Annotated in this window: 94 protein-coding genes, 3 tRNA genes and 1 pseudogene (1 of these 98 running past the window's edge); 41 read left to right on the top strand and 57 right to left on the bottom strand. The window is 72.0% G+C overall.

Going from position 1 to position 115,343, the window contains the following annotated elements; genetic code table 11:
- From Q8791_RS05825 to cds1, 5 genes are all read left to right on the top strand, one after another.
- A protein-coding gene (locus Q8791_RS05825; protein WP_330090541.1) for a glycosyl hydrolase crosses the window boundary here: on the top strand, positions 1-641 show its 3' portion. The gene continues 1,720 nt to the left of window position 1, outside the view; the window shows 641 of its 2,361 coding nt (coding positions 1,721-2,361); its start codon lies beyond the left edge, outside the window; the stop codon is at positions 639-641.
- A 439-nt stretch (positions 642-1,080) separates the two neighbouring features.
- On the top strand, positions 1,081-3,567 hold the full coding sequence (locus Q8791_RS05820) for a DNA gyrase/topoisomerase IV subunit A (RefSeq protein WP_330090540.1): 2,487 nt from the start codon (positions 1,081-1,083) through the stop codon (positions 3,565-3,567).
- Between the two features lie 82 nt (positions 3,568-3,649).
- Positions 3,650-4,180, top strand: a complete 531-nt coding sequence (locus tag Q8791_RS05815; RefSeq protein ID WP_330090539.1) for a beta-class carbonic anhydrase — start codon at positions 3,650-3,652, stop codon at positions 4,178-4,180.
- Positions 4,181-4,403: 223 nt separating this feature from the next.
- Entirely contained in the window at positions 4,404-4,730 is a 327-nt protein-coding gene (locus Q8791_RS05810; protein WP_330090538.1) for a tetratricopeptide repeat protein, read from the top strand.
- 173 nt (positions 4,731-4,903) lie between these two features.
- Entirely contained in the window at positions 4,904-6,046 is a 1,143-nt protein-coding gene (gene cds1, locus Q8791_RS05805) for an L-cysteine desulfhydrase Cds1 (RefSeq protein ID WP_330090537.1), read from the top strand.
- A gap of 66 nt (positions 6,047-6,112) precedes the next feature.
- Here the strand turns inward: cds1 and Q8791_RS05800 are convergent, their stop codons facing one another.
- The gene (locus Q8791_RS05800) at positions 6,113-8,218 is read right to left on the bottom strand and encodes a DNA gyrase/topoisomerase IV subunit B (RefSeq protein ID WP_330090536.1); all 2,106 of its coding nucleotides are present in this window, start codon (positions 8,216-8,218) and stop codon (positions 6,113-6,115) included.
- A gap of 470 nt (positions 8,219-8,688) precedes the next feature.
- Here Q8791_RS05800 and Q8791_RS05795 point away from each other — a divergent pair, with 470 nt between their 5' ends.
- Positions 8,689-8,913 (top strand): DUF7455 domain-containing protein, encoded by a 225-nt coding sequence (locus Q8791_RS05795; protein ID WP_330090535.1) that lies wholly within the window; start codon positions 8,689-8,691, stop codon positions 8,911-8,913.
- An 87-nt stretch (positions 8,914-9,000) separates the two neighbouring features.
- Here the strand turns inward: Q8791_RS05795 and Q8791_RS05790 are convergent, their stop codons facing one another.
- The gene (locus Q8791_RS05790; RefSeq protein ID WP_330090534.1) at positions 9,001-9,690 is read right to left on the bottom strand and encodes a GNAT family N-acetyltransferase; all 690 of its coding nucleotides are present in this window, start codon (positions 9,688-9,690) and stop codon (positions 9,001-9,003) included.
- Between the two features lie 394 nt (positions 9,691-10,084).
- On the opposite strand from Q8791_RS05790, the gene yaaA reads away from it, so the two are divergent.
- Positions 10,085-10,882: a peroxide stress protein YaaA gene (gene yaaA / locus Q8791_RS05785; RefSeq protein WP_330090533.1), complete on the top strand. Its 798-nt coding sequence runs from the start codon at positions 10,085-10,087 to the stop codon at positions 10,880-10,882.
- A gap of 305 nt (positions 10,883-11,187) precedes the next feature.
- On the opposite strand, the gene Q8791_RS05780 is transcribed toward yaaA, so the two are convergent.
- Together Q8791_RS05780 and Q8791_RS05775 are read right to left on the bottom strand one after the other, a co-directional pair.
- On the bottom strand, positions 11,188-12,879 hold the full coding sequence (locus Q8791_RS05780; RefSeq protein ID WP_330090532.1) for an RNA polymerase sigma factor: 1,692 nt from the start codon (positions 12,877-12,879) through the stop codon (positions 11,188-11,190).
- 238 nt (positions 12,880-13,117) lie between these two features.
- Positions 13,118-15,169, bottom strand: coding sequence for a SpoIIE family protein phosphatase (locus Q8791_RS05775; protein ID WP_330090531.1), 2,052 nt, complete (start codon positions 15,167-15,169; stop codon positions 13,118-13,120).
- Between the two features lie 569 nt (positions 15,170-15,738).
- On the opposite strand from Q8791_RS05775, the gene Q8791_RS05770 reads away from it, so the two are divergent.
- Positions 15,739-16,026, top strand: coding sequence for a three-helix bundle dimerization domain-containing protein (locus Q8791_RS05770; protein ID WP_330090530.1), 288 nt, complete (start codon positions 15,739-15,741; stop codon positions 16,024-16,026).
- 208 nt (positions 16,027-16,234) lie between these two features.
- Positions 16,235-17,851, top strand: a complete 1,617-nt coding sequence (locus Q8791_RS05765) for a hypothetical protein (protein ID WP_330090670.1) — start codon at positions 16,235-16,237, stop codon at positions 17,849-17,851.
- Between the two features lie 61 nt (positions 17,852-17,912).
- Here Q8791_RS05765 and Q8791_RS05760 read toward each other — a convergent pair whose 3' ends face one another.
- The 4 genes from Q8791_RS05760 to Q8791_RS05745 all read right to left on the bottom strand — a co-directional run bounded on the left by Q8791_RS05760 (position 17,913) and on the right by Q8791_RS05745 (position 22,966).
- Positions 17,913-18,710: a tyrosine-protein phosphatase gene (locus Q8791_RS05760; protein ID WP_330090529.1), complete on the bottom strand. Its 798-nt coding sequence runs from the start codon at positions 18,708-18,710 to the stop codon at positions 17,913-17,915.
- Between the two features lie 48 nt (positions 18,711-18,758).
- Positions 18,759-19,490, bottom strand: a complete 732-nt coding sequence (locus Q8791_RS05755; protein WP_330090528.1) for a nucleotidyltransferase family protein — start codon at positions 19,488-19,490, stop codon at positions 18,759-18,761.
- A gap of 67 nt (positions 19,491-19,557) precedes the next feature.
- Complete coding sequence (locus Q8791_RS05750) at positions 19,558-22,047, bottom strand: AAA family ATPase (RefSeq protein WP_330090527.1); 2,490 nt, start codon at positions 22,045-22,047, stop codon at positions 19,558-19,560.
- Positions 22,048-22,264: 217 nt separating this feature from the next.
- Positions 22,265-22,966 (bottom strand): ribonuclease HII, encoded by a 702-nt coding sequence (locus tag Q8791_RS05745; RefSeq protein ID WP_330090526.1) that lies wholly within the window; start codon positions 22,964-22,966, stop codon positions 22,265-22,267.
- Positions 22,967-23,286: 320 nt separating this feature from the next.
- On the opposite strand from Q8791_RS05745, the gene Q8791_RS05740 reads away from it, so the two are divergent.
- From Q8791_RS05740 to Q8791_RS05730, 3 genes are all read left to right on the top strand, one after another.
- Entirely contained in the window at positions 23,287-23,859 is a 573-nt protein-coding gene (locus Q8791_RS05740; protein WP_330090525.1) for a DoxX family protein, read from the top strand.
- Between the two features lie 73 nt (positions 23,860-23,932).
- The gene (locus tag Q8791_RS05735; protein ID WP_330090524.1) at positions 23,933-24,589 is read left to right on the top strand and encodes a hypothetical protein; all 657 of its coding nucleotides are present in this window, start codon (positions 23,933-23,935) and stop codon (positions 24,587-24,589) included.
- Positions 24,590-24,830: 241 nt separating this feature from the next.
- Positions 24,831-25,022, top strand: coding sequence for a hypothetical protein (locus tag Q8791_RS05730; protein WP_330090523.1), 192 nt, complete (start codon positions 24,831-24,833; stop codon positions 25,020-25,022).
- A gap of 177 nt (positions 25,023-25,199) precedes the next feature.
- Here Q8791_RS05730 and Q8791_RS05725 read toward each other — a convergent pair whose 3' ends face one another.
- A complete protein-coding gene (locus tag Q8791_RS05725; RefSeq protein ID WP_330090522.1) occupies positions 25,200-26,663 on the bottom strand; it encodes an SPFH domain-containing protein in 1,464 nt (487 codons plus the stop codon).
- Entirely contained in the window at positions 26,664-28,466 is a 1,803-nt protein-coding gene (locus Q8791_RS05720) for an SPFH domain-containing protein (protein WP_330090521.1), read from the bottom strand.
- A gap of 314 nt (positions 28,467-28,780) precedes the next feature.
- Between Q8791_RS05720 and Q8791_RS05715 the strand changes: the two genes are divergently transcribed.
- Positions 28,781-29,086, top strand: a complete 306-nt coding sequence (locus Q8791_RS05715) for a hypothetical protein (RefSeq protein ID WP_330090669.1) — start codon at positions 28,781-28,783, stop codon at positions 29,084-29,086.
- Between the two features lie 395 nt (positions 29,087-29,481).
- Here the strand turns inward: Q8791_RS05715 and Q8791_RS05705 are convergent.
- Together Q8791_RS05705 and nrdR are read right to left on the bottom strand one after the other, a co-directional pair.
- A pseudogene (locus Q8791_RS05705) lies at positions 29,482-31,978 on the bottom strand (vitamin B12-dependent ribonucleotide reductase); the annotation flags it as partial.
- 151 nt (positions 31,979-32,129) lie between these two features.
- Positions 32,130-32,633, bottom strand: a complete 504-nt coding sequence (nrdR, locus tag Q8791_RS05700) for a transcriptional regulator NrdR (protein ID WP_330090520.1) — start codon at positions 32,631-32,633, stop codon at positions 32,130-32,132.
- A gap of 660 nt (positions 32,634-33,293) precedes the next feature.
- Here nrdR and lexA point away from each other — a divergent pair.
- Both lexA and Q8791_RS05690 read left to right on the top strand, forming a co-directional pair.
- Positions 33,294-34,013 (top strand): transcriptional repressor LexA, encoded by a 720-nt coding sequence (lexA, locus tag Q8791_RS05695; RefSeq protein WP_330090519.1) that lies wholly within the window; start codon positions 33,294-33,296, stop codon positions 34,011-34,013.
- A 195-nt stretch (positions 34,014-34,208) separates the two neighbouring features.
- Positions 34,209-35,309, top strand: coding sequence for an alpha/beta hydrolase family protein (locus Q8791_RS05690; RefSeq protein WP_330090518.1), 1,101 nt, complete (start codon positions 34,209-34,211; stop codon positions 35,307-35,309).
- Positions 35,310-35,430: 121 nt separating this feature from the next.
- Here Q8791_RS05690 and Q8791_RS05685 read toward each other — a convergent pair whose 3' ends face one another.
- The 3 genes from Q8791_RS05685 to leuS form a co-directional block, all read right to left on the bottom strand.
- The gene (locus Q8791_RS05685) at positions 35,431-36,057 is read right to left on the bottom strand and encodes a hypothetical protein (RefSeq protein WP_330090668.1); all 627 of its coding nucleotides are present in this window, start codon (positions 36,055-36,057) and stop codon (positions 35,431-35,433) included.
- A 41-nt stretch (positions 36,058-36,098) separates the two neighbouring features.
- Positions 36,099-36,692 (bottom strand): hypothetical protein, encoded by a 594-nt coding sequence (locus tag Q8791_RS05680; protein ID WP_407941961.1) that lies wholly within the window; start codon positions 36,690-36,692, stop codon positions 36,099-36,101.
- Positions 36,693-36,776: 84 nt separating this feature from the next.
- Positions 36,777-39,272 (bottom strand): leucine--tRNA ligase, encoded by a 2,496-nt coding sequence (gene leuS, locus Q8791_RS05675; protein ID WP_330090516.1) that lies wholly within the window; start codon positions 39,270-39,272, stop codon positions 36,777-36,779.
- Between the two features lie 331 nt (positions 39,273-39,603).
- Here leuS and Q8791_RS05670 point away from each other — a divergent pair, with 331 nt between their 5' ends.
- Entirely contained in the window at positions 39,604-41,181 is a 1,578-nt protein-coding gene (locus Q8791_RS05670) for a long-chain-fatty-acid--CoA ligase (RefSeq protein WP_330090515.1), read from the top strand.
- 66 nt (positions 41,182-41,247) lie between these two features.
- Here the strand turns inward: Q8791_RS05670 and Q8791_RS05665 are convergent, their stop codons facing one another.
- Entirely contained in the window at positions 41,248-42,030 is a 783-nt protein-coding gene (locus tag Q8791_RS05665; protein ID WP_330090667.1) for a carbohydrate ABC transporter permease, read from the bottom strand.
- Positions 42,031-42,327: 297 nt separating this feature from the next.
- Between Q8791_RS05665 and Q8791_RS05660 the strand changes: the two genes are divergently transcribed.
- On the top strand, positions 42,328-42,615 hold the full coding sequence (locus Q8791_RS05660) for a hypothetical protein (RefSeq protein ID WP_330090514.1): 288 nt from the start codon (positions 42,328-42,330) through the stop codon (positions 42,613-42,615).
- A gap of 29 nt (positions 42,616-42,644) precedes the next feature.
- Here Q8791_RS05660 and Q8791_RS05655 read toward each other — a convergent pair whose 3' ends face one another.
- The 5 genes from Q8791_RS05655 to Q8791_RS05635 all read right to left on the bottom strand — a co-directional run bounded on the left by Q8791_RS05655 (position 42,645) and on the right by Q8791_RS05635 (position 48,626).
- Complete coding sequence (locus tag Q8791_RS05655) at positions 42,645-43,550, bottom strand: carbohydrate ABC transporter permease (RefSeq protein ID WP_330090666.1); 906 nt, start codon at positions 43,548-43,550, stop codon at positions 42,645-42,647.
- 105 nt (positions 43,551-43,655) lie between these two features.
- Entirely contained in the window at positions 43,656-44,942 is a 1,287-nt protein-coding gene (locus Q8791_RS05650) for a sugar ABC transporter substrate-binding protein (RefSeq protein ID WP_330090513.1), read from the bottom strand.
- A gap of 222 nt (positions 44,943-45,164) precedes the next feature.
- Positions 45,165-45,671 (bottom strand): hypothetical protein, encoded by a 507-nt coding sequence (locus tag Q8791_RS05645; protein ID WP_330090512.1) that lies wholly within the window; start codon positions 45,669-45,671, stop codon positions 45,165-45,167.
- A gap of 162 nt (positions 45,672-45,833) precedes the next feature.
- Positions 45,834-47,120 (bottom strand): cyclopropane-fatty-acyl-phospholipid synthase family protein, encoded by a 1,287-nt coding sequence (locus tag Q8791_RS05640; RefSeq protein ID WP_330090511.1) that lies wholly within the window; start codon positions 47,118-47,120, stop codon positions 45,834-45,836.
- 54 nt (positions 47,121-47,174) lie between these two features.
- Positions 47,175-48,626, bottom strand: a complete 1,452-nt coding sequence (locus Q8791_RS05635; RefSeq protein ID WP_330090510.1) for an FAD-binding oxidoreductase — start codon at positions 48,624-48,626, stop codon at positions 47,175-47,177.
- A 242-nt stretch (positions 48,627-48,868) separates the two neighbouring features.
- On the opposite strand from Q8791_RS05635, the gene Q8791_RS05630 reads away from it, so the two are divergent.
- Positions 48,869-49,702: a glutamate racemase gene (locus tag Q8791_RS05630; RefSeq protein WP_330090509.1), complete on the top strand. Its 834-nt coding sequence runs from the start codon at positions 48,869-48,871 to the stop codon at positions 49,700-49,702.
- A gap of 26 nt (positions 49,703-49,728) precedes the next feature.
- Here Q8791_RS05630 and Q8791_RS05625 read toward each other — a convergent pair whose 3' ends face one another.
- Both Q8791_RS05625 and Q8791_RS05620 read right to left on the bottom strand, forming a co-directional pair.
- Positions 49,729-50,016 (bottom strand): hypothetical protein, encoded by a 288-nt coding sequence (locus tag Q8791_RS05625; protein ID WP_330090677.1) that lies wholly within the window; start codon positions 50,014-50,016, stop codon positions 49,729-49,731.
- Positions 50,017-50,127: 111 nt separating this feature from the next.
- A complete protein-coding gene (locus Q8791_RS05620) occupies positions 50,128-51,672 on the bottom strand; it encodes a hypothetical protein (RefSeq protein ID WP_330090508.1) in 1,545 nt (514 codons plus the stop codon).
- A gap of 223 nt (positions 51,673-51,895) precedes the next feature.
- Here Q8791_RS05620 and Q8791_RS05615 point away from each other — a divergent pair, with 223 nt between their 5' ends.
- Together Q8791_RS05615 and Q8791_RS05610 are read left to right on the top strand one after the other, a co-directional pair.
- Entirely contained in the window at positions 51,896-52,243 is a 348-nt protein-coding gene (locus Q8791_RS05615) for a hypothetical protein (protein ID WP_330090507.1), read from the top strand.
- A gap of 174 nt (positions 52,244-52,417) precedes the next feature.
- Complete coding sequence (locus Q8791_RS05610; protein ID WP_330090506.1) at positions 52,418-52,945, top strand: DUF6315 family protein; 528 nt, start codon at positions 52,418-52,420, stop codon at positions 52,943-52,945.
- 158 nt (positions 52,946-53,103) lie between these two features.
- Here the strand turns inward: Q8791_RS05610 and Q8791_RS05605 are convergent, their stop codons facing one another.
- From Q8791_RS05605 to Q8791_RS05595, 3 genes are all read right to left on the bottom strand, one after another.
- Entirely contained in the window at positions 53,104-55,233 is a 2,130-nt protein-coding gene (locus Q8791_RS05605; protein ID WP_330090505.1) for an ATP-dependent DNA helicase, read from the bottom strand.
- Positions 55,234-55,346: 113 nt separating this feature from the next.
- Positions 55,347-55,820, bottom strand: coding sequence for an SRPBCC family protein (locus tag Q8791_RS05600; RefSeq protein WP_330090504.1), 474 nt, complete (start codon positions 55,818-55,820; stop codon positions 55,347-55,349).
- A 704-nt stretch (positions 55,821-56,524) separates the two neighbouring features.
- Positions 56,525-56,597, bottom strand: a tRNA-Ala gene (locus tag Q8791_RS05595).
- A gap of 323 nt (positions 56,598-56,920) precedes the next feature.
- Between Q8791_RS05595 and Q8791_RS05590 the strand changes: the two genes are divergently transcribed.
- Entirely contained in the window at positions 56,921-57,127 is a 207-nt protein-coding gene (locus Q8791_RS05590; RefSeq protein WP_330090503.1) for a hypothetical protein, read from the top strand.
- Positions 57,128-57,257: 130 nt separating this feature from the next.
- On the opposite strand, the gene Q8791_RS05585 is transcribed toward Q8791_RS05590, so the two are convergent.
- Positions 57,258-57,330 (bottom strand) — tRNA-Ala (locus Q8791_RS05585).
- 154 nt (positions 57,331-57,484) lie between these two features.
- Between Q8791_RS05585 and Q8791_RS05580 the strand changes: the two genes are divergently transcribed.
- Positions 57,485-57,778: a GroES family chaperonin gene (locus Q8791_RS05580; RefSeq protein ID WP_330090665.1), complete on the top strand. Its 294-nt coding sequence runs from the start codon at positions 57,485-57,487 to the stop codon at positions 57,776-57,778.
- Between the two features lie 65 nt (positions 57,779-57,843).
- Here Q8791_RS05580 and Q8791_RS05575 read toward each other — a convergent pair whose 3' ends face one another.
- On the bottom strand, positions 57,844-58,431 hold the full coding sequence (locus tag Q8791_RS05575) for a TetR/AcrR family transcriptional regulator (protein WP_330090502.1): 588 nt from the start codon (positions 58,429-58,431) through the stop codon (positions 57,844-57,846).
- A 139-nt stretch (positions 58,432-58,570) separates the two neighbouring features.
- On the opposite strand from Q8791_RS05575, the gene Q8791_RS05570 reads away from it, so the two are divergent.
- Together Q8791_RS05570 and Q8791_RS05565 are read left to right on the top strand one after the other, a co-directional pair.
- The gene (locus tag Q8791_RS05570) at positions 58,571-60,346 is read left to right on the top strand and encodes an ABC transporter ATP-binding protein (RefSeq protein WP_330090664.1); all 1,776 of its coding nucleotides are present in this window, start codon (positions 58,571-58,573) and stop codon (positions 60,344-60,346) included.
- A 295-nt stretch (positions 60,347-60,641) separates the two neighbouring features.
- A complete protein-coding gene (locus Q8791_RS05565; RefSeq protein WP_330090501.1) occupies positions 60,642-61,805 on the top strand; it encodes an alpha-hydroxy-acid oxidizing protein in 1,164 nt (387 codons plus the stop codon).
- 130 nt (positions 61,806-61,935) lie between these two features.
- On the opposite strand, the gene Q8791_RS05560 is transcribed toward Q8791_RS05565, so the two are convergent.
- Genes Q8791_RS05560 through Q8791_RS05550 form a run of 3 tightly spaced genes read right to left on the bottom strand, consistent with a single transcriptional unit; the run spans position 61,936 to position 65,044 of the window.
- Complete coding sequence (locus Q8791_RS05560; RefSeq protein ID WP_330090500.1) at positions 61,936-62,835, bottom strand: carbohydrate ABC transporter permease; 900 nt, start codon at positions 62,833-62,835, stop codon at positions 61,936-61,938.
- A complete protein-coding gene (locus Q8791_RS05555; RefSeq protein ID WP_330090663.1) occupies positions 62,835-63,680 on the bottom strand; it encodes a carbohydrate ABC transporter permease in 846 nt (281 codons plus the stop codon). The genes Q8791_RS05560 and Q8791_RS05555 overlap by 1 nt, the downstream gene beginning before the upstream one ends.
- 56 nt (positions 63,681-63,736) lie before the next feature.
- Complete coding sequence (locus Q8791_RS05550) at positions 63,737-65,044, bottom strand: ABC transporter substrate-binding protein (RefSeq protein ID WP_330090499.1); 1,308 nt, start codon at positions 65,042-65,044, stop codon at positions 63,737-63,739.
- Positions 65,045-65,265: 221 nt separating this feature from the next.
- Here Q8791_RS05550 and Q8791_RS05545 point away from each other — a divergent pair, with 221 nt between their 5' ends.
- On the top strand, positions 65,266-66,288 hold the full coding sequence (locus Q8791_RS05545; RefSeq protein WP_330090498.1) for a LacI family DNA-binding transcriptional regulator: 1,023 nt from the start codon (positions 65,266-65,268) through the stop codon (positions 66,286-66,288).
- 139 nt (positions 66,289-66,427) lie between these two features.
- Positions 66,428-68,050, top strand: a complete 1,623-nt coding sequence (locus Q8791_RS05540; protein ID WP_330090497.1) for a glycoside hydrolase family 13 protein — start codon at positions 66,428-66,430, stop codon at positions 68,048-68,050.
- Between the two features lie 61 nt (positions 68,051-68,111).
- Here Q8791_RS05540 and Q8791_RS05535 read toward each other — a convergent pair whose 3' ends face one another.
- On the bottom strand, positions 68,112-68,750 hold the full coding sequence (locus Q8791_RS05535; RefSeq protein ID WP_330090496.1) for a dihydrofolate reductase family protein: 639 nt from the start codon (positions 68,748-68,750) through the stop codon (positions 68,112-68,114).
- 145 nt (positions 68,751-68,895) lie between these two features.
- Here Q8791_RS05535 and Q8791_RS05530 point away from each other — a divergent pair, with 145 nt between their 5' ends.
- Positions 68,896-69,126 (top strand): hypothetical protein, encoded by a 231-nt coding sequence (locus Q8791_RS05530; protein ID WP_330090495.1) that lies wholly within the window; start codon positions 68,896-68,898, stop codon positions 69,124-69,126.
- Positions 69,127-69,139: 13 nt separating this feature from the next.
- Here the strand turns inward: Q8791_RS05530 and Q8791_RS05525 are convergent, their stop codons facing one another.
- Positions 69,140-70,099 (bottom strand): helix-turn-helix transcriptional regulator, encoded by a 960-nt coding sequence (locus Q8791_RS05525; protein WP_330090494.1) that lies wholly within the window; start codon positions 70,097-70,099, stop codon positions 69,140-69,142.
- Positions 70,100-70,162: 63 nt separating this feature from the next.
- Here Q8791_RS05525 and Q8791_RS05520 point away from each other — a divergent pair, with 63 nt between their 5' ends.
- Positions 70,163-71,431: an epoxide hydrolase family protein gene (locus Q8791_RS05520; protein WP_330090493.1), complete on the top strand. Its 1,269-nt coding sequence runs from the start codon at positions 70,163-70,165 to the stop codon at positions 71,429-71,431.
- Between the two features lie 208 nt (positions 71,432-71,639).
- Here Q8791_RS05520 and Q8791_RS05515 read toward each other — a convergent pair.
- The 4 genes from Q8791_RS05515 to nadD all read right to left on the bottom strand — a co-directional run bounded on the left by Q8791_RS05515 (position 71,640) and on the right by nadD (position 73,519).
- Positions 71,640-71,712: transfer RNA gene (locus tag Q8791_RS05515), tRNA-Ala, on the bottom strand.
- 77 nt (positions 71,713-71,789) lie between these two features.
- Positions 71,790-72,413, bottom strand: a complete 624-nt coding sequence (locus Q8791_RS05510) for a histidine phosphatase family protein (protein ID WP_330090492.1) — start codon at positions 72,411-72,413, stop codon at positions 71,790-71,792.
- Between the two features lie 36 nt (positions 72,414-72,449).
- The gene (rsfS, locus tag Q8791_RS05505; RefSeq protein WP_330090491.1) at positions 72,450-72,848 is read right to left on the bottom strand and encodes a ribosome silencing factor; all 399 of its coding nucleotides are present in this window, start codon (positions 72,846-72,848) and stop codon (positions 72,450-72,452) included.
- Between the two features lie 17 nt (positions 72,849-72,865).
- The gene (nadD, locus tag Q8791_RS05500; protein ID WP_330090490.1) at positions 72,866-73,519 is read right to left on the bottom strand and encodes a nicotinate-nucleotide adenylyltransferase; all 654 of its coding nucleotides are present in this window, start codon (positions 73,517-73,519) and stop codon (positions 72,866-72,868) included.
- Positions 73,520-73,751: 232 nt separating this feature from the next.
- Here nadD and Q8791_RS05495 point away from each other — a divergent pair, with 232 nt between their 5' ends.
- The gene (locus Q8791_RS05495; RefSeq protein WP_330090489.1) at positions 73,752-74,816 is read left to right on the top strand and encodes a M48 family metallopeptidase; all 1,065 of its coding nucleotides are present in this window, start codon (positions 73,752-73,754) and stop codon (positions 74,814-74,816) included.
- A gap of 122 nt (positions 74,817-74,938) precedes the next feature.
- Here the strand turns inward: Q8791_RS05495 and Q8791_RS05490 are convergent, their stop codons facing one another.
- The 4 genes from Q8791_RS05490 to Q8791_RS05475 all read right to left on the bottom strand — a co-directional run bounded on the left by Q8791_RS05490 (position 74,939) and on the right by Q8791_RS05475 (position 81,131).
- On the bottom strand, positions 74,939-75,676 hold the full coding sequence (locus Q8791_RS05490) for an alpha/beta hydrolase (RefSeq protein WP_330090488.1): 738 nt from the start codon (positions 75,674-75,676) through the stop codon (positions 74,939-74,941).
- A gap of 108 nt (positions 75,677-75,784) precedes the next feature.
- Complete coding sequence (locus Q8791_RS05485; protein WP_330090487.1) at positions 75,785-78,160, bottom strand: bifunctional salicylyl-CoA 5-hydroxylase/oxidoreductase; 2,376 nt, start codon at positions 78,158-78,160, stop codon at positions 75,785-75,787.
- 132 nt (positions 78,161-78,292) lie between these two features.
- Complete coding sequence (locus tag Q8791_RS05480) at positions 78,293-79,918, bottom strand: AMP-binding protein (protein WP_330090486.1); 1,626 nt, start codon at positions 79,916-79,918, stop codon at positions 78,293-78,295.
- Positions 79,919-80,006: 88 nt separating this feature from the next.
- Complete coding sequence (locus tag Q8791_RS05475) at positions 80,007-81,131, bottom strand: acyl-CoA dehydrogenase family protein (RefSeq protein WP_330090485.1); 1,125 nt, start codon at positions 81,129-81,131, stop codon at positions 80,007-80,009.
- A 172-nt stretch (positions 81,132-81,303) separates the two neighbouring features.
- Here Q8791_RS05475 and Q8791_RS05470 point away from each other — a divergent pair, with 172 nt between their 5' ends.
- Complete coding sequence (locus Q8791_RS05470) at positions 81,304-82,176, top strand: PaaX family transcriptional regulator (protein WP_407941964.1); 873 nt, start codon at positions 81,304-81,306, stop codon at positions 82,174-82,176.
- Between the two features lie 51 nt (positions 82,177-82,227).
- Here the strand turns inward: Q8791_RS05470 and Q8791_RS05465 are convergent, their stop codons facing one another.
- Positions 82,228-83,241: a LacI family DNA-binding transcriptional regulator gene (locus Q8791_RS05465; protein WP_330090483.1), complete on the bottom strand. Its 1,014-nt coding sequence runs from the start codon at positions 83,239-83,241 to the stop codon at positions 82,228-82,230.
- A gap of 285 nt (positions 83,242-83,526) precedes the next feature.
- Between Q8791_RS05465 and Q8791_RS05460 the strand changes: the two genes are divergently transcribed.
- From Q8791_RS05460 to Q8791_RS05440, 5 genes are all read left to right on the top strand, one after another.
- Entirely contained in the window at positions 83,527-85,854 is a 2,328-nt protein-coding gene (locus Q8791_RS05460) for an AbfB domain-containing protein (protein WP_330090482.1), read from the top strand.
- Positions 85,855-85,946: 92 nt separating this feature from the next.
- Positions 85,947-87,053 (top strand): ABC transporter substrate-binding protein, encoded by a 1,107-nt coding sequence (locus Q8791_RS05455; RefSeq protein WP_330090481.1) that lies wholly within the window; start codon positions 85,947-85,949, stop codon positions 87,051-87,053.
- Positions 87,054-87,089: 36 nt separating this feature from the next.
- A complete protein-coding gene (locus tag Q8791_RS05450; RefSeq protein ID WP_330090480.1) occupies positions 87,090-88,733 on the top strand; it encodes a sugar ABC transporter ATP-binding protein in 1,644 nt (547 codons plus the stop codon).
- On the top strand, positions 88,730-89,692 hold the full coding sequence (locus Q8791_RS05445; protein ID WP_330090479.1) for an ABC transporter permease: 963 nt from the start codon (positions 88,730-88,732) through the stop codon (positions 89,690-89,692). Before Q8791_RS05450 ends, Q8791_RS05445 begins: the two co-directional genes overlap by 4 nt.
- Before the next feature lie 44 nt (positions 89,693-89,736).
- Complete coding sequence (locus Q8791_RS05440) at positions 89,737-90,681, top strand: ABC transporter permease (RefSeq protein WP_330090478.1); 945 nt, start codon at positions 89,737-89,739, stop codon at positions 90,679-90,681.
- 66 nt (positions 90,682-90,747) lie between these two features.
- Here Q8791_RS05440 and Q8791_RS05435 read toward each other — a convergent pair whose 3' ends face one another.
- From Q8791_RS05435 to Q8791_RS05415, 5 genes are all read right to left on the bottom strand, one after another.
- Positions 90,748-91,170, bottom strand: coding sequence for a RidA family protein (locus Q8791_RS05435; protein WP_330090477.1), 423 nt, complete (start codon positions 91,168-91,170; stop codon positions 90,748-90,750).
- A complete protein-coding gene (locus tag Q8791_RS05430) occupies positions 91,170-91,997 on the bottom strand; it encodes an enoyl-CoA hydratase family protein (RefSeq protein WP_330090476.1) in 828 nt (275 codons plus the stop codon). Before Q8791_RS05430 ends, Q8791_RS05435 begins: the two co-directional genes overlap by 1 nt.
- Positions 91,994-92,755, bottom strand: coding sequence for an SDR family NAD(P)-dependent oxidoreductase (locus Q8791_RS05425; RefSeq protein WP_330090475.1), 762 nt, complete (start codon positions 92,753-92,755; stop codon positions 91,994-91,996). Before Q8791_RS05425 ends, Q8791_RS05430 begins: the two co-directional genes overlap by 4 nt.
- Positions 92,756-92,985: 230 nt before the next feature.
- On the bottom strand, positions 92,986-93,957 hold the full coding sequence (locus tag Q8791_RS05420; protein WP_330090474.1) for a hypothetical protein: 972 nt from the start codon (positions 93,955-93,957) through the stop codon (positions 92,986-92,988).
- 263 nt (positions 93,958-94,220) lie between these two features.
- Entirely contained in the window at positions 94,221-95,495 is a 1,275-nt protein-coding gene (locus Q8791_RS05415) for a glutamate-5-semialdehyde dehydrogenase (protein ID WP_330090473.1), read from the bottom strand.
- 539 nt (positions 95,496-96,034) lie between these two features.
- Between Q8791_RS05415 and Q8791_RS05410 the strand changes: the two genes are divergently transcribed.
- The 3 genes from Q8791_RS05410 (at position 96,035) to Q8791_RS05400 (ending at position 98,975) form a co-directional block, all read left to right on the top strand.
- Entirely contained in the window at positions 96,035-97,327 is a 1,293-nt protein-coding gene (locus Q8791_RS05410) for a phenylacetate--CoA ligase family protein (protein WP_330090472.1), read from the top strand.
- Positions 97,328-97,435: 108 nt separating this feature from the next.
- Positions 97,436-98,398 (top strand): aldo/keto reductase, encoded by a 963-nt coding sequence (locus Q8791_RS05405; protein ID WP_330090471.1) that lies wholly within the window; start codon positions 97,436-97,438, stop codon positions 98,396-98,398.
- Between the two features lie 112 nt (positions 98,399-98,510).
- Complete coding sequence (locus tag Q8791_RS05400; protein ID WP_330090470.1) at positions 98,511-98,975, top strand: MarR family winged helix-turn-helix transcriptional regulator; 465 nt, start codon at positions 98,511-98,513, stop codon at positions 98,973-98,975.
- A gap of 592 nt (positions 98,976-99,567) precedes the next feature.
- Here Q8791_RS05400 and Q8791_RS05395 read toward each other — a convergent pair.
- The 4 genes from Q8791_RS05395 to Q8791_RS05380 all read right to left on the bottom strand — a co-directional run bounded on the left by Q8791_RS05395 (position 99,568) and on the right by Q8791_RS05380 (position 104,346).
- Positions 99,568-100,623, bottom strand: coding sequence for a 3-oxoacyl-ACP synthase III family protein (locus tag Q8791_RS05395; protein ID WP_330090469.1), 1,056 nt, complete (start codon positions 100,621-100,623; stop codon positions 99,568-99,570).
- 153 nt (positions 100,624-100,776) lie between these two features.
- Positions 100,777-101,520 carry an HAD family hydrolase gene (locus tag Q8791_RS05390; protein ID WP_330090468.1) on the bottom strand — a complete coding sequence of 248 codons (744 nt, stop codon included), beginning with the start codon at positions 101,518-101,520 and terminating at the stop codon, positions 100,777-100,779.
- A 37-nt stretch (positions 101,521-101,557) separates the two neighbouring features.
- Positions 101,558-102,661, bottom strand: a complete 1,104-nt coding sequence (locus tag Q8791_RS05385; protein ID WP_330090467.1) for a ScbA/BarX family gamma-butyrolactone biosynthesis protein — start codon at positions 102,659-102,661, stop codon at positions 101,558-101,560.
- A 143-nt stretch (positions 102,662-102,804) separates the two neighbouring features.
- Entirely contained in the window at positions 102,805-104,346 is a 1,542-nt protein-coding gene (locus Q8791_RS05380) for an MFS transporter (RefSeq protein ID WP_330090466.1), read from the bottom strand.
- 153 nt (positions 104,347-104,499) lie between these two features.
- Here Q8791_RS05380 and Q8791_RS05375 point away from each other — a divergent pair, with 153 nt between their 5' ends.
- From Q8791_RS05375 to Q8791_RS05365, 3 genes are all read left to right on the top strand, one after another.
- The gene (locus tag Q8791_RS05375; protein WP_330090465.1) at positions 104,500-106,155 is read left to right on the top strand and encodes an FAD-dependent monooxygenase; all 1,656 of its coding nucleotides are present in this window, start codon (positions 104,500-104,502) and stop codon (positions 106,153-106,155) included.
- Positions 106,156-106,863: 708 nt separating this feature from the next.
- Positions 106,864-108,102: a phenylacetate--CoA ligase family protein gene (locus tag Q8791_RS05370; RefSeq protein WP_330090464.1), complete on the top strand. Its 1,239-nt coding sequence runs from the start codon at positions 106,864-106,866 to the stop codon at positions 108,100-108,102.
- Positions 108,103-108,572: 470 nt separating this feature from the next.
- Complete coding sequence (locus Q8791_RS05365; RefSeq protein WP_330090463.1) at positions 108,573-109,532, top strand: cyclase family protein; 960 nt, start codon at positions 108,573-108,575, stop codon at positions 109,530-109,532.
- A 188-nt stretch (positions 109,533-109,720) separates the two neighbouring features.
- On the opposite strand, the gene Q8791_RS05360 is transcribed toward Q8791_RS05365, so the two are convergent.
- From Q8791_RS05360 to rplU, 6 genes are all read right to left on the bottom strand, one after another.
- Positions 109,721-110,167 (bottom strand): type II toxin-antitoxin system PemK/MazF family toxin, encoded by a 447-nt coding sequence (locus Q8791_RS05360; protein ID WP_330090462.1) that lies wholly within the window; start codon positions 110,165-110,167, stop codon positions 109,721-109,723.
- Between the two features lie 290 nt (positions 110,168-110,457).
- Positions 110,458-111,348: an alpha/beta hydrolase gene (locus Q8791_RS05355; protein ID WP_330090461.1), complete on the bottom strand. Its 891-nt coding sequence runs from the start codon at positions 111,346-111,348 to the stop codon at positions 110,458-110,460.
- A 327-nt stretch (positions 111,349-111,675) separates the two neighbouring features.
- Positions 111,676-112,833, bottom strand: a complete 1,158-nt coding sequence (proB, locus tag Q8791_RS05350; RefSeq protein WP_330090460.1) for a glutamate 5-kinase — start codon at positions 112,831-112,833, stop codon at positions 111,676-111,678.
- A gap of 87 nt (positions 112,834-112,920) precedes the next feature.
- Positions 112,921-114,285 carry a GTPase ObgE gene (gene obgE, locus Q8791_RS05345; protein WP_330090459.1) on the bottom strand — a complete coding sequence of 455 codons (1,365 nt, stop codon included), beginning with the start codon at positions 114,283-114,285 and terminating at the stop codon, positions 112,921-112,923.
- 130 nt (positions 114,286-114,415) lie between these two features.
- Entirely contained in the window at positions 114,416-114,676 is a 261-nt protein-coding gene (rpmA, locus tag Q8791_RS05340) for a 50S ribosomal protein L27 (RefSeq protein WP_150253013.1), read from the bottom strand.
- A 13-nt stretch (positions 114,677-114,689) separates the two neighbouring features.
- Positions 114,690-115,001, bottom strand: a complete 312-nt coding sequence (gene rplU, locus Q8791_RS05335; RefSeq protein ID WP_267950280.1) for a 50S ribosomal protein L21 — start codon at positions 114,999-115,001, stop codon at positions 114,690-114,692.
- Positions 115,002-115,343: the final 342 nt, after the last annotated feature.

The raw sequence follows: 115,343 nt of genomic DNA, 5'->3' as shown, positions 1-115,343 counted from the left end.
TGTTCGGCTCCCTGACCGGGGACGAGGAGATCCGCGACCTCGGCGTGTACCTCCACACCACGCAGGCCTCCACCGTCTCCCGCTACTGGCAGAACGGAGGCGGCGGCACGTTCCCCGAGGGGTACGAGCACGACGTCGTCGGCATGGTGTGGGGCGACGGCGGCGACTACCGCATCTGGTGGGACGGCGGCGCCGAGGAGCACTACGGCATCAACTACCTGCCCATCACCGCCGGGTCGCTCTACCTCGGGCACGACCCCGAGCACGCGGGGGCCGTCTACCAGTCGCTCGTGGACCGCCTGGGCCGCGAGCCGGAGGTCTGGAGGGACATCCACTGGGCCCACCGCGCCCTCTCGGACGGCGACGACGCCCTGCGCATGTTCGAGGAGCAGTGGCAGACCTACGAACCGGAGGCGGGCAGCTCCAAGCCGCACACCTACCAGTGGGTCTCCACCCTGGCGGAGGCCGGCGCCGTCGACGCCTCCGTCACCGCCGACACCGCCCACTACGCGGTGTTCGACAACTCCGGGACCCGCACCTACACCGCCTTCAACCCCGGCACCGCCCCGGTGACGGTCACCTTCTCCGACGGCGCCTCCCTGGAGGTCCCCGCGGGTGAACAGGCCGTGACCGGCGGCTAGGGCGTGGTCCGTGGATGCTTTCGGTTGACTCGGCGCTTGCGCCGATCGACGCGAGCGGCTTCCGGGCCATCTCTCGCAAGACGAGTAGCGCAGGTCAGCCCGGGTTCGGCTGTCCAAGCGCAGTCGGCGCAGCGAGAGGCAGCCCGGGAGACGCGAGCCCGGAATGATCCGCGGAACGCGGCCTGGAGGAGGCGGCCCGGGCACACGTGTCCGACCACCCCCTGGGGGCCGTCCCCCGGCCCCCAGGGGGCACACCCCCACGTCACGGGGTGTCCGGGAGGCGGACCCCCGGTCACGAGACGGTGCTTTTCGCCCCTCCCTGCTTTCGGGGCGAAAACCACGTCGCAGGCGGTCAAAACCCCTCAGTCGCGCGACTCACACAGTCCCAACCACGCGTCTGCGTACGTTTCAGTCTCTGGCACAGGCCAGAATTACGGACATGGCCCGTACTACTTCCCGTCCCCCCGAGGATCTCGCCGAGAAGATCATCGACATCGACGTCTCCGAGGAGATGCGAGGCAGCTTCCTGGAGTACGCGTACTCGGTCATCTACCAACGCGCGCTCCCAGACGCCCGCGACGGCATGAAGCCGGTGCAGCGGCGCATCCTCTACCAGATGAACGAGATGGGACTCCGGCACGACCGCGGGCACGTCAAGTGCGCCCGCGTGGTCGGGGACGTGATGGGTCGGCTCCACCCCCACGGTGACAGCGCCATCTACGACGCCCTCGTCCGTCTCAGCCAGTCCTTCGCGATGCGCGTGCCCCTGGTCGACGGCCACGGCAACTTCGGTTCGCTGGGCGGCGACGACGCCCCCGCCGCCATGCGCTACACCGAGGCCCGGCTGGACCGCGCCGCCGAACTGCTGGTCTCCTCCATCGACGAGAACGTCGTCGACTTCAAACCGAACTACGACGGACAGGAGACCGAACCCGAGGTCCTTCCGGCCTCCTTCCCCAACCTGCTGGTCAACGGGGCCTCCGGCATCGCCGTGGGCATGGCCACCAACATGGCCCCCCACAACCTGGGCGAGGTCATCGCGGCCGCGCGCCACCTGATCTCCCACCCCGACGCGACCCTGGAGGAGCTCACCGAGTTCGTGCCCGGTCCGGACCTGCCCACGGGCGGGACCATCGTCGGACTGGACGGCATCCGCGACGCCTACCGCAGCGGCCGGGGCACCTTCAAGACGCGCGCCACCGTCGCCATCGAGAAGGTCTCCGCGCGCCGCACCGGTCTGGTCGTCACCGCGCTCCCCTACAACGTGGGGCCGGAGAAGGTCGTCAGCCGCATCAAGGAGCTGGTCCAGTCCAAGAAGCTCCAGGGCATCTCGGACCTGAAGGACCTCACCGACCGCACCCAGGGCCTGCGCCTGGTGATCGAGCTCAAGAACGGCTTCAACCCCGAGGCCGTGCTGGAGGAGCTCTACCGGCTCACGCCGATGGAGGAGTCCTTCGGCATCAACAACGTCGCCCTGGTGGAAGGCCAGCCCCAGACCCTGGGCCTGCGCGAACTCCTCGAGGTGTACGTCAACCACCGCCTGGAGGTCGTCCGCCGCCGCAGCGAGTTCCGCCGCACGAAGCGGCAGGAGCGGCTCCACCTGGTGGACGGCCTGGTCACGGCGCTGCTGGACATCGACCGCGTCATCGCCCTCATCCGCGAGGCCGACGACACGGCGGCGGCCCGCGAGTCCCTCATGGGCGCCTACGGCCTGTCCGACATCCAGGCCCGCTACATCCTGGACACACCGCTGCGCCGGCTGACCCGCTTCGACCGGCTGGAGCTGGAGGCCGAGCGGGAGAAGCTCAACCAGGAGATCGACTCGCTGACCGCGATCCTGGACTCCGACAAGAAGCTGCGCCGCGTGGTCTCCAAGGAGCTCGCCGACGTCTCCAAGGAGTTCGCCACCCCGCGCCGCACCCAGCTCCGCGAGAGCGACGGCGCCGCACGCAGCGCCGTCGTCCCGTTGGAGATGGCCGACCAGCCCTGCCACGTGCTGTTCGGCGTGGACGGCGCCATCGGCCGCAGCAAGGGCGCCACCGTGCCGCGCGTCTACGAGGGGCTGCGCACCCGGCACGACGCGATCCACGTGTCGGTCCCCACCACGTCGCGTTCGGACGTCGGCCTGGTCACCGACCTGGGCCGGATGATCCGCGTCCCGGTGGTGGAGCTGCCCGAGCTGCCGGACCGGGACGAGGAGCGACCGCCCCTGGCCTCGGGCCTGGACGTCGGAGAGTTCGTCCAGCTCGAGGAGGGCGAACGCGTCGTGTCGGTGGTCGCGATGAACGCCTCGGGGCACGGATTCGCCGTGGGCACGGTCGGGGGCGTGGTCAAGCGGGTCGCCCCGGACTACCCGCCCAACAAGGACGACTTCGAGGTCATCGCGCTCAAGGACGACGACCGCGTCATCGGTGTCACCCAGCTGTCCTCGGGCGAGGAGGACCTCGCGTTCATCACCTCGGAGGCGCAGCTGCTGCGCTTCTCCGCGGCCACCGTGCGCCCGCAGGGCAGGCCCGCGGGAGGTGTGTCCGGCGTGCGCCTGTCGGAGGAGGCACGCGTGCTCTGGTTCGGCGCCGTGCCGAGTCCCGAGGACTCGGTGGTGGTCACCGTCTCCGGTTCGTCCGACGCCCTGGACGGCACACAGGCCGGTTCGGCCAAGGTCACCCCCTTCGAGACCTATCCGACGAAGGGCCGCGCCACCGGTGGTGTGCGCTGCCACCGCTACCTCAAGGGCGAGGACACCCTGCTGTTCGGCTGGATCGGCCGGGCCCCGGCCCGCGCCTCGCGGGCGGACGGCAAGCCGGTGCGCCTGCCCGATACGAGCGACCGCCGGGACGGGTCGGGTGACGCCCTCCCGAGGGCCATCGTTACTGTTGGTAGCGGGCACACCGACTCCGGGATCACGGTTCCCGGGGCGGGCGCCTGATCTCGTCGCAACGTGCCGTGCACATCGGAGTGCTTCGATGTGCACGGCACATCTGCGACCAAGGACAAGGGAGTGACTCCACATGGGAGACAACAGCGGCGCCGTCCCCTCCTCCGGCGCCTTCGACGACGTGTTCGCGGCCAACGCGGACTACACGGCCGGTTTCTCGCTGGCCGGGCTCAAACCGGTCGCCGCGCGCGGCCTCGCCCTGGTGACCTGCATGGACTCCAGGATCGAGCCCCTGGACATGCTCGGCCTGGAGCCGGGCGACGCCAAGATCCTGCGCAACGCCGGCGCCCGGGTGACCGACGACACCCTGCGCACCCTGGTCCTGGCGGTGTACCTGCTCGGGGTCGAGCGGGTGCTGGTCCTGCCGCACACCCGCTGCAAGATGGCGTCCGTGGCCAACGACGACGTCGTCCACGACCTCATCCAGGAGGAGTACGGGGTGGACACGCGGAGCCTGGAGTTCCACACGAACAGCGACCAGCTGGGCGCCCTCCAGCACGACCTCGAGCGCATCCGCCACCATCCGCTCCTCCCCGCCGGCCTGCCCGTCGCGGGCGCGATCTACGACGTGGACAGCGGGCGGATCTCCCCGACGGAGCTCTGAGGGCACGGGCCGGGACGGCGTCCCCTTCCGGCGGGAGCACCGGCCCGGTCGGCAGACCGGGTGTGCGGGCCACGTGTGCGGGGATCCCTCTAGTGGAAGTGGTGGCGCCAGTGGGTCGCACCGGACCCCGCCGAGCGCCTCCTCCCCCACGCGCCACCCCGGGGAATGCGGCCGCACACCCGGCCGTTGTGATCCGGGACGGCTCGCCGTCGGAAGGAGCACCGTGGAAGAGAGCACCTACGAGACCTACAACCGCGCGCGCATGTTCATGGAACTGGGCGACCCGATCTACGCGGCCCGCACCCTCGAACCCATCGTCGAGCACGAACCCGACAGCCGGTCGCTGCTGGAGCTCCTGGGGCGTGCCTACTTCCACTCCGCTCAGCTCAACAAGGCCGAGAGGACCTTCCGCAGGATCATCGAGCTGGACCCGGTGGACAACTGGGCGCACATCGCGCTCGCCCGCACGCTGGAGCGCCAGAGCCGCCACGACGAGGCGGCCACGTACAGGCGCATGTACTCGGTGATGTCCGGGGGTTCGCTGGACTGAGAGCGGCCTGCGCGCGACCCGGCCCGCCCCCGGCGCCGCGGACTCCGCCGGCGCAGGGGCCGCCGCCCGGGCGGTCGTACGTCCACGACCTGAGGCCGGACCCGCAAGGGCCCGGCCTCCCGCGCGCCGGGGTGCGGGAGGAACGGCGAACGCGGAAGGCTACCCTGCTGACCATGGCATCCTCACCAACCGGACCGGAACCGGACGACGCTCCACCGTGGGTCGACCGCTCCGACGACGGCACTCGCGCCTGGGTCGACGAGGCCGTGCGCAAGGTCGTGGCGGACGCGAACCGCTCGGCCGACACCCACCTGCACGTCTTCCCTCTGCCCCCGGAGTGGGGCATCGACCTGTACCTGAAGGACGAGTCGGTGCACCCCACCGGCAGCCTCAAGCACCGGCTGGCACGTTCGCTGTTCCTGTACGGGCTCGCCAACGGGTGGATCCGCGAGGACACCACCGTCGTGGAGGCCAGTTCGGGGTCCACCGCCGTGTCGGAGGCCTATTTCGCGCAGCTGATCGGGCTGGACTTCATCACGGTCATCCCCCGCAGGACCAGCCCGGAGAAGATCGCCCTCATCGAGCGGTACGGCGGCCGGTGCCACTTCGTGGACAGCCCTCCGGCGATGTACACCGAGGCGGAGCGGATCGCGGCGGAGAGCGGCGGCCACTACATGGACCAGTTCACCTACGCCGAGCGGGCCACCGACTGGCGGGGCAACAACAACATCGCCGAGTCGATCTTCGAGCAGCTCGGCATGGAGCGCTACCCCTGCCCGGACTGGATCGTGGTGGGGGCGGGCACCGGCGGAACGTCCGCGACCATCGGCCGGTTCCTGCGCTACCGGCGCCTGGACACCCGCCTGGCCGTGGTCGACCCGGAGAACTCGGCGTTCTTCCCCGGCTGGGTGAGCGGCGCCGCGGACTACGCCACGGGCATGCCGTCCCGGATCGAGGGCATCGGCCGCCCCCGCATGGAGCCGAGCTTCGTCCCCTCGGTGATCGACCTGATGATCCCGGTGCCCGACGCGGCGAGCATCGCCGCGATGCGGCAGCTGCACGACCACACCGGCCTGTCCGCGGGGGGATCCACGGGCACCAGCCTGTGGGGGGTGTGGCACCTCGTCGCCAGGATGCTCCGTGAGGGCCGCAGGGGCAGTGTGGTCACCCTGATCTGCGACGGCGGCGAACGCTACCAGCACAGCTACTACAACGACGCGTGGGTGGCGCAGAAGGGGCTGGACCCCGCCCCCTACCGGGCCGCCATCGACCGCTTCCTCGGAGAAGGCGTGTGGGAGCCCCCCGGCGCACCCTGAGGACGCGTGAGGGCCCGCACGGTGTGCGGGCCCTCACGCGGAGCCGACGGGGCCCGGGTCAGATGGTCAGATGTCGACGCGCGCGATGTCCAGCTCCTGTGCGCCCTGCTGGATGAACTTGCGCCGCGGCGCCACCTCGTTGCCCATCAGCAGGTTGAACACGGCCGCGGCCTCCTCGGCCTGCTCGACCCGGATCCGGCGCAGGGTCCGGTGGCGGGGGTCCATGGTGGTCTCCGCCAGCTGGTCCGCGTCCATCTCGCCCAGGCCCTTGTACCGCTGCACCGGCTCCTTCCAGCCGATCTTGCGCTTCTCCAGGTCCAGCAGGGTGCGCTGCAGCTCGGCGTCGGAGTAGGTGTAGATGTAGCGGTCCTCGGGCTTGGCGCCCCGCTTGCGCCGGACGTTGGTCAGCTCGATGCGGTGCAGCGGCGGCACCGCGGCGAACACCCGCCCGGCCTCCAGCATCGGCCGCATGTAGCGGTAGATGAGCGTGAGCAGCAGGCAGCGGATGTGCGCGCCGTCCACGTCCGCGTCGGCCATGAGGATCATCCGGCCGTAGCGCGCGGCGTCGATGTCGAAGGTCCGGCCCGACCCCGCGCCGATCACCTGGAGGATCGCGGCGCACTCGGCGTTCTTGAGCATGTCGGTGACCGACGACTTCTGCACGTTGAGGATCTTGCCCCGGATCGGCAGCAGTGCCTGGAACTCCGAGTTGCGCGCCAGCTTGGCGGTGCCCAGCGCGGAGTCCCCCTCGACGATGAAGAGCTCGCTGTGCTCCAGCCCCTCGCTGCGGCAGTCGACCAGCTTGGCGGGCAGCGCCGAGTTCTCCAGGGCGTTCTTGCGCCGCTGGGTCTCCCGTTGCTGACGGGCGGCCAGCCGCGCCTTGGCGGCGCCCACGACCTTCTCCAGGACCGTGCGGGCCTTGGCCTTCTCCAGCTTCTTGGTGGAGGTGAGGAACTCGCGCAGCTCCTTGCCGACCACCTGGGAGACGATGCGGGTCGCGGCGGAGGTGCCGAGGATCTCCTTGGTCTGGCCCTCGAACTGCGGTTCGGGCAGCCGGACGGTGACGACCGCCGTGAGCCCCTCCTGCGTGTCGTCCTTGGTGACGGGGTCGTCGCTGTTCTTGAGCAGCTTGGTGGCGCGCAGCTGGTCGTTGACGACCCGCACCAGCGCGCGCTCGAACCCGTTGATGTGCGTGCCGCCCTTGGGCGTGGCGATCACGTTGACGAAGGAGCGCACGGTCGTGTCGTAGCCGGTGCCCCAGCGCAGGGCGACGTCGACGTCGAGGCGGCGCTCGACGTCGGCGGGCACCATGTGCCCGGCGTCGTCCAGGACCGGGACGGTCTCGGTGAAGCTCCCGCTGCCCTGGATGCGCAGGACGTCGCTGACCGGGTCGTCCGGGGCCAGGAAGGTGCAGAACTCGCCGATGCCGCCGTCGAAGCGGAACTCCTCCTCGTGGGCGGGCTCCCCCTCGGCGCGCTCGTCGCGCACGGCGATGGTCAGTCCGGGGACGAGGAACGCGGTCTGGCGGGCCCGGTCGAGCAGGTTGTCGCGGGTGATCTCCGCGTCCTTGAGGAAGATCTGCATGTCCGGCCAGAACCGGATGCGGGTGCCGGTGGTCCTCTGGGCGACCTTGCGGACCTGGTCCAGCCCGGACGTGGGGGTGAACTCGGCGTCGGGGCCCGGACCGGCGAAGCGGCCGGGGATGCCCCGGCGGAAGCTCATCGCGTGGGTCCGGCCCTGGCGGTCCACCTCGACGTCGACCCGGGCGGACAGGGCGTTCACGACGGAGGCGCCGACGCCGTGCAGGCCGCCGGAGGCGGTGTAGGAGCCCGAGCCGAACTTGCCGCCCGCGTGGAGCTTGGTCATGACCAACTCCACACCGGACAGCCCGGACTTGGGCTCCAGGTCGACCGGGATACCGCGCCCGTCGTCACTGACCGCCACCGATCCGTCGGCGTGCAGTGTGACGTCGATCCGGCCGCAGAAGTCACCCAGGGCCTCGTCGACGGAGTTGTCGATGATCTCCCACATGCAGTGGGTGAGGCCGCGGCTGTCGGTGGACCCGATGTACATGCCCGGACGTTTGCGCACCGCCTCGAGACCTTCGAGGACCGACAGGTGCCGGGCTGAGTAGTCCCCCGGGTCGTGGACGGCTGCGGTCAAGGCGGTCACTCGGACATCTCCTGCGTTTCGAGGGCCATCGGGGTCTGATGCGGTGCGTGCCCTTTGTATCGCGCCGCACCGACGAAGGGGGGCCTGGCCACGGCGCGCCGGTCGCTTTCCCTCGCGCGCGGCGGGATGGGCGGGCATGCACCACTGGGGCGCCTACCGGCGTCGTCGCCGGGAGCGCACGGAGCGGGTTCCGCTGAAACAGGGTGGAGGGAGCACGGGTCCTGCCCCGCGCGAGACTACCACCTCTGGTGGATGCGACCTGGATACTCCCCTTTTCCGGGGATGCAGGCCCCTCCCGGGGGGTAGAACGGGAGTGAGAACAGTCGACCGGCAAGAAAGGGCCAAAGCGTTCCTTCCAGGCACCAACCAGACAGATTCCGCTGTCGGCGTACACGGCAGCTGGTTGGGAACGTCTGGGTCGGGTTAGATGTTGTCAGAGGTGACTAACGCCGAGTATTGAGGATGGCGAAGTGACTGGAACCCTTGCCCCCACCCAGCCGCTGACGGCTGCTGACCGTTGCGACCGCTGTGGTGCACAGGCTTACGTCCGGGTGCTGCTGAACTCCGGCGGCGAACTCCTGTTCTGCGCGCACCACATGCGCAAGCACGACGACTCTCTCCGAAAGATCGCTTCGGACATCCAGGACGAGACCGACAAGCTCACCGAGAGCAAGAACTCCACGGACGAGCGTTAGCCACACGAGCACAAGAGAACACGGCCTGACACCGACGGCGGCCCCTCCGGGGGCCGCCGTCCTCGTTGTGCGCGACCCCCGCCGCCCTCAGCCCAGGACCCGGTTGTGGTAGCGGGAGACGGGGCCGAACCCGGCGCTCCCGTACAGCCGCAGGGCCGGCTCGTTCCCCTCCACGACGCACAGGTAGGCGCTCCGGGCGCCCCTGTCGTGCGCCCAGCGCAGCAGGTCGGCGAGGAGGACGGAGGCCACCCCCCTGCCGCGCGCCTCGGGTGCGGTGACCATGGCGCAGATCCCGACCGACTCCCCGTCCACGACGGCGCAGCCCCGCCCCTCCCCCGCGGCAGCGACCCCGTAGGCGGTGTCGACCTGCCCGAGGATGCGCGTGACGGTGTCCGCCGTGCGCCCGTCCACCCCGGTGCGCCCGAAGAGGGCGGACCACCCGGGGGTGGGCCGGGTGGTGATCAGGGAGGATCCGTCGGCCTCCGGGCGCTCCCGCAGTTCGCGGGCGAGGACGAGGGTGGGCTCCACCACCGCGTAGCCGTGCTCCGCCAGCCTGGCGTCGGCGTCCTCCTCCCCCGGCCACACCTGCGCGCACGGCCGCACCCCGCGCTCGGTGTAGAAGGCGGTGACCTCGGCGACGTCCGCCCCGGGGTCCACGAGCAGCGCGGAGTTCGCCCGCTTGGTGACACCGTCCGCGAAGCCGAGGCGCCAGCCCCCGCGCGTCTCCACACCGAAAGCGGGCCAGTCCCGCGCCACCCGTGCCGCCCACTCGTGCATGTCCGCTCCCCGGAGTCCTCGTCGGCAGAAGCGGACGATGCTATCCGGGGGCCGCCCCTGCGGGTTCGCTGCCCCGGTGGCAACGGCACCCCCTGCGGACCCGGCGCCCGCCCCCGGACGGCCGCCGTGGAGGGGCGCCCCCGGTCACGCCCCGGAGGGGTGTCCCGCGGGCCGGGGCGAAGTCCGGCCCGGCCGCGCCCCGCGGGCGCAGCGGTGCGGCGGGAGGGGCCCGGCGGCCCCGGGATGACGGACGGGACGCGACCTGGCCGGCAGTCCCGTGTGCGTCGCCTTCGTCACCCTCGCCGTCGGGATCCCCCGAGCCCGCCCCGCGCCGCCGCACACGCCCTACCATGGGCGGGCACCCACCGCCCTCGCCCACCGGGGAGTCCGCACCATGCTCGTCCTGCTGCCGCCGTCCGAGGGCAAGGCCACCTCCGGGGAGGGGCCGCGCCTGGACACGGGCGCGCTCACCCTGCCGGAGCTCGCGCCCGCCCGTGAGCAGGTGGCGGAGGCTCTGACGGAGCTGTGCTCGGGGCCCGAGGACGTCGCCATGGACGTGCTGGGCCTGACCGTCAACCAGGCCGACGCGCTCAAGCGCAACCTGGACGTGGCGACCGCGCCGACGCTGCGCGCCGCCGAGCTGTACACGGGCGTCCTCTACGACCGGCTGGGGCTTCCCGACCTCCTCGGATCACCGGCCGCCGACCGCGTCCGCGAGCGGGTCCTGGTCTTCTCCGGCCTGTGGGGCGTCGTCGGACCCTCCGACCGGCTGCCCCCGTACCGGTTGTCCATGGGGGTGCGGCTCCCCCCGCTCGGCGGTCTGGGAGCCCACTGGCGCCGCGCCCTGGCGGGGCCGCTGGGCGGCCTCTCCGAGGGCCGGCTGCTGGTGGACTGCCGCTCGGCCTCCTACGCCGCCGCGTTCCGGCCGGCCGGGGAGGCCGCCGGGCGCACCGTGGCGGTGCGCGTACTGCGCGAGCGCGAGGTGGACGGGTCCGTCAAGCGCTCGGTGGTCAGCCACATGGCCAAGGCGACCCGGGGCGACATCGCCCGCGCCCTGCTCGTGGAGGGCGTGGACGCCGGCACCCCGGAGGAGCTGGTGTCGGCCCTGCGGGACCTGGGGCACACCGTGGAGCTGCCGCCCGCGGCACGGGCAGGGGCCTCCCGGGTCATGGACGTGGTCGTCCGCGACTGACGGCGGACGCGTGAGGCAGGAGTGACGCACAGTCACTCCCCGCGACATAACGACTCGGTATCGCAACTTTATGCCGCACCTACAGCGCGTGCGACACCATGGGCGGCGTCGGATGGACGACGAACACACCCCGGGACGCCGCACCGCACACGCGGGGAGGGGCGTTCCCGCCGGACGCCGAGGACACGCGGGGGTCGCCACGCCCGTGGGCCGACATGGCGCCGGAAGCCGTTGTGCCGCCCCGCACGTGGGCGGGGCGGCACAACGGACACACGGTCTGCTTCGGTCGGAACTACCCGGAGGACCTAGTCCAGGTAGTCGCGGAGCACCTGCGAACGCGACGGGTGACGGAGCTTCGACATCGTCTTGCTCTCGATCTGCCGGATGCGCTCACGGGTGACCCCGTAGACCTTGCCGATCTCGTCTAAAGTCTTCGGCTGGCCGTCGGTGAGCCCGAACCGCATGGAGACGACGCCGGCCTCGCGCTCGGACAGGGTGTCCAGCACCGAGTGCAGCTGCTCCTGGAGCAGGGTGAAGCTGACCGCCTCGCCCGGCTGGATCGCCTCGGAGTCCTCGATGAGGTCACCGAACTCGCTGTCGCCGTCCTCGCCCAGCGGGGTGTGCAGGGAGATCGGCTCGCGGCCGTACTTCTGCACCTCGACGACCTTCTCCGGGGTCATGTCGAGTTCCTTGGCCAGCTCCTCCGGGGTGGGCTCGCGGCCCAGGTCCTGGAGCATCTGGCGCTGGACACGGGCCAGCTTGTTGATGACCTCGACCATGTGCACCGGGATACGGATGGTGCGGGCCTGGTCGGCCATGGCGCGGGTGATCGCCTGACGGATCCACCACGTGGCGTAGGTCGAGAACTTGAAGCCCTTGGTGTAGTCGAACTTCTCCACGGCGCGGATCAGACCGAGGTTGCCCTCCTGGATCAGGTCCAGGAACAGCATGCCGCGGCCCGTGTAGCGCTTGGCGAGCGACACGACCAGCCGGAGGTTGGCCTCCAGCAGGTGCTTCTTGGCGCGGCCGCCGTCCTCGGCGATCCACTCCAGCTCGTCGCGCAGCTCGAAGGTGAGGATGTCGGCCTCGTCCGAGAGCTTCTCCTCGGCGAAGAGGCCGGCCTCGATCCGCTTGGCGAGCTCGACCTCCTGCTCGGCGTTGAGGAGCGGCACCTTGCCGATCTGCTTCAGGTAGTCCTTGACCGGGTCCGCGGTGGCTCCGGCGGCGACCACCTGGGCGGCGGGGGCGTCGTCGTCATCGTCGTAGAGGACGAAGGACTCGTCCTCCTTGTCAGGCTTGACCGGCGAGCCCACGGCCTCGGGCTTGGCCGGCTTGGCGTCCTTGTCGGACGGGTCCGGGGTGTCCGGGGTGTCCTCGACCAGCTCCAGCTCGGCGCCGGTGTGCTCCAGGTCGTCCAGGCCCTCGTCGTCGTCCTCGAACTCGCCGTCCGCGGCCAGTTCGAGGTCCTTCTTGCCCGCCTTCTTGGCGGTCGCGGCCTTCTTGGCGGCCGGACCCTTGGTCGCGGTCGTCTTCTTGGCCGCCGCGGCCTTCTTGGGGGCCGCCTTCTTGGCGGTCGCGGTCTTCTTCACCGCGCCCTTGCGGTCGGCACCGGGGGTGCCCTCCGCGGAGTCGACCACCGCGGTGACCGTCTCGGGCTGCTCGTGGGCGGCCGCGGCGCGCACGGGCTTGGCGGCCCGGCTCGTCGTGGTCGTCGTGGTGGACTTGGTCGAGGTGGACCGCGTGGTCGCCGTCTTGCGCCGCGGGGCCTTGCGCCGGGAGGAGGCCGACTCGGGGACGAGTACGGTCACACCCTCCTTGGCGAGGCTGCGGAGCACGGACTGCGCCTGCGACATCGGAATTTCGGCCTCTTCGAAGGCACGGCGCACGTCCTCGGGCTCAAGAAAGCCCTGGGACCGCCCACGCTCGATCAGCTGCTGAATGACGGGCTCTTGCAGTGACTCGGACTGCTTCGAGCGAGTCGAACTGGCAGATGACACAAACACCTCTCGAACGGACGTGTGGCGAGATTGTCGGACCCAATGGTCCGCCCGGTCGGGACCGGGCACGACACCCTCTCCCACCTGCGGCCTGGGATCGTCCCCACTGGGGCGGGGAAGCCGTTTGTCTTTCAAGCGTATGCGCTCCCGGAGGTCTTCCCCGTGGGGGACCACCTCCGCTTCGCGGGGCGGAACGGCTTCTTCACTGTAGGCAAGGCAATGGACTTGTTCGTACGGTCTACCGCTCCGACACGGAATCGATCACCGGAAGCTGGACGGCGAGCAGAGTGACGTCATCGTCCTGCTCATACCCATCGAGCATGCTCTCAACAAGGTACTCCAGCATCTGCTGTGGATCGCCCACCACCTCCGGAGGAGCCGACGCCGCCACGCTGACGAGCTCGTCGAGTCCGGAGTCGACGGACCGTTTGCGGTTCTCAACCAGTCCATCGGAGTACAGGGCGACGGTGTTACCGGGTTGCACGAAGAATTTGTGGTGGCCTCGTGGCGAGCTGATCCCGAGCGGTGTGTCGGGTTCGGTGTCGAGCAGTGACGGCCCGGCGTTGCCCGCCACGACCAGCGGCGGGAGGTGTCCCGCGTTGCTGAGGTCGAGCTGGCCGGTGACCGGGTCCAGGACGAAGTAGACCAGTGTGGTGACCTGGTCCATACCCTCCGTCGCGGTGAACATGCGGTCCAGCCCCGCCAGGACGTCGGCGGGCTCCGGCATGGAGAACGCCAGTGCCCGCAACGCGTTCCGGATGCGACTCATTCCCGCCGCTGCCGGAATCCCCTTTCCCATGACGTCGCCGAGCACTCCGGCCACGCGCCCGTCGGGCAGCGGGAAGGCGTCGTACCAGTCGCCCCCGACCTGCACGTTCTGGGAGCCGGACCGGTAGTAGGCGGCGAGCCGCACACCCCGGACCTCGGGGAGCTCCTCCGGCAGCAGGCTGCGCTGGAGCTCCTCGGCGGTGTTGTGCTCCTGCTCGTAGAGGGTGGCGCGGCCGATGGCGAGCGCGCACTGCCCCGCCAGGGCCTCCAGGAACACGCGTTCCTCGTCGGTGACCTCGCGGGGCGCGGAGAAGGCGAGGCGGAGCGCGCCGATGGGACGCCCGGCGACCATCATCGGCAGCGCCACCCAGGCGCGCTCGTGCGTGGACCGGACGAGTTCGGCGGCCATGGGCGCGTCGTCGAGCAGCACCGCGAGCTCGGCCGGGTTGGCGGCCAGGCGCGGCTGGCCGTCGGCGACCGCCTTGGCGGCGATGTCCGGGTGGTCCAGGGGGAACGCGGGTCTGGGCAGGGGGTGCTCCTGCGCGGCGGCCATGGTGTGCAGCCGCAGGCGGTGGCGGTCGAGCAGGACCACACAGGTGTGGTCGGCTCCCACTCCGGAGCGGCCGATCTCCGACATCGCGTTGACGACCTCGGCGGCCGTGAGCGCCTCGGCGAGGTCGGAGGTGGCCTTCTGGAGGCGGGCGGTCCGCATGGCCGCCTCGCTGAGCTGCTGGTTGAGGCGCTGGCGGAGTTCGTCCGCCTCGCGTTCGGTGGTGATGTCGACGAGGGTGCCGACCCACTCGGCCGTCTCGGTGCCGTCCATGATCGGGTTGGCCCGCGCCCGGTAGTGGCTGTAGCCGCCGGAGCGGGTGCGCACACGGAACATGGCGTCGAAGGGCGTGATGTCGAGGACCGCGTCGTCCCAGGCGCGCTCGACGCGGGGACGGTCGTCGGGGTGGAGCGCGTCGAGCCAGCCGCGGCCGAGGTAGCGGTCGAGCTCCTGCCCGGTGATGGCCCTCCACTGGGGGCAGTCCTCGTGGATGTCGCCCCCGGCCCCCGCGGCCCAGACGATCTGGTTGCCCGCCTGGAGCAGTGCCCGCAGCCGCTGCTCGTCGCGGCGGGTGGTGCCGCCGTCGTGCGCGGCGATGAGGGCGACGTGCTCGTCGCCGGTGCCGGGGTCGGTGACGGGGAACCAGGTGAGGTCCCAGACCTGCCCGGAGGGCGTGCGGTGGCGGTCGCGGATCGCGAGCCCGCTCTCGCGCACACCGGCCAGCGAGGCGCGGTGGCCCGCGGCGGCGACCTGGTCGCCGCTCTCCTCCAGCAGGTCGTCGGGCGTCCGGCCGAGGCACTCGGCGGGGGTGCGCCCGAGGAGGACGGCCAGCCGCTGGTTGATCGTGCCGAAGACGTCGTCGGGACCGAGGAGGGCGAATCCGATCGGGGAGTCGGTGAGAAGGGATATCACCGCGTCGGGGAGTTGCGCCCTGCTGAGTCTGGATGGGGGAATGGACGTCTCGGCGCTCAACTGCTCGACACCTCCGGAACCGTCGGATTCCCCACTCGTTTTCCGCTGGGGGTTCTGCCTTGACCGCGTGGCCTCCGTCGACCGGGCGGGCCGTCCACGTGGTGAAACCGGAGGGTGCGGCGCCGAGGGCGATCGGGGGCTCCGCGGCTCCCGGGAGTCACGCTCCATGACTCCTCTCGGCCGCTGTCACGGCTAAGCATAAGACACACCCGTCCGCGCGCAACGGCCGTCGCACCGGGGGGCCGCCCGTGGGGACGGAAGGTAAATGGTAGGCCACCCAGAGGTCCGGACACGGCGGACCGGCGGTTTTCCCGGCGTGTTTTCCCACAATTACCGGCGATGGGCGATGGTGGCTGGTTTGGCGGCGTCACCCCGAAACGCGAATGTTATATGCCCGATACACCCCTTTTGCTGCTTCGACCTGCGGTAACTGTGGGACCCGGGTAAACAGTGCATCCCCGAGGTTTTATCAACCGCGTGCCTTGAGAGGGGTTGACAGTCCGTCAAGAACAAGTGGAATGGGTGAAGGTCACCGTCCAGGCCATCTTCAGCTAGGGGTGTGAGCGAGAATGCTCCAGACCTTCCCGGTCCAGGATCTCAGACGGATCTCGGCACGGCTCCATGACGAGTTCAGCGGCTTGTCCCACCGCTCCGTCGAACGCTGCGTCAGTGACACCTGGCAGTGCGTCGAACACCTGGGCATCACGGTCACGCCCCACCTGGTGGAGCGGGTCGCCCGCGAGCACCTGGAGGCGATGGTGAACTCGGTGCCGCCCTCCCAGGCCCTCCGGGCGACACCGCGCAGGTCGGGCACCACGCTCTTCACCGGTCACCGCGCGGTCCCGCGGCCGGGCTGAACCCCTCCCCGGACGACGGTCCGGACGCCGCGCCCCGAGGGCAGCGGCGCTTCACGCGTGTCCGGGACCGTGCGGGCCGGGTCGGGACGACCGGATCGCGTCGACGGGAGCCCCACGCCCGGGGCTGTCATACGCTCGGACGGTGCCCTCCCCTACACCTCCCACGCCCACAGGTCCGGAACCGGTGCCCGGCGCCGTCTTCGACGAGATGCTGCGCGCCTCCCGGGCGATGCTCGCCATGCGCCATCCGCTCGACGCCGAGCTGGCGTTCAGCGAACTGCTCGGCAGCTGGTGGGGCGAGCGGGTCCCGGGCATGGACGTCGAGCGGCTGCTCGGCGAGGGCCTGATCGCGCACGCCACAGCCTCGGGCAAGCCCGCGGGACTGGGCGTGCTGGCGGCGATCACCGCCCTGGGCACGTCGTCCGGCCAGCGGAGCCTGGCCGAGCAGGGGGTGATCGCCCTCCAGGAGCGCGGCCTCCAGGTGCCCCGATGGGCCTCCCAGCTGGGCGCGGTCAGCCCGGTCGCCGCCTACGTCAACAGCGACCAGTTCGGCGACACGGATGACGTGGTGTGCGTGTTCAGCCGCGACGGGGCCGGCTCCGACGGAGCCGGGGCTCTCCCGCCCGAGCACGCCCTGATCCTGGTCCTCGACCACAACGGCGGCGGCGTCCTGCGCGACGCGTGGGTCACCACCAAGGTCGGACAGCTGCTCGACCGCTGCCGGGAACGGGCCGAGTCGGACGAGTTCGCCCGGTTCTCCCAGGTGGAGCTGACGGCGGCGCGGGCCATGCTGTCCCGTGCGCTGGACCGCACGGAGCAGATGGTGGCCGGGGCGTCGTCCGACAGGGCCTCGGGGCCGACCGTCGAGCCGATCGGCCTGACCGTCTCCGACCTGACCGGGGGCTCCCTGGCCGCGCACTTCGCGCTGGCCAACGCCCGGGTGCGCACGCTTCCCGGTCCGCCCGACGGCGTCGACGCCTCACCCGTCCCGGTGTGGCGGCGCGACCGGCGCGCCGTGCTCGCCGCCCGCTTCCTCGCCTCGGACGAGGCGGCGGAGCTCTCCGACTCCTACGCGGCGAGCCGCTGCGCCGACCACATCATCGCTCACGGCTGCGACGTGGACAGCGGTCGGCCGATGCGGATCAGCCCGCGCAAGGTGGAGTCCTTCCTGCTGCACTGGCTGCCCGGGCGCGTGGTGCTGCTGCCCGAGGAACAGGAGGCCATGCCGCACGTGCTCGCCGCGTGGGTGCGCTGGGCGGGCGCCCAGGGCGGGCTTCCGGACGTGGCGGTGGGCGCGACGCTGGACGCGGTGTGGGAGTCCACCGCGGAGTTCGCCCGGGTCTACCGCGACCCGGCGCGCCCCCTCGGGCTGCGCCAGGAGGCGGTGCGCCGGCTGATGCCGGACGGGGACTTCGCGTCGCTGGCCCGGCGGATGTTCGCGTTCCCCCTGCTGGCGAGCGAGATGGTGACGTGGGCGCCGGAGGAGTTCGACCCGGACACTTCGCGGGGGCGGCGGGCCCTGCTGCGTCTGGACCACTACGGCGAGTACGAGGCCGCCACCCCGCACAGCGGCCGGCACTCCAGCGGCCGGGACCGGTGGTACCGGCCGGTCACCGGAGACGACCCCGAGCGGGAGCTGGAGCTGGACCGCCACGAGCGCCTGGCCAGGCGGCTGTGGCACGGGCGGCCCGCCAACCTGTGGGCGGCGGCGCGGCGGATGCTGGACCGCGGCGCGGCCCGCCCCGTCGTGCTGGCCGCGCTGGGCGAGGTCCTGGACTCGGCGACCTCCGAGAGCGACCTGCGCCGCCGGCTGGACTCCCTGTAGGACCGCCGGCCCGTCCGCGCCCTCCGGGGCCGGGCCCCGTCGCGGCCCCGGAGGGTCCGCGCTACAGGAGCATGCGCTCCCGGAGCAGCTCCACGGTGCCGCCGGACACCTTGAGGCCGTCGACGACGTAGTTGTCGAAGGACCCGTACACCTCGTCGATGTGGCCGAACGAGGTCTCCAGGTACTCGGCGCGGACCCGGGTCATGGGGACGACCTCGTCCCAGGGAAGGCCGCTCTTCTCGGACAGCAGCCGCATCCACTTGTCGGTGTTGGCCTGCCGGTCGTTGCTGGCCAGGTAGTCGGTGACCACGGTCGCACGGTCCACCCCCAGCAGGCCGAGCAGCAGGGCGGCGCCCCAGCCGGTGCGGTCCTTGCCCGCGCTGCAGTGGAAGACCAGTGCGGTCGGGCCCTTGGCGGCCCGATCGACCAGGTCGCGGTAGCCGGTGAGCGCCTCGGCGTCCGTGACCAGCTCGCGGTAGACGCCGTGCATGAAGCGGTCGGCGGCGCCGTCGGCGAACATGCGCCGGGCGACCTCGGGGTCGGCGAGCGCGGCGGAGAAGTTGGCGCCCGCCGCCTCCGGGTTCTGCACGGACACGGCGGTGTACGCGGCGCCCTCCGGCGTGATGTCGGGCAGGCTCTCCCGTTCGTGGGGGGTGCGCAGGTCCACCAGCTGCCGGATACCCAGGCCGTTGTAGACCTCCACCTCCTCCTCGGAGATCGAGTGGAGGGCGTCGGACCGGTACAGCAGGCCGTGGCGGACCGTGCGTCCGGCGGCGGTGCGGAGCCCGCCCAGGTCGCGGAAGTTGGGGGCACTGGAGAGGATGAAACCGTCATTCGTCACGCTCGTGACGATACCCACCCGCCCCGGTGCCCCGTCAGCCCGCATCCGGCCTTGCGCGGGAGGCGGTCACCGCCCTCCGCGCATGGCGGTGATCTCCTCGCCCGCCTCCTTGACGTCCTTGGCGGTGTCCACGCCGCGCCAGAACCCGTCGATCCTGTACGCGGTCAGACGCCCCTCCGCGGCCAGGTCGGGGAAGGTGGAGGACTCGTGGTCCCCCTTGGCCGGCAGCAGCGGGGTGATGCCCGGCTCGAACAGGTACACGCCGGCGTTGATCCACACCGGCAGGAGGGGGCTCTGGGTGAACCCCTCGATCCTGTCCTGGTCGTCCACGTCCACGATGCCCCAGGTCGTGCGGAACTGGGAGAGGGCGAGGGTGGCCAGGCCGTCCTTCGCGCGGTGGTGGGCGGTCAGCTCGTCCAGCGGGAACCAGGTCAGCACGTCGCCGTTGAGCGCGAAGTAGGGGGCGGTCCGGTCGCGCAGGCCGGTCGCGGCGTAGCGCAGGGCGCCGCCGCGCCCCAGCGGCTCGTCCTCGACCAGGAGCGACACCTCGGCCCCTCCCTCACGGGCCGCGAGGTGCTCGCGCAGGACCTCGGCCTTGTAGCCGCAGGACACCACGACCTGCTCGACGCCGTGGCCTTCCAGCCACTCCAGCTGGTAGTCGATGATGGGCCGTCCGGCCACCTCCACCATCGCCTTGGGGCGGGTGTCGGTGTAGGGCCGCAACCGGGTGGCCTGCCCACCGGCGAGGATGAGCGCCTGGGTGACGGGGGACGTGGATGATGAGGGTGCAGCGGTCATGCGTCGGACACTAGCAGCACGCCTGTGACGGGTTCCGGGCGTTCCGGGCCGGGCCCGGAGGCCCCTCCTAGGACTGCTGGGTGGCCTCCGCGTAGGCCTTGCGGACGTCCGCGCTCGTGACGAGGGTGAGCTCGATGGCCGTGGCGTTCTCCCCCATCTCCTGGGAGACCCGCAGGTCCCGGTGGGAGCACGCCTTCTCGAACAGGGAGCGCGCGAAGCGCCCGTTGCCGAGGTCGTCGATCCACCCGGCCTCGCACACGTGCCCGAAGATGCTCCGCAGGTCCTCGCGGGCGGTGTCGTCGAAGGTGTCGCCGGTACGGGCGGCCACCGCCTCGGCGATCTCGGTGAGCTCGTCCGCGCTGTAGGACGGGAAGCGCACCCGTACGTTGAACCTGGACGACAGCCCGGCGTTGGAGGCCAGGAAGCGCTCCATCTCGGCCGGGTATCCGGCGAGCACCACCACGAGCCGGGAGCGGTCGTCCTCCGCGCGCTTGAGCAGGGTCTGGATGGCTTCGGCCCCGAAGGCGTCCCCGCCGCTGTACCCGGGGTTGACCAGGGAGTACGCCTCGTCCACGAACAGCACCCCGCCCAGGGCCCGGTCCACGAGCCGGTTGGTCTTGACGGCGGTCGCCCCCAGGTGCTCCCCCACCAGGTCGGCACGCTGGGCCTCGACCACGTCGGCACGGCCGAGCAGGCCGAGGGCGGAGAACACACGGCCGAGCACCCGGGCGACCGTGGTCTTGCCGGTGCCGGGCGGACCCGAGAACACGAAGTGCCGCATGGGCGCCTGGTTGAGCAGGCCCTGCTCCTCGCGGAGCTTGGCCACGCGCAGCTGGGCCACGATGGAGCGGACCTGCTGCTTGACCGGTTCCAGCCCGATCATGGCGTCCAGTTCGGCCAGGGCCTCCTCGATGCCGGGCGAGGCGCCGAACCCCGGCAGGCGGGAGGTCAGCTCGGCGTGGGCGGCCTCGACGTCGACGGCCCGGACCGTGATGAGGTCCTCCGCCTCGGGACGCGGCGCGGGCGTGCCACCGTCCACGCCGGTGGTGACCACGCGCACGTCCCGGGCCTGGGCCGCCTTCTCGACCACCGAGCGGGCGAACCGGCCGTTGCCGAGGTCGTCGACGACCTCGCGCTGGACCACCTGGTCGAATCTTCGCCGGAGAGCGCGTCCCGCGTCGGCCTCGAGGGTGTCGCCGCGCTGGTGGACGAGGGACTCGGCGATGCGGAAGAGCTCGTCCGCGGAGTAGCTCGGAAAGGTGATCCGGGTGGCGAAGCGGGAGGCCAGGCCGGGGTTGGAGGCCAGGAAGGCGTCCATCTCCTTCTCGTACCCGGCGAGGACGACGACGAGCTGGTCGCGGTCGTCCTCCGCGCGCTTGAGCAGGGTCTGCACGGCCTCGTTGCCGAACCGGTCGGACTGGCCGTCGCCCTCGTTGACCAGGGAGTACGCCTCGTCGATGAACAGGACGCCGCCGAGGGCCCGGTCGATGAGCTCGTTGGTCTTGATGGCGGTGGCGCCCAAGTACTCCCCCACCAGGTCGGCGCGCTGGGCCTCGACCACGCGGGAGGTGGGCAGCAGGCCGAAGGAGTGGAAGATCGTGGCCAGGGTGCGGGCGACGCTGGTCTTGCCCGTACCGGGAGGCCCGGAGAAGACCAGGTGGCGCAGCGGGCGTTCGACGGGGAACCCGGCGTCGGCCCGCAGCCGGGCGGCCTCGATGGAGGCCGCGATACCGCGGACCTGCTGTTTGACCGGGTCGAGACCGATCATGTCCTCCAGTTCGGCCAGGGCCTGGTCGACGGGGACGGGCTCGTCGTCGGGCGCGCCGCCGCCGTTCGCACGGGTGGCGCCGGAACCGGTGTCGGAGCGGCCCCGCAGTGGCTGGGGGCGGCCCCTGCGGTCCGCGCCGCCGCTCCCGGAGGTGCGGTCGGACCTGTTCTTTCCGCCGGGCCGGGACACGGGCATGGACGAGGCGTTCTCACGCCGGTTGGCCTCGCTCTCCCTGGTGATCTGGCGGGAGGCGGAGAGGCGCCACAGCAGGCACGCGCCGGCGGCGGCGTACAGCGCGCCGATGCCCCAGGAGGCGGAGAAGGGGTCGATGACCATCCCCGCCAGGGCCACGGAGAACCCGGCGATCAGCCCGGCGGTGAGCGAGAGCACGGCGGTGTGCCAGGCGGGGAACTCCCTGGCCCGTCCGGCGGCCAGGACGACGAGCAGTGGCAGCGGCAGGACCAGCAGCGTGACGGGTTCGCCCGTGAGGGGGATCTGGAAGAGGGGCACCGCCACCGCGAGCCACACGACGCACACGACGACGGCGAGGAAGGCGTCGAGGGACCGCATGAGCGCGGCGAACGCCATCAGCAGGACGAGGGTCGCGCTGAGCACTCCGAGGACGGGGACGCCGGCGACCAGGGCCGTGACGGCGACGACCGTGACCAGGACCAGTGCGGCCACGAGCCGCCTGGCCGGGGGGACGCCGTGGTAGAGCGCGCGCAGGCGGTCGAGTCCCGAGGCGCCTCCCGGCTCCGCGGCGGCGGTGGAGCGCATCTCGCGCGTCATCCGTGCCCCTTCCTGCGTGGGGGTCCGTGGGCGGTCGGTTCTCCTGGCCGTGGAGGGCGGGGCCGGTTGGAGTCGGGGGGCCGACGTCCACAGCCAAAGCCTTGCCCCAAGTGGGGCGGATGTCCAGTGCGGTGCGGCGTGTCGTGTGCGCCGTGCCCCTGCCCGCCGTCACACGAGGCGCGGGTGGGGCGGGGCCTCCCCCGCCCGGTCGGCGGTCTCAGAGGAGGGGGATCTGTCCTCCCGGGGCGGGCCGGATCCGGCGCAGGTGCCTCCAGCGGGGCAGGTCGTCCAGGTAGGCCCAGCTCATGCGGTGGTGCGGTGTCGGCCCGGACTCGGCGAGCGTGGCCCGGTGCACGGGAGAGGGGTAGCCGGCGGCCCGCTCGAACCCGTACCCGGGGTGGTCGGCGGCGAGGTCCGCCATGAGGGCGTCGCGGTGGACCTTGGCCAGGATCGCGGCGGCGGCGACGCTGACGCAGGTGAGATCGCCCTTGACCTGGGTGCGTACCCGCCAGGGGCGGCCGATGAAGTCGTGCCTGCCGTCGAGGACGACGGCGTCGGGGCGCGGGGTGAGGGCGTCCAGCGCGCGGCGGGAGGCCCGGTGCAGGGCCTCGGTCATGCCGACCTCGTCGATCTCCTCGGGCGCGGACCAGCCGAACGCGTGGTCGGCGACCCAGGGCCGGAGCTGCTCGGCGAGTTCCGTGCGGCGCTTGGGGGTGAGGCGTTTGGAGTCGGTCAGCCCCGCGGGGGGCTCTCCCTCGCCCGGGACGGCGGCGCAGACGAGGAGGGGCCCGGCCCAGGCGCCCCGGCCCACCTCGTCCACCCCGGCGACCACCCGCGCCCCGAGGGAGCGGAGCTCGTTCTCGACCTCGAACGTCGGGGCGGCGGGCGGCGTCGTGGCTGTCTTGGAAGTCGTCGGCACCCTCCCACCCTAGGACGGGACCGACTCCTCCCGTACCCGTTCCCGGGAGGGAGGGGCGGCCGCGGGGCGGTGACGAGCACGGCGGCGCCGATGTTCCGTCCGCCGTGCGAGCCCCGGCCCGTGGACACCGGTGCGGCCGGCCCCTCCCCGTGTCCGTCCGGGACCGGGACCGGCCGGGGGGAGGCGTCGGACCGGGCACCGGGCGCGCATCCGGCGTACTTTGTGCGACTCGCCGTATGTCACAACGAGTCATCAGTGATTACTTTCGGTAGTTTCCGCTTGTGAGGACTGCCGTGCCGGGTCGCCCGGGAGGAATGGACATGCAGCGCGCCAAGCCGTATCCCCGGCCACGGATTCCCCGAGGGCGCCTGTACGACATCGTCGCCACCCTCACCCGGGTGGGTGTGGGAGGAATGTTCGCCGAGTACGGCCTCGCGCTCCGGGGGCGGGAGGAGGCGGTGACCGGGCACCTGTCCGTCTCCGGAATGCCCGGAGCGACCTTCGGCGCGCAGATCCTCCCCGCCCTGCTCGTCTCCCTCTCACTCGCCTTCGCCGTGGGTCTGCTCACATGGCTCACAGGCCCGATGCTCGCCGGAGCAGCGGTGCTGGGCACCCTCACCGCGGGCTCCCCGGACCTGGCCCCGTTCTCCTCATGGGCGACGACTGCGCTGGTCACGGCCGTGTGCCTCCTGATGGCGGTCAGCTCGGGCCGGTGGTCCTGGGACTACCTCGTCCTGGCCCCGAAGGTGTTCGAGAGGCCCCGGAACCCGGGCCGCAAACCCCCGGTAACACCGAGGAAAACAACCACCGATTCCCCTCGCCGCCCCGAACACGCGCCGCCACTGCTCTATCCTGTGGGACAGGCCGCGCTACGACGGCCGTATCGCCTCTGACGCGGCTCGCCCGGCCCCTCTCCATCGTGCCTCGGGGCCGCGTCTCCACACGGATTCGGTGGGGGAGAACGCCATGTCCGCCGCAGCTCCCGGCCCGACCCCTGACGGGTCCGTGGCCAAACTGATCGAGATCGCCGGGAAACCGACGCTCGGCCAGCGCATGATCAGCTGGGCCTCACGCCCGCCCGGTCGGCTCTACATCCCCGCCTGCGGTGTGGTCGGCCTCGTGCTGCTGTTCGAGGACAGCGTCCCGGCCGGTCACCTGCCCTCGTTCCTCGTCGGCCTGGTCGGCGGGCTCCTCCTCGCGGGGATGGGCGCGCTGCGCCTGGGGATCGCTCTGGCCGTGGCCCGGCCGATGATCCGCCACTACTGGCTGCGCTGGATCGCCGCTCCGCTGATCGCCGCCGCGGCGATCGGTGTGTCCGCGGCCGACCTCCCGCTCCAGGCCCGGGTGCAGGCCTCCTCCGAGGACCTGCTCGCCCTCCGGCAGGAGGCCGAGGACCCGACCACCATCCCGCTCAACGGCCAGCAGGTGGGCCTGTACTCGCTGCGCAGCATCTCGGTGACCGAGGACATCACGCACTTCACGGTCGAGGGCTCGGGGCTCTTCGGGCCCTCCGGCCTGGCCTACAGCACGGGCGAGGTTCCCGAGGGGGTCTTCATCCCGGGTCAGGGCTCGAAGATCTACGAGCGCGTCTCCGGCGACTGGTACGTGTGGGTCGACCACTGACGCGGTTTTCCTTCCCACGGCGCCCCGGCGCCCCCGGCGCCCGGGGGACCGGGGCGCCGTCGTCCGCGCTCCGGGTTCCCGCCGGTTCGCTGGGCGGTCGCCTCTTCTTACCCGGTTCTTTGCCGTCCGCTGTCCCGTTCCAATACGGCTCTCACTTTCGGCCTGTACACAGGGAGGCGCCCCCACGGGAGGAGCACGCCTCCTCCCCCAGGCGGCGTCGCCAACCCTGAGGAGATGCTTCATGCGCGAGTTCGCGCTCACCCTTCACGTGCGCATCCACGATTCGATCACCGCGCTGCGCCGGGCCCACGCGATAGGCGACGACGACCTGGCCAGCGCCCAGGCGGGCGAGATCCAGGACCTGGTGGAGATCGCGGCCCGGCACGGGATGGACCTCGGGGCGGGCTACTCCGAGCTCACCCTCGCGGGCTGAGCCCGAGCCTCCGCGCCCCGGGTCGGCCTCCGGCCACCGCACACGAGAAGGACCCGCGACCTGTCCCGGTCGCGGGTCCTTCGCTGTCACGCCCCCGGCTGCGGGGCGACGGTCGGCGAGTGTCCTCGGAGGGCTCTCGGGTCGGCGGACGCGAGCCCGGAAGGATTCAAGAACGACCTAGCGCCGGCGGCCCTGCCCGCCGTAGCCCTCGCCGTTCTCGTACTGCTGGCGCATCGCGCCCTCCTGCTGTCTCCTGTACTCGTCCGCCATCTGCTGCTGGCGCTCCGCGGCGGCGGCGACCGCGCCCTGGGCGGAGTCCACGGCGTCGCGGACGCCGTCCGGCGACGATCCCAGCGAGGCGCGTGCGGTACCCCCGCCGTTCAGCACCTGGGGCAGCAGCTGCGCGGTGATGAGGGTCGACAGGGCCGAGTTGTCCCCGGATCCCGCCTCGGTCTGCACCACGACCGGGCGCGGCGCCCGTTCGGCCAGGACAGCGCCGACGTCCAGGCGGCGTCGGGCCAGCTCGTACTCGAGCACGGCCCGGTTGTCCCGGTAGGCGGTCGCGAGGCGCTGCTGCGCCTTGGCCTCGTTCTCCGCGGCGACCAGGTCGGCCCGTCCGCGCGTCTCGATCTCGTAGCGGACCCGCTGCGCCTCGGTCACCTGCTCCTCCAGCATCTGCGCCACGTCCTTGCGCGCCTTGTTGAGGGAGGCGTTGACCTCGACGATCTTCGCGTCACGGGTCTTCTTGGACCGCTCGATGTCCATGAGCAGCGTGTCGATGCGGCGCTTGCGCGTCAGCTCCCACTCCTGCTCGTAGGCGACCAGCTCCTTGGCGACCCGCTCACGGGTGGCCAGGTGCTGCTGGTACTGGTTGGGCAGCTGCACGTCGGGGATGTTGCAGCCGGTGATCCGCACGCCGTACTTCTCGAGCTGGCCGTTGAGGAGGCGGCGCATGTCCTCGACGTTGGACCCGCGCAGGTCGTAGGCGGACTCTGTGTTCACCTGGCGGCTGCGCTGGCGGATGGCGTCCTGCACCGCGCTGGACAGCACCAGGTCGAAGTTGCTGGCGCCGATGATCGTCACGAACCGGATCGGGTCGGTGATCTGGAACTTGAGGAAGAACTCGATCGACTTCAGCGGCACGTTCTCACGCGTGGGGCAGGCCAGGACCGGAGCCGTGTACGGGATCTCCGTCCGGGTGTCCACCACGAAGTCGACGCGGGACCACGGGTGCCACAGGTAGTGGCGCCCCGGGCCGATCGGTCGCACGATCGCACCGTACTTGGTGAGGATGCCGTGGGTGCCCTCCTCGATCTCGACGATCGAGCCGCGCCACCACCACAGTCCGGCGGCGACGATGCTGAGCACACCGACGATCAGCGTCGGGATGGAGAACACGGTGTAGGCGACCCCGGCCGCCCCTCCGCCGAGGGCGTTGAGGGTCATCATCAGCGCCGCGCACAGGGCGAAGAAGCCGAACCAGACCAGGACCATCCAGCGCAGGCCGCGGTTGTCGCGCGGTATGACGACGGGGACGATCGCGCCCTGGTCGCCGCCGCGCAGCAGGCCCGCCAGATCGCTCCAGGAGGCGAGGGACTCCTTGATGCTGGAGCCGCCGCCGGCGTTCACGGAGTGACTCATCTACTGACCTCCCTGGTCCGGACCGAATGCCTGCGGGCCGCGCTGCGACCACGGCGGCAGGGGCGGGTCCTCGGGGTTCTGATAGGGGCTGCCCGCGGGCGGCGGGGCGTCGAACGGCGCCTGCCCGGACGGGGCCGGGGCGGCATCCGCGTCGACGGGCCCCTGGGACTGCTGAGGAGCGTCGGAGAGGCGCTCGTCGATGGCCTGCTCGGAGACGGACTGGCGGATCTCCTCCACCAGGTCCTCGCCCGGGTCCTCCCCGGTCGGCTCGCTCCGGGCGTCGCCGTCGTCCTCGATGAGCGAGTCGATCTCACGCTGGCGCTCGCCGATGCGGCCGCGGATCTCGCCGAGGCGGGAGCGGATGGCCTCCATGTCCTCCTGGGAGAACAGGGCGGTGTCGGCCTGACCGATGATCTCCTGCGCGATGCGCAGGTAGTCGACGCTGGCGGCGTCGCCCGATCCGATCCGCAGGACCTGCGGAAGGCTGTCGGCGACGGACTCCAGCTTGTCCAGGAGGTTCTCCCGGAAGCGGTAGTTGAGGATCTCGGGGGCCTCGGCCGCGCTGACCGCGCGGATGTCCAGCGCCTGCGCCTGGAGGAGGGCGGCGTTGGCGTTGGCCTCGGACTCGGCCTCGACGAAGCGCTGGCGGGCGGTGGCCCGCGCCCTGTTGGTCTCGCGCTCCAGGGCGGTGTCCATCTGCGCCTGGTACTGCGCGATGTCGGCCTGGATCGCGGAGAGGGTCTCGTTGAGGGTCGCCAGCTCCTTGTTCAGGTCGCCCTCGTTCTGCTCCTTGCGCAGCTGGAGCTCGTACTCGAAGGTGTAGGCGTCCTTGGCGACGCGGACCATCTCCGGCGCCGCCAGGTCCATCCGGTACTCCTGGTTGGAGGGCTCGGCGTGGGTGATGTTGGCGCTGGTCAGCTCGACGATGCCGCTGAACTGGCGGTTGAGCTGCTCCACGAGGCTCTGCGTGTTGTCGCCGACCATGTCGTAGATCGCCGAGGCCTCCTGCTCGTAGACGAGGCTCCGGGTGGTCTCGCTGATCGCGTTGTTGAGCTTCTCCTGGAAGCCGTTCACGCCGCCCAGCGTGTAGACGAAGTCGGTGGCGTTCTTGATCTTGAACTGCACGAACAGGTCGATGGACGCCTGCACCCCGCTCTTGGTGGGAGCCGAGCGGATCGGTGCGTTGAACGGGTACTCACGGGTGGTGTTGACGATGTAGGAGACGCGCTTCCAGGGGTTGAGGAGCGTGACCCGGCCGGGCTGGTAGATGTTCTCCATCTTGCCGAACCGGGTGACGATCGCCTCGCAGCCCTCCGGCACCATCACCATGCCCTGGCGCCACCACATGAACGCGGCGATCGCGAGGGTGATGATCCAGTAGTGGATGCCGAAGAAGGGGTTGATCAGCGGGTTTCCGCCCGCGATGGCCTGCGGCAGGAGAACGGCGAAGGCACCGAAGAGGCCCAGGACGACGAGCACGATCGCGGGGAGCATCGTCACGAAGGTGCGGCCCTTGGGGATCACCATGGTGCAGATGACGTGGATCGGGCCGCCGCTGCCGCGCTCGTAGTAGCTGCGGTTGAGGGCCTCGCCCGCGTTGTTGAGCGAGGTGCTCTTCTGCTCGATCCGGGTGCCGACGGAGTCGCCCTGCTCACGGGCGGCGACGAAGTCACGGGGATCGAGGCCACTGCCCTCGGTGGCCTGCGAGGAAGCCTGGTGGAGCGCGTCGGACACGGCCTGGCGCGGATCGCCCCCTTGGGCGACGGCACTGGCGGCGCCGCGCACGGTCTGCGCGAACGACATAGGCGGGGACTCCTTGGTCGGAGGTCGGGAACTATCCGCTTCGACGCGGCGTACCCCGGTCCGGTTCCAGGTCGGGACCGGTTCCGTGCACCGGGACGCGTTAGAGGACGGCTCCAACCTTGTCATGAGCCATGCCCGAAACCCAGTCATGGAGTCCGAAGTGTGACGGTTGGACACTCCTGCGGCGCCCCCGGCCACGAGGCGTCCCCTCCCCCTGTCGCATGCGCGCCGCATGGCGCGTCCACCGGGGCGGGGATAACGTCGGTCCCGCACGCACCGCGCCGGCTCCGGCCGGTACGAGGGAAGGAAGCACGATGCCCGCAGTACCCAGCGCCGTCCTCACCACCGCAGGCCTCATCGGCGGCTACTCGGTGGCCCGTGCCACCGGCAACCGTCCCCTGGGCGGGGTGGTGCTGGCCGGTTTCGGCGCAGCCGCGTTCGAGACCTGGCGCCGCCGCTCCGGTGTGGGCACGGCGGTCGCGCTCACCGCGGTGTACGTGGGCGCGTTCGGCCTGTCGCACCCGCTGGCCAGGAAGGTCGGCTCGTGGCCCGCCGTGCTCGGTGTGACCGCGGCGACCGCCGCGGTCGCCGTCGCCGCGGGGGACTGCGGCCGGGACTGAAGCCCCAGGCCCCGGACCGGGGGTCGGACCGGGACAGGGCGGCCCACGAGGGGGGCGGGACCGTGAGGGCTCCGGCCCGCCGGACGTCAGCCTCCGTGGATGTAGGCCTCCAGTTGGGCCCGGTCCTCCTCCAGGACCCGGAGGCGGCTCTTGACCACGTCGCCGATGCTCACGATGCCCACGAGCCTGCCCTCGGTCAGGACGGGGACGTGGCGGAAGCGGCGCAGGGTCATGACCTCGCCGACGTCCTCCACCGTGTCCTCGGCGGTGCACGTGTGGACGTCCGCGGTCATGATGTCGGCGACGGGCGCGGTGAGCAGCTCCGGCCCGCGCCGTTCCAGGCCCCGCACGACGTCGCGTTCGGAGACGATACCGATGAGGGTGTCGTCGACGGCCACGGCGGCGGAAGATGTAGTCCACCACCGACTGGGCCATCCGGATGTCCGGGTCGTCGGTCATGCCCGCGGGGTCGAACCGCATGTTGGTGAACTTGTCCACGTAGGTCTCCAGGGGCACCCCGTACTGGAGGGCGATGGAGATCGCGATGGAGAACGCGTCCATGACCCCGGCCAGGGTCGAACCCTGCTTGCCGAGCTTCATGAACACCTCGCCCAGACCGTCGTCCGGGTAGGAGCCCGCGGTGATGTAGCCCTCGGCGCCGCCCACGGAGAACGACGTGGTCTCGCTCGGCCGCTTCTTCGGCAGGCGTCGGCGGACGGGACGGGCCACCTCGACGGTCCGCGTCTGCGGCTCCGCCTTCTCCTCGGCCTTCTCCTCGGACCCTCCCGTGGACAGGGGCTGGCCGACCTTGCAGTTGTCGCGGTAGACGGCGAGCGCCTTCAGGCCGAGCTTCCAGCCCTGGTAGTAGATGTGCTCGAAGTCCTCGACCGCGGCGTCCTCCGGCACGTTCACCGTCTTGGAGATCGCGCCGGACAGGAACGGCTGCACGGCGGCCATCATCCGCACGTGGCCCATGGGCTTGATGTAGCGGCGGCCCATCGCGCAGTCGAACACCTCGTAGTGCTCGGGCCTCAGGCTGGGGGCGTCCACGACGTGGCCGTTCCCGGCGACGTACTCGACGATCGCCTCGGCCTGCTCGTCCTGGTAGCCGAGGTTCGCGAGCGCGCGCGGGATGGCCTGGTTGACGATCTGCATCGAGCCGCCGCCGACGAGCTTCTTGAACTTGACCAGCGAGAAGTCCGGCTCGATACCGGTGGTGTCGCAGTCCATCATGAAGCCGATGGTGCCGGTGGGCGCGAGCAGGCTCGCCTGGGCGTTGCGCCAGCCGTTGCGCTCACCGACCTTGAGGCACTCGGCCCACTCGCGGGTGGCCGCGGTGTGGATCGGCTCCTCCAGGGAGGTCACCGTGCGCAGGTCGTCGTTGGCGGCGGCGTGCTTGCGCATGACCCGCTTGTGGGCCTGCTCGTTGCGCTTGTAGCCGTCGTAGGGTCCGACCACCCCGGCCAGCTCGGCGCTGCGGCGGTAGGCGGTGCCGGTCATCAGCGAGGTGACGGCGGCGGCGACGGCGCGCCCTCCCTCGGAGTCGTAGGCGTGGCCGGTGGCCATGAGCAGGGCGCCCAGGTTGGCGTAGCCGATGCCGAGCTGCCGGTAGGCGCGGGTCGTCTCACCGATCTTCTCGGTCGGGAAGTCCGCGAAGGTGATGGAGATGTCCATCGCCGTGATGATCAGCTCGGTGAGCCGGGTGAAGCTCTCGACGTCGAAGGTGTCGTCCGCGCGCAGGAACTTCAGGAGGTTGATGGAGGCCAGGTTGCAGGACGAGTCGTCCAGGGACAGGTACTCGCTGCACGGGTTGCTGGCGCTGATCCGCCCGGTCTCGGGGTTGGTGTGCCAGTCCTGGATGGTGCCGTCGTACTGGATGCCGGGGTCGGCGCACTCCCACGCGGCCCTGGCCATCCGGGTGAACAGGTCCTTGGCGTCCACGGTGGCGACGACCTCGCCGGTGGTGCGGGACGTCAGGCCGAACTCGGACCCGGTGTCGACGGCGCGCATGAACGCGTCGGAGACCCGGACGGAGTTGTTGGCGTTCTGGTACTGGACGCTGAACATGTCGGCGCCGCCCAGGTCCACGTCGAAGCCGGCGTCGCGCAGGGCACGGATCTTGTGCTCCTCGCGGGACTTGGTCTCGACGAACTCCTCGATGTCGGGGTGGTCGACGTCCAGGACGACCATCTTGGCGGCGCGGCGGGTGGCGCCTCCGGACTTGATGGTCCCGGCGGAGGCGTCGGCTCCCCGCATGAAGGAGACGGGGCCGGAGGCCGTGCCGCCGGAGGACAGCAGCTCCTTGCTGGAGCGGATACGGGACAGGTTCACACCCGCTCCGGAGCCGCCCTTGAAGATGATCCCCTCTTCCTTGTACCAGTCGAGGATCGACTCCATGGTGTCGTCGACGGAGAGGATGAAGCACGCGCTGACCTGCTGCGCCGAGGTCGTCCCGACGTTGAACCAGACCGGCGAGTTGAAGCTGAAGAGCTGGTTGGCGAGGGCGTGCTTGAGCTCGTGGTCGAAGATCTCCGCGTCCTCGTCGCCGGCGAAGTAGCCGTGCTTGACGCCGGTCTCGGTGTAGACCCCGACGACGCGGTCGATGAGCTGCTTGAGGCTCCACTCGCGCTCGGGGGTGCCGGCGGCGCCGCGGAAGTACTTGCTCGCCACGATCTGGGTGGCGTTCATGGACCAGGACGCGGGGAACTCCACGCCGCGCTGCTCGAAGTTGACCGTGCCGTCGCGCCAGTTGGTCATGACGACGTCGCGGCGCTCCCATTCCAGGGCGTCGTACGGGTGGGTCCCGGGGGTCGTGAAGACCCGCTTGATCCTCAGCCCCTTGCGGTTCCCCTTGCCCTTGCGTCCCGTCGGTCCGCTGGCTGTCTCCGTCATCGTGGAGTCTCCCCTGCCTCATGGGCACGGCCTGCCCAACCGTGCACGGTGTCCTTGGAAAACGGGCGGGCCGGTCACGGGAGGGGTACCCCACGGTGGCCGGACCGCCCCGGCGGCGCCCCGCCCGCGACCCTCTCCCGGCCGCGGGGCGCTACCCGGTGGTGGTGCTGCTCTCGGGGAGGGCCTGCGCCCCGTCCGCGCCCTCGGACTCGCGGTCGCGACGCAGGCTGGCGATCTCGGACTCGAAGTCGGCGAGGCTCTCGAAACCGCGGTAGACGCTGGCGAAGTGCAGGTAGGCGACCTCGTCCAGGTCCCGCATGGGACCGAGGATGGCCAGGCCGATCTCATGGGCCGGCACCTCGGCGACGCCGCGTCCGCGGATCTCCTCCTCGACCTGTTGGCCGAGCTTGGCGAGGGCGTCCTCGGAGACGGGACGGCCCTGGCAGGCCCGGCGCACCCCGGCGATGATCTTGGTACGGCTGAAGGGCTCGGTGACGCCGGAGCGCTTGGCGACCATCAGCAGGACGGTCTCCTGCGTGGTGAAGCGGCGCTCGCACACGGGACAGGAGCGGCGGCGCCTGATGGCCGCGCCGTCGTCCGTGGACCTGCTGTCGATCACCCTGGTGTCCGGATGGCGGCAGAACGGACAGTGCATCCTGGTTCACCTGCTTCCCTCACCGAATCGACACCCTGTACCTCTACTAAACCACAACTCCTGGGCAATCCATCCCATGAGAGCACCAGATGTTGTGGTCGAACCTAGGCCTAGTGAGGGGTGCCCCGCAACCCGGCGACCGGCGTGTCCCGCACACGGGCACGCGGCGGCGGAGGCCTGCGGTCGGCGGCGGCACGGGGTGGGATCCGAAGGGGAGCCGGTCCGCCCCGGGGGCGGTCGGCGCCGACGACAAGAATAGCGGCGCGGGCCCTCGGCATCCGCTGCCCCCGGCGGCCTGTCGCACCCGGAAGTGCTCCCCACGAGGAGGTTTCACCCTGATGCCGGGGATTCGGGAGACCAGTCCCACATCCCACCGGAACCTCCCCCGGGGGACACGTGTTCGGGTATTCCGGGGACAGCACCACGTGAACACGTGTACACACGTCAGTAGAGGCCGGAAATTGACCGCGAAAACACACGGGACAATGGCCTGGGGCCTCGAACGCTTGTTTGATATCACCGTGCGCAACGTCTAATGTTGACTGTGATTTCACGCTGGTTTCGCCATCACGCGGACCCCAGGTCGGCACGGTCGCGAACCGGTGGTGGCCAGTCACGCAATCAGGCCCTGACCGAACCGAATGCCGAGGAGGCCCGGCCGTGCCGGAGGAGAATCCCGGAACCGCAGATTCCGCCACCGTTCTCACCGCAGTGGGGAACGCGGGTGGATCCACGCCCGAAGCCCCCAAACTCACCGCTCGACAGCAGAGTGTCCTGAACTGCATCCAGCGGTATGTGCGCGAGCGGGGCTTCCCCCCGTCGATAAGGGAAATCGGAGAAGCGGTCGGCCTCTCCAGCCCTTCCAGCGTGGCCCACCAGCTCAAGGTCCTCCAGCGCAAGGGCTACCTGCACCGCGACCAGAACCGCCCGCGGGCCGTGGAACTGCGCTCCCCCGGCCGTTCCACCGGCCAGACCGTGACCCCCGAGGACATCGACCCCTCGCGCGCCGCCGCCGTTCCGCTGGTCGGCCGGATCGCCGCCGGCGGTCCCATCCTCGCCGAGGAGTCGGTGGAGGACGTGCTAGCCCTGCCGCGCCAACTGGTCGGCGAGGGCCGCCTGTTCATGCTCACCGTGGTCGGCGACTCGATGATCGACGCGGCCATCACCGACGGCGACCTGGTCGTGGTCCGCCAGCAGCAGGACGCCAACAACGGTGACATCGTGGCGGCCCTGCTGGACGACGAGGCGACCGTCAAGGTCCTGCGCCGCGAGGAGGACGGCCACGTGTGGCTCATGCCCCGCAACGACGCCTACGAGCCGATCAACGGCGACGCCGCCACCGTCCTGGGCAAGGTCGTCGCGGTCATGCGCCGCGTCTGACCCGGCCCCGGCGACAGCCCGGCCCGCGCCTCCGGCACCGTCCCCGACGGACCGGGGGCGCCGTGCTGTGCCCTCCGGCGCCCGCCCGAACCCGCCGGGCCCGGGGGCTGGGCCCCGGCCGGGAACCGCCTCCGCCCGCCCCGGGGGGCCTGTGGACGACGGGGGTCCGTCCGGCGGGACCGCTAGGCTGAAACCGTGTCCACACCACTCTCCTCCCCCGTCGCCCGACCGCGCGCCGCTGTGGTCGGCGGTGTCCTCGCCGTCCTGCTCTCCACCGCCGCCTGCGCTCCGGCCGACGTCGACGGGGCCGAGGCGCCCGGGGTCGTCGGCGTCGAGCGCGAGCTGACCTTCGAGGGCGGCGGACACGAGGTGTCCGCGTCCTTCCGCGCTCCGCACGGCGCCTCCGAGCGGCTGCCAGGTGCGCTCATCATCTCCGGCAGCGGCCCGACCGACCGCGACGGCAACGCTCCCGCGCGGCCCGACGCCGACACCAATCAGAACCTGTCCCGTGTGCTCGCCGACGCGGGTGTGGCCTCTCTGCGCTACGACAAGTTCGGCAGCGGTCCGGACCCGCAGGTCGAGGAGGAGACCGGACCCGGCGGCGTCCGGAGGATCACCCCCGTGGATCCCGAGGTCTTCGACCGGCAGGTCGTGGCGGCCTACGAGGAACTGCTCGCGCAGCCCGAGGTGGACCCCCGGCGCGTGGTCGTCGTCGGACACAGCGAGGGCGCCCTCTACGCCCTGCGCGCCCACCGGCTCATCGGCTCCGGTCACCCCTCGCCCGCACTGGTGCTGGCCGCCCCTCCGGGCACCCGCTACCTGGACCTCCTCGACCGGCAGGTCACCGAGCAGGTCCGCCTGGCCGAGGGGACGGGCCAGCTCGGGGAGTCGGAGGCCGTCCGGATCCTCTCGGACATGCGGGCCGGGCGTGCCGCGATCAGGGGCGGGCGCGACATCACGTCGCAGGACAGCGACCAGTTCGGCGTCTACACCCCGTGGAACGCCGAATTCCTCTCCTACATGGACGGCCTGGACCCGGTCGAACTGGGACGGGACCTGCCCGAGGGCACCCCGGTCCTGGTCCTGTGGGGGGAGGACGACGCCCAGGTCTCCCGTGGGGACGTGGACCGTCTCATGACCGGGTTGGACGGTGCGGAACGCGTGGACCTGCCCGGCACCGACCACATCCTCCGGGCCTTCGAGGACGAGCCCGGTGCGGCGGTCCTGGACACGGACAGACCGTTCGCCGAGGGGGTCTCCCCGGCTCTGGAGGAGTTCCTCGGCAACGCCTGGTAGCGGCCCGCGGCTGTGTGGCGGCCCGGGGCCGGCGCGGACCGCGCCCCCGGCTGCGGGCCGGCGGTCACGGGCGCAGGCCGTGGGGAGGACGGCCGTGGGGGCGTGCGGAGCCGCCGCCCCGTCACTCGGGGAGGGACTCCGGAAGCGCCTCGACCACCGCCAGCGCGAGTTCCCCGGCGTCAGCGACGATCCGCTCCTCGTCGGCCGGTTCGGTCGCGTCGTAGCCGGCCGCCACGCTGTAGCAGGACTCCACGTACAGGTTGGAGACCCGGGTCCCCACACAGCCGACCGTGAACGGTGCTCCGGCGGTCCAGCGCACCGCCTCCTCGCCGACGCCGTCCAGCCCGGTGGTCTCGTGCTGTTCCGTGGTGGCCCGCAGGTTGTCGGCGGCGGTCGTCACCCCGCCCGGGTTGGGCGCGGCCACCAGTACCAGCGTCGCCGTGGCCGGCACCGCGTCCCCGGGGCCCTCCGGGGTCGCCCAGCGGCACTGCCACCCGGACCCGCCCGGGTCCTCCGGCGCGCCGAGCGGCTCCTCCAGCTCCAGTTCGTGTCCGGGCACCAGCGCGTCCAGGGTGTCCGTCGCGACGGCCGCGCACTCGGGGGCCGACTCGTACTCGCCCGTCTCCGGGGAGTCCCGGGTGACGACGTACCAGATCGCTCCGGCGGCGAGCACGACCAGGACCAGCGCGGCCGCGACCACGCCCGCCGTCGCGCAGCCCCTGCTCTGCGGCTGTGCGGACGGCATCACCTCGGGTCCGGGACCGTACGGCTGCTGGGGGTACTGGGCGCTCACAGGGAGGCCCCGATCAGTCCGGCGAACTCGGCGGCCAGCTCGGCGGCGTCGTCGGGGTCGACCGGGTCGTCCCCGGCCAGCCCCGCGTAGGACACCCGTACGAGCAGGTTGTCACTGTGGAAGGCGAGTTCGGCGGTGCCGGGCGCCTGCCCGTGCCACACCCGGCCCTCACCTCGTGACAGGTCCACCGGCTGCGCCCGTGCGGGCAGCAGGTCGGTGTAGGCCCCGGCCGCGCGTTCGGCGCCGGTCACCGGCTCCTCCCCCGTGGCGTCGGTGAAGAGAGCGGACACGTCCACCCGCAGGGTTCCCCGGTCACCGCCCTCGGAGGCTCCGGCCGAGGTCCACACGCACACGAGGCTGTCCCCGCCCTCGAGGGGGCCCTGCTCCCGGGTGTCCGCGACAGCTCCGGGCATGCGCTCCGCGAGGAGTTCGTCGGTGACGGCGTCGCAGCCGGTCGCCGCGGTGTGCACGTCACCGCTCTCGGGGACGTCCGGATCGTTCCCGGACAGCCACAGCCCGCCGCCGATCGCGACCGCGGACAGCACCGCCGCGCCCGCACCGATGACGGCCACACGCACGAGGGGACCCACCCGGCCACCCGCCTCCCTGTCGGTCGCCACGCCAACCGCGTGGGACGGCGCCCGCGTCGACGCGGGCGCCGTCCCGGTGCCGGATCAGCCGACGACGATGTTCACCAGCTTCGGCGCGCGCACGATGACCTTGCGGATCTGCTTGTCGCCGATGAAGCTCTGGGCCCGCTCCGACGCCAGCGCCAGCTTCTCCAGGTCGGCCGGGTCGATGTCGGGCGCCACGGACAGCTTGTCACGGACCTTGCTCTGCACCTGCACGACACAGGTCACGGACTCCTGCACCAGCAGCGCGGGGTCGGCCTCGGGCCAGTGGCCGACGGCGACCGTGCCCACGTGGCCCAGCTTCTCCCAGCCCTCCTCCGCCACGTACGGGGCGAAGAGGGACAGGGCGACGGCCACGAACTCGGCGGCCTCGCGGACGGCCGGGTCACCCGCGCCGGGGCCGGAGTCGATGGCCTTGCGGGTCGCCGAGACCAGCTCCATGGTGCGCGCGATGGCGACGTTGAACCGCCGGGACTCGACCAGGTTCGTGATCTGGTCGATGGTGCGGTGCGTGATCCTGCGCAGCGCGGTGTCGCCCCCGGCGGGGTCGGTCCCCGGCTCGCCGGCCGCGCCCGCCTCGCTCATGACCCGGTAGGCGCGGTTGAGGAACTTCTGCGCCGCGACGGCGGACACGTCGGCCCAGTCGACGTCCTCCTCCGGCGGGGAGGCGAAGAGCATCGTCAACCGGACGGCGTCCACGCCGAAGGCGTCGATCTCCTTGCCCAGGTCGACGCCGTTGCCCAGGGACTTGGACATCGCCCGCCCCTGGTTGATGACCTGCCCCTGGTTGGTCAGGCGGCGGAACGGCTCGGTGAAGGACACCATGCCCAGGTCGTACAGGACCTTGGTGAAGAAGCGGGCGTACATCAGGTGGAGCGTCGCGTGCTCCTTGCCGCCGATGTAGTGGTCGACCGGCCCCCACTTGTTGACGGCCTCGGTGTCGAACGGGGCGGTGTCCAGGCGGGGCGAGCAGTAGCGCAGGAAGTACCAGGACGAGTCCACGAAGGTGTCCATGGTGTCGGTGTCGCGCTCGGCGGGGCCTCCGCAGGACGGGCAGTCCACGTTCACCCACTCCTCGGCCGAGGCCAGGGGTGACACTCCCTTGGGCGCCAGCTCGGCGCCCTTCAGCTCGGGGAGGGTGACGGGCAGCTGGTCGTCGGGGACCGCCACCTCACCGCACGCGGGGCAGTGGATGATCGGGATGGGCGTGCCCCAGTAGCGCTGGCGGGACAGCAGCCAGTCGCGCAGCCGGTAGTTGACGGTGCCCTCACCGGTGCCGCGCTCGGCGAGCACCCCGATGATGCGCTCGATCGCCTCGGACTTGCCCAGGCCGTCCAGCGGACCGGAGTCGCGCAGCGTGCCCTCGCCCGCCGCGGCCACGCCGGTCTCCACGGGGTCGGGCTCGCCCGTCTCCACGACGACCCTGACGGGCAGGTCGAAGGCCAGGGCGAAGTCGAGGTCGCGCTGGTCGTGCGCGGGCACGGCCATGATGGCGCCGTGTCCGTAGTCGGCCAGGACGTAGTCCGCGGCCCAGACGGGCATGCGCTCGCCGTTGACCGGGTTGACGGCGTGACGGCCGAGGAAGACACCGGTCTTGGGGCGCTCGGTGGCCTGGCGTTCGATGTCGGACAGCTTGGCGACGTCGGCGCGGTAGGCGTCGAAGGCCTCCCGCTGCTCGGGGGCGCACAGCTCCTCCGCCAGGTCGGCGTCGGCCGCCACCACGAAGAACGTGGCGCCGTAGAGCGTGTCCGGGCGCGTGGTGAAGACGGTCACCGGCTCGTCGCGGCCCTCGATGCTGAAGTGGACGTCGGCACCGGTGGAGCGGCCGATCCAGTTGCGCTGGATGGCCAGGATCTCGTCGGGCCAGCGGCCGCCGTCGAGCTGGTCCATGTCGTCCAGCAGGCGCTGGGCGTAGTCGGTGATCCTGAAGTACCACTGGTTGAGGCTGCGGCGGACGATGTCGGAGCCGCAGCGCTCGCATTTGCCCTGCACGACCTGCTCGTTGGCGAGCACCGTCTGGTCCTTGGGACACCAGTTGACCTGGCCGTCCTTGCGGTAGGCCAGCCCCCGCTCGAAGAAGCGCGTGAACAGCCACTGGTTCCAGCGGTAGTACTCGGGGTCGGAGGTGTGCAGGCGGCGCGACCAGTCCACGCCGATGCCGTAGCGCCGGAACGAGGTCGCCTGCGTCTCGATGTTGGCGTAGGTCCACTCGGCGGGGTGCGAGTTGTTCTTGATGGCCGCGTTCTCGGCGGGCAGGCCGAAGGAGTCCCAGCCGACGGGGTGCAGGACGTTGTCGCCGCGCTGGAAGCGGTAGCGGCCGATGACGTCGCCGATGGCGTACGCCTCCGCGTGGCCCATGTGCAGGTCACCGGAGGGGTAGGCGAACATGTCGACGACGTAGGACCGCGGGCGGGTGTCCGCCGGGTCCTCGTCGGCCTCGAACGGGAGCTCGGCGGCCCAGCGCGCCTGCCATTTGTCCTGGATGGCCCGGGCGTCGTAGGTGTCGCCCGTCGTCTGGTCGCCGTCTACCGCTGTCATCGCTGAAGGTTCCTTAGCCGCGTCCGTGTGTGCTTCCCACAGGTTAGCGCTTGGCGGGTCGGGCACAGGACGCGTTCGGACCCGTCGGACGGCGGACGGCCGCCGGTCCGCGCGAGGACGGGCACCGGCTCCCCACCGGCGAGGACGGTGACGGTGCGTAGGCGAAAGTTCGGTGAGATTACGGACCCACGGCCCCTCCACACCGACCGTCCGGTTTGTTACCCTGCCGTAAAAGTGGCGCAGAACACGCGATCCGGGTCACACCGGACTCAATTTCGCCTGTCCTGACTTGTCCGGACCAACTGGACTCATCTGCCTGCGGGAGGCCCCCTTGTTCAACCTGTCCGTGCTTCTGGAGGACGGCGCCCGATCGGCCCCCGAGAAGGAGTGCCTGGTCTTCGGGGACCTGCGTCTGAACTACGCCCTCACCGACATGATCGCCAACCAGGTCGCCAACCTCCTCGTCTCCCGGGGGATCGGCCCCGGCGACCGGGTCGCGCTCGCCAGCCCGAACCTGCCCTACTTCCCCTTCGTCTACTTCGGGGTCCTCAAGGCCGGCGCGGTGGTCGTGCCCCTGAACGTGCTGCTCACCCCCCGTGAGATCGCCTACCACCTGGAGGACTCCGGGGCCAAGGCGCTGTTCGCGTTCACCGGCTCCCCCGAGCTGCCGCTGGGCACGCGCGCCTTCGAGGCCTTCCAGCAGACGGACACCTGCGACATCTACGTGGACCTCCCCGCGGTGCCGGGCGCCACCGAGTCGACGGTCGACGGCGCGGAGACCCTCTGGAAGGCGCTGGAGGGACAGCCCGGCGAGTTCGAGAGCGTGCAGACGGGCGCCGAGGACACCGCGGTGATCATCTACACCAGCGGCACGACCGGCAAGCCCAAGGGCGCCGAGCTGAGCCACAACAACCTGATGATGAACGCCATCGGCTCGGCCAACCTCGTGAACCCGCACCCGGACGGGCGCGACGTCTCCCTGGTCGTCCTGCCGCTGTTCCACATCTTCGGGCAGACGGTCATGCTCAACGCCTGCCTCTACCGGCACGGCACCATGGTCCTGGTCCCGCGCTTCGACGGGGACGACGCCCTGCGCCTCATGGAGAAGGAGGGCGTCACCGGGTTCGCGGGCGTGCCCACCATGTACTGGGGCCTGCTCAACGCGGTCCAGAACGCCGGACCCGGCAAGTACGACCTGGAGGGGATCGCCGGGAACCTGGTCGACGCCGTCTCCGGCGGCTCCGCCCTGCCCGGCCAGCTCTCCGAGGACTTCACCAAGGCGTTCGGGGTGGGCATCAAGGAGGGCTACGGCCTGTCCGAGACCTCGCCGGTCGCCTCCTTCAACAACCCCAGGACCAAGGCGAAGACCGGTTCGATCGGCCGCCCGGTGTGGGGCGTGGAGATGAAGCTGATCGACCCGGACTGGAACGAGGTCGTCCAGGAGGAGGACAGGGAGCCGGTCGGCGAGATCGCCGTCCGCGGCCACCTGGTGATGAAGGGCTACCACAACCGCCCCGAGGTCAACGCCGAGGTCATCCGGGACGGGTGGTTCCGCACCGGTGACATCGCCCGCCGCGACGAGGAGGGCTTCTACTTCATCATCGACCGCTCCAAGGACATGATCATCCGCGGCGGCTACAACGTGTACCCCCGCGAGGTCGAGGAGGTCCTGATGACCCACGATGCGGTCAGCCTCGCTGCGGTCGTCGGCGTCCCGCACGAGACCCACGGCGAGGAGATCAAGGCGTTCGTGATCCTCAAGGAGGGCGTCGGGCTCACCGCCGGGGAGCTCGTCGCGTGGTCCAAGGAGCACCTGGCGGGCTACAAGTACCCGCGCGAGGTCGAGTTCCGCACCGAGCTGCCGATGACGTCCACCGGCAAGATCCTCAAGCGCGAGCTGCGCGCCTGACACGCACACTCCCCCTTGGTGTGCGCGTCCGCGCGCGAGGGGCCGGCCCGGGGCCGGCCCCTCCCCCTATCCCTTGACGGCCCCCTGGACCAGCCCGGAGACCAGGAAGCGCTGGACGATGACGAAGAAGACCATCACCGGGATGGTGATGAGGGTGGACGCCGCCATCACGTGCCCCCACTCGTTGGCGTACTGGCCGAAGAACTGGCGCAGGCCGACCGCCACGGTGTAGTTCTCGCTCTGGGTCATGAAGGTCAGGGCGAGCACGAACTCGTTCCAGGCCACGATGAACGAGAAGATCGCGGTCGCCACCAGGCCCGGTGCGACGAGCGGGAACAGGACCTTCCAGAACATCTGGAGCCAGGAGGCGCCGTCGATGTAGGCGGCCTCCTCCACCTCCACCGGCACGGCCGCGACGAAGCCCCGCATCATCCAGACCGCCAGCGGCAGGGACAGCGCCACGTACACGATGCCGAGGCCCAGCAGGGTGTTGAGCATCTGGAGGTCGCGCACCTGGAGGAAGAGCGGGATGACCAGCGCCTCCAGGGGCACCATCTGCACGATGAGGATCATGACCAGCACGGAGGTGCGGAACCGGAAGCGGAACCGGGCCACCGCCACCGCGGCCAGCAGCGCCAGCACGCACGCGCCCGCCACCGTGATGCAGGCGACCGCCAGCGAGTTGGCCATGTACGTGCCGAAGTTGCCCTCGGTCAGCACGTAGGAGAAGTTGTCCAGCGTCAGGTCGGTGGGCAGCAGCGCCCCCGTGCCCGAGGTGCTCCGGTCGGAGAACGCGCTCGTCAGCATGAAGTACACCGGGAACAGGGTGAACAGCAGCAGCGCGCCCACCGCGACGCCCTTGGCCAGGAGGCGGCCGGTACGGAGGGCGCCGCCCCGGCGCCGGGCCTCGCGGACCCGCCTCTCCCAGTCGCGGTCGTCGACGGCGGATTCGTGTGTGCTCGTGACCAACGGTCCTCCTCGTCAGCGGTGCCCGGAGGGCGTGATCGGGTTGTCCGGCGGCCGACCCGGGCCGTTAGAATCCACCTCTGTCCGGTGCGGGGCGTTTGTCCGGCCCCGGTGGGCGAGGAGGGGTGAGGGTCGTGTCTCCAGGATCGTCGGGACCGCCAGGGGCGGTGGACTAGCGCCGTGCACGATTCCACCGGCCCCTCCCCCACCGAGGTCGTCATCAGCTGGATCCCGCACGACGCGCGGTTCCGCGACCGGGCGGTGCGGCACGCCCTGGGCGACACGGGCGGTCGGCTGCTGTTCGCCTACGTGGACAACCTGGTCAACCAGGACAACGACGACGGGCGCCCCCTCGACGACTACGACCTGCGCACGATGGCCGCGGTCCGCGAGGACCTCAACCGGCGTTCGCTGGCCGCGGTCGACTGGCGCCGCGTGCGGGACAAACTGGTCTCCGGCGTGCACTGAGGCGACGCCCTCCGCGGAGCCGCGCCCGTTCACCTCAGCCCGTCCTCGCGGAACAGCGCCCTGAGGTAGAGCATGGTGACCACCAGCAGCAGCAGGGTGAGCAGGACCGCGATGGCCGCGCCGAGCCCGTAGTCGTTGTGGCCGAAGGACCGCACGTAGGACCACACGCCGAGGTTGAGCATGTCGGAGCCGCCCACGTCGCCGCCGGGCATCAGGTAGATCTGAGCGAACACCTTGAAGTCCCAGATCGTGGACAGCACCGTGACCACGGCGAACACCGGACGCAGCACCGGGAACGTGACGTGCCAGAAGCGCTTCCAGGCGCCGGCGCCGTCGATCCTGGCCGCCTCGTGGAGCTCCTTGGGGACGGTGAGCAGCCCGGCCAGGACGGTGACCGCCACGAACGGGAAGCCGCCGTGCACCACGTTGAGGGTGACGATGGCGTAGAAGTACAGCCGGTCGGCGAACCAGTTGTACCCCGAGGGGTCGAGCACACCCAGGGAGGTCAGGGCCTGGGCGACGACGCCGTTGTCGACGTCGAAGATCCAGATCCAGACGTAGGTTCCGCTGACGGCGGGCATGGCCCAGGCGACCATGATGCAGGAGACCACGATGATGCGGGGGACCGTGCCCAGTGTGGAGAGCAGCAGCGCCACGAGCGTGCCGACGACGATCGTCGTGAGGACGGCGACCACGGCGAACACGACCGTGTTGACCATGGCGATCTGCCACAGGTACGGGTCGGTCAGCAGCGCGACGTAGTTGTCCAGCCCGATGAAGTCGGACTCCCCGGACATCAGGTTGCGCAGTTTGAAGTCGCGGAAGGACAGCCACACGATCCGGCCGAGCGGGAACAGCAGCAGCAGCCCGATGACCGTCAGCGCGGGCGCGAGCAGCACCCACGGGAGCAGCGCCCTCCGTGCGCGCCGGCCCAGGAGCGGGGCCCGCCGCCCCGCTCCGGGCCGTCGCGGAGACGGCCCGGAGGGACGGACGTCCTGCTCCGGTCCACTGGTTCCCAGCCCGACCGGTGTTCCCACTGACTAACCCCCGTTGAGGATGCGCTCGATCTCCGCGGCCGTGTCCTCGGTGGCCTCGTCCACCGTGGACTCGCCGTTGAGGATGGACTGCTGCATGCCGACCAGGACCTTCTCGGCCTCGACCTGCGTCCAGGCGGGGGTCACCGGCACCCCGCGGCTCGCCTCGTTGAGCTGGACCGCGAAAGATCCCAGGATCGGGTCGGCGGACTCGGAGAACTCGTCCACCCTCGCGGTCACGCCCGGGAAGAACCCGGTCTCCTCCGACCACCGCATGAGGAACTCGTCGCCGGTGAGGTGCTGGACGTACTGCCAGGCCGCCTCCTCGTTGCCGGTGCCCTCGAAGACCGACAGCAGGGATCCGCCCGCGAAGGAGGGCATGTACCCCTCCTCCTGCCCTGGGAGGGTGAAGGAGTCGATCCTCCCCTCCAGTTCGGGGTTGCTCTCCAGGATGGCCTTGGGGTTGGCGCTGCCGAGGATGGCCATGGCCGCCTCCTCGTTGGCGATCGACTCCATGACCTCGATCTCGGTCCAGTTGACCGCGCCCGTGGTGGAGGTGCCGTCCTCCAGGGCCAGGTCCGTGAAGAACTCGATCCCCGCGCGGGCCTCGGGGGTGTCGATCTCCGACTCCCAGGTGCCGTCCGGCTGTTCGACGGCGATCTCGCCGCCGCCGCCCCAGATCCACGGCATGATCGAGTACTGGGCGTCACCGGGAACGGGGAAGGCGATCATGTCCCCCTCCGCCTCGGAGAGGGCCGTCGCGGTCTCGCGCAGCTCCTCCCAGGTCTCCGGTACCTCCAGGTCGTGCTCCTCGAAGATGTCCGAGCGGTACACGACGGAGCGGATGGAGGCGTACCAGGGGACTCCGTAGACACCGTCGCCGAGCTGGCCCATCTCCATGAGGCCGGGGATGTACTGGCCGGTGTCGACGTCGTACGCGGACAGGTCGTGCAGCGCTCCGGCGTCGGCGAAACCGGGGGTGAGGGTGTTGCCGAGCTCGACCACGTCGGGCGTGGTGCCTCCGGCGATGGCCGTGGAGATCTTGTTCTGGGCGTCCTGCCAGGGCACGAACTCGACGTCGACGGCGACGCCGGTCTCGTCGGTGAACGCGGCGTTGGCCTCCTCGAAGAACCCCGTCTCGTCGGGGTTGGTGCCCTGCATGATCCACACCGTGAGCCCGTCGGAGGCGGAGCCGTCACCGCCCCCGCCGGTCCCGCACGCTGTGGCGGCCAGCGCCAGTGCCACCGCGGCGGCGGGGAGTGGAACGTACTCGTGTGTTCGTCTGCGGGCCATCGGCACGCCTCCCGTTCCTTTCGAGGGTCCCCTGGGGGTTGGTAGGAAACCTACGTAAAGAACGGCCTCCAGTGAAGTAAACCACTGTGATTTGTGTCTGACCTGTTAGGGGGTGAGGGCCGGACAGCGGCGGCGGGAGGCCGGGAACGGGCGCACCGCGGGCCGTGCGGCGCGTCCGGCGCGTCCGTCCCGGTGACCCGTCCCCCGCCCCCGCGTGGCGTCCTACTCCGCCAGGCCGGTGACCTGGCGCAGGACGGACACGAGCTCGGAGCGCTTGTAGACGGCCAGGCCGATGGCGGCCCCGAACGCGGCGAGCATGTGCACGTAGACCATGGGGTCGCCCCGGGTGAAGCGCTCGGCGACCTCCTCCTCACCGACCGAGTGGGCCTCCCACGCGGTGGACACCGCGAACTCCAGCTCGGGAGGGAGCATCTCGGCGACGGTGCGGGCGACGGCCTCCCGCGAGTCGGCGGGCTTCCACACCACGCCGGTCTGCTGCACCCGGCGGCCGAGGAAGGCGGCGACGACCTTCAGTTCGGACAGGACCGCGTCCACGTCGTCGGCGGCCCGGGGGATGACCGCGTCGAGCGCCTCGCGGTCCCGGTCCGCGTAGGCCTCGATCAGCTCGATCGTGGTCCGGCGTACGCGGTCCGGCGGCTCCGGCGCCGGTGCCGACGACTGCCCGTCGCGGGGGTCCGGGGACGGTCCGGACGATGACTCTGAGGACACGGTGGTGGTCCCTTCTGGATGGTGCGGCTCGGTTCATGATGACGCCAACGCGCCCCGGCGGATTCCCGGCCGGGCCGGAATCCCCTCTCCGCGAACAGGAGCGGGTCCGGACCCCGGCGGCCGGCGCGGCGGCCCGCGTGCGACCGGGGTCCGGAACCCGTGTCAGAACTCGGGACGCAGCGGCATGTGCGACGCGGTGTCGTCCAGCCTCGTCCCGAGGATCTGGTGCAGCTGGACCACGTCCCGTTCGAACCCGAGGACCGACCCGGCCATGTAGAGCCGCCAGACGCGGGCCGTGCCCTCACCGACCTCGGCGACCGCCTCGTCCCAGTGGCGGTCGAGGTTGGCGCCCCAGTGGCGCAGGGTGAGCGCGTAGTGCTCGCGGAGGTTCTCCTGGTGGCGGATCTCGAAGCCCGCGTCGTTCATCGCGGTCTGGATGCGGCCGGGCCCCTCCAGTTCCCCGTCGGGGAACACGTACCGGTTGATGACGCCCCCGGTGTCCATCGGCCTGAGGTTGTTACGCGGCCGGGTGATGCAGTGGTTGAGCAGACGGCCCCCCGGCACCAGTTTGGAGTACAGCGAGGCGAAGTAGGCGTCCAGGTTCCTCGAACCGATGTGCTCGGTGAGGCCGATGGAGCTGATGCGGTCGTAGCTGCCGTCGGGCACGTCGCGGTAGTCCATGTGCCGGACCTCCGCGAGCTCCGACAGCCCCTCCTGGGCGATCCTCTTGCCCGCCCACTCGGCCTGCTCCTTGGACAGGGTCACGCCGAGGACCCGGACCCCGTGCTCACGGGCGGCGTGCATGACCATGCCGCCCCAGCCGCAGCCCACGTCCAGCAGGCGCATGCCCGGCTCTAGGCCGAGCTTGCGGGAGACCAGCTCGTACTTGCGGAACTGGGCGCTCTCCAGGGCCCCGTCCGCGCGCCCCACCCTGTCCGGTGAGCCGTCGCCGTCGTCGAAGACCGCGCAGGTGTAGGTCATGGACGGTCCCAGGACCAGCTCGTAGAAGGCGTTGGAGACGTCGTAGTGGTGGTGGATGGCCTCGGCGTCCCGCTGTTTGGAGTGGCGCCAGCCGCGGGCCACCAGTCGGCCGCGGGTCATCTCCTCCGGCGGAGGGGCCACCCGGTTGACGAACTTGACCCATCCCACGGAGCGCACGATCCGGGCGAGGTCGCGGGCGGACACGTTGATCCCCTCCGCGAAGGCGAAGTCCGCCATGTGTCTGAGGGCTGTGTACATGTCGCCCTCCAGTTCCAGGTGCCCGGAGACGTAGGCGCGGGTCAGACCCAGCCCGTTCGGGGACTGGGCCAGGTAGTTGACGGCGACCGGGGTGCGCACGTGCAGGGCCACGTCGCTGTTCGGGTCCCCTGCGCTGCTGCCGTCGTAGGCGGTGAAGCGGAGGGGCGCGTCAGGTCCGACGACGCGCTCGAAGATCTCGGCAAGACGCATGCTCTCTACCTCTCTCGGATGCGACCCGCCCCCACGGATCGCGTCCCTGCGGTGTCAGCGGTTGCGCACGCACTTGGCGTACAGGTCCAGCAGCCGGCCCCCGGGGTCGTAGCCCTCCTTGAGCGCGGCGTAGGCGGGACCGTTGTAGAGCCGCCAGAACTCGTCCTCCGTGTAGAAGGAGTCCGAGTAGAGGGACTTGTGTCCGCCCAGTTCGGCGACCCGTTCCTCGACGAGCCGGTTGTGGTGGGCGCGGCGCTGGTTCGGTTTCATGTCGACGAGCCCCCAGAAACCGAAGTTCACGTAGAGGCGGCCGTCCTCCAGCGGGTAGAGCGGCCAGACGTGCTCGCCCTCCCCCAGGGAGGGCCGCCGGGGCTCGCGGAGCCGGAGGGGGCACATCCAGACCGGCGTCATGCCGATCTCCGAGTGGAAGAAGTCCAGGAACTCGGCTCCCCTCTCGACACCCACCTCGACGTCCTGGATGAGGGGTTCCTGGGGGCGCCTGCCCCGGTAGTGGGTGAGGAGCCGCAGGAAGTCGGTCCGGCGGTCCCAGGCGACCAGTCGGCGGTACACGTCGGACCGCTTCAGGGAACGCGGCCAGAGGGGTCGCACGAGCGGGTGCTGGGCGCCGAAGGCGCGCGAGCACCAGAACCAGTCGGTGTCCCAGCGCCACAGGTAGTCGTGGAGGGTGAGGTAGTCGCCGGGTCCCCGGTCCGCGTAGCGCGGGATGGACCGGTAGTAGATGTCGTTCCCGGTGTAGTCGCTGGTCCAGGGCGCCTGGTCGGTGAAGCGGGCGACGGTGAGGTACAGCTCTCCGGGGCCGAAGGCGACGCCGTCCACGAAGTCGACCGGCTGCCCCTCGTGTTCGAGGTCCGCGTAGATCTTGGCGAGGGCGTCCATCGCCCCAGCGGCGTCGTGGAAGCGCAGGTGGCGCAGGTGGACGAAGGGGGACGCGGGCTCGAGCTCGATGCGCAGGCGGAGGCTGTAGCCGAGCGTGCCATAGGAGTTGGGGAAGCCGTGGAACAGGTCGCTGTGCTCGTTGTCCCGGGTGGCGGTGACGACGTCGCCCGCGGCGGTGAGGATCTCCATCTCCTGGACGCCCTCGTGCGGCAGGCCGTTGCGGAAGGAGGAGGACTCGATCCCCATGCCCGTGACGGCGCCGCCGAGCGTGATGGTCCGCAACTGGGGGACGACGGTCGGCATCAGCCCGTGCGGGAGGGTCGCCGCGACGAGGTCCTCGTAGGTGGTCATGCCGCCGACGTCGGCGAGGCGCTCGACCGGGTCGATGGCGATGACGTCGGTGAAGCCCGAGACGTCCAGGGCGGGCGCGGTGGTGGGTTCGCGGAACCGGAAGAGGTTGGAGGTGGGCTTGGCCAGCCGGACCGGCGCGTCCTGCGGCAGAGCGCGGTAGTCGCGGCGGGCCCGCTGGACCGCCGCTATGTGCTCGGCGAAGCCCGTGCGCCGCCCGGCGGCGGTACCGCTGCTCGTTCCCTGCTGTTGAGGAGTCATCCCAGTTCCCGTTCCGGTGTCGGCGACGCACAGCGTGGGTCGGATCGGCCCTGGCCGCCGGGAGCGGCTGGGATGGGCCGATCCCCTCAGTTCTACCTATCGGTAACGGGCTTGTGCCACCCTATTTGTGCCGTGTCTTCCCAGAAGTCCGTCTACCTGGGGTGTTGACCGGGTCACGTGTTCACCGTGCCCGAGGGCCTGTGTGGACGCGCGGAGGCGGGCACGACATAGGATCTGGGGTCGTGCGTATCGCTCTCGTAGACTCCGGCATCGGCATGCTCTCGACCGCGGCGGCCCTGCACGCCGCCAGGCCGGACGCCGACCTGTTCCTGGCCATGGACCCGGACCACATGCCCTGGGGACCCCGGACCCCGGAGCAGGTGATCGCGCGCGCGCTGGCCGGAGCCCGTGCCGCGTTCGCGGCGGCCGGCCCCCAGGGGCTGGACGCGGTGGTCGTGCCGTGCAACACGGCCTCCGTGCACGGCCTGGCCGAGCTGCGCGCCGAGTTCGAGCCGGGCGTGCCGGTGGTCGGAACGGTTCCCGCGATCAAACCGGCCGCCGCGGCCGGAGGTCCCATCGCCGTCTGGTCGACCGTGGCGACCACGCACAGCAACTACCAGCGTCAGCTGATCGAGACCTTCGCGGGCGACGTGGACGTGGCCCCGGTGGCCTGCGTCGGCCTCGCCGAGGCCGTGGAGTCGGCGGACCCCCGGCTCATCGCCGACGCCGTCGCCTACGCGGCCGACCTCACCCCGGGGGACGTGAGCGGCGTGGTGCTGGGCTGCACCCACTACGACCTCGTGGCCGAGCGGATCTCCGCCGCGCTGGGCGGCCGGGCCGAGCTCTTCACCGCCGCCGGTGCCGTGGCCGCGCAGACGCTGCGGCGCGTCGCCGTCGCGGGATCCGCCGCGGACTCCCGGACGACCGGCGAGGGCCGCACCGGCCTCGTACGGGTGCTGGCCAGCGGCCGCCCCTCCCGACTGCCCGCCGCCGCCCTCGCCTACCCGGCCGGGCGTGCGCTCGCCGGAGCGGAGCCCGCCGGGGACAGGGTCGCGGGTCCGGCGGCCTCGGCCTGACCCCTTCCGGTGCGGGCGCGGGCGCCTCACGGCCGCCTGCTCCACCCGCCCCGGACCGACGGCGCGGTGGCACGGTTCCACCGCCCACCGGCAGAGGAACGGGCCCCCGCCCTCCCGGGCACCGGCGGGGCCGGTCGGCGGGAGGCGTTCGCCCGTCGCGTCACGACGGGCACCACCGGTTCCGCACCGCGATCAGCGGACTTCCCGCCGCCCGCGTACCCGATCTCGGGCCAGCCCTGGTCGACGACGCAGCGGGCCAGGGCCAGGCGTCCGGCGGGTGTGAGGCGGGCGTTGGCGTGGGTAGTGTGGGGCATCGAGGGCCTTCTGGTGCTTCGGGGTAGATCTCGCAATCCACACCGATACCGAAGGCCCTCTTGTCGTGTGTCAGCCGGGGTGGGTGTTACCAACCTCCATGGTCAGTACACCTAGGACGCGGCACCGGGAGCTGAGGCCAGGACCGCGCGCAGGGCCCCGGTACGGACGCCGTCCTCATCGCCGGGGCCGCCGTTCAGGGCGCCGGCGGCGAGGGTGCTCACCAGGTTGCGGACACCGGCGGTGTCGTTGTCGTGGAGCAGCGTCTCCAGGAGCGACAGCGCCGCCCGCTGGTCGCCGGGCCTCTCCCGCACATGCCGCCACTGGGGCTCGGTCGCCGCGTCCGACAGCATGAGGGTCCGTCCGACCTGGCCGAGCGCGCTGAGGAGCGGGGTGTCGTGGGGGATCCTCTCCAGGGCGGAGTTGACCTGCTCGGCCTGGAACTCGGGGTCGATCTCGTCGGAGGTCTGGGCGCGGAGGAACTCCAGGATGTGCTCGGCGGGCGCCGCCGGGGAGATCGGGAGGATCGCGCCGATCATCGCGCGGGCCTCGACCAGGTCGCCCAGGATCTCGTCGGTGCGGCCCAGCTCCCCGATCAGCCGCTCGGCTCGCTGGGCCGAGCAGCTCGCCACCCAGCGGGACCCGCGGCCGGCGGCCAGGCGCGCGGCGGCGAGGGCGAGCTCGGCCCCGCGGCGGGGTGCTCCGACCCTCTCGAAGTAGCGGGACCAGGTGGTCACCCGGACTCCGAGGCGCCAGTCGTTGCGGACGGCGCCCTGGCAGACGAGGTTCTCGACGGCCTCCACCCACGCGGGCCGCAGGCTCGGGTGCGCCTCGGCCTCGTCGACCGTCGGCAGCGTGGTGATGGCCTCCCGCGGCTCGCACTGGTCGAGCCTGGTGAGCCAGGAGAGCAGGCGCGCCCGCTCGAAGCGGATGTGGCGGCGCAGGGCGTCGCGGCGCGGGTTCGCCTCGTCCAGGGCGAGCTCCGCCTCCATGCGGTCGAGCTCCTCCAGGGCCTGCGTGTGCTTGTCCTGGTGGCGCAGCGCGCGGACGAGGGTGAACACCCCGCCGGCACCGAGCACGGCCGGTCCGGTGGCGGTGTGCTCGTAGCGCCGCAGCTCCGCCTCCGCCCGGTCGGCCAGGTCCTCGTCGATCAGCAGGTTCACCCTGGCCAGGGTGAACGCGGGCCAGGCCGGGGTGCGCTCCCACCCGGCCAGGCTGCGGGCGGACAGCAGGTCGCGCCGCAGGTCGGTGGTGCCCCGGGCGTCGACGTTCGCGTGGCAGCGGACCAGCGTCTCCCGGAGGGACACCGGCAGCGGGCCGTGCGCGTGCGGAGCCGGTTCGTCGGCAGCCGCCGCCGTCACCTGGGCGAGGGCCCGCCTCCCCTCGGCGAGCGCCCCGACCCGTACCGCCAGGGGCCAGTGGGCGAGGAAGAACAGGGTCGGTGCTCCGAACACCCCCGGCACCTCCGCCTTGGCGCCCCCCGCCTCGGCGACCAGGCGGCGGGCGGTGCGCAGCGCCGACCTGGCCACCGCCTCCACACGGACCGCGTCCCCCGCCTCGCAGAGCACGGGCAGCGCCGTGACCCCCTCGGCCAGCTCGTCCTGCCCCGCCGCCCTGAGCCGGCGCGAGGCCTCCCCTGCCCACGTCCACATCGGCATGCTCTTCTCCCCCTGATGGTGCCGCGTGAGAACAGAACGTAGCAGCGTGGTGACAGAACTGTCCGGTAAACGCGTGGAACCGGTGCAGCGTAGGACTTGCTCACCCGATCGGCGGGGGTCCGGCCGGATAGACTCTGGTGCACTGCGGCCCCCGCGGGGATGCGGCCACGTGTCTCCGCTCCGTACACCACCCGCAGAAGTACCTGAGGAGACATGAGCGCCGATGGGATGGCGAGACCGCTTCGGACTCCGCAAGGCCAACCGCAAGGGCAAGGCCCGTTTCGACCGGGCCGCCGAGGATTCGGACATCAAGGCGCTGATCGACTTCTCGAAGAGCCGGGTGGGCGTGGAATTCTTCGTCGAGCCCGAAACCTTCGCCACACAGACGACAGCCGTCGCCGTGGCCACCGACGGCGAGTGGATCAGGCGCCGCTGCGGCTCCCCCGAGGTGATCCGCAAGGTGGCCCGTGACCTGGCGACCCCCGCCTACGACGTGCAGATCGTCGGGTATCCGCAGCGCATGCGCGACTGGAGCGCCCGCAACAAGCGCGGCCTGTCGATGGACGAGTAGCGATGGGCCGTCGGAGTATGACTTGCCACACCGACGCGCCCGCAAGGTTGCGCCCGAAACCCTCTAACGGGTCATTTTGGGCATTGATGACGACTCCTTGCCGCGACTTCCTCTCCGAACGGGTTCCCTAACGGGCTCCGTTCGTCGCATACTCGCCTGGGAGGGGGGACTCTGATGAAGCAGGATCTCACGGCCTTGTGTTGCGAATGCGGCATGATTCGCGAGGTGAGCGACTACCAGAGTGTGGGGGAGGCCCAGTCCGCCTACGGACTGGCCCGCTGCGTCGTCTGGCGCAAGTGCCGCACCTGCGGCTACCGCACCTACCACGCCTACATGCGCACCGACGAGGACCGCGACGAACTGGAGGACGCCCTCCGGCTGGACGGCGCACTCGCCGCGGAGGCCCTCGACGAGGAGGTGGAGCAGCTGCGGCTGTGCGGGGTCGACGTCGGCCACGCCCCCGTCCCCGCCATCTGGGACGGGCAGTCGGTCGGCATGGTCACCCAGCGGCTGACCGACCGCGCCTACTCGATCGTCCTGGACCCCGAGTCGTCCGTGGTGTCGCGTCTGAAGCTCATCGACATGATGTGGAACGAGCTCCTGGTCGGCGAGCACGACGACCGCTGGTTCATCCAGGAGTCGGAGGACGACGAGTCCCCCGCGTACGCGGTCCGCCTCTTCGGCTACCGCACCCGGGGCTGACCGCTCGGCGGTTCCCCGCCGCGGCACGCGAACGGCTCCGCACACCCCACGGCTGACGGCCGGGCACCCCTGACGGGTGCCCGGCCGCCGTGCGTTCCCGGGCCGGCGACCCGGCGCGCCCGAAGGCACGGCTCCGCGGGGGAAGCGGTGGGCGGGGCTCAACCCGCCGCGGGTTCGGGGGCGGCCCGCTGGGACAGGCGGCGCAGCGCCGACCGGGCCACGGCGGGGTCGGTCGTGCCCCAGTAGGGCGGCAGTGACGCGCGCAGGAAGCCGCCGTAGCGGGCGGTGGCCAGCCGGGGGTCGAGGACGGCGATGACCCCCCGGTCCTCGGTGGAGCGCAGCAGCCGACCGGTGCCCTGGGCGAGCAGCAGGGCGGCGTGGGTGGCCGCCACCGACAGGAAGCCGTTGCCGCCGTGCGCGGCCACGGCCCGCTGTCGCGCGGAGGCCAGCGGGTCGTCCGGGCGGGGGAACGGGATGCGGTCGACGATCACCAGTGACAGGGACGGGCCGGGCACGTCCACGCCCTGCCACAGCGAGAGGGTGCCGAACAGGCAGGCGCGCTCGTCCTCGGTGAACCGCCGGACCAGCTGGCCGGTGGAGTCCTCCCCCTGGCACAGGATCGGCTGGTCCAGCCGGTCGCGGAGCTCGTCGCTGGCCTGCTGGGCGGCGCGCATGGAGGAGAACAGGCCGAGGGTCCGGCCGTCCGCGGCCTCGATGAGTTCGGCGATCTCGTCCAGGTAGGAGGGCGCGAGCCCGTCACGGCCGGGCGGCGGCAGGTGGGTGGCCACGTACAGGATGCCGCTACGGGCGTGCTCGAAGGGCGACCCGACGTCCAGGGCACGCCAGCGGGGCTCCCCCGCGGCCCGGTGCGGACCGTCGTCGTCCTCGTCCGGCCCGGCGGCGCCGGTGTCCCCGTCCGCGGCTCCCTCCTCGGACGCCCGGGATCCGCCCGGGTCCGCCGCGGGCCTGCCCGCGGCCGCCCGTTCCGCGGCCTCCTGGACGACCTCGCGGCCCAGGCCCCACTGGTGGGCCAGGGAGCTGAAGGAGCCGCCGAGGGTGAGGGTGGCCGAGGTCAGCACCACGGTGCGGTCCCCGAAGAGCTTCTCCCGCAGCAGCCCTCCGACGGCGAGGGGGGCGACGTTGAGTGTGGGCTGGCGGCCCGGCGACTTGGTGAGCCAGACCACCTCGGTGCGGTCGCGCAGGGCGGGTTCGTAGGATTCCAGGACCCGCACGGCGGTGTCGTGCACCTCGCCGAGCGCGGCCAGGGCCAGCCGGCGGTCGCTGGCGCCGTCGGGGTCGAGCTCGCCGGGCGAGGGGCCGATCGCGGTGACACAGCCGGAGGCGGCGTCGCGGGTGGCCGCGACGGCGTTGGCCAGGGCTTCGTCGATGTGGTCCAGACGGCCGTCGGGCGACTCGGTGAACATCAGAGCCAGGCCGTCGGCGCACTCCGCGAGGCGCTCGCTGATACCCGGTTCGACCAGGCGGGCGGCGCGCTTGGCCGCGGTGTTGACGACGCGCTCGCTCAGGCTGCCGGTGGCCACGGAAGTCGCCCGGTCCACGAGCTCGTGCGCCTCGTCGATCATGATCGTGTCGTGCTCGGGCAGGATGTGGCGTCCCTGCGACATGTCGATGGAGAGCATGGCGTGGTTGGTGACCACCACGTCCACGCCCTGGGTGGCCTCGCGCGCGAACTCCGCGAAGCACTCCTGCCCGAAGGGGCAGATACGGGCGCCCATGCACTCGTTGGCGCCGACCGACACCTGCCGCCAGGCGAGGTCGCTGACGCCGGGCACGAGTTCGTCGCGGTCGCCGGTGACGGTCTCCTCCGACCACTCGTGCAGGCGGGCCACCTGTCGGCCGAGGGAGGAGAGCTGCCGGGGGTCGAACAGCTCGGTGTCCTCCGCCTCCTCGTCCGCTGTCTGGAGCCGGTTGCGGCACAGGTAGTTGCGGCGGCCCTTGAGCACGGCGAACGTGGGCTCGCGGGGCAGCAGCGACGACAGCGCCCCGGCCAGGCGCGGCAGGTCCCGGTCGATGAGCTGGTTCTGGAGGGCGATGGTGGCGGTGGAGATCACCACCGTGCGCTTCTGGTCCATCGCGTGTCTGACCGCGGGCACCAGGTACGCCAGGGACTTGCCGGTGCCGGTACCGGCCTGGACCACCAGGTGCTCGCGTTGGTCGACCGCCGAGGCCACGGCGTCGGCCATGGCCGTCTGGCCCTCGCGGCGGCTGCCGCCGAGCGCGGTGACGGCGGCCTCGAGCAGGGTCGGAACGTCAGGGAGATCTGCCACGGATCGACAGTACCGGCCCGGGAGGACAGGACGGGCTCCGTCCACAGGCCCGATCGGCGGGCCCCTGCGGGTACGGTCGATCCGGGTGCTCCGGACTCCCGTGCCGGGAGGCGTCAGGCGAGGCTTCGGGCAAGCCTCTCCAGGGCGTCCAGCGACTGGGCCAGACCCTCCTCCATGCCGGACCGGACCATGCCGTCGCGGTCCTCGACCGTCTGGAACACGGAGATCGCCCGGTACAGGGTGCCCCCGTCCGCCTCCTCCAGCGTGTGGGTGTCCATCGCCACGTGGCCCGGCATCCCCTCGAACTCGAAGGTCTGGACGATGTGCTCGGGGGCGACCACGTCGTGGAAGACCCCGTGGAAGGCGTACTCCCCGCCGTCGGCGGACCTCTCGACGAACCGCCAGATGCCGCCCGGCCGCACCTCGGCCCGGTCGACGACGGTGTCGGTCTCGTCCAGCCCCCACCACCTGGCCAGGTGCTCGGGCTCCGTCATGGCCCTGAACACCACGTCCCTGGGCGCGTCGAAGCTGCGGGTGATGACGATGTCCTGGCGTCCCGGCTCCACGACCACGGTGAGGTCACTCATCGGCTCTCTCCCCCTCGGCTCTGCTGTCACCGGATCCGCGGGCGTCCTGGGGCCTGCGGATCTCCTCGTCCGACCGGTCGAAGCGTGCCTCCCACCGGGCGTGGTTCCGGCCGCGGATCGACCCCTGCTCCAGGGGCGCGCTCCCCGGCCCGCCGGGACGCCACTGCGCGTCGAGGCCGCCACTGACCGGCCCGGCCCTCTCCGGGGCCTTCGGGTGTCGGGAGACCGGCTGGAGTCGGGCAACGGCTCCGCCGGGTCGTCGACGGTCGCCCCGCCCTCGGCGAGCCGCGCCGGCAGCGCCCGACGGGTCGGATCCGCCGGCGCCGCGAACGTGCGGTTCAGGGGGCGTCTCCCCCGGCCCGTGCGACTTTCCCGTTGACCGACCCCTCCGTCGATGATGACCCGCGTCACATGCGGCGTCAAGGGCGCGGGAACCCGCTCCGACCTGCGAAGGGAGGGCCGCAGCCCCGGAGGCGGGGGGTTCGCCGGGGCGGCGGCCGACGGAGAACGGCCGGGGCCGGTCACCGGAAGCCGAGGGGCGTCGTCGCCTCGGGACCGGGGCTCTTCCGAAGCGCCTCGGGGGGCGAACACGGCCACGGGAGCGGGATCGCCCCGAACCCGCGGGGCGGGAAAAGCCGGGAGAAACGACGAGACGACCCCGGCGGAGGCTCAGGGCCCCCGAACAGGGTCGTCTCGGATGCGGGTGGAGCTATGGGGATTCGAACCCCAGACCTCCTCCATGCCATGGAGGCGCGCTACCAACTGCGCCATAGCCCCGCGTGCCGTGCGGCAACGGTTCGAGTCTATCGGATTTGGAAGGGTGGGATGAACAGTCAGGACGCGGGGCGCCCCACACGATCCCCGGCGGAGGGCGCCGAGGGGGTCGATCGGCCCGCCTGGGGCGTGTTCCGTGGATGCTTTCGGTTGACTCGGCGCTTGCGCCGATCGCCGCGAGCGGCTTCCAGGCCATCTCTCGCAAGACGGGTAGCGCAGGTCAGCCCGGGTTCGGCTGTCCGAGCGCAGTCGGCGCGGCGAGAGGCAGCCCGGGGGACGCGAGCCCGGAACGATCCGCGGAACGCGGCCCAGGGCATAAGGACACCATGAGCGAGAGGCAGCACCCGGTCGACGTACTCACCCGCTGGGAGGACCACGGCGCCGTCTGGCACGTGGTGGACCGCACACCCTCACGGGTGACGGTGGCCCTGTGCAGGTGCGACGGCGGCGAGGAGGTGGACCGCCTGGTCTCGGACGACCCGGACCTCCTTGCGTTCGTCGACGAACGCGCCAGGACCCCGCGATCTCCCTGATCCGCTCCGGCCTGCGGCCCCGGGCCGCCCCGGCGCGTTGGAGGTCGTGTCCGGGGGTCTCCCCCGGACACAACGAAGGACGACCCCGCGAGGAGGCCGAAGGCCCCCGAGCAGGATCGTCCCGAGTCCGTGGAGCTATGGGGATTCGAACCCCAGACCTCCTCCATGCCATGGAGGCGCGCTACCAACTGCGCCATAGCCCCTGGTGTGCCGGGCGGTTTCCCCGCTCGGCGATAGAAGTACTGTACCGGAGGTCGGGGGCCGGTCGGGACGGCGGGACGGACGGGCGGCCGGTCGAGAGCCGTGGGCGGGGCCGAATACCCTGGAGTGGTGGCCGAATCAAAGCTTGAGATCCAGATGCTCCACGACCGTCTCCTGGTGCGGACCGTCGTGGACCGGAGCGAGCGGCGGAGCAGCGCCGGTCTGGTCATTCCGGACACGGTGAAGCTGGCGACCAGGCTCGCGTGGGGCGAGGTCGTCGGCGCCGGGACGAGTGCCCGGCACGTGAAGACCGGGGACCGCGTGCTGTTCGACCCCGAGGAGCAGGGCGAGGTCGAGTTGAACGGCGAGCGCTACGTGATCCTGCGCGAGCGCGACGTGCACGCCGTCGCCAACGAGGCGCCGGAGCGGGGCACCGGCCTGTACCTCTGATCCTGCCGCGGGGACCGGGGACCGGGGCCCGCCCCCGGCGGCGGGTCGGCCGCGCCCGGCGGGTGTCAGTCGCCCCCTGCGCCGCCGTTCGGGTGCGCGGCCACCTTGACCAGGGAGAGCACGCAGAGGTTGAGCGCCTCGTACGCCGACACCTGGCCGGTGTTGACGTAGGACCACCCGGAGTAGAGCCCCGCCCAGAGGAACTGCTGCATCCAGTCGGCGGGGATCGCGGGGTCGATGCTGCCGTCGGCGTGTCCGCGTTCGATGAGCGCCGTGAGCGCCAGGTCGGCCTCGCCGCACTCCTCGGCGGGTTCCTCCTCGTTCCCGAACGCCAGCATGACCACCTTCTGGAGCGCGAAGTACTCGGGGATGACGCGCCGGAAGGCCTCCAGGCCGGTGCCCTCGGTGGTGCGCGCCCTCTGTGTGGCCTCGTTGATCAGCTCGTCGGCGTACTCGCCGAGCGCGATGGTGAGGTCGGCGCGTTCCGGGAAGTAGCGCTGGAGCGTGCTGCGGGCGACCCCGGCGGCCCTGGCGACCTGCGACAGGGGTGCCGCGGAGTTCTCGCCGAGGACCTTGACGGCCGCTTCGAGGATCGCACGCCGGGTGCGCGCGCGTGTCCTCGTCTCTTCCTCTGAGGGAGCGCTGTTCACCATGTCCTTCATCCTAGGCTCGTCGGTACTCAGTTGACAATAATCGGTCACCTATGACCTAATTTAGATCATGACTGAACGATCTACGGTATTAGCCGACCCCCTGGTGGAATCTCCGGAACCCCGCTTCGCCCAACTCCGGGTGCTGTGGTCGTTCGTGCACCCTCACCGGAGGAAGCTGGCGCTGGGACTGGTCCTCGCACTGCTCGGATCCGCGCTCCAACTCGCCAACCCGATGGTGACCAAGCTGGTCCTGGACACCGTCGCCGACGCGGGCAGCCTCGTGGTGCCCATCTCGCTCCTGCTCGGGCTGTTCGGCCTCGGCATCGTGTTCGGCCTGTGGCACTGGATCCTCATGGGCACTGTCGCGGAGAAGGTCGTCCTCGACGCGCGGACCTCCCTGGTGCGCCGCTACTTCCGGGCCGCCCTCATCCCGATGTCACGGCGCCCCACCGGTGAACTCGTCACCCGGGCGACCTCCGACACGGTGCTCCTGCGCGAGGCCGCCTCCAACAGCATCATCAGCCTCATCAACGGCGGCGTGCTGCTGGTCGGAACGCTGGCCATGATGGGGGTGCTGGACCCGGTCCTGCTCGCCGTCACGTTCACCGCCGTGCTCGTCGTCACGGTCCTGTTCCTCACCCTGATGCCCTCCATCGCCACGGCGCAGGAGAGGGCGCAGAACTCGCTGGGCCTCATGGGCGGCGTGCTGGACGGCGCCCTGCGCGCCGTGCGCACCGTCAAGGTGAGCCGGGCCGAGGAACGGCTCGGCGGCCAGATCCTGGAGCACGCCGAGCAGGCCGCACGCCACGGCGTGCTGTCGGTGAGGCGCGAGGCCGTGGCCTGGACGATCGCGTACGGGGGCATCCAGCTCGCGATCATCGCCATCCTCGGCGTGGGCGCGCTGAGGGTCACCGCCGGCGAGATGGAGGTGTCCACCCTCATCGCTTTCCTCCTCTACGCGTTCACGCTGATGTCTCCGGTCATGGAGCTCTCCCAGAGCGTCACCACCCTCCAGTCCGGTGTCGCCGCGGCCAAGCGCATCCGCGAGGTCGAGGCCATCCCGCTCGAACCGTCCTCCGAGGGACCCGACGTCCCGCTCCCCTCCCTCGGCGGCACCGGCCCCGGGGCCGGGGAGGCGCTGCTGGAGCTGCGCGGGGTCACGGCCCGGTACGCGCCCGGCGCGGAGCCGGCGCTGGAGCGGGTCGACCTGAGCATTCCCCGCCGAGGGCACACGGCCGTCGTCGGCCCGTCCGGTGCGGGCAAGACCACCGTGTTCTCCCTGTTCCTGCGCTTCCTGGAGCCTGAGGACGGGGAGCTGACGCTGGCCGGGGCGCCCTACAGCTCCCTCACCCCGAGGCAGGTGCGCGGCCACTTCGCGTACGTCGAGCAGGACACTCCGGTCATCCCCGGGACCATCCGCGAGAACCTGCTGTTCAGCAACCCCGACGCCTCGGAGGAGGACGTGCGCCGGGTCCTGGGGGAGGTCCGGCTGTCGGACAAGGTCGACGCCCTGGAGGAGGGCCTGGACGCCCCGCTGGACGCCACGTCGTTCTCCGGCGGTCAGCGCCAGCGCATCGCCCTGGCCCGCGCCCTGCTGTGCTCGCCGGACATTCTGCTGCTGGACGAGGCGACCTCGCAGGTGGACGCGATCACGGAGGCGGCGATCACGGCCGGCGTGCGCCGCCACGCCGAGCGCAAGGCCGTGGTCACGATCGCCCACCGGCTGTCGACGGTGATCCACGCCGACACCATCGTGCTGATGGAGGACGGCCGGGTGCGTGCCCAGGGCACGCACCGGGAGCTGCTGGACCGGGACCCCCTGTACAGGGAGCTGGTCGCGGCACTGCACATCTCCGAGACGGAGGCGGACGAGGACGGCGTCCGGGACGAAGGGCTCCCGGTCGGCTCGCCCTGAACCCGTCGGGCACACGGCCCGACCGTCGCGGAGCCCCGGGACCTGGTCGTCGGCGGCCCGCTGCCGGGGGCCACGCGGCGCCGCCGACCACGTTCTCGGCGGCGCCCTGAACACCGGACACCCGGGTGACGTGCGTCACTCGGATGCCCGGTAGCATCCGCCCTGAGCCGGTCGGCGCGAACGGCTCGACGGTCCGGGCGCCGCGGGCACTCCTCCCACGGCCCGGGGCCTCCTGCCCGTTCCGTGCGCCGGCCTCGGCGCCCGTACCCGGCGCCCCGGCGCCAGCGAGGGATCCATGAGCGAGTTCGCCCAGTACCAGGACGGTGTCTACGCCGACGCGACCAACGGCGCCCTGCCGCCCCTGCCCTACCACTACGAGGACCTGCGCGATCTGGCCGAGAAGGCCATGGAGCCGGGACCGTTCGGCTACGTGGAGGGCAGCGCCGGCCGGGAGCGCACGGCCGACGCCAACGTGGCGGCGTTCGGCCGGTACGCGCTGCGTCCGCGCAGTCTGAGGCCGGGGTCCGAGGGCGCCGGGGACCTGGGGGTCACCCTGTTCGGGGAGCGCTACCCGACCCCGCTGCTCACCGCCCCGATCGGGGTGCTGGAGCAGGTCCACGAGGAGGCGGAGTCGGCCGTGGCCCGGGGCGCGAACGCCTTGGGCGTGCCGATGGTGCTGTCCACGGCCGCGTCCACGCCCATGGAGGAGGTCGCGGAGGCGGTCGACTCCTGGTGGTACCAGCTGTACTGGCCCGGTGACGACACGCTGGCCGAGTCGTTCGTGCGGCGGGCGACCGCGGCGGGGGCGAAGGCGATCGTGGTCACCGCCGACACCAAGCGGCTGGGGTGGAGGCCGCGTGACCTGGCGGTCGGCCACCTGCCGTTCCTGCGCAGCCAGGGCACGGCGAACTACTTCAGCGACCCGGAGTTCCGGTCGCGGCTCAAGGCGGACCCGGAGCCGGGCGGGGTGTTCACCGAGGCGGTGTTCCACTTCCTGGGCGCGTTCGCGAACACGTCGCTGAGCACCGGCAACATCGCGCGCATCCGCGACTGGACGGACCTGCCGGTCCTGGTCAAGGGCATCGTGCGCGGTGACGAGGCGGCCGAACTGGTGGCGGCGGGCGTGGACGGGATCGTGGTCAGCAACCACGGAGGCCGCCAGATCGACAACGCGGTGGCTGCCCTGGACGCCCTGCCCGAGGTGGTGGAGGCGGTCGGCGACCGGGCCGCGGTGCTCTTCGACTCCGGGGTGCGGTCGGGCGCGGACGTGGCCGTGGCGATGGCGCTGGGCGCCCGGGCGGTGCTGTTGGGACGCCCCTGGGTGTACGGGCTGGCCGTGGACGGGGCTGCGGGGGTCGAGCACGTGCTGCGTGCGACCCTGGCCGAGCTGCAGATCACGGCCGAGCTGATGGGCCGGGACGCCGCCGACCTGGGACGCGACGACGTCACCCGACGGTGACCCCTGCGCCGGACCGGCGCCCCGTCCGGCGCCGCGCGGCGCCGGGCCCGCCTCCGCCGACGCGGCGGAGCGGCGGTGGACGCGGAGGGGCCCGGGGACTCCCTCCCCGGGCTCCCCCCGCCGACCGGGCTCAGCCCTTGACGGCCCCCGAGGTCAGACCCGCCACGATCCGGCGCTGCAGGACCAGGGCGAAGATGATCAGCGGCACCGAGACCAGCACCGACGCCGCCATGATCTGGCCGATCGGGTTCTCGTAGCCGACCCGCTCGAACGTGCCCACGAAGACCGGGACGGTCTGCACGTTCAGGTCGCGCGGGGCGAACGAGAAGGCCAGCAGGAACTCGTTCGTGGCGTACACGAACGTCAGGATGGACGCCGCGCCCACGCCCGGCGCCGCCAGAGGCGCCACCACCCGCAGGAACGCCTGGAACGGCGTGGCCCCGTCCACCTTCGCCGACTCCTCGATCTCCCGGGGGATGCCCGCGAAGAACGTGGCGAGGATGAAGATGGCCAGCGGCAGGGTCAGCGCCACGTACGGGATGATCATGCCCGCGTAGGAGTTGAGCAGGTTGATCCCGGTCCAGTCGTAGACCTTCAGGTACACCTGGTAGAGCGGGTTGACCAGCGCGACGGGTGGGAACAGCGTCGCCACCAGGGTGGTCGCCAGCAGGGCGAACTTGCCCGCCATCGGCAACCGCGCCAGCGCGTACCCCGCCAGTGCCGCGACCGGGATGCAGATGAGCGTGGTCACCGACGCCACGATCAGCGAGTTGCGCAGCGCGAACTGGAACCCCAGGTCGAGGATCTGCTCGTAGTTGGCCAGGCTGAACGGGCCCTGGAAGATGTTCGGGTCGGTCAGCGCCACCGCCCCCGACCGGAGGCTGGTCATCCCCATCCACAGGAACGGGAACAGGCACCAGCCCAGCACCAGGAACAGGCCCAGCAGCTTGAGCGCGTTGCCCACCGCCGGGTGCCTCCTCCGGCGCGGCCGGTGGACCGGCCCGCTCGGCTTCACCGTCTCGGCCGTCATCACTTCTCCTTCCGCGCCACGTCGCCGACCATGTGGCGGCCCATGCGGCTGATGAAGGCCAGGCCGACGATCATGACGATGACGAACGTGACGGTGGACAGGGCGTTGGCGTAGCCCAGCTCCGGTTCCGCGACCAGGTAGCGCTGGGCGTACACGGACAGGGTGGCGAGCGAGTTCGAGTACCCGGAGAACACGTACGCGAAGTCGAACATGCGCAGCGCGTCCACCGTGCGGAACAGCAGGGCCACGACGATCGCCGGACGCAGCAGCGGCAGGGTGATGAAGAAGAACCGCTGGAGCACGGTGGCGCCGTCGACCCTGGCCGCCTCGTAGTAGTCCTTCGGGATGGTCTGCAACCCGGCCAGCAGCAGGAGCGCCACGAACGGCGCGGTCTTCCACACGTCGGCGCTGATGATGCCGGCCATGGACCACACGGGATCGCGCAGCCAGTTGATGTCCGTGCCCAGGACCGAGTTCACGAAGCCCGGGTTGTGGTCGAACATGTACCGCCACACCTGGGCGGCGACGGCGGTCGGGATCACCCACGGCACAAGGATGACCGCGCGGGTCAGTCCGCGGCCGACGAACGCCTGGTGCATGATCAGCGCGAACGCCATCCCGACGACGAACTCCAGCGTCACCGAGGCGACGGTGAACACGAGGGTGTTGCCGACCGCGTTGAAGAAACCCGCGTCGGTCAGGACCCGCGTGTAGTTGTCGATCCCGATGAACTCCTGGCGGAATCCGCGGATGTTGTAGAGGCTCATCCCGATCGCGTAGAACACCGGGAAGAGGGCGATGACGGCCATGAACGCGAACGACGGGGCGAGGAAGACCCGCCCCATGGCCCGCTCACCGAGGCCGCGGCGTGTACGGACGCTCTGGGTCTTCGCCATCGGACCTACTTTTGCTCGAGGGCTTCGTTCGCGGACCGGTCCATGGCCTCCAAGGCCGCTTCGGGTTCCTCCTGCCCCAGGTAGCCGGCGAGCAGGCTCTCCTGCAGGTCCAGCGACATCGAGTTGTAGCCCGGCACCGGCGGACGCGCCTGCGCGTCGGCGAGGATCCCGCCGAGTACCTCGAGGGCGGGATCCTCCGCGTCCTCGTAGGCGCTCTCCATGGTCGGCGGCAGGCTGTGGGAGGCCAGGACGTCCTGGGCCCGGGGGTCGGTGGCCGTCCACAGGACGAACTCGCGGGCGAGGTCCTTGTTCTCGCTCAGGGTGCTGACGGCGTTGTTGAGCCCGCCGAGCGCGCTGGTCGTGCCCTCACCCGTGAAGGTGGGCAGCGGAGCCACGGCGAAGTTCCCGGCGACCGCGGTCTCCTCGCCCTCCTCGCCCTCCAGGAGCGGGATGGCGTAGGGCCAGTTGCGCATGTACACCGCCTCGCCCGCCTGGAAGAGCGCGCGGGCGTCGTCCTCGACCATGGAGTCGAAGCCCTCGGCGTAGAAACCGCTGGCGTAGGCCTCGGTCATGAAGTCCAGCGCCGTGGCCGCCGCGTCCCCCTCGAGCAAGGTGCTCCGCTGCTGGGCGTCGTCGAACAGCTGACCGCCCGCGGACCAGTACATCTCGAGGAAGTTGACGACCAGCCCCTCGTACTGGTCGCCCTGGCCGACGTAGCCGGAGATGCCCGCCTCCTCGGCCGCCGCGGTGCCCGTCTCGTACAGCTCCTCCCACGTGGTGGGCGGCTCCTCGATGAGGTCGGTGCGGTAGTAGAGGAACGCTCCGTTGGACGAGTACGGGAGCGCGTACAGCTCCTGCTGCCACTGGGCGCTGTCGACGGGGCCGTCCAGGCTGACGCCCTCGACCTCGCCCCGCAGGTCCTCCAGGCTCTCGATGTAACCGAAGTCGGCGAACTCGCCGGTCCAGATGACGTCGAGGCCGAGGACGTCGAACTCACCGGCCTGGCTCTGGAGGTCCTGGAACATGGCCTGCCGCTGTTCGTCCGCGGTGGGCGCGAGAAAGAAGATGTCGACCTGCCTGTCGGGGTTCGTCTCGTTCCAGAGGCGGGCCACGGCCTCGTGGACCTGCCGGTCCGCCCCGGTGACCGCCCACACGAACTGCGGGTCCTCGGCGATGCCGGCGTTCTCCCCCTCCCCTTCGGGCTTGTCCCCCGGAGGTGTTCCGCAGGCGGTCGCCAGGGTCAGACCGAGTGCGGCCAGCCCCGTGCTCCCGGCGCGCACCGCGTATCTCTTGTGGCGTGAAAGCTCTGACATGCCTCTCCCCTTCCGCGCCGAGCGGTGGCCGAGCGCGCGCCGTCGAGTGTGTTCTGGTCCATCCCCCCGAGGTCGTGCGAAAACGATGCCACCGACGGTGTGATCCAGTCAACACAAAACTTATCCGGATCTGCCTACTACAAGGGGAATGGCAGACCGGTTTTTGACCGTCTCCTTGAAAACGTTGCCACGACATGCCCCACGCTCCTAACGTAGGCAGCATGCGCAGCCAACCCGCGAGCATGCGGGACGTCGCCCACAGGGCGGGCGTCTCGCTCTCGACGGTCTCCCGCGTCCTGCGCGGCGCGCCCGGGGTCGCCCCCGAGGTGCGCCGACGCGTCCAACACGCCGCCGACGAACTCTCCTACGTGGTCTCCCGCAACGCGTCGGGCCTGGTGACCGGTCGCACGGGCAGGGTCGCGGTGATCGTGCCCTTCCTCCAGCCGTGGTTCTTCGGGGTCGCGCTGTCGGGGATCAGCGACGCACTGCGCGAGGCAGACCTGGACATGCTCGTGTACCAGGTCGGTGAGACCCGGGCCCGCGAGGGCTGGACGCGCGCGCTCCCCCTCCGCCGCAACACGGACGCCGTCATCACCGTGTCCATGGACCTGTCCGAGGAGGAGTGCCAGCGCCTGGACGACGTCGGGGTGCCCATGGTGCTCGTGGGGCAGTGCGCCCCGGGACGCGCCAGCGTGTACATCGACGACCGGGCCGGCACCGCCGGGGCGACCCAGCACCTGCTCAACCTGGGGCACACCCGGATCGCCTACATCGGGTCCCGGCGCGAGGAGTGGTCCAGCGGCAGCTCGCGGCACCGGCTGGAGGGGTACGAGGCGGGCATGGCTGCCGCCGGCCTGACCCCGTGGAGCGTCAGCAAGGCGACCGGCCGCACGGGGGGAGAGCTCGCCATGGGGGAACTCCTGTCGGACCGCGACCCGCCCACGGCGGTGCTCGCGGAGTTCGACGGCCTCGCGATGGGCGCGCACCGGATCCTGCGGCGCTCGGGGGTGCGCGTCCCCGAGTCGATCTCCCTCATGGGGTTCGACAACCACGACGCGGCCGCCGTCCTGGACCTGACGACCGTGGACCAGGCCCCCTACGACATCGGGCTGACCGCCGGAAGGCTCACCGTGGGGGTGCTCGACGGGACAGCGCGGTCCGACTCCCACGTGGAGATGCCCACCCAGATCATCCTGCGGCAGTCCACCGCCTCCCCGCGGGGCAGTCGCGGCCTGTCCTCGTGACGCCGGGGCGTCCCCCGTCCGGGGGCGCCCGGACCGGTGCGGGCGTGCCGGCGCGTGCCCCGCGCCCACGACCCGTGGGCCCCGCCCGCAGAGGACCGGCACGACGGAGCGAACTCCCAAGAAACAAGGTAAGGAACCCATGCAGCAGTGGTGGCGAGACGCGGTCCTGTACCAGATCTACCCGCGCAGCTTCGCGGACGGCGACGGGGACGGTGTGGGCGACCTCCCCGGCATCACCGCCCGGCTCGGACACATCGCCGACCTGGGGGCGGACGGGATCTGGCTGTCGCCGTTCTACACCTCGCCGTGGGCCGACGGCGGATACGACGTGTCCGACTTCAGGGACGTGGACCCGAGGCTGGGCACGCTGGACGACTTCGACGCGATGGTGGAGACCGCGCACGGGCTCGGCCTGCGCGTGATGGTCGACATCGTGCCCAACCACACCTCCGAGGAGCACCCGTGGTTCCGGGACGCCCTGGCCGCCGGGCCCGGGTCCCCCGAGCGCGACCTGTACGTGTTCCGCGACGGCCGGGGCGAGGACGGCGAGCTCCCTCCGACCAACTGGCGGTCGACGTTCGGAGGCCCGGCGTGGACGCGCGTGGAGGACGGCCAGTGGTACCTGCACCTGTTCGCGCCCGAGCAGCCCGACCTGAACTGGGACGACCCGAGGGTGCGCGAGGAGTTCCGCGGCATCCTGCGCTTCTGGGGCGGGCGCGGGGTGGACGGCTTCCGCATCGACGTCGCCTACGCGCTGGTCAAGGACCTGCGTGAGCCGCTGCGCGATCTCGTCCTGGTGGAGGGGGGCCGGTTCGAGGACATCGCTGCCAACCCCGACCACCCTCTGCTGGACAGGCCCGGGGTGCACGAGGTGTACCGGGACTGGCGGGGGGTGCTGGCCGAGTTCGATCCGCCCCGGGCCACCGTGGGAGAGGTGTGGCTGCCGGCCGACCGCCGTGTGCTGTACACCCGGCCGGACGAGCTGGACCAGGCGTTCAACTTCGACTTCCTGCGGACCGGGTGGGACGCCGACTCCTACCGAAGGGTGGTCGACGCGTCGATCGCGGACGCCGCGCAGGTGGGCACGGTGCCCACGTGGGTGGTGGGCAACCACGACGTGGTGCGCCCGGTGTCGGTGCTGGGGCTGCCGCGCGGAACCGACCTGCGGGCGTGGCTGCTCTCCGGCGGCCGCGACCCCGAGCCCGACGCCGGACTGGGCGCCGGTCGCGCCCGGGCGCTCGCGCTGCTGGAGCTGTCGCTGCCAGGGTCCGCGTACGTCTACCAGGGCGAGGAACTGGGGCTGCCCGAGGCGGCCGACCTGCCCGCCGGGGCCCTGGAGGACCCCCGCTGGGAGCGCAGCGGCCGCACCGACAAGGGGCGTGACGGGTGCCGGGTGCCGCTGCCGTGGACCCCTGGCGGCCCGTCGTACGGGTTCGGCGCGGGCGGCTCCTGGCTCCCCCAGCCCGAGGGGTGGGGCCGGTGGTCGGTGGAGTCCCAGTCCGGTGACCCCGGCTCGATGCTCAACCTGTACCGGAGGGCCCTGGCGCACCGGCGCGACTTCTCCGAGGACGAGTCCCTCGTCTGGGACGACTCCCTGAACCAGGGGCCGGTCCTGGCCTTCTGGCGGGGTTCCGAGGTGCTGGTGCTGGTCAACACGGGCCGGGAGGCGGTGGAGCTGCCGCCAGGCGAAGTGCTGGTGGCCAGCACGGACCTGGACGGCCGGCTCCCGGGGGACGCCGCGGTCTGGCTGCGCCGGGACTGAGGCGCCGCCCGGGGACGGGGCCCTCCCCGGGCTGCGCCGGGCCCGTGCCCGGCCGTCCGTGTCAGAGGGTCGTCTCGCGCCCGTCGACGATCCCGATGGTGCCGGTGGTGAAGGGACGGGGCCGCAGGGTCAGCGAGACGAGCCCGGCACGGGTGGTGGCACTGTCCTCGACCGCGAAGTCGGCGGGGGCGGTCGCCCCGTCGAACAGCCGTTTCCCGTCCCCGACCACCGTCGGGAAGATGAGCAGGCGGAACACGTCGACCAGCCCTGCCGCGTGGAGGGTCCGGGCGAGCCGCCAGCTTCCGTGGACCTGGATCTCACCGCCGGGGCCCTCCTTGAGGGCGCGGACGCGTCCGAGGACGTCGTCGGCGATGAGCGTGGTGTCGCCCCAATCGGCTCCGGCCCGCCCCGCGGTGGTCGAGACCAGGAACTTGGGCCGGTTGTTGAGTACCGCCGCCACCGTGTCGCCGGGATCGGTGATCTCCCGCCAGTAGTCGCGCATCATGACGTAGGTCGTCCGGCCGAACAGCAGGGACTCCCCTGCGGCGAACCACCGGTCCACGATCGCGCCCATGTCCTCGTCGGCGTGGGGGACCAGCCAGCCTCCGCGGGTGAAGCCGCCGCTGAGGTCCTCCTCCGGACCTCCCGGCCCCTGCATCACGCCGTCGAGGCTGAGCAGGGTGTTCACGCTGAGCTCCATGGTGTCTCCTGTCGCGCAGGTCGGTCCCGGTGATCGTCTCCATCATGACGTCGTGGTTCCGCCGCGGGCCCCGACATGCCGGAGAGGGTGTCCGGAGGTCTGCGCAGGCGGCTGCGGCCTCTCGGAGGCGCTGACGGCGCCGGAGGTGGAGACCGCGTCCGTGGCGGAGGCGCGGCGCGAGCTGATGACGGCCTGCGCGACGCCGGCCGAGCGGGCGGCGCGCCAGGGGCGGTTGCGGCCGGGCCTGCCCCAGGAGGACCTGCTGGTGATGGTCTGCGGCGTGGAACACGCGGTGCGGGTGTCCTCCCGCGAGCGGGGCGAGGCCACCGCCCTGTATGTCGAGACCCTGCTGGAGGGCCTGCTCATCGTCCCCTGACGGGCATCGGCGGTCAGCCGTCCAGGGCGGCCGTGCAGCGGGCGGCCTGGGCCCGGAACGCACCGGCGAGTTCGGGCGGCCCGCTGACCAGGGTGAAGTCGGTCTGTACCGAGGTGATCATCCAGACGAGGTCGGACGGCGTCTCCGCCCCCACGTGGAACAGGCAGCTGCGCTCGTCGACGGCCTCCAGGACCCCCATGCCGGGCCAGACGCTCGCGGCGACGTCCTCGGACGACGCGTGCAGCCTGACGACGGCGCGGAAGGGCCAGGTCCGCGAGGACAGCTGGTGGGAGACGTAGGCGGCCGCGTCTCCGCGGGGAGGCTCACGGGGGGCGAAGCGGGGTCCGGTGAAGGCCCTCGGGGCGAGCCGGTCCACGCGGAAGGTGCGCCAGTCGTCGCGGTCGACGTCGAAGGCGACCAGGTACCAGCGCCTCCCGAAACTGACCAGGCTGTGCGGTTCGACCGTCCGGACCGCGGACCCTCCCCGCGGGCTCGTGTAGTCGAAGCGCAGGCGCTCCCTGCGCCGGCAGGCCTCGGCGACCGCCACCAGGGTCTCGGGGGAGACCGTCGGCCCCGGTTCCGCCCCCGCCCGGACGGTGGCGCCGTGGAGGGTGTTGACCCGTTGCCGCAGACGGGAGGGCAGCACCTGTTCCAGCTTGGCGAGTGCGCGCAGCGACGCCTCCTCGCTGCCCCTGACCGAGCCGTCGGCGGCGGTGCGCAGCCCCACCACCACGGCGACGGCCTCCTCGTCGTCGAGGAGCAGCGGCGGCATCGCGGCGCCCGACGCCAGCCGGTACCCGGCGGTGCCGCGGGTGGCGTGCACCGGGTAGCCGAGGTCGCGCAGGCGGCCCATGTCGCGGCGGATCGTGCGCGTGGTGACGCCGAGCCGTGCGGCCAGGTCGGCCCCGGACCACTCCCTTGGGGTCTGGAGGAGCGAGAGCAGTGTGAGAAGCCGCGCCGAGGTTTCTGCCATGCCTCCGATTCTGCCGTCCCCTTAGGAAGGAACCCGACCTAACCGGTCCCTAGGGTTCCACCCATGACCGACACCGAGCAGTACCAGCGGGAGATCCGCCCCTTCCGCGTCGAGGTTCCGCAGGCCCAGCTGTCCGACCTGGCCGAGCGACTGGCCAACACGCGGTGGCCGGACGAGGTGCCGGGGGCGGGCTGGAGCCGCGGCGTCCCGGTGGCGTACCTGAGGGAGCTGGCCGAGTACTGGCGCACCGCCTACGACTGGCGGGCCCACGAGGCGGAGCTCAACGGGCTCCCCCAGTTCACCACCGTCGTCGACGGACAGAACGTCCACTTCCTCCATGTGCGCTCACCCGAGGCGGACGCCACTCCGCTGCTCCTGCTGCACGGCTGGCCGGGGGCGGTCACGGACTTCCTGGACGTCGTGGGTCCGCTCACCGACCCCCGCGCCCACGGCGGCGATCCAGCGGGGGCGTTCCACCTGGTGGTCCCGTCCCTCCCGGGGTTCGGCTTCTCGACGCCCCTGGCCGGTCCCGGCATGGGCGCGGCCAGGATGGCCGGGGTCCTGGTCGAACTGATGTCGCGGCTCGGCTACGGGCGCTACGGCGTCCAGGGGTACGACACGGGTTCGTGGGTCGCCCCGGAGGTCGGGAGGCAGGCGCCGGAGAGGGTGGTCGGGGTACACCTCAACGCCATGATCACGTTCCCCGTCGCGGAGGGCGACGCCGAGGGCCTGACCGCGGTGGAGGAGGAGCGGTGGACGTCGATGCAGGACTTCAACGACGCCTACCTCCAGTGCAACGCGAAGCGGCCGCAGACGGTGGCCTACGGGCTCAACGACTCACCCGCGGGGCAGCTGGCCTGGATGGTCGAGAAGTTCAAGGAGCTCAGCGAACCGGAGGAGGCACTGCCCGAGGCCGCCCTGGACCGCGACCGGATGCTCACGTGCGTGTCGCTGTACTGGTTGACCGGCACCGCGGGCTCGGCCGCCCAGATCTACTACGAGGAGATGTCCGCGAACTCGTGGGGCGACGACGCCGGGTGGGACGGCGGCACCGAGTGGGGTGGAGGCGCCGCGTGGGACGGCGGCGAGGAGGCGTCGGACCGGGGAGGTCCCCCGGAGGGAGGGGACGCGGGCGGCTGGTCCCCCGAGCGGGGGACGGTACCGACGGGCGTGCTGGTCTCCGCGCACGACGTGACCGTGCGCCGCTGGGCGGAGCGGGACCACAACGTCGTGCGGTGGACCGAGCTCGGCCGCGGCGGCCACTTCCTGTCGATGGAGGAGCCTGAGCTCCTCGTCGAGGACGTCCGCGCGTTCTTCCGGGACCTGGGCTGAGGCCTGGCCCGCGGCCCCGGGACCGCGACGGGGTGATCCGGTGGTCGAGCGCTCCGCGTCCTCGGGGCGGTTGCCGCCCGCCCCGCCGATGGGGGGACCCCGGCCGCAGGGGGCCGCCCCGGGGCTCGGGGGGGTCTCCCCCCGGACACGACGAAGGACGACCCCGCGAGGAGGCCGAAGGCCCCCGAGCAGGATCGTCCCGAGTCCGTGGAGCTATGGGGATTCGAACCCCAGACCTCCTCCATGCCATGGAGGCGCGCTACCAACTGCGCCATAGCCCCGTGTGGGAGTCGAGGGGGCTCGCGCCCTACCGACTCCCAGAACCATAGCGGAATCCGGCGAGAACGTCGAAACGGTTTCAGGCGTCGTCGCTGAGGACCACCGGTTCGGGCAGGCTCGCCGCGTTGTGCTCCATGAGCCGCCACTGTCCACGGCGTTCCTGGAGCACCGACCAGCTGCAGTTGCTGAGCGGACCCAGGATCTCGCGCTGCTCGTCGGGGACGCCGAGCATGCGGGCGATCCCGACGCGCAGGGCCGCACCGTGGCTGACGACCGCGAGCAGCCCTCCGGCCGGGGTCCTCGCCAGCCCCCTGTCGACCGCCGCTCTCATACGGTCGCCGACCTCGGAGATGGGCTCGCCGTCGGGGATGTCCATCCGCGCGTGCTCGGAAGGCCATCGTGCGGCGAGCTCCACCCCGGTCCGCCCCTCCCAGGACCCTCCGAAGCGTTCGCGCAACCCCTTGTCGAACTCCACCCGCACCCCCGTGGCGCGGCTGAGGTACCCGGCGGTGTCGGCGGCCCTCCTCAGGTCGGACGCGACGATGACGTCGGGGCCGAGCGGGGCGAGCAGGTCTCCCGCCCGCCGCGCCTGGGCGTGGCCGACCGGATCGAGTTCGATGTCGGTCTGGCCCTGGAAGCGGTTCTCCGCGTTCCAGGCTGTCCGACCGTGCCGCAGGAACAGCACGCGGGGGGTGTCGCTCACGTGGTGTGTCTCTCCGCTCGGAGTGTCGGGGAAGGGTTACTGCTCGTCGAGGGCGGTGCGCTCGGATCCGCGCGATCCCTCGGGGAGCTCGATCTCGGGGCAGTCCTTCCACAGCCGTTCGAGGCCGTAGTAGCCGCGCTCCTCCTCGTGCTGGACGTGCACGACGATGTCGGCGTAGTCCAGGAGCACCCAGCGGCCGTCCCGCTCGCCCTCGCGGCGGAGCGGCTTGGCGCCGCCCTTCAGGCGGAGCTGGTCCTCGATCTCGTCGACGATCGAGCGCACCTGGCGGTCGTTGGGGGCCGAGCAGAGCACGAACGCCTCGGTGATGACCAGCTGTTCGCTGACGTCGTAGGCGATGATCTCCTGGGCGAGTTTGTCGGAGGCGGCCTCGGCCGCCACCCTGACGAGCTCAAGAGCCCTGTCGGTGACTGTCACGTTGTCCTTGTTGCCTTTCAGCTGTCCCGGTAGAGCCCGGTCTTGTGGATGTAGCGAACGATGCCGTCGGGGACCAGGTACCAGATGGGTTCGCCCTTGCGGACCCGCTCCCGGCACTCGGTCGAGGAGATCGCCAGAGCGGGGACCTCCACCAGGGAGACCTTGCCCTCGGGCAGTCCTGAGTCACTGAGATGGTGACCGGGACGGTTACAGCCTACGAAATGCGCGAGATCGAAAAGTTCGTCGACGTTGTGCCAGCTGAGAATGGCGCCCAGCGCGTCGGCTCCGGTGATGAAGTACAGCTCCACGTCGGGGCCGTACTTGGAGCGCATCTCGCGCAGGGTGTCGAGGGTGTAGGTGGGGCCCGAGCGGTCGATCTCGACACGGTCCACCCGGAACTGGGGGTTCTCGGCGGTCGCGATGACCGTCATGAGGTAGCGGTCCTCGGAGGGGGTCACCTTGGCCGGGTCCTTCTGCCAGGGCTGCCCCGTGGGCACGAACACCACCTCGTCGAGCCCGAACAGGTGGGCGACCTCACTGGCCGCCACGAGGTGCCCGTGGTGGATGGGGTCGAAGGTACCGCCCATGATGCCGACCTTGGTCGGGCCGGTGCCGCTCCGCCGGGGTGGGAAGCCGTCGTCGTGGGGGACGCCTGGAGACTCGTGCGCCACTGTGCGCTCCGTTTCGCCGTGGACATGGGTCGTGTTGCCGGGATCGGCCAACCGAGAGTAGCCGACGGCCGGTCCTTGCGGAGGCCTCTTCCTCCCGTTTTGTTCCCGACACTGGAACAACGGCGGCCTCGTCCGCTTCCTTCCCGGCCCGTTCCGGACACCCTCGTAATCGCGTCATATCTCGAAGGCCGAAATCGTGGCCAAGCGCCATCAGGCCGCATAGCATGCCGATATGGCCAACACACCAGACCGCGTCCGCGTCCGGCTCTCCGAGATCTCTCCCCGCGCCTACGAGCACCCCGCAGACCGTGGTGCCCTGGTGGCGCTGCGCTCCCTGCGCGGGTTCGACGAGGTGTTCAAACGCATGTCCGGGCTGTTCAACGAGCGCGCCCTGCGACTGATGTTCCTGTCCAGCGCCGTCCGCGTCGGTCCCACCCAGTTCCCCCACGTCCACGACTACGTGCGCGACGCCGCCTACGTCCTGGACATGGACGAGGTCCCCGAGCTCTACATCCAGATGAACCCCAGGCCGAACGCCATGGCGATCGGCAGCCAGCGCCCCTTCATCGTGATGACCACGGGTCTGTTCGACCTGCTGGACGCCGAGGAGCAGCGTTTCGTCATCGGCCACGAGGTCGGGCACATCCTCAGCGGCCACGCCGTGTACCGCACCATGCTGCTGGCCCTGATCCGGCTGGCGACCCGCGTCGCGTGGGTGCCGCTGGGCTACATCGGCCTCCAGGCGATCGTCGCCGCGCTGGAGGAGTGGTACCGCAAGTCCGAGCTGTCCTGTGACCGCGCCGGGATCCTCGCCGCGCAGAACCCGGAGGCGGCCAAGCGCGCGCTGATGAAGCTCGCGGGCGGTTCCTCCCTGGTCGAGATGAACCCCGACGCGTTCCTGGAGCAGGCGCGCGAGTACGAGTCCGGCGGCGACGCCCGCGACAGCTTCCTCAAGCTGATCAGCCTGATGGGGCAGACCCACCCGTTCGCCGTGGTGCGCCTGGCCGAGCTGCACCGGTGGATCGAGGACGGCTCCTACCGGCGCATCCTCGACGGCGACTACCCGCGCCGTTCCTCCGACCGCGACGCGAGGGTCGGCGCGGAGGCGCGCAGCGCCGCCAATTCCTACAAGGAGTCGTGGGAGCGCTCGGGCGACCCGCTGCTGGGCACCCTGCGCGACGTCGCGGGGAGCGCGGCCAGCGCGGGCGGCAAGATCTTCGACAACGTCGCCGACCGGTGGCGCAACGGCTCCGCCCGGTCCGACCAGGGCGCGGGCGGGTCGAGCGGGTCCTCCTGACCCGCGCCCCCGCGCCGGGGACCCGCGCGGGGCAGCGGACAGGAGGGGGCGGCCCGCTGCGGGCCGCCCCCTCCTGCGTCCCTCGGGCACGGCCCCGTCCACGGCCTCTCCGCGGACCCGGATCAGCGCGGGGGCGCCATGTACGCACGGACTTCCGCCCAGACGGGGTGCCCCGGATCGACGACGGCGAAGTGGTCCGCCCCCGCGACCTCCCGGTACTCCACGGTGCCGCCCGCCTCGCGGACCGCCTCCGCGTAGTCGCGGCTGTGCTCGACGGGGACCCGCTGGTCGGCGTCCCCGTGCACCACCAGGTGCGGTACACCGGTCAGCGGGCGCCGTACGGGCGAGCTGACCCGGTACAGCTCCGCCACGGGGTCCGCTCCGAGGAACGGGATGACGGCGCCCTCGCCGAGCCCCGCCAGCGCGCACCGCTCCGTGTCGGTGACGGGGGCGAGCGCCACCACCGAGGTCACCGGGGTCTCCCCCGCCGAGAGCGCGTTGAGCAGGGCCAGATGGGCTCCCGCGGAGTGCCCGACGGACACCACGCGGCCCAGGTCGTACCGGCCGGGCCGCCGGGCGGCTCCGTCGGCGAGGAACCCCAGGGCGTCGCCGACGTCGTCGAGGGTCTGCGGCCAGCCGCCCCCGTCGTCACCGGTACGGCGGTACTCCACGTTCCACACCGCCCATCCGGAGGCGGCGAGGTCGCGGGCGAGCGGGTCCATCAGCGTGGCGTCGTGCCGGTCGCGCCACCAGCCGCCGTGCAGCAGGACGGCGACGGGCGCGGGCCCGTCGGCGCCCTCCGGCTCCCAGCTGTGGACGATCTGGCTGGGGTGGTCGCCGTAGGCCACGGTGGTAGGCACGCGCTGCTCCTCGTCGTCGGGGTGGTCGCTCCCGGACGCTAGCAGGCGGGTGTCCGGCCGGGCCCGCCCCGCCTGGGCGGTGAGCGTCCCGCCGCGACCGGCGCGTCCTCACCGGCCGCCCGCCGTCCCGGGCCGCCAGCGGCGGTGCCGGGTCGCGTCCGCGTCCGGTGCGCGCAGCAGTTCGAGCCGCGGCCGGGGACCGTCCGTCCGCCCGGTAGGCGGCCGGCGGCTGCCCGCCCGGTAGGGCTCGGGCCAGGAGGCACCCGGCCCGTCGTACCCCTGCTCGGCGGCGGCGCGCAGTGTCCAGTGGGGGTCGTACAGGTGCGGCCGGGCCAGCGCGCACAGGTCGGCGCGGCCCGCGAGCACCGTGGAGTTGACGTCGTCGTAGGAGGAGATGGCGCCGACGGCGATGACCGGGACGCCGACCTCGCGCCGGATCCGCTCGGCGTAGGGCACCTGGTAGCTGCGCCCGTAGGCGGGCCTCTCGTCCGGCGTGACCTGGCCGGTGGACACGTCGACCGCGTCCGCTCCCGCGTCGGCGAGGGCGCGGGCGACGGCCACGGCGTCGTCCGCGGTGGTGCCGCCCTCCACCCAGTCGGTGGCGGAGATCCGCACGCTCAGGGGCTTGTGGGCGGGCCAGGCGGCGCGGACGGCCTCCATCACCTCCAGCGGGTAGCGCAGCCGGTTGGCGAGGGAGCCGCCGTAGCGGTCGGTGCGGCGGTTGGTCACAGGGGACAGGAAGCTCGACAGCAGGTAGCCGTGGGCACAGTGCAGTTCGAGCAGGTCGAACCCCGCGCGGTCGGCGGCGCGCGCGGCGGAGGCGAACTCCTCCCGGATCGCCGCCATCTCCTCGTGGTCGAGCGCGCGGGGCACCTGGTTGACGCCCTCGCGGTACGGCAGCGGCGAGGGGCCGACCACCGGCCAGTTCCCGTCCGGCAGGGGTCGGTCGATGCCCTCCCACATGAGGCGGGTCGACCCCTTGCGGCCGGAGTGCCCCAGCTGGACGCCGATCCGGGCACCGGTGCGCTCGTGCACGAAGTCGGTGACCCGGCGCCAGGCCTCCTCGTGCTCGGGCCGGTACAGGCCGGTGCAGCCGGGGGTGATGCGGCCCTCCGGCGACACGCACACCATCTCGGTCATGACCAGCCCGGCGCCGCCCAGCGCCCTGCTCCCCAGGTGCACCAGGTGGAAGTCCTGCGGCGTGCCGTCGACGGCCGAGTACATGTCCATGGCGGAGACCACGACCCGGTTGGCGAGTTCCATCCCGCCGATGCGGAACGGGTGGAACATGGGCGGGCGGCGCTCGGCGGGGTCGGTCCCGGCCTGGGCGGAGAACCACCCGTCCACGCGGGCCACGAACTCGGGATCGCGCAGGCGCAGGTTGTCGTAGGTGACGCGACGGCTGCGGGTGAGGAGGTCGAAGGCGAACTGGACGGGTTCCTGTCCGACGTGGCGGCCGACCTCCTCGAACCACTCCAGGCTGGCCTGGGCGGCCCGCTGGGTGCTGGTGACGACGGGGCGGCGCTCGGCCTCGTAGGCCTCCAGCGCCGCATCCACGGTGGGGTGCTCGTGCAGGCCGGCGGCGAGCGCGAGGGCGTCCTCCATGGCGAGTTTGGTCCCGGACCCGATGGAGAAGTGGGCGGTGTGCGCGGCGTCCCCGAGCAGGACCACGTTGCCGCGGCGCCAGGTGCGGTTGCGCACGGTGGTGAACCGCTGCCACCGGGAGTTGTTGGGCAGCAGGCGGTGGCCGTCCAGGATGTCCGCGAACAGCTTGCCGCAGCGGGCGATGCCGTCGGTATCGCTCTCCCCCGGCCTCCACTCGCGGCCCTCGGCGGAGGCCGCGAAGCCCGCCGCGCGCCACACGTCCTCGCCCATCTCCACCAGGAAGGTGCTGGCGCCGTCGGAGTAGGGGTAGCCGTGCAGCTGCACGGGGCCGTGCGGGGTCTCCAGGACCTGGAAGGTGAAGGCGTCGAGGACGAGGTCGGTGCCCAGCCACATGAACCGGTTGCCGCGCTCGTCGAGGGTGGTGCCGAAGTCCTCGGCGTAGGCGGCGCGGACGCGGCTGTGGGCTCCGTCGGCGGCCACCACGAGGTCGTGGTCGGCCGCCAGCTCCTCCACGGGCGGCGCCGGGGTGCGCACGCGCACGTCCACGCCCAGAGCGGTGCAGCGGTCGCGGAGGATCTGGAGGAGGCGGCGGCGTCCGATGGCGGCGAATCCGTGCCCTCCGGAGGTGACGACGGCGCCCCTGTAGTGGACGTCGATGTCGTCCCACCGGGCGAACTCGCCCGCGAGCGCCGCGTACACCTCGGGGTCGGCGTGCTCGATACCGCCGAGGGTCTCGTCGGACAGCACGACGCCGAAGCCGAAGGTGTCGTCGGGAGCGTCGCGCTCGTACACGGTGACCTGGTGTCCCGGGTCGATCCGGCGCACGAGCGCCGCGAGGTAGAGTCCGCCGGGGCCTCCCCCGACACATGCGATGCGCATGCGGTCCGCCTTCCTGGCCGCCGCCCCCGGCGGGCGGACGGCGTCGCCGGTGTCACTGGAGCGTGGGTGCCGCCGACGCCGTGGGACCCGCCGGGGGGCGGGCGCCGCGGGGCGCCGGCGCTTCGTCCCCGGTCAGGGGGCCTCGCGCAGCTTGAACCTCTGGAGCTTGCCGGTGGCGGTGCGAGGCAGCGCGGCGAGGAACACCACCGAGCGCGGGGTCTTGTACGGGCTGATCCGCGCGCGGACGTGGTCCTTGAGCCTCTGCGCGCTGGCGTCCCCCGGTGTGGCCCCGTCGCGCAGGACGACGTAGGCGCGCACGATCCGGCCGCGTTCGGGATCGTCCGCGCCGACGACGGCGGTCTCCTCGACCTCGGGTGCGGAGAGCAGCGCCTCCTCGACCTCGGAGGGGGAGATGTTGTACCCGGCGGAGATGATCATGTCGTCGCTGCGCGCCCGGTACCAGAGGTGGCCGTCGCCGTCGCGGACGTAGGTGTCGCCGGTGTAGTTCCAGCCGTGCCTGACGTACTCGCGCTGGCGGTCGTCGTCGAGGTAGCGGCAGCCGACGGGGCCGCGCACGGCCAGGTGGCCGGGCTCGCCGTCGGGGACGGGGTTCCCGTGGTCGTCCAGGACGGCCGCGGTGAATCCGGGGACCGGCAGACCGGTGGAGCCGGGGCGCGTGTGGGCGTCGGAGGCGGAGACGAAGATGTGCAGCATCTCGGTGGCGCCGATGCCGTCGAGCATGCGGACCCCGGTGGCGTCGTACCAGGCCTGCCAGGTGGCGGCGGGGAGGTGCTCCCCCGCCGAGACGCAGCGTCGCAGGCCGGACAGGTCGTACTCGCCGACCCGGGCGAGCATGGCCCTGTACGCGGTCGGCGCGGTGAACACGATCGTGGCGCCCCGGCGGGAGACCGCGTCGAGGAGCGCTTCGGGGCGGGGCCTCTCCAGCAGGATCGAGGCGGCCCCGGCGCGCAGGGGGAAGACGAGCAGACCGCCGAGCCCGAACGTGAAGGCGAACGGGGGGCTGCCCGTGAACACGTCGTCGGGGACGGGCGCGAGGACGTGCGCGGAGTAGGTGTCCGCGATGGTGAGCAGGTCGCGGTGGAAGTGCACGCAGCCCTTGGGCCGTCCCGTGGTGCCCGACGTGTAGGCGATCATGCAGGCGTCGTCGGCGGCGACCCGGACCGCCGCGAACCCGGCGGGGCTCCCGGCGGCGAGGGAGGTGAGGTCGTCGGGGCCGTCCCCGCCGTAGGCGAGGACGTCGGGTGCCGCGGGGAGGGTGTCTCCGGCCGCTGCCAGGTCGTCCAGGAACCGGGCGTCGCAGATCGCGTGGGTGACGCGGGCGGCGGTCATGACGGTGGCGAGTTCTCCGGCGCGCAGGACCGGCAGGACCGTGACGGCCACTCCACCGGCCCGGATGACGGCGAGCCAGCAGGCGGCGAGCCAGGGCGAGTTGGGCCCGCGCAACAGGACCCTCTGCCCGGGGCGGAGCCCTCTCTCCCCGACGAGCACGTTGGCGATGCGGCCGACCCTGTCGCGCAGTTCCCCGTAGGTCCACGCCTCGTCGTCGCCGAACAGGCAGGGGCGGTCGGCGCCGTGGGCGGCGATGCTGCCGTCGAGGAGCTCCTCCGCGCAGTTGAGCCGGTCCGGGTAGCGCGGGACGGGCGGGTCGAAGGTGAGCACGGGCCACTGGTCGGCGGGCGGCAGATGGTCCCGGACGAAGGTGTCGGCGTATCCGGTGGGTGACAGCGGTGGTGTCATGGTGGACCTCCTCGGGTGGTGAGGACGCTGCGGGCGGGGCCTTCGCGGGGTTGGTCCGCGTGCGGGCTCCCGGCGTGCCCGGTCCGGGTCACATGTGCCGGGCGATGATCTGGCGCTGTACCTCCGAGGCTCCCTCGTAGATGCGGGGGGCGCGGACCTCCCGGTAGAGGTGTTCGAGGAGGTGGCCCCGGCGCAGGGCGCGGGCGCCGTGGAGCTGGACGGCGGCGTCGACGACGTACTGGGCGGTCTCGGTGGCCAGGAGCTTGGCCATGGCGGAGCGGACGGTGACGTTCCCGCCCCCGGTGTCGTACTCCTCGGCCGCCGAGTAGACGAGCAGGCGCGCGGCCTCGGTGCGTGTGGCCATCTCGGCCAGGGTGTGGGCGACGGTCTGGAGTCCGTCGAGCGGTCCGCCGAAGGCGCGCCGCCTCCCGGTGTGCGCCCTGGCGGCGGCGAGGGCGGCGTCCGCCATGCCGACGGCGAACGCGCCGACGCTGGGCCGGAACAGGTCGAGGGTGCGCATGGCCACGGAGAAGCCCTGGTCGGGCCGTCCGATGACGTCCTCGGGACCGACGGGGACCCCGTCGAAGACCAGGTGGCCGAGGGCGTGCGGGGAGAGCATGTCCAGCGGGGTGCCGTCCAGGCCGGGCCGGTCGGCGGGGACGAGGAAGGCGGTGACGCCCCGCGACCGGGTGCCGGGGGTGGTGCGGGCGAACACGGTGTAGAAGTCGGCGTCGGGGGCGTTGGAGATCCAGGTCTTCTCGCCGCGCAGCCGCCAGCCGTCGCCGACGGGGTCGGCGCGCAGGGCGAGTGCCGCGGCGTCCGACCCGGCGTCGGGCTCGGAGAGGGCGAAGGCGGCGACGGCCTCCCCGGAGGCCGCGAGGGGTATCCAGTGCCGGCGCTGGCGCTCGGTGCCGGACTGGAGGACGGGGTAGGCGCCCAGGCCCTGGAGGGCGAGCGCGGTCTCGGCGTGGGTGTCGACGCGGGCGAGGCGTTCGCGCAGGAGGCAGAGGCGGGTGGCGCTGGCCTCGCGCGGGGGCCCTCCGCCGTCCGCGCCGGGGAGGAGCGCCGGGAGGAGGCCGAGGCCGGCCAGTCGGAGGAGGAGCGGCCGGTCGACCCGGCCAGCCGTCTCCGGGGGCGGGGCGTCGATCGCGGCGGCGCGCTCGTCGACCCAGCGCGCGAAGTCCTGGTCGTCGTCGTTGAGGGAGAAGCCCATGGGCGACCTCGACTCTCGTAGTGACCCACCCCACATCGTCAATGTACAGGAAGCATGACGACCGTCAAGAGAGCTTTATGTGCGATCTTGGGACGTGGTCATCGAGGTCCCTGGTACGGAACGCCGTGACTGAACAGGGGCTCCGGAGCGCTATCGTGTCCGCGTGACGTCCATCGAAGAACAGGCCGACAACTCCGCGGACGGCGAGCGCGTCAACCGGCGCCCCCGCTCGCTCATCGTGTCGTTCTTCGGCACCTACGCCCGGGACGTCGGCGGGTGGATCGGCGTCGCCGACCTCATCGCCCTCATGGGCGGCCTCGACGTGGACGCCCCCTCCGTGCGCTCGTCCGTCTCCCGCCTCAAACTGCGGGGCCTGCTCGCCTCCGAGCGCATCGGCGGCGCGGCCGGGTACCGGCTCTCCGAGGAGGGGCGCCGCATCCTCGCCCAGGGCGACAGGCGGATCTTCGGGCACCGGGTCGCCGAGATCCGCGACGGCTGGGTGCTCGTCGTGTTCTCCGTCCCCGAGTCGGAGCGCAGGCGGCGCCACGCCCTGCGCGCCCAGCTCACCCGCCTCGGCTTCGGCACCACCACCGCGGGAGTGTGGATCGCCCCGGCGCACATGACGGACCAGGCCCGCAGCACCCTCCGCGACCTGGGCATGGACGGTTACGTGGAGCTGTTCCACGCCACGCACCTGGACTTCAGCGACCTCACCGAGGCGGTCGCGACCTGGTGGGACCTGCCCGCCCTGCAGTCCATGTACCAGGAGTTCCTGGACGAGCACGAGCCCGTGCTGGGCGCGTGGCGGCGGGGACGGGGGGCTGACGGCCCCGAGCGGCGGGCGACGGCCTTCGCCGACCACCTGCGCGCCGTCGACGCCTGGCGCCGCATGCCCTACCTGGACCCGGGCCTTCCGCCCGAACTCCTGCCGGAGCAGTGGGCGGGGAGCAGGGCCGCGCGGGTGTTCTTCGACCTGCACGCCCTGCTCCGCGGCCCGGGGCTGGAGCACGTCCGCGAGGCCACGGGCCCGGCCGGACCCCGCTGACCTGCCGACGCCCCTGCACGACCGGCCCGGCCGCGTGGCGCCGTGCGGGGCTCACGGCCTCCCGACGGTGCTCTCCCTGGTGACCAGGGCGAACCCCGGCTGGATACGGCGCGGCGCGATCTCGCCCTCCCCCGCCAGGCGCTCCAGGAGCGCGTCCGTGGCGGCTCTGGCGATGGCCCTCTTGTGCGGGGCGACGGTGGTCAGGGTCGTGGCCGCGTAGCGCCCCTCCTCGATGTCGTCGAAGCCGACCAGGGCCACGTCGTCGGGGACGCGCAGTCCCCGCTCGGCGAGGGTGCGCATGGCTCCGACGGCGATCAGGTCGTTGTAGCAGAACACGGCGTCCGGTCGGATTCCGGAGTCCAGCAGCCGCGCCATCGCCTGGGCCCCGTCCTCGCGGGTGTAGCCGTCGGTGGCCGCCACCAGGTCCTCCCCGGCGGGCCGGCCGGTCTCGGACATGACCTCCCGCCACCCGCGGAGCCGCTGGTGGGCGGTGGCCCGGGCCCGGCCGTGCCGTGCGCCGATGAACGCGATGCGCCTCCGGCCGATCTCCACCAGGTGGGCGGCGGCCGTGCGGGCGGCGGCGACGTTGTCGATGGCGATGTGGTCGTAGGGGGCGTCGTACTGGCGCTCCCCCAGCAGGACGAGGGGGGCGTCGCTGCCCCGGGCCAGCAGGTCCTCGTTCTCCAGCTCGATCGGGCTGAGGATGAGCCCGTCGATGACCCGGGCGCGGAACCCCTGCGCGAACAGGACCTCCTGGTCGCGGCGGCCTCCGGTGTGGTCCAGCAGCACGATGTAGTCCAGGCCGGCGGCGTGCTCGATGACGGCGTCGGCGAGTTCGGCGAAGTAGGGGTTGCCGAGTTCGGGCACGGCGAGGGCGATCATCCCGGTGCGGCCCTTGCGCAGGTGCCGGGCGGTGAGGTTGGGGCGGTATCCGAGCTCGTCGATGACCCGCTGGACGCGCTGCCGGGTCTCGGGGGTGACGTGCCGGTAGCCGTTGACGACGTTGGACACCGTCTTGATCGACACCCCCGCCCGCTGCGCGACGTCCTTCAGGCTGATGCCCACTGACCCTCCTCGGTGCTGGACTTCCTGTCCGGCAGATTTTACATCGTTATACAACTCGGGGTCCGGGAGACGCCATCCCCCTGTCCAGCGGAGACTCCGCGGAACGCGGCCAGATCCGAATGTTCCTCATGTCCTGATTTCCCCGTGAGAGGTCTGGACAGGATTCGAGCGCCATGCTCTCATCTTCGTGAAGTCAGGTTTTCCACGTTGTAAAAAGTGCGAGTCCACTCCCCGGTGCCCGCGGGCGCGGGGCGGGGACCGCGCCCGCGAACACGGAGCATCCGCATGCGACGTACACCCCCCGGAAACCCCCCGCCGACGAACCCGCCGACTTCCCCGCCCTCCCGCTACCTGACGGCCGCCCTGGCCGCGCTCCTCCTCGTCCCGGCCCTGGGGGCGAGCCCCGCCGCGGCCGGGCGGCCCGCCGAGCCTGCGGGCGCCGCCGACCCCCTGGAGACCCCCTGGACAGGGGACGTCTCCCCCGACAACGCCCTCCCCGAGTACCCGCGCCCGCAGATGGTGCGCGAGGACTGGCAGAACCTCAACGGGCTCTGGGAGTGGGCCCCGGCGGCCGAGGGGGAGGAACCGCCCCTCGGCACCCCCCTGGAGGGGGAGATCCTGGTCCCCTATCCCGTCGAGTCGGCCCTGTCCGGTGTCCAGGAGCACCACGAGCGCATGTGGTACCGCCGCACCTTCGAGGTCCCCGAGTCCTGGGACGGGCAGCGCGTGCTGCTCAACTTCGGAGCCGTCGACTGGCAGGCCACGGTCTGGGTCAACGGCACGGAGGTCGGATCCCACTCCGGCGGCTACGACAAGTTCTCCTTCGACGTCGCCGACGAGCTGACCGGGGGCGAGAACGAGATCGTGGTCGGGGTGTACGACCCCACGGACTCCGGCGACCAGGCGGTCGGCAAGCAGCGGCTCGACCCCGGCGGCATCTTCTACACCGCCTACTCCGGCATCTGGCAGACGGTGTGGATGGAGCCGGTCGCCCCCGCCCACGTCACCCGGCTGGACGTCACACCCGACGTGGACGGCGAGCAGGTCGAGGTCGTGGTCAACACCGAGGGGGCCGAGGGGACCACCGCCCGCGTCACGGTCCGCGACGGCGGCACCGAGGTCGGCAGTGCGACCGGCCCCCCGGACTCCGCGATCACCGTGCCGGTCCCCGACCCGCACCTGTGGTCCCCCGACGACCCCTTCCTCTACGACATCGACGTCACCCTCGAACAGGACGGCGAGACGGTGGACGGTGTCGCCGGGTACACCGGCATGCGGTCGGTCTCCGTGGGCGAGGTGGACGGGGTGCTGCGCCCGCTGCTCAACGGCGAGTACGTCTTCCAGGTCGGCACCCTCGACCAGGGGTACTGGCCGGACGGCATCTCCACCGCCCCGACCGACGAGGCCCTGAGGTTCGACCTCCAGGCCCACAAGGACCTCGGCTACAACACCGTGCGCAAACACGTGAAGGTCGAGCCCGACCGCTGGTACCACTGGGCCGACGTGCTCGGGCTGATCGTGTGGCAGGACATGCCCAACACGACCGCCGAGCCCGGACAGGCCGGGAAGGACCAGTTCGAGGCCGAACTGCGGGAGATGGTCGACGAGCACCGCTCCTTCCCGTCCGTCACGCACTGGATCCCGTTCAACGAGGGCTGGGGCCAGTACGACGGGGCCCGCATCACCGACGAGGTCAAGGAACAGGACCCCTCCCGCCTGGTCACCGGCGCGTCCGGATGGCACGACACCGGCAACGGCGACGCCGTCGACTCCCACATCTACGTCGGACCGGGCAACCCGGCCCCGGCCACCGACACACGCATCTCGGTGCTCGGCGAGTTCGGCGGCTACGGCCTGCGCGTCGAGGGCCACGAGTGGAGCCCCGGTGACGGCTTCGGCTACGAGATGCTCTCCGACTCCGACTCCCTCACCACCCGCTACGTCGGCCTCATGGCCGGGGTGCAGCGGTTGGAGCGCACCCACGGGCTCTCCGCGGCCATCTACACCGAGATCACCGACGTGGAGAACGAACTCAACGGCATGTGGACCTACGACCGGCAGGTCCTGAAGATCGACCAGGAGGCGGCGGCCGCGGCCCACGCCGACCTCATCGCGGGACGCCCGGTGGGCGGTCGCGAGGAGGTCGACACCGGGGCGTACTCCCTGCGGGTCACCACCCCCGGCCACGAGGACCGCTACCTCCGGCACGAGAACGGGCTGGCGTTCACCGCACCGGTGGACGAGGACAGCTCCGCCCTGCTCAGGGCCGACGCCACCTGGCGGATCGTCCCCGGCCTTGCCGACGACGCGTGCTTCTCCCTGGAGTCCCACAACCGTCCCGGCGAGTACCTGCGCCACGCCGAGTCCCGGGTGAGCAGGGAGCCGTCCGACGGCTCCACCCTGTTCGAGGAGGACGCGACCTGGTGCGCGGTTCCCGGCCTGGGCGGCGACGGCGTGTCCTTCCGCTCCTACAACTTCCCCGACAAGTTCCTGCGCCACTACGACAGCGAGCTGTGGCTGTCCGGCGCAGGCGGCACCGGCGCGCCCCGCGACACCTCCGACCGCTACGCGGAGGACGTGACGTGGGCGCTCGAGGCCCCCTGGGCCGGGTGACGAGCCGGCACCGCCCCCGCGGCGGGGGCGCCCCCGCCCCGACGCCCCCGCCGCTCCCCCACCCCTCCCCGAACCCCCCGGAGGACCGGAACATGAACGAACACCCCCACGACCCGACACCGCGGCGCGGCCCGCTGGTGGCCGCCGCCGCGGCGTGTACCGCCGCGGTCCTCCTCGCCTCGGGCTGCGCGCGCGGCGAGGAGGACGTCGACGGCGGACAGGCGCAGTCCGGCGGAGACGGCAGCGGACAGGCCCAGGTCCTGGACGAGGCCGCCGCCGGGGACGAGACCTGCACCGTCGACCGGTACGGCGGGGAGCCCTTCGACCTGTCCGAGGTCAGGGTCGGCTTCTCCCAGTCCGAGGCGGAGTCCAACCCGTTCCGCATCACCGAGACCGAGTCGATCAGGACCGAGGCCGAGGAGCGGGGCGTCGACCTGATCACCGCCAACGCGCAGTCCGACTTCTCCCAGCAGATCAGCGACGTGCAGGACCTGATGTCGCAGGGGGCGGAGGTGCTCATCATCGCTCCGCTCAACTCCGACGGCTGGAAGCCGGTCCTGGACGAGGCCGCCGAGCGCCGGATCCCCATCATCACCGTCGACCGGGCCATCAACGGCACCGCCTGTGAGGACTTCGTCACCTTCATCGGCTCCGACTTCGTGGAGCAGGGGCGCCGGGCCGCGGACCAGATGATCGCCGCCCTCGACGGCGAGGGCGAGGTGGCGATCCTGCTCGGCGCGGCGGGCAACAACGTCACGACCGAGCGGACCGAGGGCTTCAAGGAGCGGATCGAGGCCGAGGCGCCCGGTATCGAGCTGGTCTTCGAGCAGTCCGGCGACTTCACCCGCGAGGGCGGCCAGTCCGTCACCGAACAGCTCATCCAGTCCCAGCCCGACATCGACGGCATCTACGCGCAGAACGACGAGATGGGCATCGGCGCGGTGACCGCGCTCGGCGGCGCGGGCCGTGGGGCCGGGGACGTCCGGATCGTCACGGTCGACGGCACGAGAACGGCCGTGGAGTACATCGTCGACGGGTGGATCTCCGGGGTCGTGGAGTCCAACCCGAGGTTCGGCCCGCTCGCCTTCGAGGCCGCCGAGGCGTTCGGCGCCGGCGAGGAGGTCGGTACCCAGCTGATCATCACCGACCGCGAGTACGACTCCTCGAACGCCGAGGAGGAGGTCGGCGATGCCTACTGATCCCCTCCTCCGCCGGCGTCCGGACGGGGTCCGGCCGTGAGCGGCCGCGGTGGCGGGTCCGGGGCGGTCGTGAGGACCCGGGGGCTGACCAAGCGGTTCCCCGGGGTCCTCGCCCTGGACGGGGTCGACTTCGCGTTGGGTCCCGGCGAGGTGCACGCCCTGGTCGGGGAGAACGGCGCGGGCAAGTCCACGCTGATCAAGCTCCTGACGGGGGTCCACCGGGCGGACGGCGGCGACCTGGAGTACCTGGGCGCACCGGTCCGGTTCGACACCCCGCTGCGGGCGCAGAGAGCGGGGATCTCCACGATCTACCAGGAGGTGAACCTCCTGCCGCTGCTGAGCGTGGCCCGCAACCTGTACCTGGGGCGGGAGCCGCGGCGGTTCGGGCTGATCGACTTCCCGCGCATGCACCGGGAGGCCGGGGAGGTGCTGCGCGCCCACGGGGTGGACGCGGACGTGCGGCGCCCCCTGCGGGAGCTGTCCATCGGCGCCCGGCAGATGGTCGCCCTGGCCAGGGCGGTCACCTCGGACGCCCGGGTGGTGGTCATGGACGAGCCGACGTCGTCCCTGGAGCCGCGCGAGGTGCGGACCCTGTTCGACGTGATCGGGTCGCTGCGCGAGCGGGGCATCTCCGTGGTCTACGTCAGCCACCGGCTGGACGAGCTGTACGAGGTGTGCGACCGGGTCACCGTCCTGCGGGACGGCCGGGTCGTGCACAGCGGCGCGATGGCCGACCTGGAGCGGTTGCGGCTCATCGCCCTGATGCTGGGCCGGGACGTGGAGGAGGTCCGGCGCGAGGGCTCCACCACGTTCTCCGGGGGCCACGGGGCGCGGGACGGGACCCCGGTGCTGGAGGCCGAGGGCCTGACCGCGCGGCACCGGCTCCACGGGGTGTCGCTGCGCGTCCGGCCGGGTGAGGTGGTGGGCCTGGGCGGCCTGCTCGGCTCCGGTCGGACCGAGACCGCCAAGGCGGTCGCGGGGGCACTGCCCCTGGACGCGGGCCGGGTCTCGGTGGTCGGGGTGCCGGTGCGCCGGCGGACGGTGGCGGGCGCGATCCGGGCCGGGATCAGCCTGCTGCCCGAGGACCGCAAGCACGAGGGAGTCATCCCGGGCCTGTCGGTCAGGGAGAACATCGCCCTGGCCGCCCTCCCCCGGCTCAGCCGGTTCGGCCTGGTGTCCGAACGCCGGGTGGACCGGGTCGTGGAGGTGTTCATGGAACGCCTCCGGATCAAGGCGGTCGGCCCCTCCCAGAAGGTGGAGGAGCTCTCCGGCGGCAACCAGCAGAAGGTGCTGCTGGCCCGGTGGCTGGCCCTGAACCCGAAGGTCCTGCTGCTGGACGAGCCCACCCGGGGCATCGACGTCGGCGCCAAGGCGGAGGTGCAGAACCTGGTGGACGAGCTGGCGGAGGCCGGGTTGGGCGTCCTGCTCATCTCCTCCGACCTGGAGGAGCTGGTGGAGGGGGCCGACCGGGTGGTGGTCCTCAAGGACGGCGCGGTGGTCGGCGAGCTCACCGGCGACGGGGTCACCGAACGGGGACTCATGGCGGCCATCGCGGAGGGCGGAACCCCACCGGGAGGCCCGACCGCGCCGGGGAGCCCGCCCGGACCGGGCGGTGACGGCGGAGCGCCCGCCGGCGGGGGGCGGAAGGACGCGCACGCGGGGGACGGAGGGCGGGAATGAGCACACCGACTCGGGTGCCGGCGCGGCCGGGCCTGGCCGCGGTCGTCCCGTGGTTGCAGGACTACGGCGTCTACGTGGGCGTGGCCGCGATCGTGCTGTTCAACATCGCGTTCACCCCCCACTTCCTGTCCCTGGAGAACCTCCGGGTCCAGGCGGTACAGGTGGCGCCGGTCCTCATCGTGGCGCTGGGGATGGCGCTGGTCATCGCGACCGGCGGGATCGACCTCTCCGTGGGCTCGGTGATGGCGCTGTCCGCGGCGATGATCTCCCTCTACCTGGGGTACGGGCCGGTCGTCGCCGTGCTGGTCGCCGTGGCTGTGGGCGCGGCGGCCGGCGCCGTGAACGGCGCGCTGGTCGCGTTCGCCGGGGTACAGGCGATCATCGCGACGCTGGCGATGATGATCGGCGGGCGCGGGCTGGCCCTGGTGCTGCTGCCGCAGCTGGAGGGAATCCGCAACCCTGGCCTGCGCGAGCTGGGCTCGGGCTCCTTCGCCGGACTCCCCTACGTGGTGTGGATCGCCGCCGTCCTGGTCGTGGTCGTGCTGTTCCTGGTGCGGCGGACGGTGTTCGGGCGCGGGCTGGTCGCCGTCGGGGGCAACCGGAGGGCCGCCGAGCTGTCGGGGCTGCCGGTGCGCCGGACGCTGCTGCTGGTCTACATGCTGTGCGGGGCGCTGGCCGCTGTCGCCGGTGTGCTGACCACGGCCCGGCTCCAGGCCAGCGACCCCAACTCGGTGGGCGTCCTCATCGAGCTGTCGGCGATCACCGCGGTCGTGGTCGGCGGCACCCCGCTGACGGGCGGACGGGTGCGCGTCGCCGGGACCATCGCCGGGGCGGTGCTCATGCAGCTGCTCGTGGCGACCCTCATCAAGCACGACCTGCCGCCGTCGTGGACGCAGATGGCGCAGACGGCGGTGATCATCGCGGCCGTCTACCTGGCCCGGAACCGGGGGAGAACATGACCGGCACGACACGGACGTCGACGGGGGGCCGCGGAGGCCCGGCCTTGCGCGACGTCCTCCAGCGCCACGGCGCGCTCCTGGTCCTGGTCGCCGTGGTCGCGGCGGCGGCGCTGTCGCTGGACGGCTTCCTCACGGTCCGCAACCTCAACCACGTGGCGGTGGGGGCGGCGTTCCTCGCGATCATCGCGCTGGGGATGACGTTCGTGATCATCACCGGCGGGATCGACCTGTCGGTGGGCACCGTGTTCGCCCTGGGCGGTGTGCTCGCGGCATGGGCCTCGCAGTACGGGGGCGCCGCCGCGCTCACCCTGCCCCTGGTGGTGTGCGGCCTGATCGGCGTACTCAACGGGGTGCTGGTGGCGCGGGCGCGCCTGGCGCCGTTCATCGTCACCCTGGCGACGATGCTCGGCGCGCTGGGGCTGATGCTGTCGGTGTCCGACGAGGGCAGCACCACCTACCTGGTGCCCGACGGACTGGCCCTGTCCTCGCTGGTGCACGGCAAGCTGTTCGGGCTGGTCGGCTACCCGGTGCTGCTGGTGCTCGTGCTGTTCGCGGTCGGGGGCACGGTGCTCGGGCGCACCGGCGCGGGCCAGAACGTGTACGCGGTGGGCGGCAACGAGCAGACCGCCGCTCTCATGGGCGTGCCGGTCGTGCGCACCAAGGTCGCCGTCTACACGCTGTCGGGCCTGTGCGCCGGTCTCGCCGGGGCCCTCAACGCGGTGTGGCTGGGCTCGGGTGTGACGATCTTCGGTATCGGCACCGAACTGGAGGCGATCTCGGCCGTGGTCATCGGTGGCACGCTGCTGGTCGGCGGCTACGGGTTCGTCGGCGGGACCCTGGCGGGCGTGCTGCTGCTCAGCATCATCAAGAACGTCATCAACGCCGTGGGGGGCCTGTCCTCCGCGTTCCAGGAGGTGGTCAGCGGCCTGTTCCTGGTCGGCGTGGTGCTCGTCCAGAGCTGGCTGGGCCGGAACGCGGACCGGGGCTGAACCCGGTCCGCGCCGCAGAGCCCGGGGCGGGGCGCCGCGCACCGCGCGGCCCCCGTCGCACCGCGCTCAGTCGGGGACGACGGCCAGGCCCACGAGTTCGACCAGGGCCCCGGGGTCGAACAGCTCCGTCACCCCGAACAGCGCCATCGCCGGGTAGTGGCGGCCCATCCGTCTGCGGTACGCGCGGCCGATCTCCCCCGTGGCGGACCGGTAGCCGGACACGTCGGTCGTGTACACGGCGAGGCTGACCAGGTGCCCCGGACCGCCGCCCGCCGCGCGCAGGGCGGTGAGGGAGTTGGCCAGGGCCAGGTCGAACTGCTCGACCAGCCCCTCGGCCGCGAGCCTGCCGTCCGGGCCGGAGGCGATCTGCCCGCCCAGGTGGACCGTCCGGCCGGGTGCGGGGACCACGGCGTGCGAGAAGCCCACGGCCGGCCCCAGGGCGGCCGGGTTGACGAGGGTGTGCGGTGTGTACGCGGGTTCGGACGCCATCAGCGGCCCTTCCACTCGGGGGGTCGTTTGCCGGTGAACGCGGCGTGGAACTCGGCGTAGTCGGCGCTCTTCATGAGCAGCGCCTGGGTCATCGCCTCCAGTTCGAGAGCTCCGGAGAGCCCCATGTCCAGTTCCCTGGTGAGCAGGGCCTTGGTCTGCGCGTAGCCGAACGCGGGCCCCTCCGACAGCCGGACGGCCAGGGCGGCCACCGCCGCGTCCAGGCCCTCGTCGGGGACGAGTTCGCTGACCAGCCCGTAGCGGTCGGCCTCCTCGGCCCCGATCGTGTCGCCGAGCATGAGGAGCTTGGTGGCGTGGCCCAGTCCGACCACGCGCGGCAGCAGGTAGGCCGCTCCCATGTCGGCGCCGGACAGGCCGACCCGTGTGAACAGGAACGCGAACCGCGCGGAGCGGGCCACCACCCGGAAGTCCGAGGCCAGGGCGAGGACGGACCCTGCTCCCGCGGCGATCCCCTGGATCCCGGCGATGACGGGGACGGGGCACTCTCGCATCGCGCGGACGACCTCGCCGGTCATCCGGGTGAAGGCGAGGAGTTCGTCGGGGGCCATCTCCAGGGTGCGGCCGATGATCGCGTCGACGTCCCCTCCGGAGCAGAACCCGCGCCCCCGCCCGCGCAGCACCAGGACCCGTGTGTCGCCGCGCTGCGGGAGTTCGAGGAGGAGGTCGCGCAGGTCGGCGTAGGCCTCGAAGGTGAGGGCGTTGAGCCGGTCCGGCCGGTCGAGGGTCACGGTGGCGACCCCGTCGGCGCGGTGCAGGTCGAAGTGGTCCCACTTCTCTGTCAGGGGCGCGGACGCCCGGAACGGACTCACAGGGTTCCTCCTCCGTCGAGGGTGAGGGACTGGCCGTTGACGGCGCGGGCGGCGTGGCCGGCGAAGTAGACCACGGCCGCGGCCACCTCCTCCGGTTCGAGCAGGCGCCCGAGGGGGGTGGCTGCGGTCAGCGCGGCCTCGGCCCGGACCTGATCGCGTCCGGTGCGTTCGACGATGCGGGCCACGGAGCGCTCGGTCATGGGGCCGCGGACGAACGTGGGGCAGACGGCGTTGCTGGTGACCCCGGTGCCCGCGACCTCGGCGGCGACGGAGCGGCACAGGCCGAGCATGGCGTGTTTGGAGGCGGTGTACGCGGCCGTGTAGCGGGCTCCGACCAGGGCGGCCGTGGACGCCACGAACACGACGCGGCCGTGGTCGCGTTCGATCATGTCGGGGAGTAGGGCGCGGGTGAGCAGGAACGCCGAGGTGGCGTTCGAGCGGATCTGGCGCTCCCACAGGTCCAGCCCGGTGGCGGGCAGGGGTGCTGTCAGCGCCTCCCCCGCGTTGTTGACCAGGACCGAGGCGGGGCCGACGGTGCGGGACACGGCGGCCACGGCGGCCTCGTCGGTCAGGTCGCACACGAGCGCGGTGACGTCGAGGCCGTGGGCCCTGGTCTCCCGTTCCAGGGCGGCGAGTCTGCCGGAGTCGCGGCCGAGGGCGACCACGCTCGCGCCGTCCGAGGCGAAGGCGCACACGAGGGCCCTTCCGATGCCGCCGGACCCGCCGGAGACCACGACACGCCGCACCGAGTCAGCCATGCGTGGACTGTATCACCGACGTTTGACCACCGTCAGTAGGACGACATATGACGGTTTCTCCCTCGGTGAGCGGGATGTGGGGTGCCGCGACCCCTCCGCACGGCCCGGCGCGGAGCACCTCGGGGCACGGCCCGGCAGGCGCGACGCACGGAGGCCGCCCGGACGCACGGCAGCGCCGACGGCTCCGTGCCGTCGGCGCTGCGTCGGTACTGCTGTGACCGGTGCCGGCCCTAGAAGGCGGGACCCGCGGCCAGGGCCTCGTCGATCGTGTCGGCGCGAGCCGTCTCGACCTCCTCGACCAGGTTCTCCTCGTGGGCCTCGAACTCCTCGGCCACGGCGGCGGCGAGGCTGCGCAGGGCGACCTCCTCGGTGATGATGCCCCCGCGGACGCGGTTGCTGTCACCGACCTGGGCGGTCGGGGAGTTGTCGGAGGTGACCAGGTCGCCGCCGACGATGTTGTTGTCGACGTAGACGCCCCCGGTCACGCCGGAGACGCTCAGGTCGCCGTCGACGTAGTTGACGGAGGAGCAGAAGCCGCCGACCTCGCCGGCGCCGACGGCCACGGGGCCGGCCCCGCCGGTGTAGGTGGCCGCGCCGATGACCTCGCTGTCGCAGAGGATGCCGCCGGCGGTCGGGTCGGTGACGGTCAGCGCCCCGCGCACCACGGAGTCGTAGATGTCGGCGTACTCGACCCCGTCGGCCTTGACCGCGCCGCCGATCCGGGAGCCGGAGACGTAGACGGCGCCGACCTCGGCGTTGACGCTCTTCACTGACGAGTCGACGACGAAGGCGAAGCCGTCGGTGTTGCCGCCCTCGACCGGAACGGTGCGCAGTGCGGCACCGGTGGAGCTCTCCTCGAGGTAGGTGCCGAAGGAACCGCGGTTGAGCACACGGTCGCCGACGGTGGTGTCGGAGGCGTCGAAGTAGGCGTCCTTCTGGACGATCACCTCTCCCTCGACCTCGCCGCCGACGATGTGGAGGTTGGCACCCTGTCGGACGGTGATGTCGCCCTGGATGACGGTGCCGTCCAGGAAGCAGCTCTTGCCCGCGGGGACCGCGAGGTCCGTGGGCAGGGTGATCGCACCGCCGTGACCCGAGCAGAGGGTGACCAGGTCGGCCTGGGCCGGGGAGGCCATCAGGGTGACACCGCCGACGGCCAGGGCGGTCGTGGCGAGGGCCGCGACCTTGCTCCGGAGCTTCATGCGGGGGATTCCTTTCGTCGTGACCGTGGGGGCGGCGCTCCGTGAGGAGAGCGGGGAGAGCGCCGTGAGACACCACAGTGAAATTACCGACCTCCCGTCGCTTTGGGAATACTTCCTACGAGAAGATTCGCTTCTGTCCAGGTTTCCAGTGGGAAAACATTCCCGATGCCAATAGGGCGCCGACCTGCCGCCGTTACGCATGGCTTCCGCGCGAACACGGAAGGGCCGCCCGGCGAACCGGGCGGCCCTTCGGGGTGTTACGGCTACTTCAGGTGGCCGTCGCCGGTGACCACGTACTTGGTGGAGGTCATCTCGGTGAGGCCCATCGGCCCTCTGGCGTGGAGCTTCTGCGTGGAGATACCGATCTCGGCGCCGAAGCCGAACTCGCCCCCGTCCGTGAACCGGGTGGAGGCGTTGACCATGACAGCGGCGGAGTCGACCCTGGACACGAAGTACCGGGAGGCCTTCAGCGAGTCGGTGACGATCGCCTCGGTGTGCCGGGTGGAGTACCTGCGGATGTGCGCGATCGCGTCGTCGATGGTGGGCACGACGCGCACCGCCAGGTCCATGGACAGGTACTCGGTGGCCCAGTCCTCCTCCGTGGCCCCGACCACGGTCGCCCGCGATCCGTGGGCCGCTGCCGCCGCCGTCACCCTCGGGTCGCCGTGCACGGTCACCCCGGCCTCGGCCAGGGACTCCAGCACCCGCGGCAGGAAGGCGTCGGCCACGGCCTCGTGCACCAGCAGGGTCTCGGCCGAGTTGCAGACGGAGCAGCGCTGAGCCTTGGCGTTGGTGGCGATGGCCACCGCCTTGTCGAGGTCCGCGTCGGCGTCCACGTAGACGTGGCACAGGCCCTCGCCGGTCTCGATCACCGGAACGGTGGAGTCGCGGACCACGGCCTGGATCAGGGAGCCGCCGCCGCGCGGGATGAGCACGTCCACCAGGCCCCGCGCCCGCATGAGCGCGGTCGAGGACTCGCGGGTGCGGCCGGGCACCATCTGGACGGCGTCCTGCGGGACCCCCGTACCGGCCAGGGCGTCCCGCAGGACGCCGACGATGGCGGCGTTGGAGGCGTACGCGGAGGAGGAGCCCCGCAGGAGTGCGGCGTTGCCGCTCTTGAGGCACAGGGCGGCGGCGTCCACGGTGACGTTGGGGCGGCCCTCGTAGATGATGCCGATGACGCCGAGCGGGACCCGGATCTGGCGCAGGTCGAGGCCGTTGGGCAGCACGCCTCCGCGGACGGACTCCCCCACCGGGTCGGGGAGTTCGACGATCTCGCGGACGGCGTCGGCGATCGCCTCGATCCGCTGCGGGGTGAGGGTGAGCCGGTCGACCATGGCCGGGGAGGTGCCCTCCCCGCGCGCTCGCTCGACGTCCTCCGCGTTGGCCGCCGTGATCTCGTCGGCGCGCTTGACCAGGGCGTCGGCGATGGCCACCAGGGCGGCGTCCTTGACCGCGCGGCTGAGCGGGGCGAGGTCCGCCGCCGCGTCCCGGGCGCGCTCGGCTACCGCGTGGACCTCGCGCTCGATGTCACTCATGGTGCTCTCTCTTGGTTGGGAGACCAGCCCGCCGGGTCCCGCCCCGCCGTGTCGGGGGAGTGCGGGACACCGTCCGGGGTGAACCCCTCCAGCGTATAGCGCTGTCTCGGAGGACGAGGGGCCGTCCACAGGGCCGGGGCGGGGCCGCGCCGCCGGGACGTTCGACGGGTCCGCCGCCGCGCCGCGTCCCGGGCGGAGGCGGCGCCCGGAGCCCGGCCTCACCGAGAGTGAGACCCCCCAGCGTTCGAGTGACCAAGGTCATATTCCACGAGAAAGTAATCGCGCGACTCCGGAAACGCCCCGACGACGGACGATAACGACAGGTGTCCACCCGGTCACAGGAATCGGAACCCGCCCCGGGTTATCGTCGCATTCTCCCGATCGGATGCTTCGCGAAGGCAGCCGCGACCCCGCAGCGCCGGCGACTGGATCACAAATCCAGACCCCTTCTCCTCACTTCGGGTTCGTTGACGGAAACGCAGTCGTGCAGAAGTCCATGATTGGCCGCACCTGAATACACCAAGAACGCGAGCGCGAGAATGACAACGATATTCGGTTCACGGGCGCCCAACGGCGAGGCACCTTCCCCGGCGCGGGCCCTGGACAAGCTGTCCAGGATTCCCGTACTGCGGGAGAAGTACCTGCGCCACACCGCGGGTGGCGCCGAGCCGGCCCTGTCCGACCTGCCCACGCTCGGCAGGGACGAACTGGGCCGGGCCATCGACACCCTGGTGCGCAACGACCCCTCCGCCCTGACCCGTGCTTCCCTCCACGTCATGGGCGGCACGCGGTCGACCATGCGCATGGGAGCGGTACCGGCGGACCTGTACCTGGACGAGATCGCGCCGCACGTGCGCCCGTTCGAGCAGGGAGACCTGTTCACCACGCTCGGCACCCCCTTCCACATGCGGGCCTGCCAGGACCTGCACAACGGGCTCGCCTCCCGGGCCGGGGTGCCCACCCTCTCCATGGACGCGCCGACCGACCAGATGATCGACGCCTACCTCGACCTGTTCGAGCGCCACGGGGTCAACGCGCTGGGCACCACCCTCGACACCTTCCGGAGCCTGCTGCGCTACTGCGCCGCGGCCGGCCGGGACCTGGGCTTCCTGCACAAGGTGCTGTGGAGCGGCCCGGCCATGGACTCCGCCACCCGCTCGCTGATCCGGACGCACTTTCCCCACCTGCGCACGTGGGCGCTGTTCGGCTCCGCTGAGACCTGGATCATCGGGCACAGCGGCCCGGACTGCGCCAACGACACCCTCCACCCGCTCCCCCACCAGTACACGGAGATCGTCGACGGGCGCATGCTGGTGACCGTCACGCACGAGAAGGCGGTCGTCCCGCTGCTGCGCTACGAGACCGGCGTCGAGGCCGAGTGGACCTCCTGCCCGTGCGGGCTGCCCGGCCCCGCGGTGCGCACCCACAGCCGCATAGACGCCCCGATGGGGCCGCTGAGCCGCGTGGTCTCCCCGCGCGACCTCGTGCCCCTGGCCCTGCGCCTCGACTCGGTGGAGGCGGCCCAGGTCGTCCTGGTCGACCCGCACACCGAGGACGAACGCCTCCATCTGCGGGTCCGCCTGCGCCAGGAGACCCAGCCCGACCTCTACACGGGCGAGTGGATCCGGCAGCACGTGCTGTCCGAGTCCCTGGGCCTCTCCGAGGCGACCGAGGACGCACCCGAGTCCTTCGAGGTCATCGTCTCCCGGCACATGCTGCGCGAGCTCCCGGACGGGACGGCTCCCGAGTTCCTGGTGCGAGAGGGGGGCCGCCTCCAGATCCAATCGATATCGACTCCCAATCAGGGTTCTTATGATACGTTCTCGGCATAGATTCAGGAGGGCCGGTCGCACGCGCCGTCCGCGGCACCCCCGGCCGCACCCCGAGGGGGCGCCGTCCCTGAGTCGCGTCGAGCACGACCACCGACCACAGGAGTGCGCATGCGGACTGTTCCGCTGACCACCGACGGCCCCACCGTCTCCGCCCAGGGCCTGGGCTGCATGGGGATGAGCGAGTTCTACGGCCCCGGGGACGAGGCCGACTCCCTCGCGACCCTGCACCACGCCCTGGACCTGGGCCTCAACTTCCTCGACACCGCGGACATGTACGGCCACGGGGCCAACGAGGAACTGGTGGGCAAGGTCGTCCGGGAACGGCGGGACGAGGTCGTCCTCGCCACCAAGTTCGGCATCGTCCGCGACCGGGAGACCGGCGCCCGCAGCCACCGCGGGGACCCCGAGTACGTCCGCGCGGCGTGCGACGCCAGCCTCTCCCGCCTCGGCATCGAGACGATCGACCTCTACTACATGCACCGGCGCGACGCCTCGGTGCCCGTCGAGGAGACGGTCGGGGCCATGGCCGAGCTGGTCGCCCAGGGCAAGGTGCGCCACCTGGGGTTGTCCGAGGTGAGCGCCGACGAACTGCGCGCCGCCCACGCCGTGCACCCGATCGCGGCGGTGCAGACGGAGTGGTCGCTGTGGAGCCGTGACGTGGAGGAGTCCGTGGTGGGCGAGTGCGCGCGACTCGGCGTGGGCTTCGTCCCCTACTCCCCGCTGGGCCGGGGCTTCCTCACCGGGGCGCTCCCCCCGGTGGACGAGCTGCCCGCCGACGACTTCCGCCGCGGCAAGCCGCGCTTCTCCGGCGAGAACGCCGTGCGCAACCAGGACCTGCTCGCCATCGTGCGGCGGGTCGCGGACGCCCACGGCGCGACCCCGGGCCAGGTGGCACTGGCCTGGGTCCACGCGCAGGCGGAGCGGTGGGGTCTGCCGGTCGTCCCCATCCCGGGCACCAAGAGGCGCGAACGCCTGGACGAGAACGTCGGCGGCGCGGACCTGGTGCTCTCCCCGGAGGACATCGCCGAACTCGACACCATCGCCGACGCCACCGCGGGTGCGCGGTACTGAACCTCCCCGAGCCGGGGGCGGCCCTGGGCCGCCCTCCGGCGCCGCCCCGACGCCGCCCTGACGAACGGCCGACGAGCACGGAGGGACAAGCGCCCTGAGATACGATTCCCAGATGACCCAGCTTCCCATGGACCAGCGGATCGGTCATCACCTGAAGCGTGCCGAGCAGGAACTGATCTCTGCGAAACACGCCGTTCTGCGGCAGTTCAACCTCTCGGTCCCCCAGTACACGGTGCTCCTCGTCCTCTCCGAGGAGCCGGGGGCCTCAGGCGCGATTCTGGCCCGCCGGTGCCTGGTGACGCCCCAGACGATGTCGTCCGTACTCGCGACCCTGAGCAGGCGTGAACTCATCGAACGCAAGCCCCATCCGCTGCACTCCCACATCCTGGAGACGCGGCTCTCGCCCAGCGGACAGGACCTGCTCGCCAGAGCGGACGAGGTGGCGATCCGGGTGGAGACGCGGCTGAGCCAGGCCTTCACCAGCGAGGAGGAGGGCGAGTTCGTACGCTTCCTCAGCAGGTGCGCGGAGGTCTCCGCGGAGTCACGCACCGAACTCGCGGACCTGAGCGAGGAATGACACCGGCACGGGCCGGCGCTCCCCCGAGCCCGCCCGTGCCCTCGGCCCGGTGAGGCCCCGCCCCTCCCGGACCGTCGCGGTCCTGGAGGGGCGGGCCCGCCACCCGCTGCCGGGCGCGTCCGGGGAACGGGCCCGGAGCGGCCGGAGCCGGGGCGGCCGCCCGGGCGCGGGATGCGCCCGGCCACGGCGGGGGTCGCACCGGCCGCGCCGGAAGGGCCGTATCCGTCCGGTGGGAGTCCGCGACGCGTTCCCGGCACCGCCGCGGGGCCTCACCGACAATGGCGGGGACCTCATCGCAGTGGCGCCGCGACGCACCCGGGAACGAACAGGAGTTCCTCCGCACCGACGGCCGGTCTTCGCTCTTCCAGCCCTTTCCGGAGGAAATCCGAAAGCGCCGGTGAAGGCCGCCGGCGCGGGTCGGAGAAATCGCGCATCCCGCCCGGGGCCCGCCCGCGGCGTCCGTCCCGGGCGCGCACGGGCTCCGGGGAGGCCGCCGACGGCGGCCTCCCCCTCCCTGACACGGGTGGACACCGGTCGTCCACCGCCGCGGCACGCGGGCGTCCCCGGGCCCCGGGCGGCCGGGGCCCGGAGGTCACGCGGGGACGTGGACCGGAACCGCCTCCGCGGGAAGGCCCGCCCGGAAGAGAGGCGCCGACTCCGCGACCACCGGGCTCCACCGCACGAGGGCGAGTCCGACGCTCATCCCGCCGCCGAACCCCGCGAGCAGGACGAGGTCGTCCTGTTCGAGCAGGCCGGCCCGGTGGACCGTGTCGAGGGCGACGGGCACCGACCCCGAACCTGTGTTGCCCTGGGTCTCCACGGTCAGGTGGAGGTGGGCCCGGTCCAGCCCCAGGGACGGCCAGACGTCGGCGAGCATGGCGCCGTTGGCCTGGTGGGGCACGAAGTGGCGGATCTCGTCCCGCCCCACACCGAGCCCGTCGAGCATCCGGTGGATCGCCTCGGGCAGGCGCCGGGTGACGTACTCCCGCACGCCGCGGCCCTCCATCGTGAAGAAGTGCTCGCCCTGCGTCAGGGTCTCCGCGGACGCGGGCAGTCGCGACCCGCCGGCGGGGACCTTGATCAGGTGGTGGTGGTCGCCGTCGGTGAGCAGCTGCGTCCCGAGGACGCCGCCGCGGTCGTGGGCGGGTCCCAGGAGGACCGCCCCCGCTCCGTCGCCGAACAGGATCGCGGTCTTGCGGTCGCCGTAGTCGAGGATCCGGGAGTAGATGTCCGCGCCGATGACCAGCGCGTAGGCCTCCGCGTGGGGCCGCAGCAGGTGCTCGGCCACGGAGAGGGCGTAGACGAACCCGCTGCACACGGCGTTGACGTCGAACGCCGCCGCGGAACCGGCGCCCAGGAGGTGCTGGGTGATGCTGGCCGTCGCCGGCTGGGGGTGGTCCGGGGTGGACGTCGCGACGATGACGTAGGCCAGGCGGTCCGGGGAGACCCCCGCCTGGGCCAGTGCCCGGCGGCCCGCCTCGGCGGCGAGGTCGGAGGTGGCCTGGTCCGGGGCGGCCCGTCTGCGCTCGCGGATCCCCGTCTTGCGGCGGATCCACTCGTCGGTGACACCGGCGGTGCGGGCTATCGGCTCGTTGCCGACCACTTCGGCCGGCAGGTACGAGCCCGTGCCGAGGATGGCGATGGTCATCGTGCTGTCTCCTTCTTTGTGGACTGCGGGAGGGGTTCGGGGTCGCGGCCACACCCTGCGCCAGCGCCGCCGGGGAGGCGGTCGGCGCCGGAGGGCGCACGGGGCCCCGCCGCGGACGGCGCGTGCCGGGCGCGGTCCGCGGGCGTCACGCGTTCACCGGCGGGAGTGCTGGGTCCCCTCCTCCAGGGGTGCCGGGGCCGGGTGACCCGAGGGAAGGCGTTCCCACCCCTCCGCCTCGGCGTGGGCCACCAGCTCCGCGTCCTCGCCGACGACGACCGGGGCGCCCACGGCGGACAGCAGTGCCAGGTCGCTGGAGTGGTCCCCGTAGGCGGTGCACGAGGACGGACTGACGTTCCGTACCGCGGCGGCGGCCCTGGCCGCGACCCCCTTGGTCTCTCCGATCATCGGGACGAGGACCTCGCCCGTGAGGAGCCCGTCGCGGACGACGGGCCTCGTGCCCAGGGCCCAGTGGGCTCCGGCCGCCTCGGCGATCGGGTCCAGGCAGGCGAAGAAGGAGCCGGACAGCAGGACGACCAGGTCGCCCTCGGCGCGGTGGCGGCGCAGCCGCTCCAGCACCGGGGTGTGCCAGAAACCCGGCGCGCGCGCGGCTTCGGAGAACCACGCCCGGCCCGCGTCGCGCAGCCCCTCGACGGACTCCCCCGCCAGGAGTCGGTAGTAGAGGCGGTTGACGTCCCGGCGGGGCACGCCCCGGGCCGCCGTCTCACGCAGGCGGGCCACGGCCTGCTCGTAGGTGCCGGTCGGCCGGGAGCCGTCCCGGAGGTGGAACTCCAGGAACGAGAACATGCTCTTCGGACCGATGAGCGTCTCGTCCACGTCGAAGAACGCGATGCCGCGCTCCGGGGCGCCCGGGCCGGGCGCTCCGTTCTGGGTGGTCATGGGGTCTCCTGCCTGTAGGGGGTCGGTGCGGCCCGCGTCACGCGGGGAGGCGGACCAGGCCGACGCCGATCCGGCAGATGGACGCACCCCTCTGGAGCACGTCCACCTCGACGGAGGTCGGGACGGGCTCCGGGCCGGCGGTGGGCGCGAGGTACTCGACGATCCCGCCCTGCGTGTAGTAGACCCCCTCGCCCTCGGTCGCCCCCGCGTCCGCGGGAGCGGTGCGGGCGCGCACCTCGGTCCTGGGCTCCAGTTCGCCGAAGCTGGTGAAGGTGGCGGTGATCTCGGCCGGGTAGGCCTTCGCGGGCGAGGTGCCCTCGACCTCCAGGAGCGTGTTCAGCGCCAACTGGCGCGCGGCCTCGATGAGGACCATGCCCGGCAGGTGGTCCTGGGCGTGGTCGAACAGGCTCGGGTGCTGCGGCAGCACCCGCAGGGACGCGGACACGGCGTCACCGTCCGCCGCGATCCCGGTCAGGACCACGTTGTCGCTGTTGGACCGGCCGACGGAGTACGGGGCGGGGATCTCTCCGGTGACCGTGAAGTCGAAGGTCTCCGTCGAGGGGACCGGGGCTCCCGAGCGGTTGCTCAGGCGCAGCGCCCCGTAGCTCGCCGGGGACTTGAAGCGCAGTCCGACGACGGCGTTGCCGACCTCGGCGCCGTCGACGAAGAGGCGGAACCTGGCGTCATAGCCGACGACGCGCCCCTCCTTGACCCTCTTGTCCTCGACGGAGCAGAGCATGCGGAGGGCGCACGGGGCCGTTCCCACCGCCAGCCGCTCGGGGCGCGTGATGGTGACGCCCATGGTGGTGAGTACGAACTTGTGGTCGAAGGGGACGCCGTAGTGGGTGTGGGCGATGGCCAGCCCCACCTGTCGGCAGGCTTCGAGCATCAGCACGGGGTCGTGGAGTCGGGGGCGGAGCAGGTGGTCGCCGTAGTAGGCGTGCGACCGGGGGAGCTGGGCCGCGGCCGCGTGGGCGTCGCCGCCCAGGGGCTGGGTGTCGGTGACGAAGACCTCCGCCAGCGACTCCCGGTGGACCACGGTGCGGTCGAGGGTCCGCTCGTAGTCCAGGCTGGGACCGTCCGGGTGGCCGGTCGCGGTGTCGGTGTCGCCGTTGAGGAGGTTGCGCACGGGCGTCTGCATGGTCTGTCTCACATTCCTCGGGCTCGTGGACCTGATCTGGCGGGGGAGGCCGTGGGGCGGGGCCTCCCCCGCGGTGTCGGTGCGGCGGACGGGGGCGGGGTCTCGCGTGGACGGCCCGGGACTGCCGGGCCGAGTGGGGGTGGCTAGCGGAGTTCGCGTTCCCTGACGACGAGGAACGTGACCACCGCGCCGGCCAGGGCGAGGAGCGCCAGACCGAAGAACGTGGTGTGCATCGCGGAGGTGAGGCCGGCAGAGACCGCGTCCAGCGCGGTCCCGCGGTCCGCGGCGTCGAACTGGCCGAGGGCCGTCTCCAGACGCCCCTGGGTGGCCTCGCCCGCCAGGGTTCTCTCCTGTTCGGCGCTGGCGAAGGAGAGGTCGAGCGTGCTCAGGGAGAGGGTCGCCAGCACGGAGCCGGCACCGGCGATCGCCACGCTCTCCCCGGCGATCCGCATGGTGTTGAAGATGCCCGAGGCCATCCCGGCCCGCTCGACCTCCACGGAGCTGAGTGCCGCGTTGTCCATGACGCCGAAGGCGCTTCCCACTCCCGTGCCGAACAGGGCCAGGGGCGCGGCGAGCACGGTCCAGTGCTGGCCGGGCTGGAGGATCATCAGCCACAGGGAGCCGCCCGCGATGAGCAGTGAGCTGGTGGCGAGCATGACCCGCAGGGGGATCCTGGCCGCCAGTTGGCCGGCCAGCATCGGCAGGGCGAGCACCGGCAGGGTCAGGGGGAGCAGCAGGGCTCCGGCCTCGGCGGCGCCGAACCCTCCGACGCCCTGGAAGAAGGGCGGCAGGTAGACGAGCAGGACCACGAAGCCGAAGGTGATGGTGAAGGGCTGGCAGACGACCACGACGAAGGTGGGCCGTTTGAACAGCGAGAGGTCGAACATCGGGCGCCGGACCCGCGACTCCACCACGACGAAGGCCGCGAGGAAGACGAAGAACCCGACCGCGGAGCCGATCGCCCCCAGGCTGAGCCAGCCCGCCTCGGCGCCCTGGACGAAGGCCATGGAGAGCAGGAACAGGCTGGTGCTGAAGGTGATGACGCCGCCCCAGTCCACCGAGGTGGAGTTGGGGTCGCTGGACTCCCGGATCGAGCGGACCAGCAGCAGGACGACGGCGGCGAGCCCGATGTTCATCAGGAACACCATGCGCCAGTCCAGGAAGTTGACCATCAGTCCGGCGACGAAGGGCCCCATGGCCAGTCCGAAGCCGAAGGAGGTCCCCAGGAGGCCGAAGGCCCGCGCCCTGGCCGCCCCCCGGAAGGAGTCGGCGAGGATCGCCGCGCCGCTGGTCATGATGCCCGCGGCGCCGATGCCCTGGATCGCCCGGGCGACGTCGATGACGAGGATGTTGGAGGAGAGGCCGATCACCGTGGCCATGGCGGTGAAGACGACGAGGCCGATGACGAGGATCCGGCGCCTGCCGAACCGGTCCGCGAGCCCGCCTGCGGCGAGCATGAACGCCGCGAAGGTGACGTTGTAGGCGTTCTGGACCCACTGGGCCTCACCGACACTGGCGTTCAGATCGGCCGCGAGCTGGGTGAGCGCCACGGCCGGAGCGGTGACGGCGAGCGGCAGCATCACGCTGGACAGGGCGACGGCGACGAGTGTGGCCACCGCCTGCCCCCTGGTCAACGGGGCGGGAGCGCTCTGGGCACTCCGCCGATCCGTTGCGTCTATCGCCATTCCCACACCTCTTGATTCGGATCCTTATGGCTATCCATTCGTGGATGAACATAAGGTATCTTATGCTCATCGTCAATCTTATAGACCTGGCCGGGTGCGCGGTGGGCGGACCCGGGACGCCTACCGCGACCTGATCGATCGGAGCTCCACGAGATGCCGTTGACCAGCGACGACACCCCTTCCAGCCGCACACCGCACTCCCCCGCGGATGTCCTCGTGGTCGGTGCCGGCCCCGTCGGCCTGACCGCCGCGTGCGAGCTTCTGAGACGAGGAACACGTGTGCGACTCGTCGACCGCGCCGAGAGCGCCTCCCCCTTCCCCAAGGCCCTGCTGCTCTGGCCGCGCACCCTCGACCTGCTGGACGACCTGGGGGCCCTGGACGCCACCCGGAAGGCCGGCATCGACATCCGGAAGTTCCGCTACTACTCCTCCGGTGAACCGCTGGCCGCGTTCACCTTCCCCGAGCACCTGATGCCGGTGTGCCTGCCGCAGAACGAGACCGAGCGCGTGCTCACCGAGCGGCTGCACGCGCTGGGCGGACACATCGAGCGGGGCGTGCGGCTCCTCGCCCTCGACGGGGTGGACTTCTCCGGCGACATCAACGCGACCGACGGGGTGACCGCGATCCTCGAACACTCCGACGGGACCGTCGAGCGCTACCGCACCCCCTTCGTCATCGGCGCGGACGGCGCGGGCAGCGCGGTGCGCGCCCAGATCGGCACCGGCTTCGTCGGCAGCACCTACGAGTCGGCCTTCGCCCTCGTGGACTGCCGCATCGAGGGCGAGCTCCCGACCGACGAGGCGCTCTACTACCAGTCCCCGCAGGGCGCCCTGGTGATCGTCGCCCTGCCCGACGGCGTCTTCCGGTTCTTCGCCAGCCTCCCGCCCGGCGAGAAGGCCGGCATCGACCTGCTGCAGCGGATCACGGACGAACAGGGCCCCGGCGGCGTCCGGCTGGTCGACCCCGTGTGGGAGTCGGTGTTCCGCGTCCACCGCCGGCACGCCGACGACTTCCAGAGGGGCAGGGTCTTCCTCGCGGGGGACGCGGCCCACGTGCACAGCCCGGCCGGAGGCCAGGGACTCAACACCGGGATGCAGGACGCACAGAACCTGGCCTGGAAGCTGGCCGCGGTGATCGGCGGCGAGGCGGGACCGGAGCTCCTCGGCACCTACGGCCCGGAGCGCAAGGACGTGGCGCGGCAGGTGGTGCGCGACACCGACATCCAGACGCGCGGGTGGATGCTCCAGCACCCCGTGCAGACGGCGGGCCGCGACGCGGCCTTCCGCCTCCTGGAACCGGTCATGGAACGCGGATACCTGCCCGTCATGGCCGGCTACCGCTTCCGGTACACGCCCGCGCGGCTCACGCAGGAACCCACCTGGCCGTCCCTGTGCCGGCTGACCGGGCGGCTGACGGGCGCCGTCCGCGCAGGCCACGCCCTCCCCCGCTCCCTCGCCGTGGCCCTGGGCGCCACCGGCGGGGCGAACACCGGGAGCGCCGACGAGCTCCCCGCGTGGACGCTGGCCGTCACCCCCGGCCGCGCGCAGGCCCGCCCGGGCGAGCCGTTCTCCGCGCTCGTCTCCGACCGGCCGCAGGTGCGGGTGGTGACCGTGTCCCCCGAGCAGGCCTCGGAACACCGGCTGTGCTCGGCTCCGGGCTACCACCTGATCCGCCCGGACGGCTACGTCGCCGCCCACGGGCACGCGCGGGACCACGCCCGCCTGCGCGTGGAACTGGCCGCTCACCTGGGTGCTGCGCGCGGTCCGCTGCGCCCGGCGGCGGAGAGGGCCGCGCTGAGCCGCGCCTGAACCCGACCGGAACGCGCGGGCGGACCCGTCCTCCGCCCGCGCCCGGGCTCGCCGACGTCCCCCGCCCTCCCCCTCCCCCACGCGCCCCGGCCCGGACGCCCCCGCGTCCTCGCGGGGTTCCCCTCACCGTTCACGGCCCCGCCCCCGAGGCCGCCCCGCCGCACGCGCTCGGGCGGCCGCCCCGGGACCGCTGCCGACAGCCGGCTCGCGGGCGGGCACGGGCAGCCCGCGCGCCCGCCGGAGACGGCGCTCCTCCGCCCGCCTCCCCGCGCGCCCTCCCACACGGACAGCCCCTGGCCGTGCCGGACCGCCCCGGACGCGAGTCCCCGAGCGGGCACCGCCGCAGAGGGGCTCGCGCCCGGCTCCCCCCTGAAAAGACCGCGGCCCCCGCACGCCGCACCCGATATCGGTGAGCAAGATCACTCGACCACATCCGGCCACGAGGAGAACACGCTCCGAGACATCTCCCAACAAGTGAACATGACCTGTGGTGATCGCATGCTCACTATCGGCGGAAATCTTCGCCATGTCCCGCCGTGAGGGAATCTGCTTTACTGGCCGAACGGCCCGGAACCTGCCATGCCACCACCGAAGGCATTCCCCCGAGAAGTCTTAACGAGAATTTCAGATTCATTTACGTCACCGCAGCTGTCCCCGGCGGGCTGAACGCAATCCCTAACACCCAGAGATGCGAGCACGAGAATGACGATGAATATCGGAGGAAAGGTGGAGGGGACGCTCCCCCTGGCCCAGGCGCTCCAGCGCCTCACGAGGATCCCCTCGATGCGGCACAAGTACGGCCGCTACCTCGGCCTGGGGCGCAGGCCCCGCCTCGTGGACCTGCCGCCCCTCACCCGCGACGAGCTCAGCGAGGCGGTCGACGCGATGATGCGGGAGGCCCCGGACGAGCTCTCCCGGGCCTCGCTCCACCTCATGGGCGGCACGACGTCCACGAGCCGCATGGGCGCGCTCCCCGCCGACCTGCACGTGGACGAGATCTCCCCCCACCTGCGCCCCTTCGCCCCGGGCGACCTGCTCGCCAGCCTGAGCACCCCCTTCCACATGCGCGCGTCCCACGACCTCCACAACGCCCTCGCCGCGCGGGCCGGGATACCCACACTGTCGCTCGACGCCCCGACGGACCAGATGATCGAGCCGTGCCTCGACCTCTTCGAGCAGCACGGTGTGACCGCCCTCGCCACCACCCTGGACACGGTCCAGCGCATCCTGCGCTTCTGCGCCGCGTCGGGACGGAATCTGGACTTCCTGCGCAAGGTGCTCTGGAGCGGCCCTGCGATGGACGCGCAGACGCGGTCGCTGATCCGCACGTACTTCCCCCACCTGCGCACATGGACGCTGTTCGGCTCCGCCGAGACCTGGATCATCGGGCACAGCGGCCCCGACTGCGCGGTCGACACCTTCCACCCGCTCCCCTACCAGCACACCGAGATCGTCAGCGGTCGCATGCTCGTCACCGTCACGCACAGGAAGTCGGTCGTCCCCCTGCTGCGCTACGACACCGGCACCGGCGCCGAGTGGACGTCCTGCCCCTGTGATCTGCCGGGCCGGGCCCTGAGGACCCACAGCCGCATCGACACCCCCTACGGTCCGCTCAGCCGCCTGGTGGAACCCTCGGACCTGGCGTCGCTCGCCCTCCAGCTCGACTCCGTGGAAGCCGCCCAGGTGGTCCTGATCTCCCCTCACACGAAGGACGAGCGCCTGCGTCTGCGGGTGCGGCTCCGCCCGGGCACGGAGGCGGACCTGTACACCGTCGAGTGGATCCGGCACCACGTGGTGTCCGGCTGCCTGGCACTGGCCGAGGTCATCGAGGAGTCACCCGAGACCTTCGAGGTGACCGTCTCGCGGCGTCTGCTGGACCAGTCCTCGGACGGCTCGGCCCCGGCGACGGTGGTCCGGACCGCGTCCCGCGACCGGTGCTCCGCCTGACCCGTCCGGGTCGGCCGGCGACGGCGAGCGGGAATTCCCCGCCCCGGGGACGCTGAAACTCCCGCGAAATACGCAGGGAACCCGCGGCGTCGAAGAACAAGGATGTTCCTGCTTTTCCGAGGTGCGTGAGGACTGCTTTTGCGCGGCCCGCCGCACATCACGCGTCCCATTCCTGGAAACGATTCCACACAATGGCGTCGGACTCCGCCCGGCCGGTGCGTACGCGCCCTCCCCTTGCTCGCCGCCGGGGGGCGGCGCGTCCGGCCGCGTGCGCCCGCGGCCGGCGCCGTGCCGGTTCTTCTGCGTGTTCGCCGCCTCACCCCCCGCATCGGACCGCGGCCGCCGTCCCCACCCGGGGGCGACCGCAGTCCCAATAAAAGACATCGTATGCAAATCAGTCTTCACTTTTGCATAAGAGATCGTATACTCCTCCTAGTTCGATCAGTCAGACCTGGAAGAGGAACACTGCGATGTGCGGACCCCACGTGATCCACAAGGCCCGGAAGACGTTCATGACCGCCTCGGGACACACCCCGGAAACGCCCGGGGGCACGATCACGGCAGAGCGTCCCGACCCGTCCGCGCGTCCGGTCGGCCGCAGCGTCAACCGGCGCCGCATGCTCACCGGGTCGGCCGCCGTCGGCGCCGCGCTGACCGGGATCGGCGCCCTCGGGGGGCCGGTGGAGTCCGCCCACGCCCAGACCATCGCGGGGATCAACCCCTCGCAGCTGAGGGTCACCGACCTCACCCACGTGCTCCACAACGACTTCCCGATCTACCGGCCCTACATCCTCGACCCCAACATCTTCCAGTTCGCGTCGATCGCGGAGGACGGCTTCAACGCGCTCAAGCTGGAGATCGACGAGCACACCGGGACGCACTTCGACGCCCCGTGGCACTTCAACGACAGCCCCGACGCCCTGCACACCCACGAGGTGGCGCCGAGTGACCTGGTCTGCCCGCTCGTCGTCATCCGCATCGCGGACCGCGCCGCGAGGGACTACGACGCCCAGGTCGGTGTGGTCGACCTCCGGCGCTGGGAACGGCGCAACGGCCGTATCCCCCAGGGCGCCCTGGTCGCCATGGACTCCGGTTGGAGCGCCCGGGTGCTCCAGAGCGAGGAGGCGATGCTCAACCGCGACAGCGACGGCGGCGCCCACTTCCCCGGGTTCGACATCGAGGCGCTCGTCTGGCTGCTGACCGAGCGCGACATCGCCGGCGTCGCCGTGGACACCCCCAGCTTCGACTTCGGTCCCGCGTCCGCGACCAACCCGGAGGGACACGTCTTCCTGCTCGGGGAGAACAAGTACGCCGTGGAGATGGTCGCCCACCTCGAGACGGCTCCGGAGACCGGCGCGATGGCGGTCGTCGGCGTCGCGAACATCCGGGGCGGTTCCGGTGGCCCCGTGCGCCTGCTCGCCCTCACCTGACGCCACGGCAGGCGCAGGGGCCCCTCGGCGGCAGCGGTCCCCGACCACCGCCGGGCCCCTGCCCGCCCCGGGCCGGGTGGACTCCGGGACGGGTCATCGCTCCGAGGGGCGGGCCCGGCACCCGACGACGCGCCCGCACCGCCCGGAAGCCGGGCCGCACCCGTTCCGGGGCGGCGCGTCAGCGGTCCTCAGGACCAGCCGTACCGGCTGCGCAGGACGTCAGCGACCAGCCAGAACCTCTCCTCGTCCATGACCGCTGCCTCACGCCGGATGTCGTCCTCGTCGAACTCGAAGAGCCGGTCGACCCGGAGGAACGAGTCGCGCTCCTCGCGGTCCCAGGGGCCCGAACCGATCGGCAGCCAGTCCTGGCGCTCCCGCTCGTCGGGGCTCTGCGAGGACAGCATCAGACCGTGCAGCCGCCTGCCCCGGCGGCCGACGACCAGCAGCGGCCGGTCCTTGCCCTGGTGCGGGTCCTCCTCGAAGGGCACCCACGTCCACACGATCTCGCCCGTGTCGGCGAGGCCGTCGCGCTCGGGTGTGTAGGTCAGCCGGGTCGCGTTCTCCGAGGTGGGGATCTCGCGGACCTCGCCGCGGTGGGGGTGGTCGTCGTCGCGTCGCATCGTTCGTTCGCTCACGCCCCGCATCCTAGGACCTCGTGACGGGTGTGTCGGCCGACGGCGGGGAGGGCGTCCGGCGCCCGCACAGTGGGAGGCCCCGTCCCCCGGGGCGGCGACGCGGTCCCGGCGGGGCCCGTCGGCCTCGCGACGCGGGCGCTTCCCCCGTCACGGGGCTCACCTGGGCGGAGCCCCACAGCGCTCGACCGCGGCGCGCGCCTCGGAGGCCTGCGCCGCGTGGCGGCTGCCTCCTGGCCCGCGCCCGGCCGCGGGTGCGCCGTCCGACGACGGCCCCCCGCCCCGGGGCAGCCTCACAGGTCCTGGACGGTACCGATGATCGCCGCCCGCGCCCGGCTGCCCTCGGGTACCGGGACCAGCGGATACACGTGGAAGGCGCCCGCCTCCTCGTGCAGCTCCACCTCACCGCCCGCCTGCGCGACGAGGTCGCGCAGGCGGCGGGTGTCGGGGAGGAACACGTCGCGGGTACCGATGTAGAGGTCGATGGGCGGAAGATCCGCGAGGGGCCCGTTGATGGGGCTCAACCGGGGGTCCGACAGGTCGTCGCCGCCCGCCCACGCCTTGGCCGCCTCCCGGAGGCCGACCGGGCTGAGCCACGGGTCGCGCCCCTCCACCTCGGCGATGTCGGGGTTGGACATGGTCAGGTCCGCCCACGGGGAGACCAGGATCAGCCGTGCGGGCCGGGGCAGGCCCTCGCCGGGCAGCGTCTGGGTCAGGGCCAGCGCCAGACCGGCCCCCGCCGAGTCACCGGCGAAGACGGTGCGCTCCGGGGCGGCGTGCTCCAGGAGCTCGCGGTAGACCGTGTGGAGGAAACCGAAGGCCTCACGGTAGGTGTACCGCGGAGCCAACCCGTACACGGGCACCTCGACACGGCACCCCGCGTCCGCCATCCGGGAGATCAGCACCCAGTGCCACGGGGAGATCTCGCTGATGTACGAACCCCCGTGCACGTACAGGACGGCCTTTCCCGGCCCGTCCCCGCGTTCCCGGGGCAGGACGGTGTAGCTCTGGAAGTCCCCCACCGTGCGCCGGCTGATCTCGTGCCGCTTGGCGACCCAGTGCGGCGGCTCCGGGTCGTCCTTGGCCTCCTCGATGCGCTCCCGTGCGCCCTCCACGGTCTCCATGGGGCGCTTGCGCGCCACCCGGAACGCCACCGCGAGCATTCTCGCCACCAGGCTAGGCATGGGTGTCTTCGCTTCTCTCCTCGGGGATGTCCCCCGACCTTGCAACAGAGGTCTCACAGAACGGACGGGCTACACGGGACAGGAGCACGGGCCCCGGAGCCGACCGGACCCGGCCGCCCCGCCGCCCTCCCTGCTCCCGCCTCGGGCGCCCGGGCCGGTCGCCACGGCCCGGGCCGTGTTCCCCGCATCCGGACTCGCGTCCATCGGGCTTCCTCCCGCCGCGCACCCGCGCTCCCCGGCCACCACGGGCCGAACGTCCCCCGGGGCCCCGCGGGAGGGCGCCCGGACGGCCGCCCACCGGCCCTCACGCCTTCCGGAGAACACCCGCTAGAGGACGACGAGGTCGTCCCTGTGCACCAGTTCGCGCTCGTAGGACGGGCCCAGCTCCCGCGCGAGCCAGCGGGTGGAGCGGCCCATGAGGTCGGGGACCTCGGCGGCGTCGTAGTTGACCAGGCCGCGCGCGATCACCACGCCCTGCTCGTCGCACAGGTCGACGGGGTCGCCCGCGCTGAACTCCCCCGTCACCCTCACCACCCCGGCGGGGAGCAGCGAGGCCTTCTCCCGCGCGACCGCCTCGACCGCGCCCGGATCCAGCACCAGGCTGCCCCGCCCGGCGGTGGCGTGAGCCAGCCACAGCTGGCGGGCGGACGGGCGGCGCCCGCCGCCCGCGGCGAAGAGCGTGCCGACCCTCTCCCCCGCCAGGGCCGCCCGGGCGTTCGCGGCGGAGGTCAGCATGGTGTGCACACCGGCCTCGGTGGCGATCCGCGCCGACGCGACCTTCGTGACCATCCCCCCGGTGCCCACACCGCGCCTGCCGGAGCTTCCGATGTCGATTCCGTCCAGGTCGCCGGGCCCGCGCACCAGGCTGACCACGGACGACCCCGGATCGGACGGGTTGCCGTCGTACAGGGCGTCCACGTCCGACAGCAGGATCAGCGCGTCGGCGCGCATCAGGTGCGCGACCAGGGCCGCCAGCCGGTCGTTGTCACCGAACCGCAGTTCGTGGGTGGCTACCGTGTCGTTCTCGTTGACGACGGGGACCGCTCCGATGTCCAGCAGGCGGCGCAGCGTGCGCTGCGCGTTGCGGTGCTGGACCCGCCGCATCATGTCCTCGACGGTGAGCAGGACCTGGGCCGCGTTGAGACCGCGCTCGGCCAGCTCGGCCGTGTACGCGGCGAGCAGCAGCCCCTGCCCCACGCTCGCGGCGGCCTGCTGGGACGCCAGGTCGCGGGGGCGCCGGGCCATGCCGAGCGGGGTCATCCCGGCCGCGACCGCACCGGAGGAGACCAGGATCACCTCCTGGCCGAGGGTGCGGCGGGCCGCCAGCACCTCGACCAGGTCGCGGATGCGCCCGGAGTCGATCCGGCCGTCGGGGGTCGTCAGCGACGACGACCCCACCTTCACCACGACCCTGCGGGCCGACGCGACGGCCGCGCGCCCGGCGGCCTCCGCGGATCCGGTCTGTTCGAGTTCTGCGCTGTGCACCGTGTGGGGCTTTCCATCCAGGGCGCGGCACCCGGGTCGGGTGCCGCGCACGTTCCTGTTCAGCCGGGTCGTCGGTCCCCGCGCGGGTCAGCCCAGCCGGTTGTCGCTGCCGCGCGGGCCCGCCGGGACCACCTCGGCGTCCATGGACGGGTCCCAGTCGAAGACCACGGAGTCGTCCTCGGTCCCGATGTGGACCTCCGCGCCCTCGGTGGCGCCGGCCTTGGCCAGCTGCTCCTCGATGCCGAGGCGGTTGAGCCGCTCGGCCAGGTAGCCGACGGCCTCGTCGTTGCTGAAGTCCGTCTGGGCCACCCAGCGGGCCGGCTTGTCGCCGCGCACCTGGAAGGCGTTGTTGCCCAGCGGCACCACCTGGAAGGGGGTGTCCCCGATCATCTTGGGACGGATCACGATCCGGGTGGGCTCGGCGACGGGGGCGGCGTCGCGTGCGGCGGCGACCTGCTCGCCCAGGGCGAAGGACAGCTCGCGCAGGCCCTCACGGGAGGCGGCGGAGACCTCCATCACCTTGTACCCGCGCTCGACGAGCATCGGGGTGACCAGCTCGGCGAGATCGCGCGCCTCGGGCACGTCGACCTTGTTCAGGGCGACGATGCGCGGCCGGTCGGACAGGTCGACCCCGACGCGCTCGCCGTAGGCGGACAGTTCCGCCTCCAGGGCGTCGAGGTCGCTGACCGGGTCGCGGCCCTGCTCGTAGGTGGCGCAGTCCAGGACGTGCAGGAGGGTCGAGCACCGCTCGATGTGGCGCAGGAACTCCAGGCCCAGGCCCTTGCCGTCGCTCGCCCCGGGGATGAGTCCGGGCACGTCGGCGATCACGTACTGGGTTCTGCCCGCCTCCACCACACCCAGGTTGGGGACGAGCGTGGTGAAGGGGTAGTCGGCGATCTTGGGCCGGGCCGCCGACATGGCGGCGATCAGCGACGACTTGCCCGCGCTGGGGAAGCCCACCAGGCCGACGTCGGCGATGGTCTTCATCTCCAGGCGCACGTCGAAGGCCTCGCCCTCCTCGCCCTTGAGGGCGAAGCCGGGCGCCTTGCGCTTCTTGGAGGCCAGCGAGGCGTTGCCCAGGCCGCCGTGGCCTCCCTGGGCGAGGACCAGGCGGGTGCCGTGGCCCACGAGGTCGGCGACGAACTCACCGTCGCCGCGGGTGACCACGGTGCCGTCGGGCACGGTCAGGACCAGGTCGTCCCCGTTGCCCCCCGCGCGGTGCCCGCCCTGGCCGGGCGTCCCGTTCTGGGCGTTGCGGTGCGGGCGGCGCTGGTAGTCCAGCAGGGTGGCGGTCTGCGCGTCGACCTCCAGGACGATGTCGCCGCCCCGGCCGCCGTTGCCGCCGTCCGGTCCGCCCAGAGGTTTGAACTTCTCACGGTGCACGGAGGCGCAGCCATGCCCGCCGTTCCCGGCCTTGACGTGCAAGACCGCCTCGTCGACGAAGTCAGGCATAGCTCTCCCCGTTGCTTGTCGGCCACCCGCGCGGGTGGCCTGGTGGAACACGCGTGTCACCCAGTGACAACGCGAGAGGCGGGCCAGTGTTCCCTGGCCCGCCTCGAAACCACAACGTCCGTGCGCGAACCTACTCGGCGGCGACAGGAACGATGTTCACGGCCTTGCGGCCGCGGAAGTTGCCGAACTTGACCTGCCCGGCGACCAGAGCGAACAGCGTGTCGTCCCCACCGCGGCCGACGTTGGCGCCGGGGTGGAACTTGGTGCCGCGCTGACGGATGAGGATCTCGCCGGCCGAGACGGACTGACCGCCGAAACGCTTCACGCCGAGGCGCTGGGCATTCGAGTCACGACCGTTACGGCTGGACGAAGCGCCCTTCTTATGTGCCATTTCTCCAGGCCTCCTACTTCGCCGCGATGCCGGTGACGCGCACCTGGGTGTGCTTCTGGCGGTGACCCTGGCGCTTCTTGTAACCGGTCTTGTTCTTGTACTTCAGGATGTTGATCTTGGGGCCCTTGGTCTCACCGAGGATCTCGGCGGTGACCGAGTAGCCGCTCAGCTTGTCCGCGTCGCTGATGACGTTGCCGTCGTCAACGACCAGGATGGGCTGCCACGTGATGGTGGCGCCGGTCTCATCGGAGACCTTGTCGATGTTCAGGACGTCATCGACAGACACCTTCTCCTGTCGGCCGCCCGCTCGCACGATCGCGTACACCGGGTAACTCTCTTCCTGCTCGCTCAACGAATAATGCTCGGGACCATCCCCGAGACGTGAGTTCCGGGGTCCGGGTCCGGCTGTACCTGTGCCCAGGCCAGCCGGGAGGATCGCCCCCATGTGGGTGGGGAGAAGCCTCGTTCCACGATCCACTGATCGCCTGTAGCGGGGCGCGGGGATCTGAGGGAAACAAACCCTGCGTGGAGAGCACTTCGGTGTCGGGGCGCGCGATTGTGGTGGAACGCGCCGACGCACCGTCCATCAGATTACCACCGGCCCGCTACAGGCCTGCACACGTGCCGTGGTTGGGTCGGGGGCGCCCCCCCCCCAAAAAAGGCCGGG

The sequence above is a fragment of the Nocardiopsis codii genome (assembly GCF_036327455.1).
Classification (GTDB): Bacteria; Actinomycetota; Actinomycetes; order Streptosporangiales; family Streptosporangiaceae; genus Nocardiopsis; species Nocardiopsis codii.
This window is presented reverse-complemented; position numbering and strand designations above follow the sequence as displayed.

What these genes read in the sequence shown, in the direction of transcription:
- Q8791_RS05405 (WP_330090471.1), top strand. Translation starts at nt 97,436, where the DNA reads ATGCGGACTGTTCCGCTGACCACCGACGGCCCCACCGTCTCCGCCCAG.
- Q8791_RS05635 (WP_330090510.1), bottom strand. Translation starts at nt 48,626, where the DNA reads ATGACTCCTCAACAGCAGGGAACGAGCAGCGGTACCGCCGCCGGGCGG.
- Q8791_RS05565 (WP_330090501.1), top strand. Translation starts at nt 60,642, where the DNA reads ATGAGCGAGTTCGCCCAGTACCAGGACGGTGTCTACGCCGACGCGACC.
- Q8791_RS05610 (WP_330090506.1), top strand. Translation starts at nt 52,418, where the DNA reads ATGAAGCAGGATCTCACGGCCTTGTGTTGCGAATGCGGCATGATTCGC.
- Q8791_RS05750 (WP_330090527.1), bottom strand. Translation starts at nt 22,047, where the DNA reads ATGACGCGCGAGATGCGCTCCACCGCCGCCGCGGAGCCGGGAGGCGCC.
- yaaA (WP_330090533.1), top strand. Translation starts at nt 10,085, where the DNA reads ATGCTCGTCCTGCTGCCGCCGTCCGAGGGCAAGGCCACCTCCGGGGAG.
- Q8791_RS05640 (WP_330090511.1), bottom strand. Translation starts at nt 47,120, where the DNA reads ATGCGTCTTGCCGAGATCTTCGAGCGCGTCGTCGGACCTGACGCGCCC.
- Q8791_RS05520 (WP_330090493.1), top strand. Translation starts at nt 70,163, where the DNA reads ATGACCGACACCGAGCAGTACCAGCGGGAGATCCGCCCCTTCCGCGTC.
- Q8791_RS05545 (WP_330090498.1), top strand. Translation starts at nt 65,266, where the DNA reads ATGCGCAGCCAACCCGCGAGCATGCGGGACGTCGCCCACAGGGCGGGC.
- Q8791_RS05435 (WP_330090477.1), bottom strand. Translation starts at nt 91,170, where the DNA reads ATGGCGTCCGAACCCGCGTACACACCGCACACCCTCGTCAACCCGGCC.
- Q8791_RS05390 (WP_330090468.1), bottom strand. Translation starts at nt 101,520, where the DNA reads ATGACCACCCAGAACGGAGCGCCCGGCCCGGGCGCCCCGGAGCGCGGC.
- Q8791_RS05410 (WP_330090472.1), top strand. Translation starts at nt 96,035, where the DNA reads ATGACAACGATATTCGGTTCACGGGCGCCCAACGGCGAGGCACCTTCC.
- Q8791_RS05495 (WP_330090489.1), top strand. Translation starts at nt 73,752, where the DNA reads ATGGCCAACACACCAGACCGCGTCCGCGTCCGGCTCTCCGAGATCTCT.
- rpmA (WP_150253013.1), bottom strand. Translation starts at nt 114,676, where the DNA reads ATGGCACATAAGAAGGGCGCTTCGTCCAGCCGTAACGGTCGTGACTCG.
- Q8791_RS05425 (WP_330090475.1), bottom strand. Translation starts at nt 92,755, where the DNA reads ATGGCTGACTCGGTGCGGCGTGTCGTGGTCTCCGGCGGGTCCGGCGGC.
- Q8791_RS05365 (WP_330090463.1), top strand. Translation starts at nt 108,573, where the DNA reads ATGTGCGGACCCCACGTGATCCACAAGGCCCGGAAGACGTTCATGACC.
- Q8791_RS05560 (WP_330090500.1), bottom strand. Translation starts at nt 62,835, where the DNA reads ATGACGGCCGAGACGGTGAAGCCGAGCGGGCCGGTCCACCGGCCGCGC.
- Q8791_RS05730 (WP_330090523.1), top strand. Translation starts at nt 24,831, where the DNA reads ATGCGCGAGTTCGCGCTCACCCTTCACGTGCGCATCCACGATTCGATC.
- Q8791_RS05540 (WP_330090497.1), top strand. Translation starts at nt 66,428, where the DNA reads ATGCAGCAGTGGTGGCGAGACGCGGTCCTGTACCAGATCTACCCGCGC.
- Q8791_RS05455 (WP_330090481.1), top strand. Translation starts at nt 85,947, where the DNA reads ATGAACGAACACCCCCACGACCCGACACCGCGGCGCGGCCCGCTGGTG.
- obgE (WP_330090459.1), bottom strand. Translation starts at nt 114,285, where the DNA reads ATGCCTGACTTCGTCGACGAGGCGGTCTTGCACGTCAAGGCCGGGAAC.
- Q8791_RS05590 (WP_330090503.1), top strand. Translation starts at nt 56,921, where the DNA reads ATGAGCGAGAGGCAGCACCCGGTCGACGTACTCACCCGCTGGGAGGAC.
- Q8791_RS05625 (WP_330090677.1), bottom strand. Translation starts at nt 50,016, where the DNA reads ATGCCCCACACTACCCACGCCAACGCCCGCCTCACACCCGCCGGACGC.
- Q8791_RS05460 (WP_330090482.1), top strand. Translation starts at nt 83,527, where the DNA reads ATGCGACGTACACCCCCCGGAAACCCCCCGCCGACGAACCCGCCGACT.
- Q8791_RS05735 (WP_330090524.1), top strand. Translation starts at nt 23,933, where the DNA reads ATGTCCGCCGCAGCTCCCGGCCCGACCCCTGACGGGTCCGTGGCCAAA.
- Q8791_RS05615 (WP_330090507.1), top strand. Translation starts at nt 51,896, where the DNA reads ATGGGATGGCGAGACCGCTTCGGACTCCGCAAGGCCAACCGCAAGGGC.
- Q8791_RS05555 (WP_330090663.1), bottom strand. Translation starts at nt 63,680, where the DNA reads ATGGGGCGGGTCTTCCTCGCCCCGTCGTTCGCGTTCATGGCCGTCATC.
- cds1 (WP_330090537.1), top strand. Translation starts at nt 4,904, where the DNA reads ATGGCATCCTCACCAACCGGACCGGAACCGGACGACGCTCCACCGTGG.
- Q8791_RS05770 (WP_330090530.1), top strand. Translation starts at nt 15,739, where the DNA reads ATGCTCCAGACCTTCCCGGTCCAGGATCTCAGACGGATCTCGGCACGG.
- Q8791_RS05355 (WP_330090461.1), bottom strand. Translation starts at nt 111,348, where the DNA reads ATGCCTAGCCTGGTGGCGAGAATGCTCGCGGTGGCGTTCCGGGTGGCG.
- Q8791_RS05400 (WP_330090470.1), top strand. Translation starts at nt 98,511, where the DNA reads ATGACCCAGCTTCCCATGGACCAGCGGATCGGTCATCACCTGAAGCGT.
- Q8791_RS05815 (WP_330090539.1), top strand. Translation starts at nt 3,650, where the DNA reads ATGGGAGACAACAGCGGCGCCGTCCCCTCCTCCGGCGCCTTCGACGAC.
- Q8791_RS05720 (WP_330090521.1), bottom strand. Translation starts at nt 28,466, where the DNA reads ATGTCGTTCGCGCAGACCGTGCGCGGCGCCGCCAGTGCCGTCGCCCAA.
- Q8791_RS05620 (WP_330090508.1), bottom strand. Translation starts at nt 51,672, where the DNA reads ATGCCGATGTGGACGTGGGCAGGGGAGGCCTCGCGCCGGCTCAGGGCG.
- Q8791_RS05650 (WP_330090513.1), bottom strand. Translation starts at nt 44,942, where the DNA reads ATGGCCCGCAGACGAACACACGAGTACGTTCCACTCCCCGCCGCCGCG.
- Q8791_RS05480 (WP_330090486.1), bottom strand. Translation starts at nt 79,918, where the DNA reads ATGACACCACCGCTGTCACCCACCGGATACGCCGACACCTTCGTCCGG.
- Q8791_RS05415 (WP_330090473.1), bottom strand. Translation starts at nt 95,495, where the DNA reads ATGAGTGACATCGAGCGCGAGGTCCACGCGGTAGCCGAGCGCGCCCGG.
- Q8791_RS05395 (WP_330090469.1), bottom strand. Translation starts at nt 100,623, where the DNA reads ATGACCATCGCCATCCTCGGCACGGGCTCGTACCTGCCGGCCGAAGTG.
- Q8791_RS05575 (WP_330090502.1), bottom strand. Translation starts at nt 58,431, where the DNA reads ATGGTGAACAGCGCTCCCTCAGAGGAAGAGACGAGGACACGCGCGCGC.
- Q8791_RS05475 (WP_330090485.1), bottom strand. Translation starts at nt 81,131, where the DNA reads ATGGGCTTCTCCCTCAACGACGACGACCAGGACTTCGCGCGCTGGGTC.
- Q8791_RS05445 (WP_330090479.1), top strand. Translation starts at nt 88,730, where the DNA reads ATGAGCACACCGACTCGGGTGCCGGCGCGGCCGGGCCTGGCCGCGGTC.
- Q8791_RS05715 (WP_330090669.1), top strand. Translation starts at nt 28,781, where the DNA reads ATGCCCGCAGTACCCAGCGCCGTCCTCACCACCGCAGGCCTCATCGGC.
- Q8791_RS05525 (WP_330090494.1), bottom strand. Translation starts at nt 70,099, where the DNA reads ATGGCAGAAACCTCGGCGCGGCTTCTCACACTGCTCTCGCTCCTCCAG.
- Q8791_RS05600 (WP_330090504.1), bottom strand. Translation starts at nt 55,820, where the DNA reads ATGAGTGACCTCACCGTGGTCGTGGAGCCGGGACGCCAGGACATCGTC.
- Q8791_RS05380 (WP_330090466.1), bottom strand. Translation starts at nt 104,346, where the DNA reads ATGGCGATAGACGCAACGGATCGGCGGAGTGCCCAGAGCGCTCCCGCC.
- Q8791_RS05535 (WP_330090496.1), bottom strand. Translation starts at nt 68,750, where the DNA reads ATGGAGCTCAGCGTGAACACCCTGCTCAGCCTCGACGGCGTGATGCAG.
- Q8791_RS05550 (WP_330090499.1), bottom strand. Translation starts at nt 65,044, where the DNA reads ATGTCAGAGCTTTCACGCCACAAGAGATACGCGGTGCGCGCCGGGAGC.
- Q8791_RS05755 (WP_330090528.1), bottom strand. Translation starts at nt 19,490, where the DNA reads ATGACCGCTGCACCCTCATCATCCACGTCCCCCGTCACCCAGGCGCTC.
- Q8791_RS05740 (WP_330090525.1), top strand. Translation starts at nt 23,287, where the DNA reads ATGCAGCGCGCCAAGCCGTATCCCCGGCCACGGATTCCCCGAGGGCGC.
- Q8791_RS05385 (WP_330090467.1), bottom strand. Translation starts at nt 102,661, where the DNA reads ATGCAGACGCCCGTGCGCAACCTCCTCAACGGCGACACCGACACCGCG.
- Q8791_RS05485 (WP_330090487.1), bottom strand. Translation starts at nt 78,160, where the DNA reads ATGCGCATCGCATGTGTCGGGGGAGGCCCCGGCGGACTCTACCTCGCG.
- Q8791_RS05725 (WP_330090522.1), bottom strand. Translation starts at nt 26,663, where the DNA reads ATGAGTCACTCCGTGAACGCCGGCGGCGGCTCCAGCATCAAGGAGTCC.
- Q8791_RS05580 (WP_330090665.1), top strand. Translation starts at nt 57,485, where the DNA reads ATGCTCCACGACCGTCTCCTGGTGCGGACCGTCGTGGACCGGAGCGAG.
- Q8791_RS05790 (WP_330090534.1), bottom strand. Translation starts at nt 9,690, where the DNA reads ATGCACGAGTGGGCGGCACGGGTGGCGCGGGACTGGCCCGCTTTCGGT.
- Q8791_RS05370 (WP_330090464.1), top strand. Translation starts at nt 106,864, where the DNA reads ATGAATATCGGAGGAAAGGTGGAGGGGACGCTCCCCCTGGCCCAGGCG.
- Q8791_RS05420 (WP_330090474.1), bottom strand. Translation starts at nt 93,957, where the DNA reads ATGAAGCTCCGGAGCAAGGTCGCGGCCCTCGCCACGACCGCCCTGGCC.
- Q8791_RS05820 (WP_330090540.1), top strand. Translation starts at nt 1,081, where the DNA reads ATGGCCCGTACTACTTCCCGTCCCCCCGAGGATCTCGCCGAGAAGATC.
- Q8791_RS05765 (WP_330090670.1), top strand. Translation starts at nt 16,235, where the DNA reads ATGCTGCGCGCCTCCCGGGCGATGCTCGCCATGCGCCATCCGCTCGAC.
- leuS (WP_330090516.1), bottom strand. Translation starts at nt 39,272, where the DNA reads ATGACAGCGGTAGACGGCGACCAGACGACGGGCGACACCTACGACGCC.
- nrdR (WP_330090520.1), bottom strand. Translation starts at nt 32,633, where the DNA reads ATGCACTGTCCGTTCTGCCGCCATCCGGACACCAGGGTGATCGACAGC.
- Q8791_RS05375 (WP_330090465.1), top strand. Translation starts at nt 104,500, where the DNA reads ATGCCGTTGACCAGCGACGACACCCCTTCCAGCCGCACACCGCACTCC.